Consider the following 115343-nt stretch of genomic DNA (forward strand, 5'->3'; position numbering starts at 1 on the left):
CCTCGCGGCCCCCCCGCCGCCGGAGCTCCCGTGCGTTGCCCTGGGGGGCGGGGGCGGGCCGCGGGCCCCCCCCCCCCCCCCCCCCCCCCCCGCGGGGGCGCCCCCCCCCCCCCCGGCCGGCCGCCCCCCCCGCGGGCGGGGGGGGCCCCCCCTCCTGGCGTCCGGACAGTCAGGGCTCCGGACGCAGGTGTGCCCGCTCGCGCGACCGAGCGGGCACACCCGATGCGTCAGGACGCAGAAGCAGTCTCCTGGGTGGACTGCTCAGCCTCTCCTGCCGCCGTGCGCCGGGAGCGCACGTCCTGCAGCGACGTCCCGTAGTACGCCGCAGTCATGAGGTCCTTCATGTCGTCCAGCATCGGCATGCGCGGGTTCGCCGGCGCGCACTGGTCCTCGTAGGAGCGCATCGCCAGGTCGTCGAGCTTGCCGATGAAGTCCTTCTCGGAGACACCCTGCGCGGCGAACGACGGCGGGATGCCGACGGCGTCGCGCAGCTTCTCGATGGCCTGGGCGTAGGACTCGACGCCCTCGGCCGGGGTCGAGGCCGGGAGCCCGAGCATCTTCGCGATCTCCTGGAAACGCTCCGGGGCCACGTAGTGCTCGTACTTGGGCCAGCTGGTGAGCTTGGTGGGCACCGTGCCGTTGTAGCGGATCACGTGCGAGAGCAGCGTGGCGTTCGTCCGGCCGTGGACCAGGTGGAACGTCGAGCCGATCGTGTGGGCCATGGCGTGCACGATCCCCAGGAACGCGTTGCCGAAGGCCATGCCCGCGATGGTGCCCGCGTTGTGCATCTTCTCGCGGGCGGTGACAGCCGCCTCGCCGCCGACGACCGACTCCTCGAGGTTCTCGAAGATCAGGCGGATGGCCTGCAGCGCCATGCCGTCGGTGAAGTCGTTGGCGTACACCGAGACGAACGCCTCGGTGGCGTGGGTCAGGGCGTCGAAGCCCGAGTCGGCCGCGAGCGAGGCCGGCATCTTGCCCGTCAGCGCGGGGTCGATGATCGCGACGGTCGGGGTCAGGGCGTAGTCCGCGAGCGGGTACTTGATGCCCGTGGTCTGGTCGGTGATGACCGCGAAGGGGGTCACCTCGGCGCCGGTCCCCGACGTGGTCGGGATGCAGACGAGCTTGGCCTTCTCACCCAGGGTCGGGAACTTGAACGCACGCTTGCGGACGTCGAAGAACTTCTCCCGCATGTCGGCGAAGACGATCTCGGGGTGCTCGTAGCGCAGCCACATGACCTTCGCGGCGTCCATCGGCGAGCCACCACCCAGGGCGATGATCGTGTCCGGGTTGAACTCACGCATCTGCTCGGCGCCGCGGTCGACGCTCGCGATGGTCGGCTCGGGCTCGATGTTGTCGATGATCTGCAGGGCGATCTTCTCGGGGCGTCGGGCCAGCACGTCCAGCACCTTGTCGACGAAGCCCAGCTTGGTCATCGTCGCGTCGGTCACGACCGTCACCCGGTGGATGTCGGGCATGTCCGCGAGGTAGCGGATCGCGTTCGGCTCGAAGTACGTCTTGCTGGGCACCTTGAACCACTGCAGGTTGTTGTTGCGCCGGCCGATCCGCTTGATGTTCACCAGGTTGACCGCCGAGACGTTGTTGGAGACCGAGTTCGCGCCGTAGCTGCCGCATCCCAGCGTGAGCGAGGGGATGAAGGCGTTGTAGATGTCGCCGATGCCGCCGTGCGAGCTCGGCGAGTTCCAGATGACGCGGACCGCCTTGACGCGGCTGCCGAACTCCTCGACCAGGTCCTTGTCCTCGGAGTGGATGGCCGCGCTGTGGCCCAGACCGTCGAACTCGACCATCTGCTCGGCCAGCCGGATGCCGTGCTCACGCGTGTCGGCGCGCAGCACCGCCAGGACGGGGGCCAGCTTCTCGCGGGTCAGCGGCTCGGCCGGACCGACCAGCGAGACCTCGGCGAGCAGGATCGACGTCGTGTCCGGCACCGTGAAGCCGGCCTGCTGCGCGATCCACTGCGGGCTCTGGCCCACGACGGCGGCGTTGAGCTTGGCACCGGCGCAGTTGGCCGACTCCGCCTCGACGCCGAAGATGAACTTCTCGAGCATCGCCTTCTCGGCCGGGTTGCAGCGGTATGCGTGCAGCGTGGCGAACTCGGCCATCGCGGTGTCGTAGATCTCGGTGTCGAGGATGACGGCCTGCTCCGAGGCGCACACCATGCCGTTGTCGAAGCACTTCGACATCACGACGTCGTTGACGGCGCGCTTGAGCTTGGCGGACTTCTCGATGTAGGCGGGGACGTTGCCCGCTCCGACGCCGAGGGCCGGCTTGCCGCACGAGTACGCGGCCTTGACCATGGCGTTGCCGCCGGTGGCCAGGATCAGCGCGACGCCCTTGTGGTTCATCAGCTCGTTGGTGGCGTCGATCGACGGGGTCGAGACCCACTGGATGCAGTTCTCGGGTGCGCCCGCAGCGATGGCGGCGTCGCGGACGATCTTCGCTGCGGCGACCGAGCACTCCTGGGCCGAGGGGTGGAAGGCGAAGATGATCGGGTTGCGCGTCTTGAGGGCCACGAGGGACTTGAAGATCGCGGTCGAGGTCGGGTTGGTCACCGGGGTCACGCCGCAGACCACGCCGACGGGCTCGGCGATCTCGACGATGCCGTTGAGGTCGTCCCGTCCGACGATGCCGACCGTCTTGAGCGCGGCCATCGAGTTGGTGACGTGCTCGCAGGCGAAGATGTTCTTGACCGCCTTGTCCTCGAACACGCCGCGGCGGGTCTCGGTGACGGCGAGCTGGGCGAGCTGACCGTGCTGGTTCAGCGCGGCGACGGAGGCCTTCTTGACGATGTGGTCGATCTCGGCCTGGTTGAAGGAGGCGTAGGCGGCCAACGCCTTGGTCGCTCCGGCGACGAGGTCGTCGATCGCGGACGACGGTGCGGTGGCCGCAACACTCGGTTCGGTGGACGTGGCAGAACGTGCTCGTGCACTCACGGGATTCTCCCGGTCATCTCGCAGTGGCTGGTGGATGGTCGGGTCCCCGTTGACCCATCTACGACGTTAGGTGACCGCGGGCGGCCAGCCGTGTGTCCAAGGTCCTGACACTGAGTCACCAGGTCGACGACGACGCCGGAAGCAGTTGGCACTCCGGGGGTGAGAGTGCTAGAACGAAGAGGTAGCCACCTGGCGTCGGAGGGGTCTCCGCCCAGGTCAGCACCGCGCCCCGGAGGGTCCGGGGCGCTCTCGGAGGAGGTGATCCGTGTGGCTACCCGGTACGACCCGTTCGTCGAGACGGCACGGTGGATGGACCAGATCATGGGCGCTGCGCGCGAGGCAGGGTCGATGTCGTCGGTCCCGACCATGCCGATGGATCTCTACCGCTCGGGCGACCACTACGTCCTGCACCTCGACCTCCCGGGCGCCGACCCCGGCAGCGTCGACGTGAACGTCGAGGACCGCACCCTGACCATCCGCGGTGAGCGCACGGCGCGCGCCGAGGGCGACGTCCAGTGGCTCGCGCGCGAGCGCCCCTCGGGTACCTACGTGCGGCAGCTCACCCTGGGCAGGGGTGTCTCCCTCGATGCGGTCGAGGCCAGCTACACCGACGGCGTGCTGACCCTGACCATCCCCGTCGCCGAGCAGGCCAAGCCGCGCCGGATCGAGATCCAGCACGCGGCGGCGCCGACCGCGATCGGCTCGGCGCAGGCTGATGAAACCCGTGCGGAGGGCAGCACCACCGGCTCCGCCTGAGGTCGGACGCACCCGCGACGGTGCGTCAGCGGTCGAGGCAGGCGGCGAGTCGTCGACCTGCCTCGACCACCAGCGGGCGGGGCATCGCCAGGTTGAGCCGGACGAAGCCCCGCCCGGCCTCGCCGCAGGCGGTGCCGTCGACCAGCGCGACCCCGCTGCGCGCCACGAGGTCTCGGACGGCCTCGGCCGCTGCCGCGGGGTCGGACGGCGAGGGCAGGGCGCACCTCAGGTCGAGCCAGGCAAGGTAGGTGCCTTGCGGCCGGGTGTACCCCACGTGCGGCGCGTGCTCGGCCAGGACGTCACCGAGCGCCCGGCTGTTTCCCTGGAGGTAGGGCAGCATCCCGTCGAGCCACTGCCCGCCCGAGCTGTACGCCGCGGTGTTGGCGATCGCTCCCAGGGTCGAAGCGCCGTGGGTGGCCAGGTGGTCCAGCGGACGCCACCGCTCGACGTCGGCGTCGTTGCTGAGCACGATCTGCGCGCACTTGAGGCCGGGCAGGTTCCAGGCCTTGGAGGCCGACGTCGCGGTCACCGTGTGGCCCGCCGCTGCTGAGGAGACCGAGGCGTAGGGGACGTGCTGGGCGCCGTCGAGGGTCAGCGGGGCGTGGATCTCGTCCGCGAAGACCCGTCCGCCGTGGCGCTCGACGACCTCCGCCAGCGCGAGGAGCTCCTCGCGACGCATGACACGTCCGGTCGGGTTGTGCGGGTTGGTCAGCACCAGCAGGTGCCCGCCGGCGGTGAAGGCCGCCTCGAGGGCCGGCAGGTCCAGGCCCATCACGTCGGGCGCCGGGTCGTCACCAGGCCCGGTCGGGCCGGGTGCGGTCTGCATCGGGACCTGGATCACGCGACGTCCCCAGGCCCGAGGCGCGGTGAGGAACGGCATGTAGGCCGGGGTCGGGACGATCACGGGGGAGCCGGGCCGGGAGAAGTGCTCGATCACGGTCTTGAGTGCGTCGAGCACGTCGGGCACCGGGTGCACACGCCCGACCGGGACCTCCCACCCGTACCGCGCGGAGTGCCACTGGGCGCACGCCCGGGCCATGTCGGCCCGTACCGCCGGCGGCAGGTAGCCGAACACCCCGGCGTCGACGGCAGCGTGCAGGGCTGCCGTGACGGCCGGGGCGGTACCGAGGTCGGACTCGGCGACCCACGCCGCGATGTCCGACGGGACGGCTGTCCACTTCAGGCTCCCGCGGGCCCGCAGGTCCGCGGCGGTGGGCAGGTCCAGCGGGTGCGGCTCGGTCATGCGCAGACGTTACGGGTGCTCGACGTCGCCCCGCCACGCGCCGGTCTCGCCGCCCCGCGACTCGATGAACTCCTTGAACCGCTTGAGGTCACCCTTGACCTGGGCGTCGTCGACGCCGATGGCCGCACCGAGCTTCTCGGTGATCGACTCGGTCTCCCAGTCGATCTGGACCATCAGGCGCGTGGTGGTGTCGCTGATCCGGTGGAAGGTGACCACGCCCGCGTGGGTCTTGCCGTCGACGCTGCGCCAGGCGACCCGCTCGTCGGGGTGCTGCTCGGTGATCTCGGTGTCGAACTCGCGCTCGACCCCGCCGATCGAGGTCTTCCAGTGGGTGTGGGTCTCGTCGGTCTGGGTGATCGACTCCACCCCCTTCATGAAGTGCGGGAACGACTCGAACTGCGTCCACTGGTTGTACGCGGTGGACAGGGGGACGTCGACGTCGATGGACTGCTCGACCGAGGGCATGGCGACCTCCGTGATCGTGTGGATGGTGTCGGTTCACGGTAGGTCGGGTCGCCGACGACCGCGCGGCGAACCGGCCGGCTCGCGCCAGGTGGTGGCGGGTTGCGCTTTCCCGCGGTTGCCCGTCGGGCGCTGGCCCGTTCGGGTGAACCTGCCTGGGACGTTTGCTTCGATGTCCGGATTGTGTCAACCTGTCCACGTCAGCGAAAAGGGCAAACTCACCGCGAGGTGGGGACGCAAAGCTACGGAACCCATGAGGTCCGCCGGGCTCACCGAACGACAGGAAGCAGCACATGTCACTGCAGACCAGCAACCAGCCCACGAGCCGTCCCGAGGTCTCCGGTGCGCTGCTCACCCCCTCCGAGGTGGCGAGCATGTTCCGTGTCGACCCCAAGACGGTCACCCGCTGGGCCAAGGCAGGCAAGCTCTCCGCGATCCGCACGCTGGGAGGCCACCGTCGCTACAGCGAGTCCGAGGTGCGTGGCCTGCTCAGCGGCGTGCCGCAGCCGCGCGACGCGCAGGGCTGACGCCCCCACCGCACGACCACCTGAGGCCCTGCCGGCGCTGCCGGTAGGGCCTCAGCGCTGTCCGGAGCGAGCGTCCGGCATCTCGAAGGCCGTCGCTCCCTGGAGAGCCTGCGGCCTGGAGAGCCTGCGGCGTCGCGCCCGCAGTGCCATCATGGAGACCAGGCCGTCACCAGCGACGTCGGGGGCCATCATGGCGCTGCTCGAGATCTTCGATCCGCTCCGCTGCTGCGCGGGGGACCCGTGCGAGGTCGGGCCCCGTACGGGCGTGCACGTCGAGTCCTGTCGCTTCCACAGCGAGCTTCACCGACTCGCTGCGCGGGGCGTCCACGTGCGGCGATCGACGCTCGCCGACGCGCCTCACGCCTTCGTCGAGCAGGACGTCGTGCGGTTCCTCCTGACCGTCCTCGGGGAACGGGTGCTGCCGATCGTGCTGGTCGACGGGCAGATCCGTGCTCACGGCCGGTACCCGGAGGGCTGGGAGCTCGCGCTGTGGGCCGGCCTGGAACCTGCCGCGGAGGTTCCTCCGGCCGCCCCTGCGCGCCCGGAGGAGTCCACGGCGGTGCTGGGCACGGTGACGGCACCGAGCGTCGTCGAGACCCCACGCAGGCCCCCACCGCCGCTGGAGGAGGTGCAGCCCCTCCAGCGGCGACTCATCGGGGCCGGGAGCGCCCGCCAACGGGCGTGAGCCGGTCGGAACCCCGGCGGATCACGCCGACTTCAGGTACCCGTTGGGGTCGAGCACGTACTTCTGGGCCGCGCCGGCGTCGAACTCGGCATAGCCCCGAGGGGCGTCCTCGAGGGTGATGGCCGAGGCGTTGACGTTCTTGGCGATGCTCACCCGGTCGTGCAGGATCGCCATCATCAGCTCGCGGTTGTACTTCATCACCGGGCACTGGCCGGTGGTGAAGGACAACGACTTCGCCCAGCCGGTCCCCAGGCTGAGAGACAGCGCGCCCTTCTGGGCCGCCTCGTCGATGCCACCCGGGTCGCCCGTGACGTACAGACCGGGGATGCCCAGCGCGCCGCCCGCAGCGGTCAGGTCCATCAGCGAGTTCAGGACGGTCGCCGGTGCCTCGTGGTCGGCATCCTTGCCGTGGCCCCTCGCCTCGAAGCCCACCGCGTCCACACCGCAGTCGACCTCCGGGACCCCGAGGATCTGCTCGATCTGGTCCTGCGGGTCACCCTGGGTCAGGTCGACCGTCTCGCAGCCGAAGCTGCGGGCCTGCGCCAGCCGGTCGGTGTTCATGTCGCCCACGATGACGACAGCAGCTCCCAGGAGCAGCGCACCGGTCGCCGCGGCGAGGCCCACCGGCCCGGCACCGGCCACGTAGACCGTGGAGCCGACACCCACACCTGCGGTGACCGCACCGTGGAAGCCGGTCGGGAAGATGTCCGAGAGCATCGCCAGGTCCAGGATCTTCTCCAGGGCCTGGTCCCGGTCGGGGAACCTCAGCAGGTTCCAGTCCGCGTAGGGGATCAGCACGTACTCGGCCTGCCCGCCGACCCAGCCACCCATGTCGACGTAGCCGTAGGCACTTCCCGGACGATCGGGGTTGACGTTGAGGCAGATGCCCGTCTTGCGCTCCTTGCAGTTGCGACAGCGTCCGCAGGCGATGTTGAAGGGCACCGAGACGATGTCGCCGACCTGGATGAACTCGACGTCCCGGCCGACCTCGACGACCTCGCCGGTGATCTCGTGGCCCAGCACCAGGTTCGGTGGGGCGGTGGTACGACCACGCACCATGTGCTGGTCGGAGCCGCAGATGTTGGTCGCGACGGTCTTCAGGATCACCCCGTGGTGCACGCTGCGTCCCACGTTGGCGGGGTTGACGCCGGGCCCGTCCTTGAGCTCGAAGGTCGGGTAGTCGATGTCGATGACCTCGACGTCGCCTGGTCCCTTGTAGGCAACGGCCCTGTTCCCTGACATGTTCGATCCTCTCTGATCGGTCGAGCGCCCCGGGACGGGGTGCTCCATGTCCTGCCAGGTTCACCGATGCGGTGAGATCCCGCGATCCGGCGCCCGGGGGCGCTCGAGCCGGATCACGACGGACTTGCTCGTCGGGGTGTTGGACCGGTCGGCGGTCGAGTCGAGCGGGACCAGCACGTTGGTCTCGGGGAAGTACGCCGCTGCGCAGCCCCGGGCCGTGTCGTAGGCGACCACCCGGAAGCCGTCGGCCCGCCGCTCGACCCCGTCGGTGAACTCTGAGACCAGGTCCACGACGTCGCCGTCGGCCAGGCCCAGCTCGGTGAGGTCGTCCTGGTTGACCATCACCACGCGTCGGCCCCCGGTGATGCCACGGTAACGATCGTCCGGGCCGTACACCGTGGTGTTGTACTGGTCGTGCGAGCGCAGCGTCTGCAGCAGCAGCCGCCCCGGTGGGACCCGCGGCCACCACAGCGGGGTCCGGGTGAAGTGGGCCTTGGTGCTCGTGGTCTCGAAGACCCGCACGTCATGCGGTCCGTGCGGCAGCCGGAACCCACCGGGCACGTCGATGCGCTCCTCGAAGTCGGCGAACCCCGGGACGACCGCGGCGATGTGCCGTCGGATCAACCAGTAGTCCGCCTCCATCGCGGCCCAGTCCGCGCGTGGGGTGCCGGGGAGCGGTCGCCCCTGCTCGTCGTGGAAGAGCGCGCGCGCCAGCCGGCACACGATGGCGATCTCCGAGAGCAGGTCGGGCGACGGCGGGCGCAGGTGACCCGAGGAGGCGTGGACGACCGACATGGAGTCCTCGACCGTCACCCGCTGCCGTCCACCGGCCTGGACGTCGAGGTCGGAGCGGCCCAGGGTCGGCAGGATCAGCGCGGTGCGGCCCGGGGCGAAGTGGGAGTGGTTGAGCTTGGTGCTCACCTGCACGGTCATCGAGCACGAGCGCAGCGCCGCCTCCGTGACCGTGGAGTCGGGCGCGGCCTTGAGGAAGTTGCCCCCCATGGACATGAAGAAGCGCACCCTGCCGTCGCGCATCGCCCGGATGGTCTCGACCGTGTCGTGACCGTGCTCGCGGGGGCTGGTGAAGGCGAACTCCTGCGAGAGCCGGTCCAGGAACGGCGTGGGCATCTTCTCGAAGATGCCCATCGTCCGGTCGCCCTGGACGTTCGAGTGGCCCCGGACCGGGAGCAGCCCCGCTCCCGGTCGGCCCAGGTTGCCCTGCAGCAGCACCAGGTTGACGATCTCCTGGATCGTGGCCACCGAGTGCTTGTGCTGGGTGAGCCCCATGGCCCAGGCGACCACGGTGCGGTCCGAGGTGAGCAACAGCTCGCCGACCTCACGGATCTGCGCCTCGCGCAGACCCGTGGCCTCCTCGATGTCCCCCCAGGAGGTCGAGCGCAGGCCGTCGAGGTAGTCCTCGAGGCCCTCGGTGTGGCGGTCGATGAACACGTGGTCCAGGACCGCGGGCATGCCCACGGTGTGCCGCCCGCACTCCTCGGCCTCGAGCAGCACCTTGGCCAGGCCCTGGAAGACGCCCAGGTCACCACCGAGCCGGACCTGGAGGTGGTGGTCGGCGATCGAGGTGCCCCTGCCCACCATGCCCCGCACGGTCTGGGGGTTGCGGTAGTGCATCAGCCCTGCCTCGGGCAGCGGGTTGATCGCGACGATCGTCGCGCCGCCGTGCTTGGCCTTCTCCAACGAGCTCAGCATCCGTGGGTGGTTGGTCCCCGGGTTCTGGCCGGCGATGAGGATGAGCCTCGCGGTCTCGACGTCGTGCAGGGTCACCGAGCCCTTGCCGATCCCGATCGTGGTGCCCAAGGCCTCGCCCGAGGACTCGTGGCACATGTTCGAGCAGTCCGGCAGGTTGTTGGTGCCCAGACCGCGGACCATGAGCTGGTAGAGGAAGGCGGCCTCGTTGGAGGTCCGTCCCGAGGTGTAGAACGCCGCCTGGTCCGGGCTGTCGAGGCCGCGCAGCTCCTGGGCGATCAGCCTGAAGGCCTCGTCCCACGAGATCGGGCGGTAGTGGGTCGCGCCGTCCTCGCGCAGCATCGGGGTGGTGATCCGGCCCTGCCGGTTGAGCCAGTAGTCGTCGGCGGCGAAGAGCTCGTCGATCGAGCGCTCGGCGAAGAGCTCGGGCCGGACCCTCTTGCGGGTCGCCTCGGAGGCCAGGGCCTTGGCGCCGTTCTCGCAGAACTCGGCGTGGCTGCGGTCACCCGCCTCGGGGTCCGGCCACGCGCAGCTCATGCAGTCGATGCCGTCGGTCTGGTTGAGCTTGAGCAGGGACGGGATCCCACGCACCGGGCCCATCTCGCGCAGCACGTGCCGCATCGCCGAGGTGACACCGGGCAACCCGGCCGAGCTGTGCTGGGGCGGACCGACCCGCAACGCCGCGTGGTCGACCCCGTCGCCGGGTGTGCCAGTCATCGAGTCATGCTAGACCGGGGGATCCGGATCGGCCGGGTGGGTGAGGAGGCGCGGCAGATGGGGCGGGTGGCCCGGCGGTGGAGGGTGCAGCGGATGACGGCTCGGGGGGTGGTCGGTGCGCCCGAGGACCAGCTCGCGGGGGAGGAGCCGCTCGAGGTGCGGCTGCACGGCACCCCGTTCACCGTCACGATGCGCACCCCCGGGGACGACTTCGACCTGATCGCCGGCTTCCTGGTCTCCGAGGGCCTGGTGCGCGACGGCGAGCAGATCGCGCGGATGGACTACCGGAGCGGGATCGGCGCGACCGGTGAGCGTGACTACAACGTCGTCGACGTCCGCCTGGCGCCCGGGACACCGCTGCCCGACCCGTCCGCGCAACGCAACGTCTACACCTCGAGCAGCTGCGGGGTCTGCGGGACCGCGTCGATCGAGGCGGTACGCACCGTGCCCCCGTACGACGTGGGTGCCGACCGCTGCACGGTGCGGCTCGACCACCTGCTGGCGCTGCCCGACCGGCTCCGGGACCGCCAGCTCCTCTTCGACCGCACCGGTGGGGTGCACGCCGCGGGACTGTTCACCCCGGCCGACGGTGGGCAGGAGCCCGACCTGGTCTGCGTGCGCGAGGACGTGGGGCGTCACAACGCCGTGGACAAGGTGATCGGCTGGGCCCTGCGCGAGGGGCGGCTGCCCGTGAAGGGCGCCGTGCTCCAGGTGTCCGGGCGGGCCTCGTTCGAGCTGGTGCAGAAGGCGGCGATGGCGGGGATCCCGGTGCTCTCCGCGGTGTCGGCGCCCTCGGCCCTCGCGGTCGACCTGGGTGAGGAGCTCGGGCTCACCGTGGTGGGCTTCAACCGTGGGACCCAGCTCAACTCCTACACGCACGGTCACCGTCTCGTCCCCGCGTGAGCGGTTGCCCGTCCCCGCCTGGGCGGTCGCCCGCAGGTCGTGCCTCAGCGCGCCTCGGCCCCTGCCCGGGTCAGCCCGAACGGCGTCGCGGCCGCGCACGGACCTGTCGCGGCGGTCACGGTGAGCTGGGTCGGCGCGAACGGGTCGAACGTGCCGGGGATCACCACTGCGGCCTCGAAGCTGCCCTCGTCGTCGGTCCGAGCGGGCTGCATCGCCTCGGTGTGGAATCGCAGGGTGACCGTGCTGTCGGTGTCGAAGCCCCGCCCGGTGACGACCACCTGCGTGCCCGAGGGCGCCGAGCCGTCGCTCAACGAGATGCTCGGGTCGGTGCACGTGCCCCCGCCGAACGGTGGGATGAAGGGGAAGGAGATCGTCCCGACCTGCACGAGGAACGTCAGGATCGTCGCGACCGCCGCGAGCGCCAGCAGCCCGACGACGATCGGGTGGTCTGCGGGTCCGGAGCGTTCAGCGGCCACCGGGTCCACCACGGACCAGGCGTGAGTATCGCCGTAGCGCGACGACGGCGAGCGTCGTGACCCCGATCAGCATGGCCACGAACATGGCGTCCCCCGAGAACACGGTGCCGACCAGCAGGAGCACGGCCACCAGCACCAGGATCCACCACGGCCGCAGCACCGGCTCCTGGACCAGGACCCCCCCGGTGCTCGCCGCCACGGTGCCGACCGCCTCGACGGTGTAGTCACGCGGCACCGACCGGCCGAGCCAGGTCGGTCGGGTGCACCGCAGCAGGAGCGGGACGGTGAACGCCTGGCCCGGGGCCAGGGCCAGGCGTGCACCGGACCGGTGGACCTCGTGGGCGAGACGACCCTCGCGGTCCCGGGCCACGAGCTCGAGGTCCAGCGGGGTGTTTCCCGGGTTCGCGACCACCAGGTGCACCAGCGCACGACGCGCGGTGCCGATGGCGTGCGGGACGGGGGCCTGCAGCTCGGCCTGCGGGTGCGGGGCGACCTGGACGGGATGGCGGGCCTCTCCCCAGGCGCCGTCACCCGCGATGGCCACGACGCGGATCTCCGAGGCGCCGGCCGGTGGTGCCGGACCGGTCGGGAGCGTGACGGTCAGCCCGACCTCGCGCTGCTCGCCCGGCCAGATGCGCACCTCGGACTCCTGGAGGGTCACCCAGCCCGCCAACGGACCGGTCGCCACGACCTCGTAGCGCTCGACCTCACGACCGGTGTTGCGCACGACGAGCCTTCCGCTCAGCCGGGAGCCGCCGGTCAGGGGGACCGTCGGACCGGTGAGCCGCACCTCGGGCGAGATCATCAGCCGGCCCCGTCCGCGGCCCCGGTGCCGGTGCCCTCGGCCGTCCCGGTCTCGGCCGAGCCGGGCGCGACGCGGACCGAGAGCTCGACCGTGAACCCCACCGGCAACGACGGTTCGAGCAGCCTCCTCAGGTGGTCGCCGCGCGAGCCACGGAAGTCCCCGGCCGACGCCGGCAGGCTCACCCGGACGGTCCGGTCGGCACGGGTGCTGAGCTCGGCGTCCGGGTCGAGGTCCCAGGAGGTCTCGCCCCCGTCGGTGACGAGCACCTCGTGCGGCGGCAGGTCGAGGTGCAGGGCGGCGACCGCCGCGATGCCGGGAACGGTTCCCCGTGACCCGTGCAGCTCCAGCGCGCGCGCGACCACTGCCCGGCGGCGACCGTGGCCCCACTCGGCCATGGTGTCCGCGCCGACCATCCACGCGAGCCACCGCAGCACGTCGTCGGGGGCGGTCTCGATCGTGACGTAGGCCGCCAGGTTGTCGATGGTCGTGGTGAGCGGCTCGAGCACGTCGTCGAGACCGTCGAGGAACCGGCGCAGCAGGGGGGCGGTCAGCTCACCCATCGTCTGCGGTCCGATCACCCCGTCGACCACGAGGCCCCGCTGACGCTGGAAGGCCCGCACGGCGCTCTCGGTGCGAGGCCCGAACGAGCCGTCGGCCGGTCCGGGGTCGTGCCGGGCGCGTGCCAGCGCGTCCTGCAGCCGGGCGATGCGTTCACCCTCGCTCCCCTGGGCGAGCATGTGCTCAGCAGTGACCCAGGTGGTTCCTCCGGCGAGCCCGTCCTCGACGACCTGCGCCGGGCGGAAGCGCTCAGGGTCCTGGAAGACCGTCGGCAGCCGTTCGAACATCGTCAGCCGGCGCGGTGGTTCGGGATGGAGCAGCGTCTCGAGCCGGGGAACCCGCGTCATGTCAGCACCACCGTGTGCCCGAGGCTGAGGGGCAGACCGTTGCGGGGCACGGCCAGCCGTGACGTCTCGTGGTCCTGCCCGTCGGTCAGCATCACCGACTCGACCCGCGCCACGCCCGGCACCCGGTGGAGCACGGCGTACAGGTCCCCGACCTGGACGTCCGTGCCGAAGGGCCAGCCCGTGCCGTGCTCACCGCCGAGCAACGGGTGCAGCAGGCGGTACAGCGCCGACGTCGCGGCGCCCGCGACCGCCTCGGCGTCCGACCCGGGGTCGGCTGCGAGCCGCACGGTCGCACGGCACGGGACGTAGCGGGGCGGGCTGACCAGCACGCGCACACCCACCAGCCGTCGGTCGTCGAGGTACCTGGCCACGTCCGTCATGGTCTGCGGGACGTCGGTGAGGTCCGAGGTCCGCAGCGGCGCACCCAGACCGGCGTCGGGTGCGAGCTCGGGCACCACCAGGACACGCACGGACATGCTCGTCTCGGGGTCCCCCTCGGGCACGGCGTGAGCGCGCGCGACGGCGCCCGACGCGTCACGGGCCATCTGCGCGAAGTCGGCGACGGTCACCGCCCGGGTGCGCTGGCGCAGGAAGAGGGGCACACGGGCCATCGCCTGCTCGACCGTCTCGGGATCGACGCCACCGGTGGCCGCGTGCCGGTTCTCGACCGAGCGCACGTGCGGCACCGCGGACCGGAGCACCCGCAGCGAGGTGGCCCGGACGTTGCCGCGCACGCCCCCTCCGACGCGGTACTCGGCCAGTCGGAGCGCCGCGGCCGCGGGCGGGACGGCCGCGTACCGGCGCATGCGCCCGTCGGACTGGCGCACCGCCACACCGAGCCTGATCTCACCGCCGACCCGGTCCAGCAGGTAGTGCCGGTCGCTCTCACGGCTCGCCTCGAAGCTCGTCACCGGCGTCCACGGCTCGGGGTCCTGCCCCGCGAGCAGCAGAGGTCCCCCGGAGTCGTCCTCGACGACCGGCACGTTGCGCACCACGAAGGGCGCCTGGCCGTAGGTGCCGTCCGAGACCCCCACGACCTCGCCCCGGACCAGCTGGTCGGCCTGGATCGCGTCGACGCTCACGCCGATCGTCCGGGCCGTGATCCGGCCGACCGACGGTGAGCGCTCGTAGCTCGACTGCCCCGGCCGGGAGGTCGCGAGACGACAGCGCAACCACGCCGAGGTGGCCGTGCCCGGCAGGGCGATCCCGGTGTGGTCGGACGGGACGTGCAGGTACACCGCACCGGGTCGGTTGAGCCCACCGGTGGTGTCGCGGTCGACCTCGCACACCTGCCAGGTGCCGCGGCCCCATGCCTCCCACACCAGCGGCGGGTCGTCCGGCAGGACCCCGGAGCCGCGGTTCGGCTCGCAGTCCAGGTCGATCTGCACCGCGCACCCGGGCAGGGCACGCGCGAGCTCGACCAGGAAGGCGGCCCCGGGGACGGGTACCCCGGTACCGAGCGCCTCGACGTGCTCGGTACCGGGAGCAGGGCGCGGGTCGCCCGTCCTGGGGCCTGGCGCGCCGACCAGGTGACGACCCACCACCTCGGCCCGGTACGCGCGCAGGTCCTCGGTGGTGCGGAAGGCGACCCGCTCGACCGTCGCGGTGCGTTCGGTCGAGACCTCGACCCCGGCGCCCGCGAGCAGCGGCTCGTCCTGCGTGGCCGCCTCCCAGAACCGCGTCGGCGCGGCGAGCCAGAAGGTCAGCCGGGTCCGCGCCGAGCGGGCGGGCTGGAGCCGGATGCCGACCGCGTTCATCATCATCAGCAGCAGCGTCTCGGGCACACGGTTGAGGCGGAACAGCGTCTCGTCGACCATCTGCGCGAACAGCTCGATGAGCGTGACGCCGGGGTCGGAGACGTTGTGATCGGTCCACTCGGGGCACCGGTCGGCGATCCGACGCTTGGCGTCGTCCACCAGGTCCTGGAAGCGCCTGTCGTCGAGGTGCGGCACGGGGATGCTCATCGGTGCTCCTCCTCGCGGATCTCGGCGCCCGTCTCGGGCGGGATCGTGTAGAAGGGGTGCACCAGGTTGCGCGGGTCGTTGGTGGCCCGCACCACGTACTCGACCTCGACGTACAGCACCGTCGGGTCGGTGGCGTCCGGCCAGGCGGTCACCCCGCGGACGTCGATCCGCGGCTCCCACATCGCGAGCGCCTCCTCGACGGCGCGCGAGACCATCCCGAGCGTGCGAGGGCTCGCGGAGGGGGAGAAGACCATCTCGTGCGCACGGCAGCCGAAGGTCGGGCGCATGGGCCGCTCTCCGGGGCGGGTGCTCAGCACGAGCCGGATGCTCTCCTCGATCTTGGCGGTGCCGCTGCGCAGCATGAGCGAGCCCCCGGGATCGGCCTGGAACGGGAAGGCCGGACCGGCACCGAGGAACCGGGCCTCAGCCACCTGGACCACCCCCGATGAGCACGGTCGGGACACCGCCCTGGACGGTCCCGACCGGGGCCAGGCACAGCTGGGCGCGAGCGCCCGTCGCTGCCATCCCACGCCCCTCGGCCAGCACGGTCGTGCTGCCCATCACCACCGAGGCGCGCTGCAGGGCGGGTGCGAAGGCGGGGTCGGCGGCGTGCAGCCCGGCGTGCGGGGTGAGCGAGTTCATTCCGGCCGAGCCGACGACGGCGGCCGGGCTGCCCCCGATGAGGACCGACGTCGCGAGCCCCTCGAGCAGCGGGGCCGAGAACGGCAGCGGGGGTCCGGGCACGGCGGCTCCGCCGGGCCCGGGGATCAGGTGGCCCACGCACGTCCCCATGACACGGTCACCGGCCACCGCTGCGGGTGTCCCCACGATCCCTCCTCCTTGCCTGCTCCAGGCGCTCAGTTGATCCGGACGACGCCGCCACGCAAGGTGAGGGTGCCGTCGGCCTCGACGGTGATGTTCGGGGCGCTGACCGTGACCTCGGCGTCCCCGGTGAGGGTGATCGACCGGGCCGAGACCTCGACCGTGCCGGCGGTGACCTGCACGGCTCCGTCGGCCTTGACCCCGAGGTCACCCGTGGTGTCGTCGAGCCGGACCTGGACGGTGTCGTCACCCGTCGCGACGAGGATGCCGGACGGGTCGGCGTCGTCCAGGACGATGCGGTGACCGGCCCGGGAGACCAGCCCACGGCGCCCCGACTCGCCCGACGCCCGGTCGACCGCCCCTGCCTCCAGCGGTGGCCGGTCCTGGCCGTTCCACAGGCCACCGATGACGTAGGGCCGGCGGACGTCACCCCTCTCGAAGGCGACCAGCACCTCGTCCTCGACCTCGGGCAGCAGCAGGGTGCCGCGGTCCGGGCCGGCACCGGGCTGGGCCACGCGCGCCCAGTCGCTCACGTACCCCTCGGAGAGCCACGGCAGGCTGACACGGACCCGTGCGAGCGCCTCGTCGTCGTCGATGTCGGTGACCACCGCGGGGACGACGCCGCCGACCCCACCGCGGGCTCGACCGTTCCCGTGGGGCGGACCGGCCGCACCCGTCCCGCTGCCGGGCAGCCCGCCGAGGTCCACGGTGGTCCGGTAGCCGCGCACCGCGTCGAAGTGGTGCTGCGCGGCGGTCACGGTCCACCGTCCGCTGACCAGGTCTCCCGCCAGCCCCAGGCTGACGGCAGAGCCAGCCCGCAGGCGCGGGTCGCCGCTGCACACCGCCCGAGCGGTCGCGAAGGTGCTCCCTGCGGCATCGCCGAAGGCCCTCGCGACAGCGTCCGCCTCCTCCTGCGAGGAGATGGCGCGGTCGGCGACGACCAGGACAGGAGCTCCCACGCGCCCGGCGAGCTCGCCCGGCGCCACACCGATCTCCGTGCCCGGCGCAGCGACCGAGGCGGTCGCGACGAACACCTCCTTGGTCTGCACCGACCAGCCGCGGACCTCGACCTCGGCCGGCACCTCGGCGGAGGTGACCCGCGCCCGGAGCGCCTCGACGTCCCGGCCGAGCACCAGCTGTGCCGGTTCGGTCGAGGCGAGGGTCCCGGGCGAGGGCGCGGACGACGCCTGCTCGTGCGCGACGAGATCGAGGCGGCTTCCCCGCACCCGCAGCACGCGGCCGCCCTCGCGGGCGCGGGAGGCGAGGAAGTCCCAGTCGGTCGAGTCGACCTGGGCCAGGTGCGCGTGGACGACACCGGGGTCGTCGACCGTCCCGACGTCCAGACCCACCTCCTGCGCGACCGAGCGCAGGACGTCGCCGTCGGTGACGTCCTGGAAGGACCGGGTGCGCCGGAACCGGTGCAGGCGGTGCGAGACGTCGTAGCCGACGACCGTGACGGTGCTCTCGGTGTCGGAGTACGCCACCTCGAGCGCGACCACCTCGACCTCCGCCAGGAGCTCGCCGGCGGGCGCTCCCACCGGGCCCGCCCGTACCGCGAGCCCCGCACCGATCGTCAGCCCGGTCGCGGTCAGCAGGTCGCGGTCGGCGTCACGCAGGACCACGCGCACCGAGGTGGGCACGCCCAGCCGCTCGTCGACGTCGACCTCGGCGAGGTTGCGTCGCAGGGCTGCGTCGGGCTCGGAGGAGTCGATCGTGACCTCGGGGACCGCGGACCAGGTCTCGGTCATCGCCGCCCCCCGGTCCCCGCCCCGGTCGGCGGTTCAGGGACGACCAGCACGGTGCCAGGGGCGACACGCGCCGGGTCGTCGATCCCGCTGGCCTCGGCGATCACCCGCCACGCGTCGGCACGACCGTACTCCTGGTAGGCGATCACGGGCAGCGTGTCACCCGCGACGACCGTCCGTCGGCGCACGACGCGATCGGAGCCCGAGGTCGGGTTGGTGCCGGGCAGGATCACCGGGATCTCCTCGAGCCGCAGCGCCACGTGGGCCCGGATCGGGGTCCCGTCCCTGCGGAAGAGCACGAAGCGCGCGCTCGCCGAGCTCAGGTAGGCGTCGAACGCCGCGGTACCGCCCCACGCGAACGAGATCACCGGGGGGCTCGGTCGGTTCTGGTCGATCGAGCGCCGCGAGGGCTGCGTCCACGACAGCAGCCGGTTCACGGGCTCGTCCACGCCGTCGGTGTCGCTCGCACGGGCGTCGAAGAACAGGTCGAGCCCGAGGGTCGCGCCGTTCGTCCCGACGAACTCCGGGATGGCCGCAGAGACGGCTCCGCGCACCGGCACCCGGGTCCACGACGCGCTCTTGGAGATCGTGTACTCGGTCGGGTTGAACTGGCAGTGCAGGGGAGGCTCGTCACTGTCCTTGAGCGAGAGCGTCGCGCGGTCCAGGCGGGTGGCGGTGACCCCGACCGACACGGCGCCGCGGCCCGAGACGACGATGCCGGCGCGGATCACGGGGACTCCTGGTCGAAGCCGTGGTGCGCGAGCTCGAGGGTCTCGATCGCGACCTGACCCGAGCTCGCGCTGAAGGCGGGGCCGGTCCAGCGCACCGGGCACACGTCGCGCAGCGACCACGACACCACGGCCTGACCCGCCGCGTCGTACGCCGTGACGACAGCCGTGGTCCGCCCGACCTTGTCACGCTGCCCGTGGAACCACGCCGCGACAGCCGCCGACGACGCGTCCAGACCCCGGGTCAGCACCAGGTTGGGGAAGCGCAGACGCCCGGGCAGGCGGTGCACGTACCCGTTCTGGCCGCCCTCGGCGTACTCGAGCACCTCGAACTCCGCGGAGAGCCCCTGGCACCCGGTGAACACCCCCAGGCTCGTGTTGCTCCCGCCCTCGTCGATGACGACGTCGAACTGGACCGTGGTCCCGGGGTCGCCCATCGTTCACCGCCAGGCCGGTTCGACGAGACCGCCGGTGCGCTCGCGGTCCAGCACCAGGTCGTGGTGCAGGCGCTCACGGACGGTGCGGTAGATGCGGTCGACCTCCTCGGCCGGCACCGTGGCCGTGGCCGGCTCGGGAGGCAACGGCGCCTCCGCAGCGTGGTGCACCGTCGCGGACGCGAGTGCGTGGTCGTCGGGTGGAACGGGGTCGAAGGGGCGGTGGGGGTCGAGGGGGCGCGGCAGGTCGTGCGGTCCGGAGACGCCGCTCGAGGTGGCGATGTCAGCGGTACCGCCCAGCACGGCGGGGGCGCTCGGGGCCGGTGGCGAGGGGGTCGACGGGCGGTGCTCGGGAAGGACGACCGGGGCAGGGACGGTCCCCGCCCGGACGGCGGCCTCGATCGCGCGTGCCCGACGCTCCTCGGCCTGGGCCGCGCGACCGGTGTCCGCCGCGGGTCGGCCGCGCAGGGTCGCGTCGACGTGGACGAGCTCGTGCGCGACCAGGGACTGGACCTCGGGCCCGTGCGTCGGTCCGTGACGGTCCGGGACGTGCACGACAGGCATGACGGGCGTGCCGGGCATGCTGGGCACGGCGTCGACGGCCGGCGCCGCACCGACCGTCGCGGCCCGCGCGTGGGTGCGCGCCGTGACCCGTTCCGCCTCGGCCCCGCGTCGGACCTGCACTCCGTGGCCGCCGGGAGGCCGGGCTGGCGACCGGACGCCGGGACCCTCGGTGCCGGCAGGGGGGACCGGGACGTGGGCAGGCGTGCGCTGAGGAACCGATCGGGCGAGGGGGGTGACCACCAGGCCCGACGCGGTGCGGGGAGACGCGGTGCGGGGACCGGACTCTGCGCCGGGAGGTGACCCTGCGCCGGAAGGTGACCCTGCGCCGGAAGGTGACCCTGCGCCGGGTGCGGCGTGGGCTGCGGCACGTGCATCGGCCGCGCGGCCGATGGCTGGAGCGGTGCTGGGACGGACACCCGGAGCGGGGTGCGCCGGGACAGCGGGAGCGGCAGCGGGACGCAGAGCAGCCCGTGAGGGGGCGGCGGGGACCGCCGGGGCAGCAGCGGGAGGGACGGCCGGAGCGGGAGGGAACGCCGCACCGGACGTGACGGTGGTCGCGCCGTCGTGCGGCGAGGGCTCGTCGCGCGACGGCGACCCCGGCTGCTGCCCGACCTCGACGGGCTGCACCTCGATCCCACCCGGCGGACGGCTCGGGCGGGCCGATGGGGTCGGTCCGACGGTCGAGGCAGGTCCGCCGGGCCGGTCGGCCACGGGCAGGGGCGGTGGGAGGGAGCGGTCGGCGCGCGCGGGCGCGGCGAAGGGGTGACGCGAAGCCTCGAGGCGACCATGCAGGTCGAGGGTGCCTGCCGGAGCGCGGGCGGGGCGCACGGGGGCCAGAGCCGTACGGGACTCCCGACCGCCCGGCACCCTCCCCGCGACGATGCGCACCAGGGGGAGCAGCCGAGGCGTGGCGGGCAGCAGCACGGGGCGACCCCGCACGCGCGCCCGGTTGACGCGCAGGTCGTGCGAGGCGAGCGCGGAGACGAACGACGGCGCCACCGACCGCATGCGGGCCACCGGCCGCAGCACAGCCGCACCGAGAGGACCCGATGACGCGTCCCGCTCCTCACCCCCGGTCATCGGGGTCCACCAGCTCGGCGATGATGCGCCGACGGGTCGCGTGCTCGAGGTCGAGCAGCTCGCCGAGCGACCAGTGGACATGGCGACCGAGGACGACCAGCTCGGCGAAGAGCCGGTCGTCCGGTTCGGTCATGATTCCCCCGGGGCATCAGCGGCGGTGTCCACCACGAACTCCTCGCCGCAGCCGGGGCACCGCACCTGCACCGTCGCGTCACCGTCACGGTTGACGCGCTGGTAGAGGCGTTGGAGGAAGTCCAGGTCGGCGGCGAACATGCTCTCGATCACCCCGGGTGTCACCGGCTGCACCGACCCGATGCGCTCCACGACGCGGGCGAGCAGCACCACCGCGAGGTAGGCGCTGTTGTCCCGTACCCGCGGGTCGCGCAGCGGGAGGATCTCGTCCCGTGCGGTCGCCAGGCGCATGACACCTCGCCGGTGCACCTCTCCGTCGGCGTCGACGTACCCCCGCGGCAGGTCGAACTCGACCCGCGTGGTCAGGGCTCCGTCCGAGGTGACGGGCATCTCGATCGAGGTCGTCATGCGAGCGTCATCCCCTCGTGGACGATGACCGCCTCTTCGACCAGGGCCGTGCTCGAGCCCGCTGAGAGCTCTCCGAGCCGCACCTGGGACACCCAGCAGTTGACCAGGTTGTACCGGGCCACCTCGCCGTGCTCGTAGTCGAAGAGCACGATGCTGGCGTTCTTCCGGGCGTCGTTGATCATGCCGTCCTGGACCTGCTTGAACCACTCCCACAAGGCGTTGCTCAGGGTGCGGCCCTTGCGAAGGGTGATGTCACCGAAGCTCACCGGTCCGGGCAGCTTCTTGACCACGGTCTTGCCACCCTTGGTGTTCTCCCGGTGCTCGATCACCCCGATCGAGCCCGAGACCCCGGAGACCTGGGCGAACTGCGCGATCGAGATGCCCTCGACCTCGAACTCGTACGCGTAGCTGGCGAGGACGTCGCCACTGGCCAGTGTCATTCCTGCTCCTCCACTCAGTCGCTGACGTCGGCGCCGTCGGTCGACTGGCGGACGCGGATGACGACGAACTCGGCCGGCTTGACCGGTGCGGCGCCGATCTCGACCGTGACGACGCCCTGGTCGATCTGGTCCTGCGGGTTGGTCTCGGCGTCGCACCTGACGTAGAAGGCCTGCTCGGGGGTGGCACCCACGAGGGCACCGTCGCGCCACAGGCCGAGCAGGAAGGCGTGGACGGAGCGGCGCAGCCGCGCCCACAGGTCGGTGTCGTTAGGGGCGAAGACCGCGAACTTGGTTCCCTCGACGACCGACTCCTCGATGAAGTTGAACAGCCGCCGGACGTTGAGGTAGCGCCACTCGCCGTCGTCCGAGAGGGTGCGTGCCCCCCAGATCACCGGGCCCGAGCCCCGGAAGACCCGCAGGCAGTTCACGCCCTTGGGGTTGAGCAGGCCCTGCTCGGCGTCGGTGAGGGTCCGCACCAGGCCGATGGCGTGACGGATGCGCCCGGTCGGCGCGTTCGCGACACCGTGCTCCGCGTCGTTGCGCGCCCAGGCACCCGCCACGAAGCCGCTCGGCGGCTCGACCGACTGGGTGCCCGTGACCACGTCGACGACCGTGAGCCACGGGTAGTAGGTGGTGGCGAACTTCGACGACGGGACCGAGTCGCGCCAGGTCGAGCACTCCTGGGGGGACAGCGACGCGGCGTCGCGGCCGGCACCGGCGGCGAAGAGCGGCGGGTCGAGGATCGCCATCCGGTCCATCAGCGCCTCGCAGTGGTCGATCATCGCGGTCTGCACGGCTGCCACGTCCGTCGGGCTCATCGCGCCGCTGGCGAGCGAGGTCACCAGGTCGGGGGCGGCGACCATGGTGACCTCGTCCTCGGCGACGAGACCGGCAAGGCCGGTGCGCTGCTGCTCGTCGCCCAGGTAGGCCGGGGCGCCGATGGCTGCGCCCGACGACGCGCCGCTCAGGGTGAAGGTCCCGGCCGCCGGTCGGCCCACGCGCCCGCCCTCCGGGGCAGCCGCCGTCGCGAGCTTGGACTTGCGCAGCTGGTGCACCAGCGTCGAGGGCGTCACACCCCTGTACCTCTCCTCGGGGTGCTGAGGTCCGTGCAGCACGAGGTCGAACGGTGCGTTCGCGGAGTCGGTCGTGCTCGTGCCCCCGGTCGTCTCGCCCTCGCCCTCGTCCTCGCCGTCGGCGTCGGATGCCGCGGCGGTGTCGACCACCTCCGCGGTGACCTCGTCCCCGGCGCCCCCGGGGAGCTTGGCGGTCAGGACGAACGCATCACCGCCCGAGACCCCCGGGACCGTCGCGGTCGCGGGGCTGGGGCCCTCGGTGTCACCGCCGCCGACGCGGACGACCAACGCGGCGGAGCCGCCGTTGGCGATGTAGGCGTAGACGGCCCGGCCCAGGCTCATCCCCTCCTGGATGCCGCCGAAGCGCTCGACGTACTGGGTCCAGTTCGCCACGAACGTCGGGACCGTCGGCCCGGTCGGGGCGAGCCCGATGAAGGCGGGCAGGGCGGTGCCCACCCCGCTGATCGGGCGGACGCCCGACACCTCCTCGAGGTACACCCCTGGCGCCTTGGTGCTGTAGTCGGGCATGCGAGGCTCCTCACGTCGCGGTCGGGCTCTCCTCACGCTGCCGCGCGGGACCCGGCACCGGAACGGCCGCACGGGCGCACCGGGGGGCAGAGCGGATGGTCCGCGGGTGCACGCGGCACCCTCGGGAGGTGGTGCATGACCGCACCACACCCGTGCGTGCGGTCACTGCGCGGGGTCAGCCGTCCGGGTGCGGTGCGTCCTGGTCCGGGTGGGCGGCCATCGCCGGTGCCGTCGGTGGTCGGACCGCGAGCTCGACGGCTGCGCCCTGCGCCTGCTCCTCGAGGTGGTCGACGGTGTGAGGGTCGACCGGTACGGCGGGGCGGCCGGCCTGCTGCATGACGTGGACCAGCTCGTGCAGCAGCAGGACACGGTTGCCCAGGGTGCCTGCCGCGTCGTGCGCGTGACGGATCGTGACGCGGTTCCCGCTCGTCAGCGCGTCGACCCCGGTCGCGTCCAGGACGGCGTCGTGCGCCGGGCCGGCATGCACGCGCACGTCACCGAGGTCGTGCCCGACGGCGCTCTGCAGGACCGCCCGCGTGTAGGCGTCGGGCTGGCGCCCGAGCTCTCCCCACGAGGGGGTCCTCGCGGGGCGGCGCAGGCTCTCGGCGAGGGGGGCGGCCCGCCGGGTGCTCAGGTTCACCGCGCTCTCGTCACCTGCCGAGCAACGACATGAGCAGGCTCATCAGGGCGGGCTGGGCGGCGGACAGCAGCCCGCCCGCCGCTTCTCCGGGCGTGGACTGCCCCGAGATGACGCTGCTCAGTCCCTGTCCGAGCGGAGCACCGAGGGACGAGACGGCCTGCCCGGCGGACCCCCCGAGAAGGCCTCCGAGAAGCCCGGCGCCCTGCTCGGCGAGTACGGGGGCCGCGGCTGCACCTGTTGCCTTGACCTGGGACAGCGCCCCCGAGCCGTCGCCGGACAGGACGGATGACGCTGCGCCGAGCAGTCCGGGGACGGCCGTCCCGAGGAGGTCGTCGAAGAACCCGGCCTGGGCAGGTGGGGTACCCACGGGACCGTGCCGGTCGGCCAGGCCGAGGTCGGCAGGTCTGCTCACGGCGGGTGTGAGGACGGCGGCGTGGTTCGGGTGCGCACGGGTCGGGTGCGGCGCGGGCATGCGGGTCGGGTTGGCGACGAGCACGGGGCCCTCCAGGTGGTCTCGGGACGGGTGTCCCCGATCGACACTGCCAGGCCGGCTCGTGGGGACAAGGCCCGCCCGCGCGGTCCTCGGGGCACCGTCGGCTGCCCTCGGGGGCGGCGGGTCAGGTGCACGCGAGGTGCTGGTTCTCCGGGATCCAGAAGATCGGTGGTGAGCCGTCCGTCGGTGTCGCGCCGCACTCGCGGAACGGCAGACCGCGGGTCCTGCACTCGCACAGGGCGTCGCCAGGCTGGGCGAAGGGACCGTCCTCGGGCGCGTCGAAGGTGAGCCACAACGGTTCACCGTCGGCGCACGGCGGGCGTCCTAGGTCATCGCCGCGTGCGAGGAGCACCGTGTCGCCCCAGTGCTCCCGCGCGCCGAGGTGGAAGGCGAGCACCCCGTTGGCCCCCACGCCACCCGGGAAGTCCTCGTCGACCCCGTCGGGCACCCCGATGCCGCTCGGGCCGGTCAGGTCGACCGGGGTGAACACCGTGCACTTCCCGCTCAGCTGGACGAGCCAGCCCGGAGCGGCGAGCAGGTCCTCACGGCGTTCGGCGTCGGCCGCGTCCACCTCGTCGAGGAGGTCCCGCGCCTGCGAGGCGGGCAGGGCGAGGGCCTCCTCCGGGCTCAGGCGTGCCGCCGGGGCGTCCCGCTGCGAGAGCACGAGCGCCACCACGACGACGGCGGCCGCCAGGACGGTGACCACGACCACGACGGGCGTGCGTCGTGGTGCACCGCCGTCGTGCGGGTGCGGGGGAGCGGGTGGCACGGGAGCCGGCTCGGGCGGGGGAGCGGGTGGCACGGGAGCCGGCTCGGGCGAGGGAGCGGGTGGCACGGGAGCCGGCTCGGGCGGGGGAGCGGGTGGCACGGGAGGGGGAGCGGGCGGTACGGGAGCGGTTGTGCCCTCCCGACGGGGGATGACGGGGTCGAGCACCTCTGTGGGTGTGCCGCCGTCGTCGACCGGCGGTGCGTCGACGGCGGGTATGACGACGGTCGGGTCGACCTCAGGCCCGTCGGCGGCCTCAGGCCCGTCGGGACCGATCCCTGATGGCATCGCGGGTGTCGCGTCGTCGGTGGTCGCCGGCAGGGGCGTCAGCCGCCGCAGGCACACCGCGCAGCGGGTGGCGTCGTCCGGGTTCTCGTGCCCCAGCTCGCAGGTCCTCACGGTCGCGCCTCCAGCAGGTGGGCGTACGGCCCGAAGTCGGTACGGACGCGCAGGCGACCGAGCTTCTCGAACTCGCGCTCGAGCGCCCGGACGAGCTCTGCCGTGCCGACCGGGTGACCGTCCTCGGCCGCGAAGCAGGCGGCCGCCACGACGGCGTTGCGGATGCTGCCCCCGGTGAGCTCGAAGGTGCGGGCGCAGAAGCCGACGTCCGCCACCGGGTCCACCGGGACCCGGGCGAGGTGGTGCGCCCAGATCGCCTCGCGTGCCCCTGGGCCCGGCTCGGTGAGCTCGACGAACGCGTCCACGCGTCGCAGGAACGCCTCGTCGACCTGGGACCTCAGGTTGGTGGCCAGCACGACGACCGCTCCGGCCGCCTCGATCCGTTGCAGCAGGTAGGACACCTCGAGGTTGGCGTACCTGTCCTGCCCTCCGCGGATCTCCCCCCGCTTGCCGAACAGGGCGTCGGCCTCGTCGAAGAACAGGACGCACGAGGCACCCTCGGCCGCCGACAGGACGGCGTCCAGGTTCTTCTCGGTCTCACCGACCCACTTGCTGACCACCTGGGCGAGGTCGATGGTGCACAGGTCGACACCGAGCTCGTGGGCGATCACCTCGGCCGCGAGGGTCTTGCCGGTGCCGGACCGTCCGGCGAAGAGCGCGCACACACCGCGCGAGCCGCCCCCTCGACCCAGGCCCCACTCGTCGACCACGGCGTCGCGGTGCCGCACCAGTGCGACCAGCTCGCGCAGCCGTCGCTCGGTCGGCGCGGGCAGGACGAGGTCCCCCCACGACCGTCGAGGAGTCAGCCGTCGCACCTGGCCGTGGATCTCGACGGCGTCCTGGGCCCGGAGCGCGGCCTCGAGCTCCGGGCGGCCGGGCACCCGGTCGGGGAGGGCGAAGGCCCGGGCGAGGCGGACGGCTCGGTGCGCACCCGCACCACCCACGCGGTGCTGGGCGAGAAGAGCGAGGTCGGTGGGGTCGGTGCCCAGGCCCGTGCACAGCGCACCCCAGACCTCCGTCCGGTGAGCGACCGGTGGGACGGCAAGCGTCACGCTGGGCAAGGGCTCGGTCGACCACGCAAGGGTCGGCGTGGTGCTCCACACCACCGCGACAGGCAGCCGGTCGACCACCCGTGCGAGCCGGGCGCGCCCGGACGGCACCTGGACCGTCGCGTCGACGGGCCCGACGACCGGCACGCACCCGGTGAGCAGGCACTCACGCAGGACGTCAGCCAGGACGTCCCCACCCGGATCAGCGGCTGGGTCGGGTGGCTCGACGACCAGGGGCGTCGCCCCGGCAGCAGTCACCCAGGCCGACGCCTCGGACGCCGGATCGGTCCCCGGTCGACCTGTCAGGTGGATGGTGCGGGGTCGTCCCAGGGCAGTGAGCGCCGGGTCCACCCGGGGCAGGGCAGGGGCGACGCGGAGGTGCTCGGCGAGGAGCGCGTCCGGCCGGTCGTCGCCGAGCAGGAAGGCCGCGACGCGCTCGGGGACCCGCACGGACCGGGCGGGCAGCGGCACACCGGCCCCGGCGACCTCGACCAGGCCGCCGTCAACCAGGGCCGAGCCGTCCGTGAGTGCCAGCCAGTCGCGGGGGTCGGCCGGGCCCGTCCCGCCGCGCGCGAGCTGGACCGCGAGCGAGACGGCCGCGCCACCCGTCGGCCCGTCGTCGAGGAGGGCGAAGAGGCGACCGAGGCGGCCGTCGAGGGCCGGGGAGAGCGCCACCACGAGGAGGTCCTGCTCGAGCGTGGTGAGTCCGAAGGCGCGGCTCAGGCGCCTGAGCCTGATGTCGACCCCCCGCTCCTCGGCCCGGTCGGTGTCCGCCTCGAGGCGTGCGGACATCTCCGCGCCGGCGCCGTCGGTCCCGGGTGAGGCCCCAGGTCGGTCGAGCAGCCACGCGACGTAGTCGTCGGAGAGGAACCGGCCGTCGGACGTGCCGTTCGGTCGCGGTTCGCCATCACCGGCCCCGCGCTCCGCGAGGGCCCGCAGGGCGACCAGCTCGAGCAGCGCGACGCGGCCGAGGAGATACCCCAGGGATGCGTCGGGCGGTGCCGGGGTGCCGCTGGACGAGGTCATGGCCGAGGGCGTCTCAGGGCAAGGGCTCCGCCGACGCGGCGAGCCGGGTCGCGGGCGGTGCGAGCACCGGGATCGTGCGGCTCGCGTGGACGGGGGCGGTGACGACCACCTCGAGCGACGGCTTGAGCTCGCCGCCGAGCGCCGTCCACAGGTCCGACATCGAACGGTCCTCGGCGAGCGGGAGCGCGACCTCGAGTCGGACGGTGGCGGGCTGCTCGGCGAGCCAGCCGGTCAGTGCTGCTGCCGGGACGGAGTCCAGGACGACCAGGGCTGCGAGGGCGTCCGCGAGCATCCGGTGCTCGTCATCGGGCCGGGCCGTCCACGCGGTGATCAGGTAGGCGAGCCGGAAGAAGCGTGGGGGGACCCGCAGGGCGACCGTCCGGTCGTCCTCGACCACGGGCTCGCGGGCGACGCCCCGCTGGTCGAGGTCCTCGCGGATGTCGAAGAGGTAGACGTCGAGAGTGGGCCCCGAGCGGCGCGAGGCCCAGTCTCGTGTCGGGGCTTCCAGGCTCACCTCGGCTCCGTGGTTGCTCGCCCCCGGAGCGAGCAGCACCTGCAGCGCCGCGTCCACGTCGTCGATCACGGTGGTCCTCCGGGTCGCGTGTCGGGGGCGTCAGGTGGCGCCCGCCCACCCCTCAGATGAGTCCCTGGCGCACGGCGTAGGCGACGGCGTGCGCACGGTTGCGCAGGTGGAGTCGCATCGTCACGTCGTGCATGACGCCCTTGATCGTGCGCTGGGAGTAGTTGAGGCGTTGGGCGATCTCAGCCGTCTCGAGGCCGTCGGCGACGAGCCGGAGCACCTGCGTCTCCCGTTCGCTCAGGCCGTTGAGGTGCAGGCCGAGCGGAGCCAGGACCTCGGCGTGGATGCGGCCCACCTGGTCCAGCAGGTGCCCGAGGACGTCGCTGGGCATGGCGCCCTCCCCGCGGACCGTGCTGCGGACGAGCTCGGCGAGCCGTTCGGGGGAGGCCTCGTGGCGCCGGAGCACGCCGCGGACCCCTGCCTCGACCGCTCGCAGCACGCCGTCGTCGTCCAGGACGCTGACGACCAGCACCACCGGCCGACCCTCGACCGCGTGCGCCGCCCGGATGCGCGTGAGCGTCGACTCGTCGACGGTGTCCGCGAGGACCACGACGACGTCTGCGACGCTGCCGTTGTCCGCCGCGGTGGTCGCATGCAGGTCGTGGCACCAGCGCAGCGCCTCGGTGGTGCCCACCGCGGTCAGCGGGTCCGACGCGTCGATGCGGACCGCGACCACCCCACCGTGGCCCTGCGGACGGTCCATGGTCGGACGTGGTGTGGTGAGCTCGTCGGTCATGGTGGCCCCCTTGCTCGATCGGATGCCAGGGCGCCAGTGTGCGCGGTGGGCATCACGGTGGCGTCACGACTGTGTCACCGGTGCCGCCCGCGGCCCGCTCCCCGCCGGCCGGGCGGTTCGGCGTGACCGGCGACGCGTGCGTTCGCGCGAGCCGCAGCGCCCGCCCGGGTACGACCTCGAGGTCGTAGACCCGCGCTCGGGTGCCCCCGTCGCCGGTCGTGTACTCGACCACGAGCTCGGCCAGTGGCGGGTGGGTCTTGACCAGGCCTGGTCGCACCTCGGCGCGGGTGACGGACGCCTCGGTACGCAGGCGCTCGGCGACCTGTGCGACGTCGACACCCGATGTCAGCGCGTCGAGCACGAGGCGGTCGACGTCGGGAGCGGGTTCGTCAGGGTCGCCGTCCGCGACGTCGCCCTCGGCGCTCACCGGAACGTCTCGCGCCAGGTGTCCGGGCCGACCACGCCGTCCACCTGGATGCCGCGGTCACGCTGGAGAGCGGTGCACGCGGCCTTGGAGAGCTGTCCGTAGAGCCCGTCGGCGACGAGCGAGTGGCCGATCGTCGACATGCGGGTCTGCCACTGGCGCACGTCCTCACCGCGGGTCAACGGTGGGAACCGGAAGAAGCGACCGGGCCAGGGGGGTGGGGTCGTGGTGGAGCCTCCGCCGCTCAGCAGGTGGGCGAACTGCGTCGAGCGGGTGACGTTCTCTCCGCTGCACCCGGAGTCCGGGCAGACGTTCGAGCGCACGCACCCGCCCACCAGCACGTAGTCGGTCTCCCCGCTGACGAGCACGCCCTCGACCTGGTGGGTCGCGCTGCTGAAGACCGGCGACCCCGAGTTGCCGCCGTAGGTGTCCAGGTTGGCCACGAAGTGACCGGACGGCGTGTTGTCACGCACCCGGGCGTTGCCCGCGATCTTCTTCGGCAGGCCTGAGGGGTGCCCGATGACGTGCACGGTCTCCCCGTCGGGGATCTTGCCCGAGGTGCGCACCGGCAGCGGCGAGTGGTTCGGCACCGTCCGGTCGAGCCGGACGACGGCCCAGTCGTTGCCCCCGGCCCCCAGGGAGTGTCCCAGGACGGCGCTCACCCGGTAGATCTCGGTGCCGGCGATCCGGGTGGCCGCCGTGGTGGCGTTCAGCATCTGGTAGCCGAAGACGATCCGGACGTCCGAGAACGAGGCGGGGACGATGCAGTGCCCGGCGGTCACGACCACGTCCGGGCCGGCGAGGAACCCGGAGCAGTCGGCGATCGACGGCTGGTCCCGGAACGGCTCGGTGGGGCACAGGTTGAAGGCGGCACCCAGGGTGGGGCCGGTGAGCGTCGAGGTGCCGTCCCCGTTGTCGGTGAGGCTGGTCGAGGGGATGACGGCGACCGAGCTGTCGGCGTCGGCGAGGAGGGCGGCGTCGCTCACCTGGTAGACGTCCTGGCGGTCGTCGGTGCCGTAGATCGCCTTCTGGACCGTGCGCAGCGCGGTGGCCAGCTCGTCGTCGGAGGCCTCGACGACCTCGGGCGGCGCCGCCGCGGCGGCGGCCAGGGCGCGGCTCTTGGTGTCCCCGCCACGGGACCGCAGGGCTGCGAGGAGGAGGTCCGGATCGAGGTCGGTGAGGTTCTGGGCCATGAGGATGGCTCCTGTCGGGGGCACCGCGGAGCGGGTCTCCGCGGCTGCTGATCCCTGCATCCTCGGACCGTCCACGGTCGGGCCGCCACGTCCGCACGACTGTCCTGGTGTCCACGATCCGTTGCCCTCGTGGCCCGGGACCCGCCTGCGCTGCGTGGAACGCTAGCGTTCCACCCATGTCCGCACCGGAGCGCACACGCGGCAGCCTGCGCCCACCGCAGGCCTCGGCGCTCCGTCGGACGTCGATGTCCGAGCGCTTGCGCCTGCTCGAGCCCCTGGCATGCCTCGCGCTCGCGGCTCACGGGCTGGCCGTCCAGCTCGTCGCCGCAAGGCCGGGGGCGACGGTGGTGACCTGGGCTGCGCTGGTCCTGGCCACCGTGGGCTGCGCAGGGCTGCTGGGGTGGCGTGGACCGGGAGCCGCGGTGCTGCGCGCCGTGCTGGTCCTGGTGGGTGGGTACGTCCTGATGGCCCTGAAGGACGAGGGCTCGGGCTACTTCCTGCTCTGGTACTTCGTGCTCGTGGCCGTGTACCCCCTGGTCCTGCCACGCGCAGCCAGCCGGGTGCTGGTCCTTGCGGTCCCGTTGGCCTACCTCGCCCTGGTGCCCCTGGACGCCGCTGACGGTCCTGTGCCCGTCGCGCTCCTGCGCGCCGTGTCGCTGGTGCTGATCGGGGTGTTCGTCCACTGGGCGGCGACCGCCTACCGGCAGGCGGTCACCGAGCGTGACGCCGCCCTGGCGACCCTGAACACCTACGTCGCCGCGGCACCCGTGGGGCTGGGCTTCTGGGGGGCCGACCTTCGTCACCGCTGGCTGAACACCGCACTGGCCGAGCTCGCCCCTGCTGAGCTCGACCCGGGCGGAGGGCCACGGGACGGCCTCGGCTCGGTGGACACCGCAGAGAGGCTGCCAGCAGACCTCCTCGCGAACCTGCGCCGCGTCCGCGACTCCGACGAGCCGGTCCACGACATCGACCTCGCCTGCGGGGAGCGGACCTGGTCCTCGAGCTACTTCCCGGTGCGCATCGGCAGCCTGCTCCTGGGGGTCGGGGCGGCTGCGGTGGAGACCACCGCGGCACGGCAGGCCACAGCCGCCCTGAACCACTCCGCCACCCATGACGGGCTGACCGGGCTGCCGAACCGGGTCCTGCTGGCCGACCGTCTCGGCGTGGCGCTCGCCCACGCCGAACGCAGCGGCAACGATCTCGCGGTCCTGTTCTGCGACCTCGACCGGTTCAAGGTCCTCAACGACTCGTTGGGCCACGTGGTCGGTGACGACGTGCTGCGCGCGGTCGCCGACCGCCTCGTCGCCGTGGCCCGGCCGGGGGACACCGTGGCCCGCCTCGGCGGGGACGAGTTCGCGGTCCTGTGCCCCTCAGTGACCGGGATCGACGAGGCCCGTGCCCTGGGCGCCAGGGTCCGCTCCGCGGTCCGTGAGCCCCTGAGGCTGGTGGAGCGGACCGTGACCGCCACCGTCTCGGTCGGGGTGGCTCTCTGCGCACCCGGCCGGGGGGACGTCGCCGGGCTGCTGCGCGACGCCGACGTGGCGATGTACCAGGCCAAGGACGCCGGTCGGGACCGGGTGGAGGTGTTCGACGTCCGCGTCCGACGCAGCGCCAGCGAACGGTTCGAGTTCCACGCCGCCCTGCGGCGAGCGGTCGACCGAGGTGAGATCACCGTCGCGTACCAGCCGGTGCTGTCCCTGCGCCCGCACGTCGGTGCAGCCGACGGATCGCCGACAGTCATCGGCCTGGAAGCCCTGGCACGCTGGGACTTGCCCGGTCGAGGCGACGTCCCGCCCTCGGTCTTCATCCCGATGGCCGAGGACCTCGGGCTGATCCACACCCTGGGTGAGCACGTGCTCCGGACCGCCTGCACAGCCGTGCGCACCTGGCGCCGAGAGACCGGTCTGCCGCTGACGGTCGCGGTCAACATCTCGGCCCGGCAGCTCGAGTCCGGCAGCTGCGCCCAGGTCGTCGCAGCGATCCTCGAGGACGTCGACCTCCCCGCGTCCGCGCTGGTGCTCGAGGTGACCGAGAGCGTCCTGATGCTCGACGTGGAGACCAGCCACCGCCAGATCGCCGCGCTACGGGCACTGGGAGTCACGCTGGCGATGGATGACTTCGGCACCGGGTACAGCTCGCTCGCGTACCTGCGGGACCTGCCCATGGACGTGCTGAAGATCGACCGGTCGTTCACCAGCCGACTCCCGCAGAACGAGGAGCTGTTCGTGTTCATGGTCGAGCTCGCGCGGGCCCTGGGTGCGACGACCGTGGTGGAGGGTGTCGAGACCGCCGCCCAGCTCGACATGGTCAGCCGGATCGGTTGCGACCACGCCCAGGGGTACTACCTCAGCCGCCCGATGAGCGCGCAGGCGACCGGGGGGTACCTGCGAGGTCCAGACCGGGCCGACGTCGACGACCGGCCGGATGCGGGGATCGTCGAGGCGGCCGAGCAGGTGGTCGACCCGATCCTCTAGGGGTCAGTACCGGGGACCGTGAGGTCCCTGAGGTGTGGTGCCCGCGGCAGGAATCGAACCTGCGGCCTTCTGCTCCGGAGGCAGACGCTCTATCCCCTGAGCTACGCGGGCGGGGCGCTGCGAAACATTACCAGCCTGCGGCGGTGCCGCAGCACGTGCACCGTCGAGCACCTGCTGGTCGGTGCGTGGCTAGTCCTCGCCGAGCAGGTCCGAGAGGTAGTCGTCGATCTCGCCCATCGCTGCGAGGGGGTCGCGGCGGACGATCGCCTCCACCAGGGCGTGGTGGGAGTCGTCGTCGTGCACGGGGTGCTCGAAGTTGAACCGGATGTTGTCCGAGATCGCGTCGAGCAGGTTCTCGTACAGGGCGACCAGCACCGGGTTGTGGGCGCACTGGGCGATCATCCGGTGCAGCGACAGGTCCGCCTCGACCATCCGCTCGAGGTCACCGGCCTCGTACGCCGCGCTCCGGGAGTCGCGCAGGCCGCGCAGCACCTCGACCTGCTCGTCGGTACGTCGACGGGCGGCGAGCCGTGCGGCCTCGACCTCGAGGCTGCGACGGACCTCGAGCACGTCGCGCTGGTGGGCCCCGGCGATCTGGCGGCCCATCGCGTTGCCGAGCTCGGAGTCCGAGAGCACGTAGGTGCCCGACCCCTGTCGCCGCTCGAGCATGCCGGCGTGCACCAGGGACTGGACTGCCTCACGCACGGTGTTGCGGCCCACCCCGATGAGCTCGGCGAGGTCGGGCTCGGCCGGGATGCGGCTGCCCACCTCCCAGGTGCCGGAGGTGATCTGCTGACGCAGTCTGCCGACCGCGAGGTCGATGAGGTTCGTTCGGCGTGGGGTCATGCCTGGTGAGCTCCGGTGGTTGAAGGGGGCAGGGGGCAGTCAACACCGCTGAGGCACCTCCGCGCATCCCTGGCAGCCGGTTCACCCGCGGGCGGAGCGGCTGGGTCGGCCGTGCGCGCGGCTGCCGTAGGGTTTCACCGAGCCGTGCGCACTCCCCGGCTCGCACCCCGCAGGTCGTCCCGTCCGGTGCCCGAGGCCGCCCGGCGATGCCTCCCCGTCGATGGTCTGGTCGTGATGGCACACCCCTCCCACCCCGCCGTGCACCCGTGGCGTGGCCGCTACGTGGTTCTGGCAGGCATCGTCCTGGTGGCGCTCAACCTGCGGATCGCGGTGGCCTCGGTGTCCCCGATCCTGGATGTGGTCCGGCAGGACGTCGCGCTCTCGCCGGCCGAGGCCGGCCTGCTCGGGACGGTGCCGGTGGCCTCCTTCGCGCTCTTCGGCTCGCTCGCACCGCTGATCGCCCGTCGGTTCGGCCTCGAGCCGACCCTGGCCGCGGCGATGCTGCTCTCCGCGGTGGGGGAGGTCGTGCGCTCGACCACCGACACCTCGGGCGGCTTCCTCGGCTGGTCGGTCATCGCGCTCGCGGGCATGGGCATGGGCAACGTGCTGCTCCCGCCGATCGTCAAGCGGTACTTCCCGGACCGGATCGGCCCGGTGACGGCGGTCTACTCGGTGGCGATGTCGTTCAGCACAGCGACCCCGCCGTTGCTCGCGGCGCCGCTCGCGGAGCGGTTGGGCTGGCGCATCTCGCTCGCCTCCTGGGCCGTCGTGGGGCTGGTCGCGGTGGTGCCGTGGGTCGTGGTGGTGGCGCGGTCGGCGGCGGCTCGCGGGGCGCTGACCGAGGTGCTGCGTCGCGCCCCTGAGGGTACGGCGGCCCTCGCCTCACGGCATCGGGGGAGCGGGCGGGTGTGGCGCAGCCCGCTGGCCTGGGGCCTGGCCGTCACCTTCGCGATGAACTCGTTGAACATGTACGCGATCCTCGCCTGGTTGCCGCAGATCCTGCTGGACGCCGGGTTCAGCACCGAGGCCGGTGGTCGATGGCTCGCGCTGATCGCGATCCTGGGCCTTCCTGCCTCGCTGGGCGGGCCACTGCTGGCCGCGCGGCTGCGCAACCCGTACGGGGTGGTGGTGGGGTTCGTCGTCTGCTTCGCGGCCGGGTACCTGGGCCTGCTCCTCTCCCCGGCCACCGGCACCTGGTTCTGGATGGTGCTGCTGGGTCTGGGGCCGGGGACGTTCCCGATCCTGCTCGCCCTGATCAACCTGCGGACCCGCACGTCGGCCGGTGCCTCGACCCTCTCCGGGTTCACCCAGGGCATCGGCTACGCGATCGCTGGGATCGGGCCGGTCGTGGTCGGGGTGCTCTACGGCGCGACGCAGGCCTGGGTGCTGCCCGTCCTGTTCCTGCTGGTGACCCTCGGAGTGCTCCTCGCCGCGGCCGCCGTGGCGTGCCGCCCGGTGATGCTCGAGGACGGGTGGGGCCCTCGGCCGAGGACCTGAGCCGGCGGTGCAGGTCGACGCATCGCGGCCGAGCGGCCCCCGGCTGCTCGCTACCCTTGTCCGGTGACCCCTGCTGAGCTGTCCGAGGCGCTGCGCGCCGTCCTGACCTCCGCCGTCGCCGACGGCACGCTGCCGCTGGACCCGTCCGTGATCCCCGCCACGGTGACCGTCGAGCGCCCCCGGTCGCGTGAGCACGGTGACTGGGCGACCAACGTCGCGATGCAGCTCGCCAAGAGGGCCGGGATGGCGCCGCGGGCGTTCGCCGCGGTGCTGAGCACGCGGCTGGCCGAGGTGCCGGGCGTCGCGGCGGTCGAGATCGCCGGGCCGGGCTTCCTGAACATCACCCTGGACACCGCCGCGGCGGGCGAGCTCGCGCGCACGGTGGTCGAGGCCGGGCCGGTCTACGGGCGCAGCGCGGCGCTGGCGGGGCAACGGATCAACCTGGAGTTCGTCTCGGCCAACCCGACAGGGCCGATCCACATCGGCGGGGCCCGCTGGGCGGCGGTCGGGGACTCCCTGGCGCGCATGCTCGCCGCCTGCGGGGCCGACGTGACCCGCGAGTACTACTTCAACGACCACGGCGCGCAGATCGACCGGTTCGCGCGGTCGCTGCTCGCCCGGGCGAAGGGCGAGGTCGCCCCCGAGGACGGCTACGGCGGCCAGTACATCCAGGACATCGCCGAGTCGGTCCGGGCCCGCCGCGCCGAGGCCGGCGAGCCCGACCCGCTGACACTGCCCGACGACCAGGCGCAGGAGGTCTTCCGCGCGATCGGCGTCGACCTGATGTTCGCCGAGATCCGGGCGGCGCTGCAGGCCTTCGGCGTCGAGTTCGACGTGTACTTCCACGAGGACTCGTTGCATGCCTCGGGTGCCGTCCAGCGCGCCCTGACCCGGCTGCGTGAGCTCGGCCACGTCTTCGAGGCCGACGGCGCGACGTGGCTGCGGACCACGGACTTCGGGGACGACAAGGACCGCGTCATCATCAAGTCCGACGGCAACGCCGCGTACATCGCGGGCGACCTGGCGTACTACCTCGACAAGCGCGAGCGGGGCTTCGACCGGGTGGTCATCATGCTCGGCGCCGACCACCACGGGTACATCGGCCGGATGATGGCCATGTGCGCCGCGTTCGGTGACACCCCGCACGTCAACCTCGAGATCCTCATCGGGCAGATGGTCAACCTCGTCCGTGACGGTCAGCCGGTGCGGATGTCCAAGCGGGCCGGCACCGTCGTGACCATGGACGACCTGGTCGAGGCGGTCGGTGTGGACGCCGCCCGGTACTCGCTCGCTCGCTCCTCGGCCGACTCGATGATCGACCTGGACCTCGACCTGCTGACCCGGGCGACCAACGAGAACCCGGTGTTCTACGTCCAGTACGCGCACGCCCGGACGGTCAACGTCGCGCGCAACGCGGCCGATCTCGGGGTGCGCCGCGACGACGGCTTCGACCCCTCGCTGCTCGACCACGTGAGCGAGTCGACGCTGCTGGCCGGCATCGGTGAGCTCGCCCGGGTGGTCGCCCAGGCCGCCGAGCTGCGGGAGCCGCACCGGGTCGCTCGCTACCTCGAGGAGCTCGCCGGGTCGTACCACAAGTGGTACGACCAGCGGCGGGTCACCCCTCTGGGCGACCAGGAGGTCACCGACGTGCACCGCACGCGGCTGTGGCTCAACGACGCGACCCGCACCGTGCTCGCCAACGGCCTGGGCCTGCTGGGTGTGAGCGCCCCGGAGCGGATGTGAACCTGGACCCGCTGGTCTGGCCCGCGGGGACGCGGGTGGGACCGGACGGCGCGGTGAGCGTGGCCGGGGTCGACCTGCGCGACCTCGCCGCCGAGCACGGGACGCCCGCCTACGTGCTGGACGAGGCCGACTTCCGCGAGCGTGCCCGCGGGTGGGTGGTGGCGTTCCGGGACGCCTTCGCCGGCCTGGGCACCGACGTCGACGTCTACTACGCGGGCAAGGCCTTCCTGTCCGTCGCGGTGGCGCGATGGGCCCACGAGGAGGGGCTGCGGATCGACACCGCGACCGGTGGGGAGCTCGCGGTCGCGCTGCGCGCAGGTGTGCCGGGGGCTGACATCGGCCTGCACGGGAACAACAAGTCCGACGTGGAGATCGGTCGGGCGCTGGACGCCGGTGTGGGCCGCATCGTGATCGACTCGCTCCAGGAGGTCGATCGCATCGCCGACGCGGTGGACCTCGCGGTCCATGGCCGGGCGCCGGTCATGGTCAGGGTGACGACCGGGGTGCACGCCGGGGGCCACGAGTACATCTCGACCGCGCACGAGGACCAGAAGTTCGGGCTGTCGGTCGCCGGCGGTCAGGCCCTCGAGACGCTGCGGGCGGTGCTGGCCCGCCCCGAGCTCGAGCTGCTGGGGATCCACTCCCACATCGGCTCGCAGATCCTGGACCCCGCGGGGTTCGAGGTCGCCGCCCGTACGCTGCTCGAGCTGCGCGCCCAGCTCGCCGAGGTCTCGGGGCACCTGGTCGGCGAGCTCGACCTCGGTGGCGGCTACGGCATCGCCTACCTGCCCGGAGAGGTCCCGCTGGACCCCGAGAGGGTCGCCACGGAGCTCGCCGCGACCGTCGGCGCGGTCTGCGCCGAGCTCGCGACCTCCGTCCCGCGGATCTCGATCGAACCGGGGCGCGCCGTCGTCGGGCCGACCACGCTGACCCTCTACACGGTCGGCACGGTCAAGCCCGTCACGGTGCCTGACGGTTCGGTCCGGACCTATGTGTCGGTCGACGGTGGGATGAGCGACAACCTGCGCCCGGCGCTGTACGGCGCCCGGTACTCCGCAGCGGTGGTCTCGGGAGGCCGGGACGGTGCGCCGGTGACCGCGCGGGTGGTGGGCAAGCACTGCGAGAGCGGGGACGTCGTGGTGCACGACGTCGACCTGCCGGGTGACCTGCGAGCCGGTGACCTGCTCGCGGTCCCCGCGACGGGTGCCTACGGGCGGTCGATGGCCTCCAACTACAACCACGTGCCCCGCCCGCCGGTGGTCGCGGTGCGGGACGGCGCCTGCCGGGTCCTGGTGCGGCGCGAGACCGAGGACGACCTGCTGGGTCTGGACCTGGGCTGACCGCGGACGCCGGCACCCTGGCCCTGGTCGCACCCGTATCCTGGGGCCGCCCTCGGCGGGGACCGGCTGCCGGAGCGACCGGTCCGGGGTCGGGTGAGGCGTGAGGAGAGGTGGAACTGACGTGGTTGAGTCACCACAGGCACTGCGGGTCGCCCTGCTGGGGTGCGGCGTCGTGGGCACCGAGGTGGTGCGACTGCTGACGGCGCAGGCCGACGACCTCGCCGCACGCGTCGGTGCGCGGCTCGAGATCGTCGGCATCGCGGTCCGTGACGTGCAGGCCCCGCGTGACGCGGTGGTCGACCGCGCGCTGCTGACCGACGACGCGTCGGCCCTGGTCGACCGGTCGGACGTCGTGATCGAGGTGATGGGCGGCATCGAGCCCGCGCGGACGCTGCTGCTGCGCGCGATCGACGGCGGTGCGGCGGTGGTCACCGCCAACAAGGCGCTCCTCGGCCACGACGGACCGACCCTCTACGCCGCGGCGGACCGCGCCGGCGTCGACCTGTACTTCGAGGCGGCCGTGGCGGGTGCCATCCCGCTGGTCCGTCCGGTGCGCGAGTCCCTCGCGGGTGACCGGGTGACACGGGTGCTGGGGATCGTCAACGGCACCACGAACTACGTCCTGGACGAGATGACGACCAAGGGGCTCGACGCCGCGCAGGCCGTCCGGCAGGCCCAGGCGCTGGGTTTCGCCGAGGCCGACCCCACCGCGGACGTCGAGGGGCACGACGCTGCGGCGAAGGCCGCGATCCTGGCGTCGCTGGCCTTCCACACCCGGGTGAGCACCGACGACGTCCACTGCGAGGGGATCACCGGTGTCACCGCCCAGGACGTCCGGTGGGCTGCGCAGACCGGCCACGTGATCAAGCTGCTCGCGATCGCCGAGCGGATCGGTGACGGCGCCGTCGCCGTCAGGGTCCACCCGGCGCTCGTACCGGCCGACCACCCGCTGGCCAGCGTCCACGGTGGCTTCAACGCGGTCTTCGTCGAGGCCGAGGCGGCCGGTGAGCTCATGTTCTACGGGCGTGGGGCCGGTGGGGCGCCGACCGCCAGCGCGATCCTCGGTGACGTCGTGACCGTCGCACGCCATCGCGTCGGTGGCGGCAAGGGTCCGGTCGAGTCGAGCTATGCCGACCTCGGCGTCCTGGACATCGGCGAGGCCACCACCAGGTACCAGATCGTGCTCCGCGTCGCGGACCGTCCGGGGGTCCTGGCGCAGGTCTCGGCCGAGCTCGCCGGCCACGGGGTCTCGATCGAGACGGTGCGCCAGGCGCGGTCCGACCTCGGGGGCGACGAGCAGGCGGATCTCCTGCTGGTCACGCACGCCTCGCGCGACGCAGCACTGTCCGCGACCGTGCGCGCGCTCGCGGGCCTTCCCGTGGTCGACGCCGTCCTGTCCGTGCTGAGAGTCGAAGGAGCCTAGGTGGCCCACCAGTGGCGAGGAGTCATCGCCGAGTACGCCGACCGTCTGCCCGCCCACGTCCAGGAGCGGGTGGTGACCCTGGGGGAGGGTGGTACGCCCCTGGTCGCGGCCCCGGTGATCTCCGACCTGGTCGGTGCCGAGGTGCACCTCAAGGTCGAGGGGATGAACCCGACCGGGTCGTTCAAGGACCGCGGGATGACCACCGCGATCTCCGCGGCGGCCGGGCGGGGTGCCCAGGCGGTCGTGTGCGCGTCGACCGGCAACACCTCTGCCTCGGCCGCGGCGTACGCCACCGCGGCGGGGATGACCTGCGCGGTGCTGGTGCCCGACGGCAAGATCGCGATGGGCAAGCTCAGCCAGGCGGTGGCCCACGGGGCCCGGCTCCTCCAGGTCGAGGGGAACTTCGACGACTGCCTGGTCGCGGCACGCAAGCTCGCGGAGGTCTACCCGGTCGAGCTCGTCAACTCGGTCAACCCCGACCGCATCCAGGGGCAGAAGACGGCAGCCTTCGAGATCGTCGACGCCCTGGGCGACGCACCGGACATCCATGTGCTCCCGGTGGGCAACGCGGGCAACATCACCGCCTACTGGAAGGGGTACAGCGAGTACCTCGAGGCGGGGATGATCGGCCGGGCCCCGGCGATGTGGGGCTTCCAGGCCGCGGGCGCGGCCCCCTTCGTCGCGGGGCACCCGATCACCGAGCCCGAGACGATCGCCACGGCCATCCGGATCGGCAACCCGGCCTCGTGGGACCAGGCGGTGGCAGCACGGGACGGGTCGGGCGGCCTGATCGAGTCGGTCACCGACGAGCAGATCCTCGCCGCCCACCGCCTGCTCTCGTCTCGTGCCGGGGTGTTCGTGGAGCCCGCGTCGGCGGCAGGGGTCGCCGGGCTGCTGATGCTGGCCGAGGCCGGCCGGGTGCCGCCCGGTGCTCGGATCACCGTGACCGTCACCGGTCACGGCCTCAAGGACCCGCAGTGGGCGCTGCGTACCGCGGACGGCTCGGACGTCGTCCCGGTCCGCGTCGGGGCCGACGTCGTCTCGATCGCCGACGCCCTCGGGCTCGGCTGAGCGGGGCGGGACCGACCATGAGGCTGGGCAGCGACCACGTGCGCGTGCGTGTCCCGGCGACCAGCGCCAACCTCGGACCGGGCTTCGACTCGCTCGGGCTTGCACTCGCCCACCACGACGAGATCGAGGTCCGCGCGCTGGGCAGCACGCAGGTCGTGGTCGAGGTGACGGGGGAGGGTGCGGACGACCTTCCCGCCGGCGAGGACCACCTCGTGGTCCGTGCGATCCGTGCCGCCCTGGACCACGTGGGTGCGCCTCAGGTCGGGCTCCACCTGGTGTGCCACAACGCGATCCCGCACGGTCGGGGGATGGGGTCCTCGGCCTCCGCGGTGGTCGCCGGGATCCTCGCGGCGCGCCTGCTGATCGGCGACCCCGACGCCCTGGACGACCACACCGCGCTGCAGATCGCGAACGCCTTCGAGGGGCACCCGGACAACGCGGCTCCGGCCCTGCTCGGCGGGGTGACGGTCGCCTGGACCGACGACCAGGGGGCTCGGGCCTCGGTGCTGCCGGTGCACCCCGAGGTCGTGCCGCTGGTGCTTGTCCCGGTCGAGCGGTGCGCGACACGCACCGCTCGCGGGGTGCTGCCTGCGACGGTGCCCCATGCGGACGCGGCGTGGACCGCGGGGCGAGCCGCGCTCCTGGTCCAGGCCCTGTGCCACCGGCCCGACCTCCTCCTGCCGGCGACCGGCGACCGCCTCCACCAGGACTATCGCGCCGGGGTGATGGCGACCACGGTCGAGCTGGTGCGTGGGCTGCGGGCCGCAGGTGAGGCGGCCGTCGTCTCGGGTGCGGGCCCCTCGGTGCTCGTGCTCACCACCGTGTCGACCATCGGCCGTGCCGAGGCGGCCGTGGCCGAGCTGCTCGGTCCGTCCGGCCCGGACGGGACGACCCGCTCCGGCTGGCGCGTCCTACGTCCCGGCATCGCGCGTACCGGTGCTCGCGCCGTCCGCGTGTGATCGCGACGCGGTGCCGCGACGGGGCACAGGCACCGCCTCGCGGCCTGCCGCGGCGCGCCCCGCGTGGTGGGGCGAAACCGGCAGCAGAGAGTGTCCCCGCAGTGGTACCTTGGAGATTCCCCCGGAGCTCCGAGCGGAGACTGCGTCGTTGTACCGCGCACATCCCCTGAACCGGCGGGGCTCAGCCACCATCTGATCGAGTCGACGTCGTCGTACGACGGACCCGTGTCTGAGCAACGATCCGACCCTCATGGCTCGGACGTCGACCCACGCGGCCCACCCCACACGCGACGGCCGCCGAACGAGGGGGAAGGATCCTTCGTGACAGACATCATCGATGCTGCGACGAGCAGCTCCGCGAGCACAGCGGACGCAGCCGGCAGCACCACCCGTAGCGGCGCGCTGTCGTCGATGCGGTTGTCCGAGCTCCAGACCCTGGCGGCTGAGCTGGGCGTCTCCGGGACGTCGGGCATGCGCAAGAGCGATCTCGTGGGTGCGATCAAGGAGCGTCGAGCCGGCAGCGGCGCGCGGTCCTCGAGCCCGACCCGGACCCGTCGCGCCGAGCCGACGGACGGCGCCGGGAGCGTCTCGCGCCCCCAGGAGCAGCCCGCGAAGGAGCCCGCGGCCGAGGAGCAGCCCGCCACGGAGCAGCCCGCGGCCGAGAAGCAGCCCGCACGGAGGCAGCCTGCGCAGAAGCAGCCGACCCTGGATCTTCCCGAGCCTCGGGGCGCCGCTGCGGAGAGCGCGCGCAGGGAGCCCGGCTCGGCCGGCGAGCAGTCGCGCCGTGACCGTGCCGCAGGCGGCGAGTCCGCCGACGAGCGGGCCGCGCGCGCCGCGGCAGCAGCACGAGCCGTGACCGGTGAGGGCCGCCGGTCCCGCCGTGCCGGACGCGCCGAGGGTGCTCCTGGCAAGGGCGGCGAGGCGCAGGCCGAGCCCGTCACCGTCGGCGCCCCGAGCCGTGACCGGTCCGAGCGCGAGGACGACAGCCAGTCCGGGCGCGAGGCGCAGGGCTCGGATGTTCAGGGCCGCGACGGCAGCCAGGGCCGCGACGGCAGCCAGACCCGTCAGGCCGGTCAGGGGCAGTCGCAGCGTCAGGGTCGCAACCAGCCGCAGGACGCCTTCGAGGACGACGAGTCCGGTGGGCGTCGTCGGCGGGGCCGCTACCGCGATCGCGACCGCAACAAGCGGCGCGGTGGTCGCAGCGGCGGGCAGGGCGAGCTCGCCGGCTACGACGAGGTCGAGGTGAGCGAGGACGACGTCCTGCTCCCCGTCGCCGGGATCCTGGACATCAAGGACAACTACGCGTTCGTGCGCACCTCGGGCTACCTTCCCGGGGACAACGACGTGTACGTGTCGATGAACCAGGTCAAGAAGAACGGCATGCGCAAGGGCGACGCCATCGTCGGCGCCGTCCGTCAGCCCCGCGAGGGCGACCCGCTCCCGCAGGGCCGCAACAGCAAGGTCAACGCCCTGGTGCGGCTCGACTCGATCAACGGCATGACGGCCGATGAGTCACGCCAGCGTGCCGAGTTCGGCAAGCTGACCCCGCTGTACCCGCAGGAGCGTCTGCGGCTGGAGACCGCGCCGAACATCATGACGACGCGGGTCATCGACCTGGTCGCCCCGATCGGCAAGGGGCAGCGCGGACTGATCGTCTCGCCTCCCAAGGCCGGCAAGACCCTGGTGCTGCAGGCGATCGCCAACGCGATCACCACCAACAACCCCGAGGTCCACCTCATGGTCGTGCTCGTCGACGAGCGACCGGAAGAGGTCACGGACATGCAGCGCACGGTCAAGGGCGAGGTCATCGCGTCGACCTTCGACCGGCCCGCGGACGACCACACGACCGTAGCCGAGCTCGCGATCGAGCGGGCCAAGCGCCTGGTCGAGCTGGGCCAGGACGTCGTGGTGCTGCTGGACTCGATCACCAGGCTCGGGCGGGCGTACAACATCGCCGCCCCCGCGTCGGGTCGCATCCTGTCCGGTGGTGTCGACTCGAGCGCGCTGTACCCGCCCAAGCGGTTCTTCGGTGCGGCGCGCAACATCGAGCACGGCGGGTCGCTGACCATCCTGGCCACCGCGTTGGTCGAGACGGGCTCCAAGGCTGACGAGGTGATCTTCGAGGAGTTCAAGGGCACCGGGAACATGGAGCTCAAGCTCTCCCGGAACCTCGCGGACAAGCGGATCTTCCCTGCGGTCGACGTGGACGCCTCGGGCACCCGGCGCGAGGAGATCCTCATCCCGGCCGACGAGCTCAAGATCAACTGGAAGCTGCGGCGTGTGATGAGCGCGCTCGACCAGCAGCAGGCCATCGAGCTGCTGCTCGGCAAGCTGCGTGAGACGCACAGCAACGTCGAGTTCCTGCTCCAGGTCGCCAAGACGACGCCGACCGCCCCGGGCCACCGCGACGACTGAGCTGCACCCCAGGCCCGACGTCGGGGATGATTTCGGCCTTCCCCGGCGTTCTGGCAGACTGTCCCCTTGGTCTCCGGTTCACGTGAGCGAGCAGCGCTCGCGACCCGGCGGCTCTCGCGAATGAGGAGAACCCTGTGAAGAGCGACATCCACCCGGCGTACGTCCCGACCACGGTGACGTGCACCTGTGGCAACACCTTCGAGACGCGGAGCACCGCGACCTCGGGCCACCTGCACGCCGACGTGTGCAGCGCCTGCCACCCCTTCTACACGGGCAAGCAGAAGATCCTGGACACCGGCGGCCGCGTGGCCCGGTTCCAGGCGCGCTACGGCAAGAAGGCCGACGACGGCAAGAAGGCCGACGACGCGAGCTAGCACTCCCCACGACGCCGGCGGACCGGCCCGCCCCACCCTCGGGTCGGGCAGGCATGGCCCGCCGGCGTCGTCGTGCGTGACGTCGACCAGACGACGACCCGACCGGCTCCGCGTCACGTCGGGCAAGGGGCCCAGCGACCAGGAGGCCGTGCGATGAGCGAGACGTTCGGTGCCGTGGAGCCCTTGCTCGCCGAGCACGCCGACATCGAGGCACAGCTCGCCGACCCCGCCGTGCACGCCGACGCCGGTCGTGCCCGCGCCCTGGGTCGGCGCTACGCCGAGCTCGGACGTGTCGTCGGCGCCTACCGCGCGTGGGAGCAGGCTGCCGGCGACGCGGGTGCCGCCGCCGAGCTCGCTGAGGTCGACGCCGCCTTCGCGGCCGAGCTGCCCGGGCTTCGGGCGCTGGCCGACGAGGCCGAGGCGGAGCTGCGTCGCGTCCTGGTCCCGCGAGACCCCGATGACGCCCGTGACGCACTGCTCGAGATCAAGGCGGGCGAGGGCGGGGAGGAGTCGGCGCTCTTCGCCGCCGACCTGCTGCGCATGTACCTGCGATACGCCGAGCGGCACGGGTGGCGCACCGAGGTCCTGGAGTCGACCCGGTCCGACCTCGGCGGCTACAAGGACGTCACCCTGGCGGTCAAGTCGCGGGGGAGCGGTCCGGTCGACCCCGCGCAGGGCGTGTGGGCGCACCTGAAGTACGAGGGGGGCGTCCACCGGGTCCAGCGAGTCCCGGTCACCGAGTCCCAGGGGCGTATCCACACCTCGGCTGCCGGGGTCGTGGCGCTGCCCGAGGTGGACGACGTCGACGAGGTGCAGATCGACGCCAACGACCTGCGCATCGACGTCTTCCGCTCCTCGGGTCCGGGTGGGCAGTCGGTCAACACCACGGACTCGGCGGTCCGCATCACCCACGTCCCCTCAGGGCTGGTCGTCTCGTGCCAGAACGAGAAGTCCCAGCTGCAGAACAAGGAGTCGGCGCTGCGCATCCTGCGGGCCCGGCTGCTGGCCCTGCAGCAGGAGCAGGCTGCTGCGGCGGCCTCCGAGGTCCGGCGCTCCCAGGTGCGGACGGTCGATCGCTCCGAGCGGATCCGGACGTACAACTTCCCCGAGAACCGCATCGCCGACCACCGCACCGGCTACAAGGCCTACAACCTCGACCACGTCCTGGACGGCGACCTGGACCCGGTGGTGCGCTCGGCGATCGATGCCGACGACGCCGCTCGGCTGGCCGAGCCCGCCGCGGACGCGTGACCGTGCGAGCTGTCGAGGAGCCTCACGACGCGGCGCCCGAGCAGGGTCGGCCCGACCCTGCGGGCATCGACCTGCTCCCGCTGGACCAGGCGTTGCGCGAGGCAGCTCGACAGCTGACCGCAGCGGGTGTCGGTCCGGCTCGCGCCGAGGCCGAGGTCCTGGTCGCGCACCTGACCGGCCGATCGCGGGGAGAGGTCGTCGCCGACGCCGTGCTCGGCCGGCCGGCCCCGCAGGGACTGGCCGCCCTGGTCGCACGTCGGGCGCTCCGGGAGCCGCTGCAGCACCTGACCGGGACGGCGCCGTTCCGTGACATCGAGCTGCTGGTCGGCCCCGGGGTCTTCGTCCCTCGTCCCGAGACCGAGCAGGTCGCCGAGGTGGCGGTCCGGTCCGCGCGGCAGGTGCTGGCCGAGCACGGGCGGGTGGTGGTGGTCGACCTGTGCGCCGGCTCGGCGGCGATCGCTCTCGCGGTCGAGGCCGAGGTGCCGGGCGCGGTGGTCCATGCGGTCGAGCTCGACGCCGAGGCCGTGGCCTGGGCCCGCCGGAATCTCGACCGCCGTGGCAGTGACGTCAGGCTGGTCCGTGCCGATGCCCGCACCGCGCTGCGGGACCTGGACGGCACGGTCGACGTGGTGGTCTCCAACCCCCCGTACATCCCCGGTGACGCCGTGCCCCGCGACCCTGAGGTCCGCGACCACGACCCGCAGGTGGCGCTGTACGGGCTCGGCCCGGACGGTCTGACCGTGCCGCGCGGGGTGATCGGCGCCGCCGCGCGGCTGCTCCGTCCCGGTGGGGTTCTGGTCATGGAGCACGCCGAGGTGCAGGCGTCCGCCGTGCGACGCGCCGTCGAGGCGTCCGGAGTCTTCGTCGACGTCCGGACGCTCCCCGATCTGACAGGGCGCGATCGCATGGTGGTGGCACGGGTCGGGCGACGGCACGTGAAAGACTCGCCGCCGTGACCACCCCGCGCGTCATGGACTGCACCGACCCCTCGACCTGGGGGCCGGCGGTCGACGAGTCCGTCAACGCCCTCGGCCGCGGCGAGCTCGTCGTGCTCCCGACCGACACCGTCTACGGCATCGCTGCCGACGCCTTCGCCCCTGCAGCGGTGGCCGCTCTCCTCGCGGCCAAGGGCCGCGGACGGCAGATGCCCCCACCCGTGCTCGTCTCCGACGTCCGGACCCTCGACGGCATCTGCGACGAGGTCCCGCAGGCGGTCCGTGACCTCGTGGAGGTCTTCTGGCCGGGTGGGCTCACCGTGATCTGCCGGGCTCAGCCCTCCTTGGCCTGGGACCTCGGCGAGACGCGGGGCACGGTGGCCGTCCGGGTGCCCGACCACCCCGCGGCTCTGGCACTGCTGCGGCGCACGGGGCCGCTCGCGGTGTCGAGCGCGAACCGCACCGGGATGCCGGCGGCGCTGACCGCGCACGAGGCGGCTGACCAGCTGGGGAGCTCGGTCCGGGTCTACCTCGACGCGGGTCGAGCCCCGGGCGGGGTCGCCTCCACGATCGTCGACGCGACCTCGGGCGATCTCCGACTGGTCCGGGCGGGCGCCGTCGCACTCGCCGACCTGCGCGCGGTGACCCCCGTGGCCGACCTCGACCAGCCCGTCCAGCCACGCCCGGACCCGTCGCGGCCCGCACCCGAGCAGGGTGCCGGGTGAGGGTCTACCTGCTGGTCATGCTGCTCTCCGCAGCCGTGACGTACCTGACCACCCCGCTCGCGCGCTGGGTCGCGCTCCGCGTCGGGGCGATCACCGCGGTACGGGCCCGTGACGTCCATGTGCTGCCGACGCCCCGCCTGGGCGGGGTGGCGATGCTGCTGGGGATGACGGTGGCACTGCTCTTCGCCTCGCAGATGCCGTTCCTCGCAGGGGTCTTCGCCGCCTCGGACACCGTGTGGTGGATCCTGGGGGGAGCCGGGCTGGTCTGCGCGCTCGGGGTGGCCGACGACATCTGGGACCTCGACTGGATCACCAAGCTCATCGGGCAGGTGCTGGCCGCGGGTCTGCTGGCATGGCAGGCCGAGGTCCAGCTCTACGCCCTGCCGATCGCCGGGCAGACCATCCCGTCGGCGGGCATGTCACTCGCGATGACCGTCTTGGTCGTCGTGGTCGCGATCAACGCGGTGAACTTCGTCGACGGGCTGGACGGCCTGGCCGCGGGGCTGATCGCGATCGGGGGCACCGGCTTCTTCGTCTACACCTACCTGCTCTCGGTCGAGGCGAACGCTGCCGACTACTCCAACCTCGCGAGCCTGGTGGTGGTGGTGCTCGTGGGGGCGTGCCTGGGGTTCCTGCCGCACAACTTCCATCCGGCGCGCATCTTCATGGGCGACTCGGGGTCGATGCTCATCGGCCTGACCATCGCGGCAGCGGCGATCATCGTGACGGGTCAGATCGACACGGCAGTGGTCTCGGACCGTCAGCGGATCCCCGCCCTCGTGCCGATCCTGCTGCCGGTGGCCGTGCTGGTGCTCCCGCTGCTGGACATGGGTCTCGCGGTGATCCGACGGGTCGGCGCCGGGCGGTCGCCGTTCCATCCCGACCGCATGCACCTGCACCACCGGCTGCTCCAGCTGGGCCACTCGCACCGCCGGGCGGTGGTGATCATGTACCTCTGGACCGCGCTGTTCTCGTTCGGGGCGGCCTCCCTCGTGGTGCTGCCCACCCTGACCGCGCTGTCCATCACCGGAGCAGGGGCTCTCGTCGCCGCGCTGCTGACCCTCGGTCCGCTCCGTGGCAGGATCCGTCCCTCCCTCACGCAAGGAGCACCACGATGACCGCACCCGAACCGACCGGCGCCGCCCCCGACCCGTCCGGGGACGCCTCGGCAGCGCACGGTCGGGCTGCCCACTCCTCGACCGAGGCGCTGCGCGCGGTCTTCCGCCGCGCGCTGCGTGACGTCCTGGTCCTGGTCACCGTGATCGCCGTGGTCGGCATCGCGGCAGGCGCCGCCCTGCGGGGGACCCCGGGGGTGTGGGGCGCGCTGATCGGCACGGTCATCGTCGCGGTCTTCAGCGGCAGCACCGTGGTGGCGATGCTGCGCACGGCCGGCTCGTCGGTCACCACGGCCAGCGCTGCGCTCGTGGGCACCTGGATCGCCAAGATGCTGCTCCTGATCGTCGCGATCGCCGTACTGCGCGACCTGGACTTCTACGACTCGGGCGTGCTGGGTGTCGTGGTGATCGTGGGTGTCCTGGGCTCGGTCTTCGTGGACTTCCGTGCCGTGAGCACGGGACGTGTCCCGTACACCGGGCAGACGTGAGGACCGGTGAGCACCCCGGCGTCGAGCGGGGCACCCGGAGCTGTGAGCCGGTGCACAAGCAGCGGACGGCCGGTCGGGCGGAGCGGCACAATAGGTTAGGATTTCGGCGTTCCACTACGACCAAGGTCCGACGGCGGGCATGCGTGCCCGTGCCGCGGTACCTCTCGATCTCGGGGAGTGCGCTCTGATCACCGCAGCGACGAACCTCCTGCTCGCCGCTCCCGGTGAGGACGGCGGGTTCCACGTCCCCAACATCGGCGAGTTCTTCCCGCCGGCGATCGCCTTCGAAGGAACGATCTTCGAGTTCAACCGGATCACGCTGGTCCGGTTCGTGGCCGCCCTGGTGCTCTGCACCCTGTTCTGGCTCGTGGCCCGTCGGGCCAGCCTGATCCCGGGCCGTGCCCAGAACATCGCCGAGATGGGTCTGGACTTCGTCCGGGTCAACATCGCCGAGGAGGTCCTGGGCAAGGCCCATGCGCGCCCCTTCGTCCCGCTGCTGACGACGCTGTTCTTCGCGATCCTGGCGATGAACATCACGGGTGTGGTCCCGCTCCTGAACATCGCCTCGACCAGCGTGGTCGCCGTGCCGCTGATCCTGGCCGTGGTGGCCTGGATCGCCTTCGTCTACGCGGGCATCAAGGCGCACGGCCCGATCGGCTACCTGCGCACCAGCCTGTTCCCCTCGGGTGTGCCGTGGCCGATCTACATCATCCTGGCGCCGATCGAGCTCATCTCGACCTTCATCCTGCGGCCTGCGACGCTCACCATCCGTCTCATGGCGAACATGCTGGCCGGGCACCTGCTGCTGGTCATCTTCTTCGCCCTGACGAACTACCTGTTCGTCGAGGCCTCGGGCGCGGTCAAGGCCGTGGGCGTGGTGACCTTCGGCGCCGCCTTCGCCTTCACGATCTTCGAGATCTTCATCGCAGCGCTCCAGGCGTACATCTTCACCCTCCTGACGGCGGTCTACATCAACCTCTCGCAGGAGGCGCACTGACCCACCGCCGGCCGCACCCCGCGGCCGTTGCACGACCGACATGACCACACCCCGCGCTGCAGGCGTGGGGACCAGGGAAGGAAACACCGTGGACAGCACCACTCTCGCCGAGGTCTCGGGCAACATCGCGACGGTCGGCTACGGCCTGGCGACGCTCGGCCCGGGTATCGGCATCGGCATCCTCGTGGCCAAGACCCAGGAGGCCACGGCCCGCCAGCCTGAGGTCGCCGGTCAGCTCCGGATCAACATGTTCATCGGCATGGCCCTGGTCGAGGCGCTCGGCCTCATCGGTCTGGTCGCGGGTCTGATCTTCTGATGAACGACGTCATGACGCTGGCTGCCGAGGCGGGTGAGGTCCCCGAGGGCATCTGGCTGTTCATCCCGCCGCTGTACGACGTCATCGGCTCGCTCGCGGCACTGGCGCTCATCGCCTTCGTCTTCGTCAAGAAGGTCCTGCCGACCTTCAACCGCATCCTGGACGAGCGCACCGAGCTCATCCAGGGCGGGATCGCCCGCGCCGAGTCCGCGCAGGCCGAGGCCAAGGAGGCGCTCGAGGAGTACAAGCGACTGCTGGCCGAGGCGCGCGCCGAGGCCGGGCAGATCCGGGAGAACGCTCGGGTCGAGGGCACCGCGATCGTCACCGAGCTGCGCACCAAGGCCACCGACGACGCCGCACGGATCCTCGAGAACGCCCAGCGGCAGATCGAGGCCGAGCGTCAGCAGGCCGCGGTGTCGTTGCGTGCCGAGGTGGGCACCCTGGCCACCGAGCTCGCCTCGCGCATCGTGGGTGAGTCGCTGGCCGACGCGGCCCGGCAGTCACGGGTCATCGACCGGTTCCTCGACGACCTCGAGGCGCAGACCGTGGCGGACAACGCCTGATGCGCGGCACGGGTCAGGCGTCACTCGAGGCGGTCGCCGCAAGCTTCGAGCCGGTCCTGCGCGGCGCGGGCGACGACGCGGCCACGATCGGCGCGCAGGTCTTCTCCGTGGTCGACGCGCTCGACTCGTCGGGCTCGCTGCGGCGCGCGCTGAGCGACCCGTCCCGCAGTGGTCAGGACAAGGCGGGGCTCGTCAGCGAGCTGCTCGCAGGGAAGGTCGACGACCGCACGATCGACCTGGTCTCGGCGGTGGCGCGGTCCCGCTGGTCGGCCGAGGCCGACCTGGTCGACGCCCTCGAGGAGCTCGCCGCCGACTCCGTGCTGGCGGCTGCGCAGTCCTCGGGTGTCCTCGAGGAGGTCGAGGACGAGCTGTTCCGGATCGACCGCATGCTGGTGGGTCAGCGACAGCTGCGGCAGGGCCTGACCGACCGGAGCGTCACCCCGGCGCTGAGGGCGGCGCTCGCGCGCAACCTGCTCGCCGGCAAGGTCCACCCCGTGACCTTGCAGCTCGTCGAGCGCGCGGCGGTGGCTCCACGGGGCCGGCGGATGACGGCCACGCTCGCTCTGCTGGGGCGGCTCGCCGCTCGGCGCCGGCAGCGACTGGTCGCTGCCGTGACCTCGGGATCGGTGCTGACCTCGGCGCAGATCGAACGCCTCTCCGGGCTGCTCGAGCGTGCCTACGGTCGCTCGGTCCAGCTCAACATCTCCGTGGACCCCGAGGTCATCGGAGGCCTGCGGATCCAGGTCGGTCCGGAGGTCGTCGACTCGACGGTCCTGGCCCGGCTCGAGGACGCCCGACGCCGGCTGGCCGGCTGACCACCGCACGACATGACATCGGGCCCGCTGGGCCCGCGCAGAACATGACGACCGCACCGACGGTGGGGTCATGACAGGAGAGAAGCTATGGCTGAGCTGACGATCAGGCCCGAGGAGATCCGGGCGGCGCTGGACAGCTTCGTGAAGTCCTACGAGCCCCAGGGCGCCGTGCGCGAAGAGGTCGGTCGGGTCACCCTGGCCGGGGACGGCATCGCCCAGGTCGAGGGTCTGCCGGGGGCGATGGCCAACGAGCTGCTCGAGTTCGAGGACGGCACGCTCGGCCTCGCGCTCAACCTGGACGTCCGCGAGATCGGTGTGGTGGTGCTCGGTGAGTTCACCGGCATCGAGGAGGGCCAGGTCGTCCGTCGCACGGGCGAGGTTCTCTCGGTCCCCGTCGGCGACGGGTACCTGGGCCGGGTGGTCGACCCGCTCGGCACCCCGATCGACGGCCTGGGCGAGGTCGCCACCGAGGGCCGCCGTGCGCTCGAGCTGCAGGCACCGGGTGTCATGGCACGCAAGAGCGTCCACGAGCCGCTGCAGACCGGCCTCAAGGCGATCGACGCGATGATCCCGATCGGTCGTGGCCAGCGTCAGCTGATCATCGGTGACCGGCAGACCGGCAAGACGGCGATCGCGATCGACACGATCATCAACCAGAAGGCCAACTGGGCGACCGGGGACCCGACCAAGCAGGTCCGGTGCATCTACGTGGCGATCGGTCAGAAGGGCTCGACCATCGCCGCGGTGCGCGGTGCCCTCGAGGAGGCCGGTGCCCTGGAGTACACGACGATCGTCGCGGCGCCCGCCTCCGACCCCGCAGGCTTCAAGTACCTCGCCCCCTACACCGGCTCGGCCATCGGTCAGCACTGGATGTACGCGGGCAAGCACGTCCTGATCATCTTCGACGACCTGTCGAAGCAGGCCGAGGCCTACCGTGCCGTGTCGCTGCTGCTGCGTCGCCCGCCGGGCCGTGAGGCCTACCCCGGCGACGTCTTCTACCTGCACTCCCGGCTGCTCGAGCGGTGTGCGAAGCTCAGTGACGAGCTGGGCGCGGGCTCGATGACCGGGTTGCCGATGATCGAGACCAAGGCCAACGACGTCTCGGCCTACATCCCCACCAACGTGATCTCGATCACCGACGGCCAGATCTTCCTGCAGTCGGACCTCTTCAACGCCGACCAGCGGCCGGCCGTCGACGTCGGCATCTCGGTGTCCCGCGTCGGAGGCTCCGCGCAGGTCAAGGCGATGAAGAAGGTCTCCGGCACGCTCAAGATCGACCTGGCGCAGTTCCGGTCGCTCGAGGCGTTCGCGATGTTCGCCTCCGACCTGGACGCCGCGTCCCGCCAGCAGCTCACCCGCGGTGCGCGCCTGATGGAGCTGCTCAAGCAGCCTCAGTACTCGCCGTACCCGGTCGAGGACCAGGTGGTGGCGATCTGGGCCGGTACCAAGGGCAAGCTCGACAAGGTCGCGCTGTCCGACGTGCGCCGCTTCGAGCGCGAGATGATCGACCACCTGCGCCGGCACACCTCGGTGCTCACGACCATCGCCGAGACCGGGCAGCTCTCGGACGACACCGAGGCCGCGCTGGCCGAGGCCGTCGACGAGTTCGCGGCCGGGTTCGTGTCAGGCAGCGGAGCGGCCGCCGAGCTGCCGAGCGTCGACGAGACCGAGCCGGCTGCGGACGTCGAGCAGGAGCAGATCGTCAAGCAGAAGCGGGGCTGAGCATGGCGGGTCAGCAGCGCGTCTACCGACAGCGGATCAAGTCGACTCAGTCGCTCAAGAAGATCTTCCGCGCGATGGAGCTCATCGCGGCCTCGCGCATCGGCAAGGCGCGGAGTCGGATGACCGCGGCGTCCCCGTACGCGCGCGCCATCACCCGGGCCGTCTCGGCGGTCGCGACCCACGCGGACGTCGACCACCCGCTGACCACCGAGCGGCCCGAGAACAACAGGGTCGCCGTCCTGCTGGTGACCTCCGACCGCGGCATGGCGGGTGCCTACTCAGCGTCGGTGCTGCGCGAGGGGGAGAAGCTGATCGCCGAGCAGCTCGAGCGTGGCAAGGAGGTCGTGCTGTACGTCACGGGTCGGCGTGCGGTCTCCTTCTACACCTTCCGGCACCGCGAGCTCGCGGGGCGGTGGACGGGGGCCTCGGACTCCCCGACGGCCGAGACGGCGCAGGAGATCGCGAACACCCTGCTCGACGCGTTCCTCGCGGACACCGACGAGGGCGGCTGCGGCGAGCTGCACGTGGTCTACACGCACTTCGTCAACATGGTCACGCAGACCCCCCGGGTGGTGCGGATGCTGCCGCTCGAGGTCGTCGAGGGGGTCATGGAGCCGGGCGAGGAGCCCCTCCCGCTCTACGAGTTCGAGCCCTCGCCCGAGGTCGTGCTCGACGCGCTCCTGCCGAGGTACATCCAGAGCCGCATCTACAGCTGTCTGCTCCATGCTGCGGCCTCGGAGCTCGCGGCGCGGCAGCGGGCGATGCACACTGCGACGGAGAACGCCGAGGACCTCATCCGGATGTACACCCGGTTGGCCAACCAGGCCCGCCAGTCCGAGATCACCCAGGAGATCAGCGAGATCGTGTCCGGCGCGGACGCGCTGGCCGCCTCCTGATGGCCTGCACCACAGACACGAAGACCGCACCAACCCACCGGGGCCAGCTCCGGTCGAGCGAAGCGAGAGAGACATGACTGCCACCACCACCGACACCGCGGCGACGCCGACGGGCCCGGCCGGCACGGGCCGGGTCGCACGGGTGATCGGCCCGGTCGTCGACATCGAGTTCCCGACCGACGCGATCCCCGAGATGTACAACCTGCTGACGGTCCCGATCGACCTCTCGGCGCAGGGCGAGGGCGAGCAGTCCTTCGTCCTGGGCCTCGAGGTCGCCCAGCACCTGGGCGACTCGATGGTCCGAGCGATCGCGCTCAAGCCGACCGACGGCCTCGTGCGCGGCTCGGTCGTGACCGACACGGGTGAGCCGATCAGCGTTCCGGTGGGTGACGTGACCAAGGGTCACGTCTTCAACGTGACGGGTGAGGTGCTCAACCTCCAGGAGGGCGAGAAGCTCGAGATCACCGAGCGCTGGCCCATCCACCGCAAGCCCCCGGCCTTCGACCAGCTCGAGTCCAAGACCCAGATGTTCGAGACGGGCATCAAGGTCATCGACCTGCTCACCCCGTACGTCCAGGGCGGGAAGATCGGCCTCTTCGGTGGTGCGGGCGTCGGCAAGACGGTCCTCATCCAGGAGATGATCTACCGCGTCGCCAACAACCACAACGGTGTGTCGGTCTTCGCGGGCGTCGGCGAGCGCACCCGTGAGGGCAACGACCTCATCGAGGAGATGACCGACTCGGGCGTCATCAAGCAGACCGCACTCGTCTTCGGCCAGATGGACGAGCCGCCGGGCACGCGTCTGCGCGTGGCCCTGTCGGCGCTGACGATGGCCGAGTACTTCCGCGACGTGCAGAAGCAGGACGTCCTGCTCTTCATCGACAACATCTTCCGCTTCACCCAGGCGGGCTCGGAGGTCTCCACCCTGCTGGGACGGATGCCCTCGGCTGTCGGCTACCAGCCGAATCTCGCCGACGAGATGGGCCAGCTCCAGGAGCGCATCACCTCCACGCGTGGCCACTCGATCACCTCCCTGCAGGCGATCTACGTCCCGGCCGACGACTACACCGACCCGGCGCCGGCGACCACCTTCGCCCACCTCGACGCGACGACCGAGCTGTCCCGCGAGATCGCCTCGCGCGGCCTGTACCCGGCCGTCGACCCGTTGGCGTCGACCTCACGGATCCTGGACCCGCGCTACGTCGGTCAGGACCACTACGACGCTGCGGTCCGCGTCAAGCAGATCCTGCAGCGCAACAAGGAGCTCCAGGACATCATCGCGATCCTCGGTGTCGACGAGCTCTCCGAGGAGGACAAGGTCGTCGTCGCCCGTGCGCGACGCATCCAGCAGTTCCTCTCGCAGAACACCTACATGGCCGAGCAGTTCACCGGTGTGGCGGGCTCGACGGTGCCGCTGACCGAGACCATCGAGGCGTTCACGAAGATCGCCGACGGGGAGTTCGACCACATCCCCGAGCAGGCCTTCTTCAACATCGGTGGTCTGGAGGACCTCGAGCGCAACGCCGCTCGGATCCAGTCCGAGCTCGGCTGAGCACCTCCAGCACTCCGCCCCCCACGTACTTCGACCCGAGGAGCACCCCGTGGCACACCTGCAGGTCGACCTCGTCGCGGCCGACCGCAAGGTCTGGTCGGGCGAGGCGAGCATGGTCCGAGCCCCCGCCGCGGATGGCGACGTGGGCATCCTGCCTGGTCACGCCCCGTTCCTGGCCACGTTGCGCGCCGGAACGGTGCGGATCGTGCCTGTCTCGGGCGGCGAGCCGCGCCGAGTCACCATCGACGCGGGATTCCTCTCGGTCGACTTCGACCACGTGACGGTCGTCGTCGACGCGGTCACCGAGGGGGAGACCCCCTCGGGGCTGACCACTCCCACCGCCGGCTGAGACACCTCCGGTGGAGCCGTACGTCGTCCTGCTGACCGTCGGCGTGCTGCTGCTGATGGTCGTGGGTGTCGCAGGTCTCTTCGAGTCCAGGCGCAGGACGTTGACCCAGCGGGTCGGCTCGTTCAGCTGCGGCTGGCGGCCGGCTGACGAACCCGACGGGGCGGAGGTCGCTGCGACCTCACCGGTCGGTGGGACCGCCCAGTACGCCGTGGGCAGGCTCGACTGGTGGCGTACCCGCTCGCTCTCGCCACGGCCTGTGCACACGTGGCGTCGCGACGAGCTCACCGTGCTCGACCGCAGGCCTCTGAACGATCAGGAAGGACCGAACAGGATGCTCGTGGTGAGGTGCCGTCACGGCCGCGTCGAGTTCGACCTGACCATGTCGGCCGAGGCGTGCGCGGGACTGGTCTCCTGGCTCGAGTCCGGCCCTCGGCGCACGGGTCCGGTGGTCTGATGCGGCTCGTCGTCGCCCGCTGCTCGGCCCGGTACAGCGGTCGCCTGGCGGCCCACCTGCCCCTGGCGACCCGCCTGCTGGTGGTCAAGGCCGACGGCAGCGTGCTGCTGCACTCCGACGGCGGCTCGTACAAGCCGTTGAACTGGATGAGCCCGCCGTGCACGCTCGCGGTGGCGCCACCCGACACCGAGGCCGCTGACCGAGGGGTGACCCAGGTCTGGCATGTCCAGCACACCAAGACCGACGACCGGCTCGAGATCGAGCTCCACGACGTGCTGCACGACTCGGCCCACGAGCTGGGTGTGGATCCTGGTCTGGTGAAGGACGGGGTGGAGGCGCACCTGCAGGCGCTGCTGGCCGAGCAGATCCAGCTCCTGGGGACTGGGCACAGCCTGGTCCGGCGGGAGTACCCGACGGCGATCGGACCTGTTGACATCCTGGCTCGCGACAGCGCGGGGCGGTCGGTCGCGGTGGAGATCAAGCGGCGGGGCGACATCGACGGGGTCGAGCAGCTGACGCGCTACCTCGAGCTCCTCAACCGTGACCCGCACCTGACCCCGGTGCGGGGTGTCTTCGCCGCCCAGGAGATCAAGCCTCAGGCGCGGGTGCTCGCCCAGGACCGTGGGATCAGCTGCCTGGTGCTCGACTACGACGCGATGCGCGGGGTCGACGACGTCGGCTCACGGCTCTTCTGACCCACCCGGCGTCCGAGCTGCGCACGGGTGGAGGATCGAGCCATGGAGAGCGACCCCCCGGACGACGCGGCGCGTCGTCGTGCCCATCTCGCCGCGCTGCGACGCAGCTACGTGCGGTCGGTCCTCGGCGAGCACGATCTCGCCCCGGACCCGTTCGCGCAGTTCCAGCGGTGGTTCGACGACGCGGTCGCCGGCGGGCTGACCGAGCCCAACGCGATGGTGCTCGCGACAGCGTCGTCCGACGGTGTGCCGTCCAGCCGGACGGTGCTGCTCAAGCAGGTCGACGAGCGCGGTTTCGTGCTCTACACGAACCACGGATCCCGCAAGGGCCGGGAGATGCTGGCCAACCCGAGGGCGTCACTGACCTTCCCCTGGTTCGAGATCGACCGTCAGGTCGTGGTCGTCGGCGCGGTCGAGCAGGTCGACCGGGCGCAGACGGAGGACTACTTCCGTAGCCGACCGCACGAGTCGCAGCTGGGGGCGTGGGCCAGCGAGCAGTCGAGCGTCCTGGTCGGAAGGGCAGTGCTCGAGCAGCGCTTCGCCGAGCTGCGTGACCGCTACCCGACGGGGGCGCAGGTGCCGGTGCCCGACCACTGGGGCGGTTTCCGGGTCGTGCCGGGCACGGTCGAGTTCTGGCAGGGACGGGCCTCGCGGCTCCACGACCGGCTCAGGTACACGCGGGAGGTGCAGGGCGACGCTCCGCGATGGAGGGTCGAACGGCTCGCACCCTGAGGTCGCCGGGGGACCAGAATGGAGGCATGGTCATCGACACTGCCGAACTGTTCACCCCCGCACCTGGCCGACTCGTCCTGCGCGGCCGGGTCGTGACACCCCTCGAGGTCATCGACGACGGTGTCGTGGTGGTCGACGGGCAGCTCCTCACCTGGGTGGGCCGGGCCGACCGTGCACCCGAGGGCGCCGAGCTCCCGGACCTCGCAGCCGCCGGGTCGCCGAGCACGATCCTGCCCGGGCTGGTCGACGTGCACTGCCACGGCGGGGGAGGGGCCAGCTTCCCGGACGCTCTCGACACGGCGACGGCGCGCGTCGCGATCGACGAGCACCTGCGGCACGGCACCACGAGCCTGGTCGCCTCGTTGGTGACAGCGGACGCCGAGACGCTCCTCGCCCGGACCGCCCTGCTGGCGGGGCTGGCCGACGAGGGGGAGCTCGCGGGTATCCACCTGGAGGGTCCGTTCCTGTCGCGGACCCGGTGCGGGGCGCAGAACCCCTCGCTCATGGTGGCGGGGGACGCCCAGCTCGTCCGTGACGTCGCGGAGGCGGCGCGGGGCCACCTGGTGACGATGACGATCGCCCCCGAGGTCGCCGGAGTGGGTGGTGCGGACGGCGCCCTCGTAGCGCTGACGCAGGTCGGGGCGATCCCCTCGATCGGGCACACCGACGGGTCGGCAGAAGAGGTGGAGCAGGCGCTGGACTCGGCGTTCGAGCGGCTGGCCGAGGCGGGGACGCGGTCGGGCCGTCCCACGGCCACCCACCTGTTCAACGGGATGCGCCCGCTGCACCACCGTGACCCCGGCCCGATCGCGGCCTGCCTGTCCGCGGCCGCCCGCGGGCGAGCGGTGGTCGAGCTGATCGCCGACGGGGTGCACCTGGCCCCGGCGACGGCGAAGGCGGTCTTCGACCTCGTCGGTCCGGGATCGGTGGCACTGGTGACCGACGCGATGGCCGCCGCGGGCATGGCGGACGGGCGCTACGACCTCGGGCCGGTCCAGGTGCGGGTGACCGACGGCGTCGCCCGTCTGGTGGACGGCGACTCGATCGCGGGCGGGACGGCTCACCTCCTGGACGTGGTGCGGTGGACCGTGGGATGCGGTGTGCCGCTCGTCGACGCGGTCCAGGCGGCATCGACCACGCCAGCGGCGGTCCTGGGGCGCACCGACATCGGGGCGCTCGAGGTGGGCCGTCGTGCCGATCTCGTGCTGGTCGACGACGCCCTGCTCCCGCTGCGGGTGCTGCGGGCCGGCCGGTGGGTCGCCCCGCGCGGATGAGGGTCCCGCCCCCGCACGACTGACGGTCGCGGCGCGCTCGCGACGATCGCTCTCGGCGTCCCGTCCGTCGGTCCACAGGTCACCGATACCGATCCGTGACCTGGCGGACCCTTGACGCGCCCCTTTTGTTTGATGAACACTATCAATCGTCGAAGCGCTTCGACGAAGCGCTTCGACTCGTCCGGGCCCACCGGATGGACGACCACGACGCACCGTGCTCCCTGCCACCGGCGGGGCGGCACCGGCCAACGGAGGCTGGGATGGCGACCATGCAGGACGTCGCGCGACGCGCGAACGTGTCGCTCAGCACGGTCTCGTACGCGCTGAGCGGGGCACGTCCGGTCTCCGCCTCGACCAAGGCGCGCATCGACGAGGCCATGAGAGAGCTCGGGTTCCGGCCCAACGCCCTTGCCCAGGGCCTGGCCAGCCGTCGCAGCCGCACCCTGGCGCTGATCTTCCCGGCGATGGACGTCGGCATCAGCGGGACGGTGACGGAGTTCGTCGCGAGCGCTGCCCGGACCGCCAAGGAGCACGGCTACCACCTCGTCCTGTGGCCGTTCGGCGCGGACCAGGCCGAGGAGATCCGCGACCTGGTCCACCAGGGCATGGCTGACGGGGTCCTGCTCATGGAGGTCCGTCTCCAGGACGATCGCGTCGACGCCCTGCACACCGCGGGTCTTCCCTTCACGCTGATCGGCCGGACGGCCGACGTCGACGGGCTGACCTGCGTGGACATCGACTTCGACCGCACCACCGAGGACGCCGTCGCGCACCTGGTGGACCTCGGGCACCGTCACATCGGCTTCCTCAACCACTCGGCCGCGAGCCACGCCGCCCGGTACGCCCCCACGCTGCGAGGTCAGCAGGGCTTCCGTGAGGCGATGGTCCGCCGGGGTCTCGAGCCGCACGACGTGCTCTGCCACGAGAGCCCGGGGGCAGGCCGCGAGGCGATGGCCGAGCTGCTGGCCCGTGAGCCGCGGATGACCGCGGTGGTCACCATGAACGAGATCGCGACCTTCGGCGCGACCGTCGAGCTCCAGGACCGGGGTCTACGGATCCCCGAGGACTTCTCGGTGCTCTCGATCGTCACGTCCCCGGGCGTCGGTGCGATGAGCAACCCGCCGCTGACCACCATGCACGCCCCGGGCGCCGAGCTCGGCCGGCTGGGCGTCGAGGCGCTCGTCCGGCTCGTCGGGGGTGGGCCCGGTGGCCCGGCCCCCGTCCTGATCAGCTGTCGCCTCGAGATCGGCGGCAGCACCGCCCCCGCACGGTCCCCCGACCGCAGCTGACCTCCGACCACGACCGGTCCTCCGGTCGCGGTCGGTCGATCCCACCGATCAGCACCACCCATCACTCAACGAGGAGAAGGACATGGGCACACGTACACGCGCCGGAGCAGTAGCCGGCCTCCTGGTCATCCCGCTCGCCCTGGCAGCCTGCAGCGGCGGCGACGACGGTGCTGCCGGGGAGGGTGCCGCTGAGGGGGGCACCCTCAAGCTCTGGCACTACGAGAGCGAGAACGGGGCGATGGGCATCGCCTGGGACGAGGCCATCCGCATCTTCGAGGAGGAGACGGGGGCGACCGTCGAGTTCGAGCGCAAGGCCTTCGAGCAGATCCAGCAGACGGCCGGCATGGTCCTCAGCTCCGACGAGGGGCCCGACATCATGGAGTACAACAAGGGCAACGCGACGGCGGGGCTGCTCTCCTCGCAGGGCCTGCTGACCGACCTCACCGACGTCGCCGAGGAGCGCGGCTGGGCGTCGGCGCTCCCTGAGAGCATCCAGACGACCGCTCGCTACGACGAGCGCGGCGTGATGGGTTCGGGCAGCTGGTACGGCGTGCCCAACTACGGCGAGTTCGTCACGGTGTACTTCAACCGGGACCTGTTCGAGGAGCACGGCGTGGAGGTCCCCTCGACCCTGGCCGAGATGGAGTCCGCGATGGACACCTTCCTCGAGGCGGGCATCACGCCCCTGGGCATGGCCGGCGCGGAGTACCCGGCAGGCCAGCTGTTCTACCAGCTCGCCCTGAGCCGCGCCGACCGGGACTTCGTCACCGCGTACCAGACCTACGCCGACGAGGTGGACTTCGGGGCGGATCCGCTGCTCTACGGCGCCCAGACCTTCGACGCGTGGGTCGACGCGGGCTACGTCGCCGAGGACTCCGCGAGCATCCAGGCCGAGGACATGGGCGTCGCGTTCATCAACGGCAGCAGCCCGATGATCGTCTCGGGCTCCTGGTGGTACGGCCGGTTCGTCTCGGAGATCGAGGGCTTCGACTGGGGCATCTTCAACTTCCCGGGGAACACCCTGAACGCCGGCTCGAGCGGCAACCTCTGGGTGGTCCCGGAGAACTCGCGCAACAAGGAGCTGGCCTACGAGTTCATCGACATCACGATGCGCCCTGAGATCCAGGCGATCCTGGGCAACAACGGTGGCCTCCCGCTGGCCGCCGACCCGGCGGACATCACCGACGCCAAGAGCCAGGAGCTCATCACCGCCTTCAACGAGGTGCTCGAGAACGACGGGCTGGCGTTCTACCCCGACTGGCCGGTCCCCGGGTTCTACGACGTCCTGGTCTCTGGCTTCCAGTCCCTGATCAACCAGTCCAAGACGCCCGAGCAGGTGCTGACCGAGATCGGCTCGGCCTACGACGACGGCGTCGCCAACGTCGGATGACCTCACCGACGGGGCCGGTGACAACCGGCCCCGTCGGTCCCACCCCGAACGTCCAGCGACACCGGAGGCCGCCCGATGGCGACGACGACCGTGCATGAGGCATCGACGGGCACCCGCCCGGCGCGACGGAGCCCTGATCGCTCGGGGCGCGGGGGGTACTGGTTCTACCTGATCCCGGGAGCGGTGCTGTTCCTGGGGGTCATCGTGGTGCCCTTCTTCATGAACCTGTACTTCTCGATGACGCGATGGGCCGGGATCGGCGACCCGCAGTGGATCGGCCTGGACAACTACGTCCGGCTGCTCTCCGACGCGACGTTCTGGATGTCCTTCCGCAACTCGATCGCGATGATCGTCGCGATGGTCGTGGTGCCGACGCTGATCGGGCTGCTCCTCGCCGCGGTCCTGTTCGACTTCCTCGGCAAGAGGTTCGACGGGCGGGTCGCGAGCATCCTGCGGGCCACCTACTACCTGCCCCAGATCCTGCCGGTCGCGGTCGCGGGCATCCTGTGGGGCTGGATCCTCAACCCGCAGACCGGGGCGCTCAACGTCACGCTGCGCCAGCTGGGGCTCGAGCAGCTCGCCCTGAACTGGCTCGGGGACACCAGCACGGCCCTGCCGACGGTCATGATGGTGATGATCTGGGTGCAGATCGGCTACCCGGTCGTCATCTTCATGGCCGCGCTGCAACGGGTGGACCCCGAGCTGTACGAGGCGGCCGAGCTCGACGGCGCGGGGTGGTTCCGTCGCTTCCGGGCGATCACCATCCCGCAGATCAAGCCCGAGACCTTCGTGGTCACGCTGACCTGCACCATCGCCGCGCTCAAGGTCTTCGGTCCGATCTTCGTGCTGACCCGCGGCGGACCGGAGAACTCGACCAACGTCCCGTCCTACTTCGCGTACCAGAACTTCTTCGCACGGTCCCAGGTGGGTTACGGGGCGGCGATCGCGACGGTGCTGACGGTCATCGTGATCATCGTGTCCATCGCGTTCATCCGGTTCCAGATGGCGAGCGAGCGCAAGGAGAGTCGCTGATGACCACCGAGCCCGTCGTCCTGGGACGCACACCCCTGGCGCCCGGTGCCGCCGGCCCTGACCGGCCCGGACCGTCCGGCGCGGCAGGCGCCGACCGCAGCAGGGACCGCCTGCACCGCGGCTCGCTGCGCTGGCTCGTGCTCGCGGTGACCGTCCTGGTCGCCGCGGCGATGATGGTGCCGTTCGCCATCATGCTCCTCAACGCCTTCAAGTCCCCGGCCGACTACTCGGCGAACGGGCCGTTGAGCCTGCCCACGAGCCTGTACACCGACGGGCTGGTGAACTTCTGGAACCGGGTCGACTACCCGGGCAAGCTCGCGAACTCGATCGTGATCAGTGGCTCGGTGGCGATCCTGGCGACCGTCGTCTCCCTGTTCAACGCGTACGCGCTGGGCATCGGACGGGTCAAGGGTCGGATGTGGATCGTGACCCTCTTCCTGCTCGCGAACATGCTGCCGCAGGAGGCGCTGGTCTACCCGCTGTACTTCCTGGCCAAGGAGACCGGGCTCTACAACACCCAGCTCTCGGTGATCATCATCTTCACCGTGATCCAGAGCGCCTTCGGCACGTACCTGCTGTCCTCGGTGCTCTCGACGTTCCCGCCGTCGGTGCTCGAGGCGGCCGCCCTGGACGGGGCAAGCAGGTGGCAGGTGCTCTGGCGGGTGGTCTTCCCGATCTCCCGGCCGACCCTCGCGGTGCTCGTCATCTTCTTCTTCATCTGGACATGGAACGAGTTCTTCATCCCGCTCGTCATGCTGATCGACAACGCGACGCAGACGATCCCGGTGGCCCTCGCCTCGCTCCAGGGTGACCGGCTGATGGACGCTCCCACGATCAACGCAGGCTCGCTGATCAGCCTGCTGCCCGCGGTCATCTTCTTCTTCATCTTCCAGCGCACGCTGACCCGGGGCATCACGGCCGGGGCGGTCAAGTGACCGGCCGCCACCGAACGCCCCCGCGTCCCACTCACGACCCGACCCACCTGCCGACCGAGAGCGACGAGACCCCATGAAGTTCACCGACGGGTACTGGATGGTCCGCGAGGGCATGCACCCGGCCCACCCCGCCCAGGCCTACGACGTCTGGGCGCAGGACGACGCCATGACGGTGTACGCCCCGACCAGCGCGATCCGCACCCGGGGCGACACCCTCAACCGTCCGGTGGTGACACTCACGTACAGCTCACCCATGCCCGACGTCATCCGGGTGCGCGTCGAGAACCACACCGGCGGTCTCGACCGCGGCCCGCACTTCGCTCTCGAGGGGCCCGCACGGGTCCCCGTGGACATCGAGGTGGACGACACCGTCGGTGTGCTGACCTCGGGAGGCCTGTCGGTCCACGTCCAGCGCGGCGACCGGTGGAACGTGGAGTTCCGGGCCGGAGGGCGCGTGCTGACCTCGAGCCCGCACAAGGCCACGGGGGTCGTGACGACCGACCAGGGCGAGACCCACGTCCACGAGCAGCTGACGCTCGGCGTGGGGGAGCACGTCTACGGTCTGGGCGAGAGGTTCGGACCGTTCGTCAAGAACGGGCAGAGCGTGGACATCTGGAACGCCGACGGCGGGACGTCGAGCGAGCAGGCCTACAAGAACGTGCCCTTCTACCTGACCGACCAGGGGTACGGCGTCTTCGTGAACCAGCCCGAGCTCGTCTCGTTCGAGATCGCCTCGGAGAACACCTCTCGCACGCAGTTCAGCGTCCGCGGGCAGTCGCTGGAGTACCTGGTCATCCACGGCCCGAGCCCCAAGGAGATCCTGCGGCGCTACACCGCCCTGACCGGACGGCCGGCACGGGTGCCCACGTGGTCGTACGGGCTGTGGATGTCCACGTCCTTCACGACCGACTACGACGAGGCAACGGTGACCCGCTTCGTGGAGGGGATGGCCGAGCGTGACCTGCCGCTCAGCGTGGTGCACTTCGACTGCTTCTGGATGCGCGAGCTCAACTGGTGCGACTTCGAGTGGGACCCCAGGACCTTCCCCGACCCCGAGGGGATGCTCACCCGTCTGAAGGACCGGGGCCTGCGCATCTGCGTGTGGATCAACCCCTACATCGCGCAGCGCTCGCCGCTCTTCGCCGAGGCCGCTTCCCGCGGCTACCTGGTGCGTCGGACGGACGGCTCGGTGTGGCAGTGGGACAAGTGGCAGGCCGGCATGGGGCTGGTGGACTTCACCAACCCGGAGGCCACCGCGTGGTTCACCGGCCACCTCGACCGCCTGATCGGGATGGGGGTCGACGCGTTCAAGACGGACTTCGGCGAGCGGATCCCCACCGACGGGATCGTCTGGCACGACGGCTCCGACCCCGAGCGGATGCACAACTACTACGCCCAGCTGTACAACCGGAGCGTCTTCGACCTCCTGGTCCGGCGCCGGGGGGAGGGCGAGGCGGTGCTGTTCGCCCGGTCGGCGACGGCCGGCGGGCAGCAGCTGCCGGTGCACTGGGGCGGTGACTGCTGGTCGACCTACGAGGCCATGGCCGAGTCGCTGCGCGGCGGTCTGTCGCTGTCCTTGTCAGGCTTCGGCTACTGGAGCCATGACATCGGCGGCTTCGAGGGCACCCCGGATCCCACGGTGTTCAAGCGCTGGCTCGCCTTCGGGCTGCTCTCCTCGCACTCGCGGCTGCACGGCTCGGGCTCCTACCGGGTGCCCTGGGCGTTCGACGAGGAAGCGGTCGAGGTCACCCGGCGCTTCACCCGGCTCAAGATGTCGCTGATGCCCTACCTGGCGCGGGTCGCCGAGGAGGCGCACACGGACGGGACGCCGATGATGCGGCCGATGGTGCTCGAGTTCCCCGAGGACCGTGGTGCGGCGACGGTCGACACCCAGTACATGCTCGGTGACGCCCTGCTCGTCGCCCCGGTCTTCGACGCCGAGGGGGTGGTGGACGTCTACGTCCCGGCGGGGACCTGGACCGACCTGCTGAGCGGTGCACAGGTGACCGGGCCGCGCTGGGACCGGCAGCGGCACGACGTGCAGTCCCTGCCCCTGCTGGTCCGGCCCGGGACGGTGGTCCCGCTCGGTGCACGTAGCGACCGTCCCGACTACGACTACGCCCAGGGCGTGGTGCTGCACGTGGTCGAGCCGCAGGACGGTGCGCGGACGGAGGTGCTCGTCCCTCGTGGCGGCGACGAGAGCACCCGCCCGCCCGCCCGCTTCGTCGTCGAGCGTGCCGGCACCGAGGTGCGCGTCAGCGCGAGCCACACCCCGCCCGACTGGTCGGTGCAGGTGGCCGTCGCGGGCCGCGTCCACGGACCTGTGCGGGTCGTCGCCGGGCAGGACGAGGTCCGGCTCGCGATCGGCTGACCCGCCGCGCGTCCCGGCCCGCTGCGGCGAGCGGGGACGTCGCAGGTGATCGCGCTCCCATCCCGGGGGCGCCCGAGTACCCGAATCGGTTCGACCAGTGTCAGGATGTGTCCCCATGACCTCGCTTCCGACCTCTCGCACGTTCCCCGACGACTTCTTGTGGGGTGCGGCCACGGCTTCGTACCAGATCGAGGGCGGTGCGACCGAGGGTGGTCGCGGCCCGTCGATCTGGGACACCTTCAGCCACACCCCCGGCAAGACCCTCAACGGCGACACCGGTGACGTCGCCGCCGACCACCTCCACCGCATGGTCGACGACGTCGCGATGATGAAGGACCTGGGGCTGCAGGCCTACCGGTTCTCGATCGCCTGGCCGCGGATCCAGCCCACCGGGAGCGGTGCGGCGAACCGAGCGGGTCTGGACTTCTACTCACGCCTCGTCGACGAGCTGCGGTCGCACGACATCAAGCCCGTCGCGACGCTGTACCACTGGGACCTCCCGCAGGCCCTCGAGGACGCGGGCGGCTGGCCCGTCCGCGACACCGCGCTGCGCTTCGAGGACTACGCACGGCTGCTCGCGACCGAGCTCGGCGACCGGGTCGACACCTGGACGACCCTCAACGAGCCCTGGTGCTCGGCCTACCTCGGGTACGGCTCCGGGGTGCACGCCCCGGGCCGCACCGACGGTGCTGACGCCCTGGCCGCCGTCCACCACCTGAACCTCGCGCACGGGCTCGCCGGCCGGGCGATCCGGGAGGTCGTTGGAGACCACGCCCAGCTGTCCGTCACGCTGAACCTCCACGTGATCCGCCCGGACGACCCGCAGCGGCCCGAGGACCTGGACGCCGTGCGGCAGATCGATGCCCTGGCGAACCGGGCGTTCCTCGAGCCGATGCTCGACGGGCGCTACCCCGCCGACCTGCTCCAGGACACCGCAGCCCTCACGGACTGGTCGTTCGTCCAGGACGGGGACCTCGAGACGATCGCGGTGCCGATCGACGTGCTCGGGATCAACTACTACTCCACGACCCGGGTGCGCCGGCACACCGAGGGGGGCGCGGTCGAGCGGGCCGACGGGCACGCGCCGTCGGCGGCGAGCGCCTGGCCCGCTGCCGACGACGTCGACTTCCTGCGGCAGCCGGGCCCGTACACCGCGATGGGGTGGAACATCGACCCCACGGGGATGACCGAGCTCCTCACGTCGGTCAGCGCGACCTACCCGCACATCCCGCTGATGGTCACCGAGAACGGCGCGGCCTTCGTCGACGAGGTCTCCGCGGACGGGCGGGTGCACGACGACCTGCGGGTGTCCTACCTGGTGGGCCACATCGACGCCGTCGGCCAGGCCCGGGAGGCCGGGGTCGACGTGCGGGGGTACTTCGTCTGGTCGCTGATGGACAACTTCGAGTGGGCCTACGGCTACGACCGCCGCTTCGGCATCGTCCGGATCGACTACGAGACCCTCGAGCGCACCTGGAAGGACTCGGCGTACTGGTATCGCGAGCTGGTGCGCACCCGTCGGCTCCCCTCGGTCGAGAGCGCCCGCGACCTCTCCTGACGGCAGCCGGTCGGCCGACCCCGCCGGGTGCGGGCCGACCGGCTGCACCGCGCCCTGCGGCGCGGGAGGATGGTGACATGCCACGCAGCCGCGGATCCCGGCGCCGCCCCTGGGGCGAGGAGCACCCCGAGCTCGACGTCGAGCGCGCCCGGGGTGGCATCCAGCGCGTCGAGGGCGGCCCGTCAGGGCAGTGGCACGTGCGCCGGGTGAGCACCTCGGCCAAGTCCTACCGCTGCCCGGGCTGCTCCCAGGAGATCCCCGCGGGCACCGCGCACGTGGTGGCGTGGGCGGCTGACGGGCTCTTCGGTCCCGAGGCGGCCCTCGCCGACCGCAGGCACTGGCACCCGGGGTGCTGGGCCGCCCGGACGACCCGGCGCTGACCCGTCCAGCCGGGCGAATCATGGATAGTCTCGACCCGATGACCTCCGAGATCCGGTCCATGACCATCCTTCCTGCCCGTCGGGAGGAGATCGAGCTGCACACCGCGGACGGGCTGACCCTCGTCGGTGAGCTCGCCAGGCCCGAGCAGACCGCCCCGCGGGCGACGCTGGTCACCCTGCACCCCCTGCCGACCCACGGCGGGTTCATGGACTCGCACGTGCTGCGCAAGGCCTCGTGGCGGCTCCCTGCCCTGGCCGACCTCGCAGTCCTCCGGTTCAACACCCGCGGCACCGCGAGTGCCCGTGGCCGCAGCGACGGGTCGTTCGACGGCGGGGACGCCGAGCGGTTCGACGTCGCGGCGGCGATCGAGTACGCCGAGTTCCACGACCTGCCACGTCGCTGGCTCGTCGGGTGGTCCTTCGGCACCGAGCTCGCGCTCATGCACGGCGACGACCCCGCGGTCGAAGGGGCGATCCTGCTCTCGCCGCCACTGCACCGGGCGGGGCTCGAAGACCTGCAGCGTTGGGACGCAGGCGGCAAGCCGCTCGTGGTCCTCGTGCCCGAGCTGGACGACTACCTGCGGCCCGAGGACGCCCATGAGCGGTTCTCGGTGGTGAGGCAGGCTGAGGTGATCGGTGTCGAGGGGGCCAAGCACCTGTGGGTGGGGGAGTCCGCCGTGCGGCGCGTGCTCGACGAGATCGTCGCCCACGTGCTGCCCGGACACCCGCCGCTGCCGACCACGTGGGACGGACCCACGCAGACCGCTGACCAGGACGATGACCAGACCCGCTGACGCCACCACGGAGCGTCCCGCGGGGTCGACGACACGGAGGGCTCGATGACCACCGACGGCATGCTCAGGCTGCACACGCTGCGTCAGGGGGCGGAGGCGATGCTTCCCCTGGTGCTGCTGCACGGGTTCCCGCTGGACCACCGGATGTGGCTGGACGTCACCGACCTGCTGGCGGGGGACCGCACCGTGCTGGCCCCCGACCTCCCCGGGTTCGGTGACTCGCCGGTGGGGCCTGACGTCGCCGAGGCGCTCGGCGAGAGCCGGGCGACCACCTCGGTCGAGGTGATGGCCGATGCCGTCGCGGCGACCCTGACCGCGGCCGGCGTCGACCGCGCCGTGGTGGCAGGCCTGTCGATGGGTGGCTACGTGGCGATGGCCCTCGCCGAGCGGCACCCGGGCATGGTCGCGGGCCTCGGGCTGATCGACACCAAGTCCACGGCCGACGACGACGCGGCCCGGGCCAAGCGGTTCGAGATCGCCGACGCCGTGCTCGCCGAGTGGAGGGTCGATGCGGTGTTCGGGATGCGCACCTCGGTCCTCGGCGCGACCAACCGTGTCGCCCGTCCGGACCTGGTCGAACGGCTCGAACGATGGATCAGGGACCAGGGTCCGTTCGCGGTGGCATGGGCCCAGCGCGCGATGGCGGCGCGCCCCGACCGCACCGGTGTGCTCGCGGCCTTCGAGGGTCCGTCCGTCGTGGTGGTCGGTGACGAGGACGAGCTCTCACCGGTGCCCGCGGCCGAGCACATGGTCTCGGTCCTGCGCGACACCGAGCTCGTGGTGGTCCACGGCGCCGGGCACATGACGAGCAACGAGAGCCCTGAGCCGGTCGCGAGCGCGCTGAGCCGGCTGCTGCTGCGCGCCCGCTGACCCGGGGCGCGACCTGGCTCAGCTCGTCGGTGAGTCTCCGAGGGTGATCCTCAGGGCGTCCTCCAGGGCGATGGACTCACCGTCCCGCCCACCGGCCCCGAGCACCAGCGGTGGGTCGCTCGGCACGAGGGACGCCCCCAGGACGAGAGAACGCAGGCTGGCCGGGACGGTGAGCAGGTAGAACTCGCCGTCGGTGCCCACCGCGACGCTCTCGTTCTTGCGCAGGTACCACCCCGAGGTCGAGGTCCGGTACCTGCTCCGGCCGTCATAGCTGCGGACCCTCAGCCGTGTCGGTGGGATCCCTCGGACGTCAGCCTGGGTGACGAACTCGGCGATCAGCTCGCGGGCGCGGGCCGACTCGGCGGCACGACGACGCTCCAGGGCAGAGGCGTGCACCTCCGCCGCGTCGCTGCGCGCCTCCCGCCAGGAAGGCTCGTCCTCAGGCACCCGTCCGGGCCCGTCGGGGGGCCTTCCCGGCGGGCGCGGGAGCCTGGGCTGCCGGCTCGTCCGGGGCTGTCTCGTCCGCGGCTGTCGCCTCGTCCGCGGCTGCCTCGTCCGAGGTCGCCCCGCTCGTGGTCGCCTCGTCGGGTGCGACCTCGGTGCCGGACTCCTGTGCCGGCCCGGTGTCACGGCCGGACGGGACGTCAGCCTGCTCCTCGCCGTCGGCGGGCGTGCTCTCGTCCCGCTCGGCGTCCGAGCCGTCGCTCGCCGGTGCGGCTGGCTCTGCCCCGGGCTCGCCGGTGCCCTGCTTGCCACCGTCGACCTCGGTCTCGCTGTCGTCGGCGACCGGTGCGGGCGAGGCCTCCTGCCCGCTCGTGGCCAGCACTGCCTGCCCGGCGTCGGACTCGGCGAACCGCTCCTCGACGTTGCGTGCCTTCTCCAGGGCCAGCCGGGAGGGCATCGGGTCGTGCCCGAGGAGGTTGCGGAGCTCGTCGAGGTAGGAGGTGATCGACTCGCGCTGGCGGTTCAGGTCCTCGACCTGCCGCTGCGCCGAGGTGCGCTCGCGCTCGGCCTCGACCATCGCCTCGGAGAGCGTCTTCTCGGCGTGCTCACGCGCCTCGGCCACGACCCGGTCGGCATTGCGGCGTGCGTTGGACAGCAGGTCCTTGGCGTGGGCGTCGGCGTCCTTGCGGATCTGCTCGGCCTGCGCCAGAGCGTTGGCCACCCGCTGCTCCGCCTCGGAAGCGTGCGCCTCGGCGTCGGCGACGAGGCGTTCGGTCGCGACCCGCGCGGCCTCGTGGCGGTCGGCGTCGGCGCGCTCGGCGGCCTCCCGGCGGGTCGCCACGTCCACCTCGGTGTCGGCCAGCAGGCGGCGGGCCTCGTCACGCAGTGCCTCGGCCTCGGCGGTCGCCGTCCCGGTGACCTCCGAGGCCGTGCGGCGTGCGTCGGTCAGCAGACGGTCCACCTCGAGGCGCGTGCGTTCCCGGAGCTCGGTCGTCTCGCGTTCGGTGACGGCGCGGAGCTCGCTGGTCTCGCGTTCGGTGACCGCGCGCAGCTCGCTGGTCTCGCGCTCGGTCTCGGCGCGCAGCTCGCTGGTCTCGCGCTCGGCCGCCTCGCGAAGGTGCGACGTCTCGCGTACGGCGCTCTCGCGGAGCTCGCCGGTCTCGCGGTCGGCCGCAGCGCGCAGCTCGGCCGCGTACTGCTCGGCGTCGTCGCGCAGCGCACCGACCTCGGCGGCGAGCTCGTTGCGCGTCGTGGTCACCTCGTCGGCCACGGCGGAGCGGTGCTCGGCCACCTCGCGGTCGGCGGTGGCCCGGACGAACGCTCCGTACTGGTCGGCCTCGGCGCGCACCGCGACGCTCTCTGTCTCGGCCCGCTGAGCGGTAGCCCTGGCCTCGCGCTCGGCCGCAGCCCGCAGCCCGTCGGCGAACTCCTGGGCCGCTGCTCGTACGGCCGCCGCGTCGGCCTCGCTCGTGCGGCGCAGGTCGGCCGCCTGCTCGTGCGTGGTGCGTCGCAGCTCGTTGGTCTCGGTCTCGGCCGCGGTCCGCAGTGCCGCGGCGTACTGCTCGGCGTCGCTGCGCAGAGCCGAGGCCTCTCGCTCGGTCGTGCTGCGCAGCTCGGAGGTGTCGGCGTCTGCTGCGGCGCGGAGGTCCTGCGCGTAGCGCTCGGCCTCCTCGCGCGCCTGGCTGGTCTCAGCCAGGGTCGAGCTGCGCAGCTCGGCAGCGAAGCGCTCGGTCGTGACCCGCAGCTCGGTGGTCTCGCGCTCGGTCGTGGCGCGCAGCGTGCCGAGCTCGCGCTCGAGCCCGGTGCGGCGCTCGCTCTCCTCGGTGGTGATCGCGCTCGAGATGCGGGCTGCCTCACGCTCGGCCGAGCCGACCAGCTCCTCGGCCCGCCGCTGGGCGGAGATCAGCGTGCTCTCCGACTCCGAGGCGGCGGTCGACCGGAGCTCCTCGGCCTCGCGGCGGGCCGTCGCCAGGAGCTCGGCGACCTCGTTCTCGGCGCGGGCACGGAGCTGACCGGCGGCCAGCTTGGCCCGAGCGAGGGAGTCCGCGGCCTGGGCGTTGGCCTGGGCGACGACGTCCGAGGACTGCTCCTCGGCCGAACGCAGCAGCTGCTCGATCCTCGAGCCGAGGCCCGAGTAGGTCGGACGCTCGGCCTCACGCAGCTGGCGGTGGGCCTCGGAGAGCTCGCCGGCCACCTGCATGGCCCGGGCGTCGAGCTGCTCGACCTGCGTCCTGGCCTCCGTGACCTGCTGCTCGAGCTGGCTCAGGCGCTGCTCCACCTGGGCCCGCTCGTAGCCGCGCATGACGACAGGGAAGAGCGTTCGCTCGTCGGCCACATCAACCTCCTGAAGAGACATCTCTGGGTCGCGTGCACCTGGTGACGGTCGTCCCCGTGCTCGCCGACCGGACGCGCTCAGGGCGTGACGGCGGGACGGAGCGGCGGGCGACGTCCTGGCGACAGCGCACAGCGTTGTTCAGCGTATCGGTCCGACCGCCCGGAATTCACCCGTCCGGTCGTATCCAGGTCCGATCGCGGATCGCGCCGTCGCGAACCGCACGACGCCACGAGTCGCCGTCGGGCCGGTCGCCGGACGAGCGGTCGGCAGGGTGCCGACCGACCGTGTGGGGCATGATCGTCCGGGGCCAGGTGCACCTCGAGGTGCCCGCTCGCCTATGGTGGATCGTCTGCCCGAAAGGACCATCTGTGCTCAAACGTGCTCTCGCCGCACTCCTGTGCGTGCTCGGCGCCGCGGCCATCGGCCTGGGCGTCGCCTCGGCGACCGTCTGGCGCGCCTCGGACACCCTGGTCGCCTCGGGGCAGAGCCCGGCCACCGCCACGCTCCTGCTGACCGAGCCCGGGGTCCTCGAGACCGCGGCGGACGAGGTGACCGTCCAGGCCACCTCCGAGGGTGAGCGGGTGGTGCTCGCGATCGGCCGGACGATCGACGTCGAGGCGTGGGTCGGTGACGACGCCCACGGGCGCGTGACCGGCCTGGCGGACTGGGACGTGCTCGCGATCCAGGACGTCCCGCGTGCGGCTACCGACGACGACGAGGGTACCGAGCCGACCGCGGAGGAGATCGAGCCCGCCCCCGACCCGGCCGGCTCGGACCTGTGGGTGCTCGAGGCGGCCAGCCCGGACGAGGCCCGCCTGGAGTGGACCCGTACCCCCGGACGGTGGAGCCTGCTCGCGGCCTCGACCGGTACCGGTGCCGGACCCGTGACCGTGACGCTCACCTGGCCCCAGGAGGTCACGACGCCGTGGCTGGTGCCCGGGGTGGCGGTCGGGTCTGTCCTCCTGCTCGCTGGGCTCACCTGGTTGACCGTCCTGCTCGTCCGGTCCCGCCGGGCTGCTGCCACGTCCAGCCGTCGACCCGCCGCCGCGACGCCCGCCGGTGCCGGTGGACCACCCGGCCACGAGGGTGCGCCCAGCACCTCGTCGGCCGGTGCGACCCCAGGTCGACCCTCGACGCCCACCGCGCCCGCGTTGAGCCCCGGTGCACCGGGGCTCCCCGCAGGCGACCAGCCGGCGGCGCCGATGACCCGGCGGCAGCTGCGGGAGATGGAGCAGCGAAGGGCCGCGGCACCACGAGGGCGCGGCCGCGACGCCGCCGCTGCCGGCACCGGCTGGACGATCGCCGGGCCGGTCCGCACGGACGCGGGCACGCCCGCCCCGGAGCCCGCCCCGGAGCCCGCCCCGGAGCCCACGCCTACGCCTACGCCTCAGGGTGAGCAGGCCGCAGACGCCCCGGCCGGGCGCTGGGGGCGCCTGTCCGGGCGGCTCCCGGGCCGACGTCCCGTCGCGGACGGCCCGTCCGGTCCCCACGACAGCGCAGCGAGCCGCGCGTCGGACCAGCCCGAGCCCGACGTGCTGGCCCAGCCGGTCTTCCCTCCCACCGCCTCGGCGGATGCCTGGCGCCGTGCCTGGGGCCTTCCGCCAGGGACGGCCGACCAGCCGGAGGACACCCAGGGCGCGAGCCCGCCCCCCGATCGCCCGGGACACGACGATCGAGAGGGGAAGTGATGAGCCCGACCACACGGATCGGCCGGGCGGGTGTGGCGTTCGCCGTCCTCGGTCCACTGCTCCTGGCCGCCTGTGCACCACCGCTGCCCGAGCCGACCCCCGATGCCGAGCCCGCCGTGGTCCAGGCGGCGCTGAGCACCGATCAGGTCGAGCGGGTCGTCGAGCAGGTCGCGGCCGTCCTGGCCGAGGCCGACGCCGGCGGCTCGGCCGAGACGCTGGACCCCCGGGTGACCGGACCGGCCGAGGCCGTCCGGTCGGTCGAGTACCGCCTGGCTGCTGCAGGTGTCGAGCAGGCGTTGACACCCGTGCCGGAAGGCATCCAGACGATCGTCGTGCCGGCGACCACGACCTGGCCGCGCACCGTCATGGTCGTGACCGAACCGCCCGAGGACCTCCAGGCGCCGTTGCTGCTGACCCTGGTCCAGCCCCGGCCGCGCGAGGCCTACGAGCTGTGGAGCTGGGTGCGCCTGTTCCCCGGGGTCCAGATGCCTGCGACCACCGAACCGGGCCTCGGCAGCCCGACGGTGCCCGGCGGAGAGGAGTCCGGACTCCTGGTCCCGCCCGAGGACGTCATCCCCCGGTACGTCGACGTGCTGACCAGCGGTACGGAGTCGGAGCACGCGGCGACCTTCGCCGAGGACCCGATGCGTGCGCAGATCGTCGGGGTCAGGGACAGCCTCTCGGCCTCGCTCGCCGAGCAGGGGAGCCTGGTCGAGACCTACCAGCCGGCCTTCGACGGGGTGACCCGCTCCCTGGCGACCGCCGACGGCGGCGCGGTCGTGGTGGGTGCCGTGGAGACGGTCACCACGATCACGCTGGACGACAGCACCCTGACGTTGGGGGCCGGCGAGACCGTCGCCCTGCTCGGTGGCGACACGATCACCGAGTCCCTGACCACCACCTGGCTGAGCATGGTCGCCTTCTACGTCCCTCCGGCCGGCTCGAGCGACCCCGTCGTCGTGCTGGGCGGCGAGCACACACCCACCGAGGTCACCGGTCAGTAGCCTGGTGACCGCCCCCGACCCGATCACCTGAGCGAGAGCGCCATGACACTTCCCCCCGGACCCACCCCCCGCCTCGACGTGCGCGGCGCCGTCGACCTCTCCTCGCTCGGGCGGCCCGCTGCCCCTGCGCCGGGAGGTCCGGCCACTGCCGGGGCCGGACCAGCCGTGGGCGTGGTCGTCGACGTCACAGAGGCGAACTTCGCCGACGTCGTCCAGCAGTCCACGCAGGTCCCGGTGGTCTTCTCGCTCTGGGCGTCGTGGAGCGAGGCGAGCACCACCGTGACCGCGGATCTCGTCGCCCTCGCGACCGAGCTCGGTGGACGGTTCCTGCTGGGACGGGTCGACGTCGACGCCAACCCGCAGATCGCTCAGGCCTTCGGCTCGCAGAGCGTCCCGAGCGTCGTGGCGGCGCTCCGGGGGCAGCCGGTCCCGCTGTTCCAGGGCCAGGCGAGCAGGGAGGAGATCCGGGCGGTCCTCGACCAGCTGCTGCAGGCCGCGGTGGCCAACGGCATCACCGGCACCGTCGGATCCGCCGCCCCCGAGCAGGAAGCTGCCGAGGAGCCTGAGGAGCCGCCGCTGCCGCCCCTGCACCAGGCCGCCTACGAGGCGATCGAGCGTGACGACCTGGACACCGCCGCCGCGGCGTACTCGCAGGCGCTGGTGGAGAACCCTCGGGACGACATGGCCCGTGCCGGGCTGGCGCAGGTCGAGCTGCTGCGCCGCACCCGCGACGCGGACCCCTCGCTGGCGCGCGCCGTCGCGGCGCAGGCGCCCCATGACGGTGAGGCGCAGATGCTGGTCGCCGACCTGGACCTGCTCGGCGGGAAGGTCGAGGACTCCTTCGCCCGGCTGCTCGACCTGGTCCGCGCGACCACGGGTCCTGAGCGCGAGCAGGCACGGGTCCGGCTGATCGAGCTGTTCGCCGTCGTCGGGGACGCTGACCCGCGGGTCCAGCAGGCCCGTCGGGCGCTCGCCAGCGCCCTGTACTGACCTCGCCAGCGCGCTGTACGGACGAGACACACTGTGCTGAGGCGACCGCACTGCTGAGGCGACCGCACTGCTGAGGCGAGGCGCTGCGCCGACCGGACGGTTGCGACGGGCCTGGGGACACCGCCCCCAGGCCCGTCGCCGCTGCTAGCGGTCGTTCGGCAGGTCGCTGGCCTGGTCCTCCTCGGGCACGAGGAACAGCGCACCGAGCGGAGGGACGCGCACCGCGACCGACTGACGCTGGCCGTGCCACGGACGGTCCTCGGAGGTGACCCGCCCGAGGTTGCCGACACCCGACCCGCCGTAGGTCTCGGAGTCGGTGTTGAGCGCCTCGCGCCACACTCCGCGGCGCGGCAGGCCGAGCCGGTAGCCCTCGTGCGGGGTACCGGCGAAGTTCACCACGACCACGACCTCACGCCCCTGACCGTCCCGGCGCACGTAGGACAGCACGTTGTGGTCGGCGTCGTGCGAGTCGATCCACTCGAAGCCGGCCGGCTCACGGTCCAGGGCCCACAGGGCCGGTTCGGTGCGGTAGAACGCGTTGAGGTCCTGCACGAGCCGCGAGATGCCGTCGTGCGGCCAGTGGTCGGCCAGGTGCCAGTCGAGGCTGCGCCCCTCGGCCCACTCGGACTCCTGACCGAACTCCGAGCCCATGAAGAGCAGCTGCTTGCCGGGGTGGGACCACTGGTACGCCAGGAGCGCACGCACCCCCGCGGCCTGCTGCCAGCGGTCACCGGGCATCTTGCCGAGCAGCGAGCCCTTGCCGTGGACCACCTCGTCGTGGCTGATCGGCAGCACGAAGTGCTCGGAGAAGGCGTACACCAGGGAGAACGTCACCTCGTGGTGGTGGTACCTGCGGTTGATCGGCTCCTCGGCCAGGTAGCGGAGGGTGTCGTTCATCCACCCCATGTTCCACTTCAGCCCGAAGCCCAGCCCGCCGTTGTCGGTCGGCTCGGTCACACCGGGCCAGGCGGTGGACTCCTCGGCGATCATCATGATCCCCGGTGTCCGGCGGTAGGCCGTGGCGTTCGTCTCCTGGAGGAAGCTGATGGCCTCGAGGTTCTCCCGCCCGCCGTGGACGTTGGGCCTCCACTGCCCGTGGCTCCGTGAGTAGTCGAGGTAGAGCATCGAGGCCACGGCGTCGACCCGGAGGCCGTCGACGTGGAACTCCTCGAGCCAGTAGGTCGCGTTGGCGACCAGGAAGTTGCGCACCTCGTGGCGACCGAAGTTGAACACGAAGGTGCCCCAGTCCGGCTGCTCGCCGAGCAGCGGGTCGGGATGCTCGTAGAGCGGGGTGCCGTCGAAACGGCCCAACGCCCACTCGTCCTTGGGGAAGTGGGCCGGGACCCAGTCGAGCAGCACGCCGACACCGGCCTGGTGGAGACGGTCGACGAGGTACCGGAAGTCGTCGGGGTGGCCGAACCGTGAGGTCGGCGCGTAGTACGAGCTGACCTGGTACCCCCAGGACCCACCGAACGGGTGCTCGGCCACCGGGAGCAGCTCGACGTGGGTGAAGCCCATCTGCACGACGTAGGCGGTGAGCTCCTCGGCGAGCTCGCGGTAGCCCAGGCCGGGGCGCCAGGAACCGAGGTGCACCTCGTAGACGCTCATCGGACCGTGGTGAGGATCGCCGGCCGAGCGCTTCTCGAGCCACTCGCCGTCGGCCCACGTGTGGGTCGACTCGACGACGACCGAGGCGGTCGCCGGGGGGATCTCGGTGCCCTTGGCGAGTGGATCGGCCTTCTGGCGCCAGGACCCCTCACGGGTGAGGATCTCGAACTTGTACCGGTCGCCGGCGCCCACCGCGGGTACGAAGAGCTCCCACACCCCGCTCGACCCGAGCACGCGCATCGCGTGGGCAGAACCCTGCCAGTGGTTGAAGTCGCCGATCACCCGTACCGCGCGGGCGTTGGGGGCCCAGACCGCGAACGAGGTGCCGGTGACCTCGCCCAGCTCGCTCGGGTACGTGCGGAGGTTGGCCCCCATCACCGTCCAGAGCTCCTCGTGCCGCCCCTCGCGCACCAGGTGCAGGTCGAGCTCGCCCAGGCTCGGCAGGAAGCGGTACGGGTCGTCACCCAGGGTCACCTCGGTGCCGTACGTGACCCGTAGACGGTAGTCCGGGACACCGTCCGAGGTCACGGTGCACACCCATACGCCATGGTGCTCGTGCTCGGCCGAGTGCTCACCGGTCGGTGTCACGACCACCACCGAGTCCGCCAACGGACGCAGTACCCGGATGGTGACGACCTGCCCGTCCAGGTGCGGTCCGAGCACGGTGTGCGGGTCTGCGTGCGTCCCGGAGGCGATCGCGGCGAGCTCGGCGTCGTGGACTGGTCGTGGGCTCGGCGTGGTCGATGCGCTGGTCATGGACCCACCCTCCCACGCACCGGGACCCGGTGCACGAGTACTGCCGAGCGTCAGCCGGGCAAGGCCAGAAGGCGGTCGACACCGGCCAGCGGAACGTGCAGCCAGGCGGGTCGGTTCCGGCTCTCGTAGACCACCTCGTACAGCGCCTTGTCGAGCTCCAGGGCGCGCAGCAAGGTCTGCTGGACCCCGTCGGCCGTGCTGCCCTGGGCGGGAGATCCGGTCTCGGCGCGATAGCCGTCGACCAGCGCGCTGCGGGCCTCGGCGGCCCATCGCGGGTCGGCCGCCCCACCGATCTCGGCGGCGTAGTCCATGGACCTGAGCATCCCGGCGAGGTCGCGCAGCGCGAGGTCGGGCCGGTTCCGCTCAGCCTCCGTCGCCTGCGGCTCACCCTCGAAGTCGAGGACGACCCATCCGCGGTCGGGCGACCGCAGCACCTGGCCCAGGTGGTAGTCGCCGTGCACCCGCTGGAGCGGTGGCAGGTCCCCGAGGTGCTCGACGGCCGCGAGCACCCGCTCGACCCCTGCAGCCCGCTCGACGAGCTCGGGCGCGGCGGCGACGGCCTCGGCCGCGCGGTGCCGCAGGGTGCCGACCACGGTGCCGCTGCCCGAGCGCGGCTGGGCAGGGCTGCCGTCAGGCGCCGAGGTCGGGAGCGCGGAGGCCAGGGCCCGGTGCATCTGGGCGGTGGTACGACCGAGGTCCTCGGCGAGAGCGGCGAAGGACCGGCCCTGACCGGCGAGCTCGCACGCGAGCTCGAAACCGTCCCGAGCGCCCATGACGAGCTCGCTGAGCACTCCCAGGTGGGTGAGGGTGCGGTCGGTGCCCCCGCCGGTGGATGCCGGCAGGTCCCAGGTCGCGGTGAGCCAGGCAAGCGGTCGGGGCACTCCCGTCCAGCCGGTCCCGCTGAGGGCCAGAGGCACCACCACGTCGGGGTTCGGCCCGGTGCTCAGGCCGCGGAAGACCTTGAGGATCGACGGCACGGGTGTGCCCGGCAGCATCACCGAGGTGTTGGACTGCTCGCCGGAGATCAGCCGCATGCCCCGCAGCGCACCCTCGAGCGCCTCACCCTGAAGGGCGGGAGCGTCGGGGTCGGCCTGCTCGGCCGCACTCAGCCATGCGCGCAGGAAGGCCTCGTCCAGGCACCCGTCCATCAGTGCCAGCGGTTGCGCCGAGGCCGCGCCAGCGTCACCGGGCGAGGCCGGCAGGAGCCCGATCTGCGCGGGCCCCGGCTCGGCGGGCGCCGGACGGACCGTGACCGGCACCTGCAGCACCGCACCGGTGGACAGCCGGAGCAGGTGGACCTGCACCTCCGCCTCACCGAGAGGATCGGTCAGGCGGACCAGGGCCCGACCCGAGAGCGCGACGTGGGTCCCCTTGGCAGGGAACCACCGTTGCCCGGGCAGCCACCCCCGCAGGAGCTCGAGCACCGGGTCACCACCTGGTCCCGGCTCCACCGCGAGCGGCTCGGCCTGGACGGGGGAGTCGGTCGTGCTCCGCGCTGGGCTCATGCGCACCTCCGGTGGGGTTCGATCGCGGGCTGGGAGACCGTCGGACGTGCCGGTGGGTCAGGCCGAGGTCACCGTCAGCCAGAAGAAGTCCCGTGAGCCCAGTGTGACCACAAGCTCGCCGTTGCTGCTCACCGAGGGGAACGCCGCTCCGCCGAAGACGTCGTGCACCTGGTCGCCGGCGTTGTCGGGCAGCTGGATCGTCGCCGAGCGCGGTGTCGAGGCGAGGTTCGCCACGCACAGCACGGTCTCCTCGGGCGAGCGTCGCAGGTAGGCGAGCACGGCGTCGTTGTCGGCGCGCAGGGCCACGAACTCACCCGACCCGAAGACCGGGTGGCGGCGGCGGACCGCCAGCATCCCGTGGACCCAGTGCAGGAGCGAGGTCGGCTGGGCGAGCTGGGCCTCGACGTTGACGTTGTTGTAGTGGCTCACCAGCGACTGGACCAGTGGCAGGTACAGCTTGCCGGGGTCGGCGGTCGAGAAGCCGGCGTTGCGGTCCGGGGTCCACTGCATCGGGGTGCGCACCGAGTCACGGTCGGGCAGCCAGATGTTGTCGCCCATCCCGATCTCGTCGCCGTAGTACAGGCAGGGGCTGCCCGGCAGGGAGAGCAGGAGCGCGTGGGCGAGCTCGATCTCCGCGCGTGAGTTGTCGAGCAGCGGTGCGAGCCGACGCCGGATCCCCACGTTGGCGCGCATCCGCGGGTCGGGCGCGAACCACCCGTACATCGACGCACGCTCCTCGGTCGAGACCATCTCGAGCGTGAGCTCGTCGTGGTTGCGCAGGAAGGTGCTCCACTGCGCGCCGAGCGGGATCTCCGGGGTGTCAGCCAGGATGTCGAGGATCTGGTTGGCCCGCTGGTCCTTGACCGCGTAGTAGATCCGCGGCATGACCGGGAAGTGGAAGCACATGTGGCACTCGGGCTGCTCGGCCGTGCCGAAGTACGGCGCGACGTCCTCGGGCCACTGGTTGGCCTCGGCCAGCATGATGCGGCCCGGGAACTCCGTGTCGACCATCTCGCGCATGCTGCGCAGCAGCTCGTGGGTACGCGGCAGGTTCTCGCAGTTGGTGCCCTCCTCCTCGAACAGGTACGGCACGGCGTCGAGGCGGAAGCCGTCCACGCCGAGCCGCAGCCAGAACCGCGCGACGTCCATCATCGCGTCGCGGACCTGAGGGTTCTCGAAGTTCAGGTCGGGCTGGTGGGAGAAGAAGCGGTGCCAGAAGTACTGCCGGCGCACCGGGTCGAAGGTCCAGTTCGAGGTCTCGGTGTCCACGAAGATGATCCGCGCGTCCTCGTAGCGCGTGTTGTCGTCGCTCCACACGTAGAAGTCGCCGTACGGGCCCTCCGGGTCCGAGCGTGAGGCCTGGAACCACGGGTGCGCGTCACTGGTGTGGTTCATCACCAGGTCGATCACCAGGCGGATGCCGCGGGCGTGGGCCTCCTCGATGAGCTCGGCGAAGTCGTTGACCGTCCCGTACTGCGGGGCGATGGCGGTGTAGTCCGAGACGTCGTACCCGCCGTCGCGCAACGGCGAGGGGAAGAACGGCGGGAGCCAGAGGCAGTCGACACCCAGCCACTGCAGGTAGTCGAGCCGCTCGATCAGGCCCCGCAGGTCACCGGACCCGGCTCCGGTCGAGTCCGCGAAGCACCGGAGCATCACCTCGTAGAAGACAGCGGTCTTGTACCAGTCCGGGTCGTCGCTGAGACCACCGCCCACCACCGGCGACGGCAGAAGGGCCATGGGGTCGGGTCGTGGGGGGAGTGCGCGCGAGGGGTCCGGCGGGTGCTGACCCAGGACGGTCGGCTCGTGCGAGGGACGGTGGGTGGTCACAGGGTCCTCACGTGGATGATGTGGGCGCACTGGACCTGGGGGTCGAGACGCACGTAGGGGTGCGCACCCCACGCGTAGACCGCTCCGGAGAGCAGGTCGTGCGCGGCGAGGGCGGGGGCGTCAGGATCCACCGGGGCCGTGATGCCGAGCGCCTCGAGGTCGAGGTGCACGACCCCGTCCCGGGTGTGGTGCGGGTCGGTGCTCACCACCACGATCACGGTGTCCTCACGGCCGTCGACCGTCTGGGACGAGGTCACCCGTCGCGAGTAGCACAGGAGGGAGTCGTCGGTGGTCGGGTGGACCGTCAGACCCCGCAGGCGCTGCAGGGCCGGGTGCTCGCGGCGGATCGCGTTGAGCCGGGTGAGCAGGGTCGAGATGCCGATCTGGGGTGCCAGCGACCAGTCACGGGGCCGGAACTCGTACTTCTCGTTGTCGATCTGCTCCTCGGCGCCGGGTCGCGGCACGTCCTCGACGAGCTCGTAGCCCGAGTAGATGCCCCAGGTCGGAGCGCCGGTCGCAGCGAGCACCGCACGGATCGCGAACGCAGCGGCGCCGCCGGACTGCATGTACGGCGTGAGGATGTCGTGGGTGGTGGGCCACAGGCTGGGTCGCATGTACGCCGCAGCCTCGCCCGAGATCTCGGCGAAGTACGTGGCGAGCTCCTTCTTGGTGTTCCGCCAGGTGAAGTAGCTGTACGACTGGTGGAAGCCGATCTTCGCCAGGGTGTGCATCATCGCGGGACGGGTGAACGCCTCGGAGAGGAAGATCACGTCGGGGTGGGACGCGGCGACGTCGGCCAGGATCCGCTCCCAGAAGGTCAGTGGCTTGGTGTGGGGGTTGTCGACGCGGAACGCGGTGACGCCGTGGTCGATCCAGACCTGCAGCATGCGCCGCATCTCGAGGTAGATGCCCTCGGGGTCGTTGTCGAAGTTCAGGGGGTAGATGTCCTGGTACTTCTTGGGCGGGTTCTCGGCGTAGGCGATCGTCCCGTCGATGCGGGTGGTGAACCACTCCGGGTGCTCGGTCACCCAGGGGTGGTCGGGCGAGCACTGCAGCGCGACGTCCAGGGCGACCTCGAGGCCGAGGTCACGGGCCCGCGCCACGAACGCGTCGAAGTCCTCGAAGGTCCCCAGCTCGGGGTGGATCGCGTCGTGCCCGCCGTCGGCAGAACCGATCGCGTAGGGCGAGCCCGGGTCTCCGGGCTCGGTCTTCAAGGAGTTGTTCCGCCCCTTGCGATGGGTCGAGCCGATCGGGTGGATCGGCGTGAGGTAGACCACGTCGAAGCCCATCTCGGCGATGCCAGGCAGGCGCTCGGCGGCGGTGCGCAGGGTGCCCGAGGTCCATCGACCGGTCGCCTCGTCGAAGGTCGCCCCCTCCGAGCGGGGGAAGAACTCGTACCAGGAGCCGACCAGCGCCAGCTCGCGCTCGACCACCAGCGGATAGGTCTGCGAGGGCGAGACGTGCTCACGCACCGGGTGGTCGAGCAGTGCCGCCCGGACCTCCCCGGAGAGTCCAGCGGTCAGCCGGTCCTGGGGGGTCCGGTGGGTGTCCTCGAGCCCGGCGGCGGCGTCGGTCAGCACCCTGGCGACCTCGGCCGGCAGGCCCTCGCGGGCCGCGGCACGGCCCAGCAGCAGCGCGCCCTCGGCCAGCATCAGCTCGACGTCCACCCCGGCCTCGACCTTGATCGCCGCGTCGTGGCTCCACGTGCCGTACGGGTCGGACCAGCCCTCGACGCGCAGGCCCCAGGTCCCGGTCGAGTCGGGGATCAGGTCTGCCCGGTGGCTGTCGAGCCCTGCGTTGACCACGTCCATACGGACGACCGTGTGATCGGTCCCGTCGGGGGCGACCAGGACGGCAGTGGCCGCCACGGCGTCGTGACCCTCGCGGAAGACCGTCGCCAGGACGGGTACCGCCTCGCCGACGACGGCCTTCGCGGGCCAGCGACCGCACTCCACGACGGGACCGACGCCGACGACAGGGATGCGTCCGAGCCCGGAGGGACGTGGGCCGGGCAGGGAGGGCACGGGTTCGTGCCGGGTGGATCCGGTCGGGGCGGGGTGGCTGGTCGGTGCCCCGGTGGTGGCGGTCGGAGGGCGCGGCGGGGTGGAGGGCGTCTGCGTCACTGTCCGAACCTACCGACCCCAGGGCCAGGACGGCACCTGGACACGGTCCCGCCGGCCTGTGGTCGGGGGCTCACCGGTTGACGTAGACCCGCAGCGAGAGCGGGTCGACGGTCACGGACGAGCCCACCGCAGGGTGCGTCCCGTTGCCGTTGCCGTTGCTGGTGGCCAGCGCGGCACGGTCGGCCGGGTTCTCCCACGTGCTGTCCCAGACGAGCTCCCAGCCACCGCCCGGACCGCCCGCGACCACCACGTCGACGGTGTCCAGTGCTCCGTTGATCACCAGCAGCACCGCCGACCCGTCGCGCGCGGTCCGGATCATCTGGAGGGTCCGGACACCGGGGTCGTGCCACAGACCGTGGTCGAGCTCGGCGCCCTCGGCCGTGCGCCAGTCGAGGTCGGGGCACTGGGCGACGGGCTCGCCCGCGTGCCCGGCCGCAGGGGTCCGGGGGCGTCCGCGGTAGAAGTGCGTGGCCCGCAGCGCGGGGTGCTCGCGACGCAGCCTGAGCAGGTGGGTGGTCGTGGCGAGCAGGTCCTCGCGCCACGGCGAGAGGTCCCACTGGAGCCAGGAGAGGTCGCTGTCCTGGCAGTACGCGTTGTTGTTGCCGAGCTGCGTGCGCCCGATCTCGTCCCCCGCCGTGATCATCGGCGTGCCGGCCGCGAGCAGGAGCGTCCCGAGCAGGTTCCGGATCGAGCGGCGGCGCAGCGGCAGGATCTCCATCCCGACGGACGTCGCGGCCACGGGCCCCTCGATGCCGTGGTTCCAGGACCGGTTGTCGTTGGTCCCGTCCCGGTTCTGCTCACCGTTGGCCTCGTTGTGCTTGTGCTCGTAGGCCACGAGGTCGGCGAGGGTGAACCCGTCGTGCGCCGTCACGTAGTTGACCGAGGCCCCCGGTCCCCGCATCAGCGGCGGGTCGCCGTGACCGAAGAGGTCCGCCGAGCCGGCCAGGCGGGTCGCGAGCTCACGGACGCCGTGCCCTGCGCGGCCGTGGGCCGCCTCGGCAGGGTCGGTGAGCCAGAAGGTGCGGACCGCGTTGCGGAACCGGTCGTTCCACTCGGCCATGGGCGGGGGGAAGGAGCCGGTCTGCCACCCGCCGGGCCCGACGTCCCACGGCTCGGCGATCAGCTTGCGGTCGCCCAGGACGGGGTCGCAGCGCAGCGCGACCAGGAAGGGGTGGTCCTGGTCGAAGCCGCCGTTGCCACGCCCGAGGGTCACCGCGAGGTCGAAGCGGAAACCGTCGATGCCGACCTCCTGCGCCCAGTAGCGCAGCGAGTCCAACGCCATCTGCACCACCCGTGGCCGGCGGAAGTCGAGCGTGTTCCCGCAGCCCGTGACATCGGCGAACCGGGCCGGCGAGCTGCCGTCGTGCAGGTAGTAGACCGTGCTGTCCAGCCCGCGCCAGCTCAGGTGGGGTCCGTCGGTGCCCCCCTCGCAGGTGTGGTTGTAGACGACGTCGAGGATCACCTCGATCCCTGCCGCGTGCAGCAGCCGGACCATGCCCTTGACCTCGGCCAGGACGGCCTGCGCCCCGTCGCGGCGAGCCTGCTCGGTGGCGTACGCCGCGTGCGGGGCGAAGAAGCCGAGCGTGTTGTAGCCCCAGTAGTTGACCAGGCCGCGTCGCACCAGGTGAGGCTCGCTCGCCGAGGCGTGGAAGGGCAGCAGCTCGAGACTGGTGACGCCCAGCGACCGCAGGTGATCGATCGTCGCGGGGTGGGCGAGCCCGGCGTAGGTGCCTCGCAGGTGCTCGGGCACGCCGGGCAGGCGCTGCGTCAGCCCTCGCACGTGGGCCTCGTAGATCACGGTCTGCGACCACGGCACGTCGGGCCGGTCGACCGCGGGGGCGTCGAAGCGGTCGTCGATGACGACGCCGTGCGGCACATGGGCGCGTGAGTCGCTGGTGTCAGGCTCGGGCGAGTCGCCCAGGACCCTGCCCTCGGCGTCGAGACGGTGCCCGTGGGCCTCCTGCCCCAGCACGACCTCGCCCTCCACGCCCCGCGCGTAGGGGTCCAGGAGCAGCTTGTGAGGGTTGTAGCGCGTGCCCTGCCGGGGGTCCCAGAGTCCGTGCGCGCGGAAGCCGTACCGTTGGCCCGCGTGCAGGCCGGGGACGAAGGCGTGCCACACACCGAAGGACGGTCCGCCCAGGGGGATGCGACGCTCGGACCAGCCGTCCTGCGAGGTGGGGTCGCGGTCGAGCAGGCACAGCTCGACGGCCTCCGCATGGGACGCGAGCACAGCGACGTCCGCGCCGCCGTCGACCAGGTGGACGCCGAGGCGGTGGGGTGCGCGGGGTGTGGCGGTCACGAGCAACCAGTCTGGACCACGTCTCGTGCACGAAGGTGCACGCACCCCCGTAGAGCGGGTGATCTGCGGGTGAACCCGGTCACGTCGTGCCCGCCGCGCGCGGACGGGTAACCTTCGCCCGACGGCGGCTGCCGAGGAGAGAGAGACGTCCTGATGAGAATCGTGGTGTGCGTCAAGCACGTTCCGGACCTGCAGGCCGAGCGGGCCTTCACCGAGCAGGGCTGGGTCGACCGCACCCAGGGGGACGGGACCCTCAACGAGCTCGACGAGAACGCCGTCGAAGCCGCTCTCGCGGTCGCCGAGGAGCTCGGCGGTGAGGTCACGGTGCTGACGGTGGGTCCTCAGGACGCCGAGGACGCCGTGCGCCGTGGCCTGCAGATGGGGGCCGACCACGCCGTCCACGTCCTGGACGACGCGATCGCCGGATCGGATGCGTTCGGCACGGCGGCCGTGCTCGCCGCAGCCCTGCGGGCGCTCGCAGGGCAGGAACCGGTCGACCTCGTGATCACCGGCATGGCGGCCCTGGACGGTCTGATGTCGGTCGTGCCGACCCTCGTGGCCGCCGAGCTCGGCATCGCCCAGCTCACGCTGGCGGCCGAGCTCACGGTCACCGAGGGGAGCGTGCGGGTGCGGCGCGAGCTCGACCACGCGACCGAGGTGCTCGAGGCCCCGCTGCCCGCGCTGGTCAGCGTCACCGACCAGTCGAACCAGCCCCGCTACCCCAACTTCAAGGGGATCATGGCGGCTCGCAAGAAGCCGGTGACGACCTGGTCCCTCGACAACCTCGGGGTGGACCCGCAGCGGGTCGGCGCCGCCGGCGCACGCACCCGTGTGGTCGAGGCCACGCCGCGTCCGCCGCGGGAGAACCGCGTGCTCGTCACCGACGACGGCGAGGCGGGCGTGCAGCTCGCCGCGTACCTCGTCGAGAACCGCCTCGTCTGACCGCCCGTCCGAACTGGAGACCTCATGACGATCTCGACCGCCCCGGCGGACAGCACCATCCTCGTCCTCGTCGACCACACCGGTGGGACGGTCCGACCCCCGGTGCTCGAGCTCCTGACCCTGGCGCGCTCGATCGGGCGGGCCGAGGCGCTGTGGATCGGTGACGGCGTCGAGCCCGTGCTGGACACCCTCGCAGCGCACGGGGCGTCCACGGTGCACCGGGCGCCCGCTGACGCCCGCGGCCTCGTCCCGACGGTCGCCGGCACGGTCGCCGCTGTCGTCGAGCGCACGGGGGCGCAGGTGGTGCTGCTCTCCTCGACCTTCGAGAACAAGGAGATCGCTGCGCGCGTCGCGCTGGCCACCCAGGCCGCGCTGGTGGTCGACGCCGCGGGGGTCGAGCGTGTCGAGGGCCGCCTGGTCACGACGCAGGCGGCGTTCGCCGGCACGTGGACGTTGCGCGGGGAGGTGACGACCGACCGCGCGGTCGTCGCCGTCAAGCCCAACGCCGTCCCGGCCCTCGCCGTCGACGGCGCCGCTCGCCCGGACGTCGTCGAGCACCCCGCGGTGCCGACGCAGGCCGGTCCCGACGTCACCCTGGTCGAGAGGGTCGAGCGAGCGGCGTCCGGGCGCCCCGAGCTCGGTGAGGCGCAGGCGGTCGTGGTCGGTGGTCGTGGCACCAACGGTGACTTCAGCGCGGTCGAGGATCTCGCCGACGCGCTGGGGGCCGCGGTCGGCGCGACCCGGGTCGCCACCGATGAGGGGTGGATCGGTCACGAGGCGCAGATCGGCCAGACCGGGGTGACCGTCTCCCCACGGCTCTACGTGGGGGCAGGGGTCTCGGGGGCGGTGCACCACCGCGGGGGGATGCAGTCCTCGGGCACCATCGTGGCGGTCAACTCCGATCCTGAGTCGCCCATCTTCGAGATCGCCGACTACGGGATCGTCGGTGACCTGTTCACCGTGCTGCCGCAGGCTGCCGCAGAGATCCGTCGCCTGCGGGGCTGACCGGCGAGCTGGCGTCGTCGCCCGCTCACGCCGCGGCGTGACCTGGGGTCGCCCGCTCGACGAGCCGTCAGAACCGACGGAGCCAGTCGAGTGCCGCCATGCCCTGCGCGAGCTGGAACGTCCGCAGGTTGGGGATCCCCTGCGGGGGCGGCTGGACCGAGCCGTGCACGAAGAAGGAGGTCACGCCCGCGAGGACCGCACGCACGGACTCGCGGTCGGCGCCGTGGGCGTTGGGGTGCTTCCAGAAGATCTCGTGCGGATCGCCCCCGCCCTGCATCGCGACGCTGGGCAGCATGGCCAGCAGGTCGTACCAGGCGACCCCGTGGCCGCAGGCGTGCGGCCAGTCGATCAGCCAGACGTGCCGAGGCCCGAGCAGCACGTTGTCACCGCGCAGGTCCCCGTGGACGAGCGTGTCCCCGGCAGCGGCCAGAGCCCCACCCTCCGCCCAGGTGACCAGGTCGTCGAGGTGCTCGAGCATCCAGCCACCGTGCTCGCCGACCGCCGCGACCGCCCGCTCGAGGTCGGCCGGCGCGTCGGCGAGACGTCGCCACCCGGCGAAGCTGTCCGAGAGGGTGCGGCTGAGGGCTCGCAGGCCGGGTGGGGACGGGCTGCCGGCCTCGGCGAGGTCGACCAGGGCCTCGAGCACCCGGTCCAGGTCCTGGCCCCGCCAGGGACGCTCGGGAGAGCGGCCCTCGACCGCCTCGAACCCGAGAAGGACCCACGCACCGTCGTCGTCGGACCACAGCAGCCGGGGGGCCGGCACGCCGTCGGGCAGCCGCTCGGCGACCCTGATCTCGGAACGCGCGAGGTTGGGCGAGTCGGGGTTCTGCTCGGGCGAGACCGCCTTGACGAACACCCGGGTGCCGTCGCCGAGCTCGAGCACGGCCGCGTACCCCGGGCTGAAGCCGTTCGTCGCGCCGGTCTCCGAGATCACCTCGGCACCGGCGATGTCGGCGATGCGGGCCCGGACCGCGCGGGGCAGGTCCGCCCAGCCCAGACGGGATCCGCCGAAGGCGTGCGGGCTGGCCTGCTCGACTGACGTCACGGCAGGGATTCTGCCAGCACCTTCGTAGACTCCTGCGCTGTGACGTCATATCTCGACCACGCGGCAACCACACCCATGGGTCGACGTGCCCTGGAGGCGATGGTCGCCGAGCTCGGTCGCACCGGGAACGCCTCGTCGTTGCACGGGGCCGGACGAGCCGCACGACGGGTGGTCGAGGAGTCGCGAGAGGTCGTCGCCGCTCGGCTCGGGGCACGGCCCAGCGAGGTGGTGCTGACCTCGGGGGGCACGGAGGCGGACAACCTCGCGGTCAAGGGCCTGTTCTGGGCGCGGAGCGCCGCTGACCCGCGTCGACGTCGGGTCCTGGTCTCGGGGGGCGAGCACCACGCGGTGCTCGACCCCGCGGTCTGGCTCGGGGGCGAGGGTGCCGAGGTCGTGCTGCTGCCGGTCGACGGTTGCGGCCGGCTGGACCTCGACGCGCTCTCGGCCGAGCTCGACGAGCACGGCGACGAGGTCGCCCTGCTGAGCGTGATGTGGGCGAACAACGAGGTAGGGACGGTGCAGCCGGTCGAGCAGGTCGTCGCGCTCGCACGGGCCCACGGTGTCCCGGTGCACTGCGACGCCGTGCAGGCCGTGGGCCAGCTACCGGTCGACTTCGCCGCGAGCGGTCTGGACGCGATGACCGTCTCGGCCCACAAGGTGGGTGGGCCGGTGGGTGTCGGCGCGCTGCTGGCGCGTCGTGGGCTCGACCTCACCCCCGTGCTGCACGGCGGTGGCCAGGAGCGCGGCGTGCGGTCGGGGACCCTGGACGTGCCCTCGGTCCGTGCCTTCGCGGTCGCGCTCGAGGAGGCGGTGGACCTCCAGCCGACCGAGTCGGTGAGGTTGGCGGTCCTGCGCGACCGCCTGGTCCAGGGCATCAGGGAGCGCGTCGAGGGTGCGGTCCTGCGAGGCCCCGAGGTGCTCGGCGCTACGCCGGAGGACGGCCGGACCGCCGCCCGGCTGCCCGCGAACGCGCACCTGACCTTCAACGGCTGCGAGGGTGACTCGCTGCTGTACCTGCTCGACTCGCGCGGTGTGCAGTGCTCGACCGGCTCAGCCTGCCGCGCAGGTGTTCCCCAGCCCTCGCACGTGCTGCTGGCCATGGGGGTCGAACCGCTCGACGCGCGCGGGGCGCTGCGGTTCTCGCTGGGCCGAGCCTCAGGAGACCAGGACGTCGCGGCTGTGCTGGAGGTGCTCCCGGAGGTCGTGGACAGGGCGCGGGCAGCGGGTCTGTCCGGTGTCCGCTGAGAGGTGACCGTCCCAGCGTCTGCCGGGCCGTACCCTGAGCGCATGCGTGTTCTGGCTGCCCTCTCGGGGGGCGTGGACTCCGCCGTGGCAGCCGCCCGGGCGGTCGACGCGGGGCACGACGTCGTCGGCGTCCACATGGCACTGTCGCGCAACCGGGACGAGTTCCGTACCGGGTCGCGAGGGTGCTGCTCGATCGAGGACGCTGGTGACGCGCGACGCGCCGCCGACGTCCTGGGGATCCCGTACTACGTGTGGGACCTCTCGGACCGGTTCGAGGAGACCGTCGTCGCGGACTTCCTGTCCGAGTACGCCGCCGGACGAACCCCGAACCCGTGCGTGAGGTGCAACGAGCACATCAAGTTCGAGGCCCTGCTCGACAAGGGCGTCGCCCTCGGGTTCGACGCGGTCTGCACCGGCCACTACGCGCGGATCGAGACCGGAGCTCAGGTCGACGGCTCCTCGACCGCCGGTCCCGGCGAGGTCCGGGGCGGGGTGCGTCGCGAGCTGCACCGGGCCAACGACTCGGCCAAGGACCAGTCCTACGTGCTCGCCGTGATGGGCCCGGACAGGCTGGCCCGGGCGATGTTCCCGCTGGGCGAGGCGCCCTCCAAGGACGAGGTCAGGGCCGAGGCCGCCGCGCGTGGGCTCGGTGTCTCGGACAAGCCCGACTCGTACGACATCTGCTTCGTCGCGGACGGGGACACCCAGGGCTTCCTGCGTGAGCGTCTCGGGACCCGGCCCGGCGACGTCGTCGACACCGAGGGCACCGTCGTGGGGGCGCACGACGGCGCGTACGCGTACACGGTCGGTCAGCGCAAGGGCCTGGCCCTGGGGCGCCCCGCACCCGACGGCCGACCGCGCTACGTGCTCGACGTGAGGCCGGCGACCAACACCGTCGTGGTCGGCGCGGCCGAGCTGCTGACCGTCACGGCTCTGCAGGCCGACCGTGCGGTGTGGTTCGTCCCGGTGGTGAGCAGCGACGAGGGGTGGTTCGGCTGCTCGGTCCAGGTGCGGGCTCACGGCACGCCCGTCCCGGCTCACGCCCGTGCGGTGAGCGGTGCGCAGGGTCCGACCTCGGGGGTCGAGGTCCGTCTCGACGAGGGTCTGCGTGGGGTCGCCCCGGGGCAGTCCGTCGTCCTGTACGACGGGACGCGGGTCCTGGGCCAGGCGACGCTCACGGCGTCGTCCCGGTGAGCCCCGCATGACCGGTGTCAGCCTGCTCGGCCCCTGGCCGGGCCGTGACGTCCTGGACGCGCAGTCACGGATGCTGGGCGAGCTGTCGGCGGTTCCCGAGGGCGTGGTGGGCCTGCCGGCCGTGGTCCAGCTGCCGGGTCGTGGTCCGGGAGCCGAGACGGTGGGTCGTACGGCCGCCCTGCTCACCGAGATGCCCGTCGAGCAGGGGCCGCACGGCTGGCAGCTCGCCGACCGTCCCGGCATGGACCTGAGCCGCAGCCGGGCGCTCCTGCGCGAGGACCTCGAGTCCCTGGCCGTCGCCGGCCACGGCTACACCGGGCCGCTGGTCGTCACGCTGCGCGGGCCCTGGACGCTCGCCGCGGTGCTCTACCTGGCCCGTGGTGATCGGGTGCTGAGCGACGTCGGCGCCGTGCGGGAGCTCACCGGTTCGCTCGCGGACGGCCTCCAGGGTCTGCTGGACTCGGTGCGTGGGGCGGTGCCTGGCGCGCAGATCACCGTCGTCCTGCGCGAACCCATGCTGCCCGACGTGCTGGGCGGCACGATCGCGACGTTCTCGGGCCACGGGAGGATCGCTGCCGCCCCGCGCGAGGTCGTCGCCGCGGGACTCGCGGAGGTCGTCGCGGCCGCGCGGGCAGGTGGTGCGGTCACCGTCGTGGCACACGGGGGGTCCCGGTTCGCCTCGCGGTCGCTGCGCGCCCTGGTGGACAGCGGTGCCGATGCGATCGGCCTCGCAGTGGCCTCGGTCCGGGGCCCGCAGTGGGAGCAGGTTGCCGAGGTGGTCGAGGGTGGCCGGCGGATGTGGTTCGGGCTGCCTCGCGAGCCGCACGGGAAGCGCACGGACGTCGGCCGGTTCGCCTCGTTGGTGACCCGCCCGTGGCGGACCGTCGGGATGCCCGCCGCGGCGCTGGACGACGTGGTCGTCCACGTCGAGGCCTCGAGCAGCGTCGCCGGTGGTGACCTGGTGCTGAGCACCCCGCAGCAGGTGCATACGGCCCTGGCCACCGCGGTGCGGGTCGCCGCAGAGATCGCCGAACGAGCCCACGCCTGACCCCGGGGTCCCGACCGCACGACCGGGCAGGCGCGGTGTCGGCGCGAGGCGTCATGATGTCCCGGTGAGCGAGGCACCCCTGGACCCGGCAGACCGTGATCTCGACGAGGACGCGGCGCGTCACCGCTGGTCGATGCTCGCCGAGGAGGTCCGCGACCACCAGTTCGCCTACTACGTGCGCGACGCCCCTCGGGTGAGCGACGCCGAGTACGACGCCCTGCTGCGTCGGCTCAGCGCCCTCGAGGACCACTACGAGCGCTACGGCCTGCGAACCCCCCAGTCGCCCACCCAGCTGGTCGGCGGGACCTTCTCGACCGACTTCGAGGCCGTCGACCACGTCGAGCGCATGCTGAGCCTGGACAACGCGTTCTCGGCGCAGGACGTCACCGCATGGGCCGAACGGGTCCGGCGGGACCTCGACGTCGCGGCGCAGGGCCTGCACTACCTGTGCGAGCTGAAGATCGACGGCCTGGCCATCGCCCTGCTCTACGAGCGCGGACGGCTCGTGCGGGCGGCGACGCGCGGCGACGGGCGTACCGGCGAGGACGTCACGCTCAACGTCCGGACCATCACCGGCATCCCGCACGTCCTGGCGGGCGAGGACCACCCCGAGCTGATCGAGGTGCGCGGTGAGGTCTTCCTCCCGATCGAGGGCTTCACGGCGCTCAACGCCGCGCAGGTCGCGGCGGGGAAGGCTCCCTTCGCCAACCCGCGCAACGCTGCGGCCGGCTCCTTGCGCCAGAAGGACCCGCGGGTCACCGCGTCCCGCCCGTTGCGCATGTACTGCCACGGCGTGGGGGCGCTGCGGTGGTCCGGTCACGACGCTGCCACCGCGCGGCAGTCGGAGACCTACCGGCTGCTCGCGGCGTGGGGGCTGCCCGTCTCGTCGCACACCAGGGTCCTGGCCGACCTCTCCGAGGTGCAGGCGATGATCGACCACTTCGGTGAGCACCGGCACGACGTCGAGCACGAGATCGACGGGATCGTGATCAAGGTCGACGAGACGGCCCTCCAGCGCCGGCTCGGCGCCACGAGCCGGTCACCGCGCTGGGCGGTGGCCTACAAGTACCCGCCCGAGGAGGTCAACACACGGCTCCTCGAGATCCGCGTCAACGTGGGTCGTACCGGCCGCGTGACACCGTACGCGGTGATGGAGCCGGTCAAGGTGGCCGGCTCCACCGTGACGATGGCCACGCTGCACAACCAGGACGTCGTGCGCGCCAAGGGCGTGCGCATCGGTGACGTCGTGGTGCTGCGCAAGGCGGGCGACGTCATCCCCGAGATCGTCGGGCCGGTCGCGGCGCTGTCGGAGGACGGCTACCCACGTCAGGACTGGGAGATGCCGACGCAGTGCCCGGACTGCGGCGCGACCCTGCGCGCGATGCGGGCCGGTGAGGTCGACCTGCGCTGTCCGAACGCCCGGACCTGTCCCGCGCAGGTGCGCGGGAGGGTCGAGCACATCGGGTCACGGGGCGCGCTCGACATCGAGGCGCTCGGCGAGGTCACCGCAGCTGCGCTCACCGAACCGGAGGTGCCCGAGGCACCACCGGTCCCCAACGAGGCCTACCTGTTCGACCTCGTCGGGTACGCGGCGGACGATCCGCAGGAGGCCAAGGACGCGGTGCGGGAGGCGAGCCTGGAACGCCTCGCCGAGGTCGAGGTGATCGTGCGTGACCCCGAGACGGGCGAGCCGCGCGCCGACGAGGACGGTGTGGTCCGGCGCCGGACCCCGTTCCGTCGGCGCGTCACGTACCCGAAGGCGGTGCGGGAGAAGGCCCTGCAGGAGGGTCGCGTGCTGCGCGACTGGCAACCGTCCGAGGCCGCCCGCACGCTGCTGGACGAGCTGGACCTGGCCAAGGACAAGCCGCTGTGGAGGGTGCTCGTGGCGTTGAGCATCCGGAACGTGGGGCCTACCGCTGCGCGTGCGCTCGCCCAGCACTTCGGTGCCATGGCCGAGCTGCGCGGCACCCTCCTCGACCGTGAGGCGGCGGTGGTCGAGCTGTCCTCCGTGGACGGCGTGGGCCCGACGATCGCGGAGTCGATCGTCGACTGGTTCAGCGAGGACTGGCACGCGCAGGTCGTCGACCGGTGGGCGCAGGCCGGTGTGCGGATGGCCGACGAGCGTGACACCTCGATCAGCCGCACGCTCGAGGGCCTCACGGTCGTCGTGACGGGCTCGCTCGACGGCTACTCCCGGGACGGCGCCAAGGAGGCGATCATCGTGCGTGGCGGCAAGGCCGCCGGCAGCGTCTCCAAGAAGACCGACTTCGTCGTGGTGGGGGAGAACGCCGGATCCAAGCACGACAAGGCGGTCGAGCTGGGCCTGCGGATCCTGGACGAGGCGGGCTTCACCCGGCTGCTCGAACGCGGCCCCGACGGCCTCGCCGTGACGCCGGACGGGACGTGACCCTCGAGATCCGGCGGGCTCGACCGGAGGACCTCGACCGGGTCGGTGACCTGACGGCCCACGCCTACCTGGCCGACGACCTCATCAGCCCGGGGCACGAGTACCTCGACGAGCTGCACGACGCGGCCGGCCGAGCCGGAGCCGCGGTGGTCCTGGTGGCCGTCGAGGGCGAGCGGTTGCTGGGCACCATCACGCTGACGGCGTACGGCTCGACGTACGCCGAGGTCGCGCGACCGGACGAGCTCGAGCTGCGGATGCTCGCGGTCGACCCGGCCGCGCGGGGCCGTGGCGTGGGTGAGGCCCTGACCCGCGCCGCGGTGCACGAAGGACGGGCCACCTCGGCGCTGCGGGTCGTCCTGTCCACCATGACGACGATGCGTGCGGCTCAGCGCATGTACGAGCGCATCGGCTTCGACCGGGCGCCGGACCTCGACTGGACGGTCGGGGAGCACGAGATGCTCGGCTACTCGATCGAGCTCCGCTCCGGCCCGGGTGCGCCGTCGGTCGACGACGAGGTCGCGACCTGGCCTCCGCTCGAGGTGGCCGAGGTCGGGGGGTGGCGGGTCGGGATCTCGGGAGGGTTCACGCGGCGGGGCAACAGCGTCGTCGCCTCGGCCGAGCCGCGCGACGTCGACCAGGCCCTGACCGTGGTCGAGGCGTTGTACCGGGCCCGGGGTCTGCCGGCGGTCTACCGGGTGTGTCCGGCCACCCGACCCGTCGACCTGGACCGGAGTCTCGCGCGGCGGGGCTACGCCCTCGTCGCGCCCACCCGGGTGCTCGGCGTGGGCGTGGACGAGGTGCTGGACCGCGGACCTGCGTCCGGGCTGGCTCCACGCCTCGAGGTGGCCGACAGACCTGACGACCGCTGGCTGCGCACCTGGCTCGCGGTCAAGACCGGCCCGGGGCCGGTCCCGGCGCAGGCACGACGGCCCTCGGACCAGCTCGACCTCGCACGGCGGCTCCTCGGAGGTGCCCCGGGCGTCTACCTCGGCGCGTGGGTCGATGCGGACCTGGTGGGAGTGGCCCGGGTCGCGCGTGCGGGCCGATGGGCAGGGCTGGCCTGCATGACCGTCGTCCCGCACGCCCGGCGCCGTGGGGTCGCCCGGTGGCTGAGCCTCGCAGCGTTCGACGCCGCGCGGGAGCTGGGCGCCGACCGCGTGTTCCTGCAGGTCGAGGAGTCGAACACCGCAGCCCGGTCGTTGTACGCGAGCCTCGGGCTGGTCGAGGTGTCGCGCTACCACTACCGCGAGCGACCGATGGCCGGTGAGCACCGGACCGACGCGCCCGACGGTCCGCCAGGGCCCGAGGCACACCGGACCTGAGACCGTGCTGAGGGGATGATCGTCGCCCTGGATGGCCCCCGGGTCACCGGTCGCGGACACTGGGGGGATGATCTCCACCCATCTCGCGACCCGACTGCGTGAGGCAGGCCTGCGATGGCGGCCTGCCGCGGGGGACCGGTTCGTGATCCCCCAGCCCGAGCTCGACGGCGAGGTCTTCACCCTCAGCGAGATGACCATCGAGGCCCACGAGTACCCCACCGGCACGGTGCTGGGGTTCAACGGCACCACCGAGTGGGCGCTGGACTCGGTCGACAAGGAGGACGCGCTGTGGTTGCCCCGGGAGGACCAGCTCCGCGAGCTGCTGGGCGGCACCTTCGTCTCGTTGGGCGTGCAGGACGGGGCGGACGACGGTGCGGGCCGCCGGTACGCGGTCAGGGTGCGCACCACGCAGGGCCCGGAGCGGACGTTCACCGCGAGCTCGGCGGCTGACGCCTACGCGGGGGCGCTGCTCGCCCTGGTCGAGCACGCCGTGGGAGCGTCGCCCCAGGGGTGAGCCGGTGCCTCGCGGCCCACGTGTGAGGCGCCCACTAGACTCGCGGCCATGTCCACCATCTCCCGCGAGGAGGTCGCGCGCCTGGCCGCCCTGGCCCGGATCGACCTCACCGAGTCCGAGCTGAACCGTCTGGCGGGTGAGCTCGACGTGATCGTCGAGTCCGTCGCGAAGGTCAGCGAGATCGCGACGGCCGACGTGCCGGCGACCAGTCACCCCATGCCGCTGACCAACGTGTACCGCGAGGACGTGCCGACCGAGCCGCTCCCGGTGCAGGACGTGCTCGCCGGCGCCCCGGCTGCCGCGGGTGGTCGGTTCCTCGTCCCGCAGATCCTCGAGGAGGACTGATGACCGCCCAGACCCCGGCCGCCGGGCGCACCGGCGACCTGACCCGTCGGAGCGCGGCCGACCTCGCCGCCGCCCTGCGGGCCGGGGAGGTCACCAGCGTCGAGGTCACCCAGGCGCACCTGGACCGGATCGCCGCGGTCGACGGCGCCGTCCACGCTTTCCTGCACGTCTCGGCCGACGACGCCCTGGCGACCGCGCGCGACGTGGACGCACGTCGTGCCGCCGGCGAGGACCTGCACCCGCTGGCCGGCGTGCCGATCGCCGTGAAGGACGTCGTGGTGACCAAGGGTCTGCCGACGACCGCGGGCTCGAAGATCCTCGAGGGCTGGGTCCCGCCCTACGACGCGACCCTGGTCGAGCGGCTCCGCGCCGCGGGCATGCCGATCCTGGGCAAGACCAACATGGACGAGTTCGCGATGGGCTCCTCGACCGAGCACTCGGCCTACGGCAACACCCACAACCCGTGGGACCTGGATCGGATCCCGGGGGGCTCGGGTGGGGGCAGCGCCGCTGCCGTCGCCTCCTTCCAGGCCCCGCTCGCGATCGGCACCGACACGGGTGGCTCGATCCGTCAGCCGGGTGCCGTGACCGGGACGGTCGGGGTCAAGCCGACCTACGGCGGGGTGTCGCGCTACGGGTTGATCGCCCTGGCCTCGAGCCTGGACCAGGCGGGGCCGGTGACCAGGACGGTGCTGGACTCGGCGCTGCTCCACGAGGTGATCGGCGGGCACGACCCGCGCGACTCGACCTCGCTGACCGACCCGTTGCCCGACCTGGTCGCCGCGGCACGTGCGGGCCAGGGGGGCGACCTGACCGGTGTGCGTGTCGGCATCGTCGACGAGCTCAACGGCGAGGGCTACCAGGAGGGTGTGCGCGCGCGGTTCGACGAGTCGATCGCGCTGCTGGCCGCGGCCGGTGCGGAGGTCGTGCACGTCTCGTGCCCGCACTTCGACTACGCCCTGGCGGCGTACTACCTCATCCTGCCGAGCGAGGCCTCGAGCAACCTCGCGAAGTTCGACGGCATGCGCTTCGGCCTGCGGGTGGTGCCCACCGAGGGCAGCATCACCGCCGAGCGGGTCATGGGCGCCACGCGCGGGCAGGGCTTCGGCGACGAGGTCAAGCGCCGGATCATCCTGGGGACCTACGCGCTGTCGGCGGGCTACTACGACGCCTACTACGGCAGCGCGCAGAAGGTCCGGACGTTGATCCAGCAGGACTTCGCTGCCGCGTTCGAGCAGGTCGACGTCCTGGTCTCGCCCACGGCCCCCACCACGGCCTTCCGGTTGGGTGAGAAGCTCGACGACCCGATCGCGATGTACCTCAACGACATCGCCACGATCCCGGCCAACCTCGCCGGGATCCCCGGGATGTCGGTGCCCAACGGCGTGTCCGACGACGGCCTCCCGGTCGGCTTCCAGATCCTGGCGCCGGCCCGTGCCGACGACCGCCTCTACCGGGTGGGTGCAGCACTCGAGGCGCTGCTCGAGAAGCAGTGGGGCGGCCCGTTGCTCGACCGTGCACCCGAGCTGGTGGCCGGGCACGAACCGACCCATGCGCTCCAGACCGAGGGGACCCCCCGATGAGCACCGCGACCACGACCCTGGTGGACTACGACGAGGCGGTGGCCCGCTTCGACCCGGTCATCGGCATCGAGGTGCACGTCGAGCTCGGGACCCGCAGCAAGATGTTCTGCTCGGCACCGACCGAGTTCGGGGCCGAGCCCAACACCCAGGTGACCCCGGTCTCCCTCGGGCTGCCCGGGGCGCTGCCGGTGCTCAACCGGACGGCCGTCGAGTCGGCCATCAAGATCGGGTTGGCACTGAACTGCCAGATCGCCGAGGTCTGCCGGTTCGCCCGGAAGAACTACTTCTACCCCGACGTCCCGAAGAACTTCCAGACCTCCCAGTACGACGAGCCCATCGCCTTCGACGGCTACCTCGACGTGGACCTCGAGGACGGCACCGTGGTCCGCGTCGAGATCGAGCGGGCCCACATGGAGGAGGACGCCGGGAAGAACACCCACGTGGGTGGGGCGACCGGTCGCATCCACGGCGCGGAGTACTCGCTGGTCGACTACAACCGGGCCGGGATCCCGCTGGTGGAGATCGTCACGCGGCCGATCACCGGCCTCGGCGACCGTGCACCCGAGGTCGCCCGCGCCTACGTCCAGGCGTTGCGTGACATCTTCCGTGCCCTGGACGTCTCCGAGGCACGCATGGAGCGGGGCAACGTCCGTGCCGACGTCAACCTCTCGCTGCGGGCGACCCCCGAGTCGCCTCTGGGCACCCGGACCGAGACCAAGAACGTCAACAGCTTCCGTTCCATCGAGCGCGCGGTGCGCTACGAGGTGTCTCGGCAGGCCGCGGTGCTCGACGCCGGGGGCACGGTGATCCAGGAGACCCGTCACTGGCACGAGGACACCGGGACCACGACGTCGGGCCGGGTCAAGTCCGACGCCGAGGACTACCGCTACTTCCCCGAGCCCGACCTCGTCCCGGTCGCGCCGAGCCGGGAGTGGGTCGAGGAGATCCGTGCGACCCTGCCCGAGTCCCCGCCGATCCGGCGGCGGCGGCTGCAGGCAGAGTGGGGCTACGCGGACGCCGAGATGCGTGACGTGGTCAACGCCGGTGCCGTCGAGCTCATCGAGGCGACGATCGTGGCGGGTGCGGCCGCCACGGCCGCCCGCAAGTGGTGGATGGGCGAGCTGGCCCGCACCGCCAACACCGAGGGCGTGGAGCTGGCCGAGCTGCCGGTGACCCCCGAGCAGATCGGTGAGCTCCAGCGACTCGTGGACTCCGGTCGCATCAACGACAAGCTCGCCAGGCAGGTTCTGGCGGGTGTCCTGGCCGGTGAGGGCTCTCCGGCCGAGGTGGTCGCCTCGCGCGGCCTGGAGGTGGTCTCCGACGACGGCGCTCTCCTGGCCGCGGTCGACGAGGCGCTCGCCGCTCAGCCTGACATCGCCGCCAAGGTCCGGGGTGGCAACCTCGGACCGGTCGGCGCGATCATCGGTGCGGTGATGAAGGCCACACGGGGCCAGGCCGATGCGGGTCGCGTGCGTGAGCTGGTGCTGGAGCGCATCGCTCAGGACTGACCCCACAGGCTCGCCGGCGACCAGCTCGCCCGGAGAAGGAGTTCCATGGACAAGCCCACACTCACCGGAGAGCTGGTCGTGCTGCGGCCGGTCCGTGCCGACGACGCCGACGGGATGTGGGATCTCGTCAGTGATCGTGAGGGCATGCGGCTGCACGGCACCACCACGACCTTCTCCCGCGAGGAGATCGACCGGTGGTGCGCCACGGTCGGCGACCGTGCTGACCGGATCGACCTGGCGATCACCCACGACTCCGACGAGTACCTCGGGGAGATCGTCCTGAACGAGCTGGACCACCACTCGGCACGCGCCAACCTGCGGCTCGTCCTGCGCCCGCGTCATCGGGGGCGCGGTCTGGGCGGTGAGGCGATCTCGCTGGTGCTCGGGTACGCCTTCGGCGAACCGCCCGAGGGGCTGGGTCTGCACCGGGTCTCCCTGAACGTGCTGAGCATCAACCCGCGCGCGCGCATGCTCTACGAGGGACACGGCTTCGTGGTCGAGGGGCGACTGCGCGAGAGCCACCGTGACGGTGACTTCTGGTGCGACGACATCGTCATGGGTGTCCTGGAGGACGACTTCCGAGCGAGCCACGCCGCCGTCGAGGCGACCCGCCCGCCCGCGCCGTGACAGAGCCTGCGGGCTCGGGGGGCGGGGCCGGTGACCACGGTCCCGACGGGGCGCCGCGGCAGGACGGTCCCCGACGACGGCCGCGTGCCGTCTACGCCGTCGGGAGCGAGCCGGACCCGAGGTTCAGCATGGCCAACGAGCGGACCGCCCTGGCCTGGGTCCGCACGGGTCTGGCGCTGGTCGCCGGTGGCCTGGCGCTGACCTCGCTCGCCTCCGTGGCAGCGCTCGGCTCGTTCCTGGACCTGGTCGCGGCGGGGCTGTGCCTGCTCGGCGGGGTGGTCGCGGTCGGGGCCCTGGCGTCGTGGCGGCGGACCGAGCGCGCTCTGCGGCTGGGCCGACCCCTGCCTGCGCCGCTCCTTCTGCCCGTGCTGGTCGGGTGCGTCGTTCTCCTCGCGATCGTCCTGGCGGTGCACGCCGGGCTCGAGGCACGGTGAGTCGATCACCGGGGGAGGTCACCCGGCCCGGACATCCCCTGGCCGCAGATCCTGGGCTTCAGGTCGAGCGCACCGTCCTGGCGTGGCGTCGGACGGCCCTGGCCGTGACCGGCGTCGCCATGGTCTGGGTCCTGGGCTGGGTGGGGCGGGGGGCGACGCCGTGGGTGATCGCGGGCCTGGCGCCGGTCCTGGTCGCGGTCGGTCCGGCAGTGGTTCGTCCGGCGTCGCCAGCCGTGGGGCCCTGGTCCTGGATGGTCCGCACCGTGCTCGCCACGGCGTGGCTGGCAGGACTCGGGGCGATCGGCGCAGCGCTCGCGGCGAGCGGCTGACGCGGGAGGATGGTCCGGTGCTGACGGTGACCCTCGCCCACCCCGAGCTGATCGACGCCGTCGTGCGCGACGGGTGGGGGCCCGCGTCGGTCCGGGTCGTGCAGTGGGACCTGCGGTCCGCGCTGCCGTGCGGCACGGACCCCGCGGAGGTGGACGTGGTGGTGGTGCCCAACTACCTGGTGGACGCGACCGGGCTGCGTGCGCTGCACGGTCTGCCGAGCCTGCGGGTGGTCCAGCTGCCCAGCGCGGGCTTCGAGCACGCGTTGGCGCACCTGCCCGCCGGGGTGACGCTGTGCAACGGCCGTGGCGTGCACGACGCCGGCACGGCCGAGCTCGCGGTGGGGTTGGTGCTCGCCTCGCAGCGGGGCATCGACGATGCGGTCCGCGCCATGCCCGAGGGGCGTTGGTCTCCTGTGCTCCGTCGGTCGCTGGCCGACAGGAGGGTCATGGTCCTGGGGCACGGCTCGATCGGGTCGGCGATCGGGCGGCGGCTCGCGGCGTTCGAGGTCGACGTGGTGCGGGTCGCGCGGACGGCCCGGACGTCACCCGACGGGCCGGTGCACGCCGTCGACGACCTGCCGGGGCTGCTCCCCACGGTGGACGTGGTGGTGGTCGTCGTGCCGTTGACCCCGCAGACGACGCACCTCGTGGACGCCCGCTTCCTGGCGGCGCTGCCCGACGGCGCCCTGCTGGTCAACGTTGCCAGGGGCAAGGTCGTCGACACGGCGGCGCTCCTCGTCGAGCTGGGCAGCGGCCGGCTGCGTGCGGCGCTGGACGTGACCGACCCAGAGCCCTTGCCACCGGAGCATCCCCTGTGGCGTGCACCGCATCTCGTCCTCACGCCGCACGTGGGTGGGCTGACCGACGCGACCACCCCGCGGCTCGCGGCGCTCGTGAGGCGTCAGGTCGAGGCCTTGGTCGCGGGCGACGAGCCGTTGAACGTCGTGGCCCGGACCTGACCTGTCGGCCCGGTGCTGGACCTGACCCTTCGGCCCGGTGCCGCCCCGGACCCGTCGGTCAGGTCGGGTGCGGTCAGATCGCGCGGCAGGAGCCGCGGTCGACCAGCGCCGTGGGGAGCCGGACGTGGGTGCCCGGGTCGACGGTCCCGTTCATCAGCCCGATGAGCAGGTCGATCCCGCGCGAGCCCATCTCCTGGATGGGTTGGCTGATCGTCGTCAGCGGTGGTTGGGTCAGCGCCGACTCGGGGACGTTGTCGAAGCCGATCACCGACAGGTCTTCCGGGACGCTCAGGCCAAGAGCGGCGGCGGCGCGCATCGTGCTGATCGCGGACAGGTCGTTGGCCGCGAAGATCGCTGTCGGGCGCTGCTCGAGGTTCAGCAGCTCGGTCGCTGGGCCGAGGGCAGACTCGACCCGGTAGCCACCGAGCCGCACCAGCGTCGGGTCGAGCGGGATGCCGGCTGCCTCGAGTGCGGTGCGGTATCCCTGCTCGCGCAGCCGGGAGGACTCGAGGTCGGGTCGGCCGCTCAGGAAGCCGATGCGGCGGTGACCCAGCCGCAGCAGGTGCTCCACCGCCAGGATGGCGCCGGTGAGGTTGTCGGAGTCGACCGTGGGGAGCCCGGTCGGCCCGGTGTGCGGGTCGATCGCGACGACCGGGATGTTGCTGTCGGCGTCCACGACCGTCGGTGTGACCAGGATCGCGCCGTCGATCAGGGTGCCGCTCAGACGCGAGAGGTAGCGGCGCTCCCACCCGACGTTGCCCCCGGGTCGCCCGCCACCGGAGTAGGCGAGCAGCTCGTAGCCGGTCCCGGCGATCGCTGCCGAGGTGCCCTTGAGGATCTCGGTGCTGAACGGCTCGAACTCGGCGACCAGGATGCCGATCACGTTCGTGCGGTGGCTGCGCAGGCTGCGGGCCACGAGGCTCGACTCGTAGCCGAGGTCGTCGATGACCTCCTGCACCCGGCTGAAGGTTGCGGCCGCGACTCCGTAACGGCCGTTGATGACCTTGGACACCGTGGCGACCGAGACGCCGGCGGTGCGGGCGACGTCACCGATCGTGACTCTTCCGGACGGTTGCACGAGGGGAGTGTATCGGATCGATAACGTTATCGATATCGTTTGACACGTGATCGCGAGCGCCGCGTACTGTGCGGACCGGGACTGGGCGCTGCGAGAGGGTGCGCCGCGGTCGTGCAGGCCTTCCTCCCGGGCGAGGAGGGCGGCCCGGCGATCGCCGGTGTCCTCGGTGGTCGGGTCAACCCTTCCGGGCGCCAGACGGTGAGCCTGCCACGGTCGGCGGGCTCTCAGCCCTGCTCGTACCGGCACCCGCGGCTGACCGGGACCGAGGTGCTTCACCCGGTCTGAGAACACAGGACACCCGGTCTCCCGCACCCGAGGGAGGTGCCGGAGACCGGGCCCTTCCACCACGCCGCAGCCGTGCGACGCCGTGCGAGGTCGTCCTCAGGGTCGATCGGCGGCCGCGAGCCGGTGGGTCGCGAAGTGGTCGATCGCCTCGCACAGGTACGCCGCGAGCCCGGGGGCGTAGGCGTCGTAGGTCGCGGTGAACCGCGGGTCGTCGACGTACATCCGGCCCAGACCGCGGTAGGACTCGGCGTCGGGCGTCCAGAACAGGGCGATCTGGGCGTGATGACGCTCGAGTAGCCCCTGGACCCGGGTGTCCTCGACCGGGACCCGCGCGGCCATGAGCGCGGCGAGGCCTCGGCCGATCTCGGCCGACTCCTCGTGGAAGGCGCTCTGGCCGTCGTGGCCCATCCGCTCCCACGCCGCCGTGCTGCGGTCCACGGCCGTGGTGCCCCAGCGCTCGCGCGCCTCGGTGTCGTACTGGCTGTTGTCGAACCCTGCGTAGAGGTCCTTCGCTGCCATGTCGTGCCCCCCTTCCAGGGACTCAAGGGTGCGGGCGACGGTCCTGGCGAGACGGTCGAAGCGGTCCCGCTCGGCCACCAGACGGGCATGGTGCTCGCGCAGGACCGCGGCCCGGTGCGCTGCAGCACCCTGGGCCCCGTTCGGCGCGGTCGCCGCCGCGTCGAGGATCTCGGCGATCGTGCTCAGCGGGACGTCGAGCTCCCGCAGCACCAGGACCTGCTGCAGCCGCAGCAGCTCCTCGTGGCCGTAGAGCCGTCGTCCTCCCGCGGCGACGCCGAGCGGGACGAGCAGCCCGATCGCGTCGTAGTGCCGCAGGGTGCGTGAGGTGACTCCCGAGAGCCGGGACACCTCGTCGATCGCCCAGGTCCGGGTCGGTCGGTGCACCAGGTCCTCGACCATGTGACCTCACCTCCGTGCCTGCCGACGGCGGGCCTTCCGCCGTCGTCGTGCACGCTAGAAGATGACGTTACGTCAACTGCAAGCCCGGGGGATCACGCACCGCTCTCGGGTCCGCAGGACGCGCCGGCCCGCTCGTGGATGTCCTCCCGGGGTGCCACAGTGAGGGCATGAGCGACCTCTTGCGCGACTCCGAGGTGACCGACGCCCTGGACCCCCGCCACTGGCGGGTGGTGCTGGGCAGGGTGCACGGCACCTTCCGCACCGGTACCTTCACCTGCGGCCTCGAGCTCACCCAGCGGGTCGCCGAGGTCGCCGAGGCCCTCAACCACCACCCCGACGTCGACCTGCGGTACGGCTCGGTCCACCTCTCGACCGTCTCGCACGACGTCGGAGGGCTGACCGGACGAGACGTGGCCCTGGCCGGGGCCGTGTCGGCGGTGGTCGACGAGCTCGGCATCAAGGCGGACACGACTGCTCCCCAGGCGCTCGAGGTCGCGATCGACGCCCTGGACATCCCCGCGGTGGTCCCGTTCTGGCGCGCCGTGCTGGGTTACGCCGAGGAGGTCCCGGTCGCCGAGGACTCCTCACCGGCGCTGGTCGACCCGGCGGGGATCGGGCCGGCGCTCTGGTTCCAGCAGATGGATGCGCCGCGTCCGCAGCGCAACCGGATCCATCTGGACGTGTCGGTCCCGCACGACGTCGCCGAGCAGCGGGTCGCCGCCGCGGTCGCGGCGGGTGGCACCCTGGTCAGCGACGAGCGCGCCCCGGCCTTCTGGGTGCTTGCCGACGTCGAGGGGAACGAGGCCTGCGTGTGCACCTGGCAGGCCCGCGACTGAGGTCGGACCGGGTCAAACGTCCGCACTGCGGCCCTCGCCCTCACGTCCAGGGGGTGCGGTCCTAGACTCCCGGCATGAGCGAGACGACCGACCGAGCCACCGACGCAGCCGTCGACATCAAGCCCCGTAGCCGCCAGGTGACCGACGGTCTGGAGAGCACCGCCTCGCGCGGGATGCTCCGGGCCGTGGGCCTGGGTGACGAGGACTTCGCCAAGCCGCAGATCGGTGTCGCGAGCTCGTGGAACGAGATCACCCCGTGCAACCTGTCCCTCGACCGGCTCGCCAAGGCCGTCAAGAACGGGGTCCACGCGGGTGGTGGGTTCCCGCTCGAGTTCGGGACCATCTCGGTCTCGGACGGCATCTCGATGGGTCACGAGGGCATGCACTTCTCCCTGGTGAGCCGGGACGTCATCGCGGACAGCGTCGAGATCGTCATGCAGGCCGAGCGCCTCGACGGGTCGGTGCTCCTCGCCGGCTGTGACAAGTCGCTGCCCGGCATGCTGATGGCGGCGGCCCGGCTGGACCTGGCCTCGGTCTTCCTCTACGCGGGCTCGATCGCCCCGGGCTGGGTCAAGCTCGAGGACGGCACCGAGAAGGAGGTCACGATCATCGACGCCTTCGAGGCTGTCGGGGCCTGCTCGCGTGGGCTGATGAGCACCGAGGACGTCGGCCGGATCGAACGGGCCATCTGCCCGGGTGAAGGTGCGTGCGGCGGCATGTACACCGCGAACACCATGGCGTCGGTGGCCGAGGCCATGGGGATGTCCCTTCCGGGCTCCGCGGCCCCGCCGTCCGCGGACCGCCGGCGTGACGTCTTCGCGGTGCGCTCGGGCGAGGCCGTGGTCGAGCTGCTGCGGCGGGGCATCACCGCGCGCCAGATCATGACCAAGGAGGCCTTCGAGAACGCGATCGCCGTGGTGATGGCGTTCGGTGGTTCGACCAACGCGGTGCTGCACCTCCTCGCGATCGCCCACGAGGCCGAGGTGGACCTGACCCTCGAGGACTTCTCCCGGGTCGCGGCCAAGGTGCCGCACCTGGGTGACCTCAAGCCGTTCGGGCGCTACGTCATGAACGACGTCGACCGGATCGGCGGTGTGCCGGTGGTGATGAAGGCGCTGCTGGACGCAGGGCTGCTGCACGGTGACTGCCTGACGGTCACGGGCAGGACGGTCGCCGAGAACCTCGCCGAGATCGCTCCGCCCGACCCGGACGGCAAGATCCTGCGCGCGCTGGACAACCCGATCCACCGCACCGGAGGGATCACGATCCTGCACGGATCACTCGCCCCTGAGGGTGCGGTGGTCAAGTCGGCAGGCTTCGACTCCGACGTCTTCGAGGGCACCGCTCGGGTCTTCGAGCGCGAGCGTTCTGCGCTTGACGCCCTCGCCGACGGCACCATCCAGGCCGGCGACGTCGTGGTCATCCGGTACGAGGGCCCCAAGGGCGGCCCCGGGATGCGCGAGATGCTCGCCATCACCGGCGCCATCAAGGGGGCAGGCCTCGGCAAGGACGTGCTGCTGCTGACGGACGGACGCTTCTCGGGGGGGACGACGGGCCTGTGCGTGGGCCACGTCGCCCCCGAGGCGGTCGACGCCGGCCCGATCGCCTTCGTGCGGGACGGTGACCGGATCCGCCTGGACATGGCCCACAGCACCCTCGACCTGCTGGTCGAGCCCGCGGAGCTGGCCGAGCGAGCCGTCGGCTGGTCGCCGCTGCCCCCCACCTACACGCGGGGTGTGCTCGCGAAGTACGCGAAGCTCGTCCAGTCGGCCTCGACCGGTGCCGTCCTGATCTGACCTCTGGCGCCGGGCCCGCCCCCGCTGGTCCCACGGGGTGCGGGCCCGTCGCAGCCCACGCGCGACGTCCGCGATGCGGACTCGTGGACCACGATGCGAGACGGCGTGCGAACGGCGTGACAGCGAGGCGTGCGAGGCGTAGTGTCTCGCCTGTGCAGACGACTCTCGTAGTACTCACCTAGGCGCCGGCGACAGCTCCCAGGTCTCGTCAGCGCTCACCCCTCGACACGCCCCCCGTGGGCCGAGGGGTTTTTTCATGCACCAGCACCAGCACCGCACCGTGTCACCAGCACCGACGCCAGGGAGATACCGATGGTCCAGGGCCCGCACCCGGCTCCTGCCGTGAGCAGCCGTCCTCACGACGCTGCCCGCCCCGTCCCGCAGCCGACGCCCGTCCCGGTCGTCACCCCCGCCGACGTGGTCCGCCCCTCGGGTGTCCCAGGTCCCGTGGCGACCGCCCGGACCGTCGCCAGCACGCCGGCGACCGGTGCGCAGTCGATCGTGCGCTCGCTCGAGGAGGCCGGGGTCGAGATCGTCTTCGGCATCCCGGGCGGGGCGATCCTGCCCACCTACGACCCGCTGATGGACTCCACCCGGCTGCGGCACATCCTGGTGCGGCACGAGCAGGGGGCCGGGCACGCCGCCTCGGGCTACGCCCACGCGACCGGTCGGGTCGGGGTGTGCATGGCGACCTCGGGCCCGGGGGCCACGAACCTCGTCACGCCGATCGCGGACGCGAACATGGACTCGATCCCGATGGTCGCGATCACCGGGCAGGTCGGGGCCTCCATGATCGGCACCGACGCGTTCCAGGAGGCCGACATCGTCGGCATCACCCTTCCGGTGACCAAGCACAACTTCCTGGTGACCGACCCCGACGAGATCCCGCGGGTGATCGCCGAGGCGTTCCACATCGCCAGCACGGGACGGCCCGGTCCTGTCCTGGTGGACATCGCGAAGTCGGCGATGCAGGCCCAGACGACGTTCTCCTGGCCTCAGGACTTCGCGCTGCCGGGCTACCACCCGGTGGTCAAGCCGCACGCCAAGCAGGTCCGAGAGGCTGCTCGGCTCCTGGCGACCGCCCGCCGCCCGGTGCTCTACGTGGGTGGCGGCGCGATCCGTTCGGGGGCGAGCGCCGAGCTGCGCAAGCTGGTCGACGCCTCCGGGGCACCGGCCGTGACCACCCTGATGGCACGTGGGGCACTGCCCGACTCCCACCCCCAGAACCTCGGGATGCCCGGGATGCACGGGACGGTTCCCGCAGTCGCCGCCCTGCAGAAGGCCGACCTGATCGTCGCCCTCGGCGCGCGTTTCGACGACCGCGTCACCGGCAAGCTCTCGTCCTTCGCCCCGCACGCGACGATCGTGCACGCCGACATCGACCCGGCCGAGATCGGCAAGAACCGACGGGTGGACGTGCCGATCGTCGGTGACCTGCGCGAGGTGATCAGCGACCTGCTGCCCGAGCTCGCCCGCGAGCACACCCAGCACGGCAAGCCCGACCTCGAGGGCTGGTGGCGCCAGATCGACGACTGGCGCGAGACCTTCCCGCTGGGCTTCACCGAGCCCGAGGACGGCCAGCTCTCCCCGCAGCACGTCATCTCGCGGATCGGCGCGCTCACCGGCCCCGACGCGATCTACGTCGCAGGAGTGGGGCAGCACCAGATGTGGGCCGCGCAGTTCATCCGGTACGAGCGACCCAACAGCTGGCTCAACTCCGGAGGCCTGGGGACCATGGGGTACTCGGTGCCCGCTGCCATGGGGGCCAAGGTGGGTGCTCCGGACCGCACGGTCTGGGCGATCGACGGTGACGGCTGCTTCCAGATGACCAACCAGGAGCTCGCCACCTGCACCATCAACGAGATCCCGATCAAGGTCGCTGTGATCAACAACTCCTCGCTGGGCATGGTGCGGCAGTGGCAGACCCTCTTCTACGAGTCGCGCTACTCCAACACCGACCTGCACACCGGTCACGGCACGGCGCGCGTGCCGGACTTCGTCAAGCTGGCCGACGCCTACGGCTGCGTCGGGCTGCGCTGCGAGACCCTGGCCGACGTCGACGCGACGATCAAGCGCGCCAACGAGATCGACGACCGGCCCGTGGTCGTGGACTTCACCGTCTCGCGTGACGCCATGGTGTGGCCGATGGTGGCCGCAGGCGTCAGCAACGACGAGATCCAGTACGCCCGGGGCATCAGCCCCGCCTGGGACCGGGAGGAGTGATGGGCCACCGGTCCTGCAACCCTGTCCCGCTCGTCGCGGCGAACCTGCCGCACGCCACGTCCCCGGAAGAAGGTGCATCATGAGCAGGCACACGCTGTCGGTGCTCGTCGAGAACAAGCCCGGCGTGCTGACCCGCGTGGCGGGGCTGTTCGCCCGCCGCTCGTTCAACATCCACTCGCTCGCGGTGGGCCCCACCGAGCACGACGAGATCTCGCGGATCACGGTGGTCGTCGACGTCGACGAGCTGCCGCTCGAGCAGGTCACCAAGCAGCTCAACAAGCTCATCAACATCATCAAGATCGTCGAGCTCGAGCAGGACTCGTCGGTGCAGCGTGAGCTCCTGCTGGTCAAGGTCCGCGCGGAGCTCGCGATCCGCTCGCACGTCCTGGAGGTCGTCGAGCTGTTCCGGGCACGCGTCGTGGACGTCGTCCCGGACGCGGTGACGATCGAGGCGACCGGGGGACCGGGCAAGCTCGACGCCCTCCTGGCGGCCCTCGAGCCCTTCGGCATCCGGGAGATCGTGCAGTCCGGGACCGTGGCCATCGGCCGCGGCTCTCGTTCGATCACCGACCGAGCACTGGAACGCGTCCACCGCTCCGCCTGACTTCCCCCAGACTTGTGCTGCTGCACGCCCGTCAACCCGATCGCCCCTAGCAAGGAGACACACCCGTGGCTGAGCTGTTCTACGACGACGATGCCGACCTGTCCATCATCGCCGGCCGCAAGGTCGCCGTCATCGGTTACGGCAGCCAGGGCCACGCCCACTCGCTGAACCTGCGCGACTCGGGGATCGACGTGCGCGTCGGTCTGCGGGAGGGCTCGCCGTCGCGCGCCAAGGCGCAGGAGCAGGGGCTGCGTGTGGCTACCGTGGCCGAGGCGGTCAAGGAGGCCGACGTCGTCGTCGTGCTGGCCCCCGACCAGGTCCAGCGCCACGTGTACCGCGACGAGATCGCGCCCCACCTGCGTGAGGGTGCTGCGCTGGTCTTCGGCCACGGCTTCAACATCCGGTTCGGCTACATCACACCCCCCGAGGGCGTCGACGTCGTGATGGTCGCGCCCAAGGGCCCGGGGCACCTCGTGCGCCGTGAGTACGAGGCCGGCCGTGGCGTCCCGGTGATCGTCGCGGTCGAGCAGGACGCGACCGGCTCGGCCTGGGAGCTCGCGCTCTCCTACGCCAAGGCCATCGGCGGGCTGCGCGCCGGTGGGATCAAGACCACTTTCACCGAGGAGACCGAGACCGATCTCTTCGGCGAGCAGGCGGTGCTCTGCGGCGGTGCCTCGCAGCTGGTCCAGTATGGCTTCGAGACCCTGACCGAGGCCGGCTACCAGCCTGAGGTCGCCTACTTCGAGGTGCTGCACGAGCTCAAGCTCATCGTCGACCTGATGGTCGAGGGTGGCATCGCCAAGCAGCGCTGGAGCGTCTCGGACACCGCCGAGTACGGGGACTACGTCTCGGGCCCCCGCGTGATCGACCCGTCGGTCAAGGAGAACATGAAGGCCGTGCTCGCCGACATCCAGTCAGGTGCCTTCGCCGAGCGGTTCATCGGTGACCAGGACGCCGGGGGCCCCGAGTTCGCGGCGCTGCGGGCGAAGGGTGAGGCGCACCCGATCGAGTCGACCGGCCGCGAGCTGCGCAAGATGTTCTCGTGGGTCAAGGACACCGAGTCGGACTACACCGAGGGCTCGGCCGCGCGCTGACCTCGCTGGACGCTGACGCCCGTCGTCCCCTCAGGGGGCGGCGGGCGTCCTCGCGCTCGGGCCGACGACGGCTCAGGCCTGCGTGTCGGGGGTGGGGCGGCCCACGGCGGTGTCGGCCTTGACGGCGCCTCGCGCGCCGCGGGGTCGGTCGGGGCCGACGGTGGTGTCCGCGTCGGTCTGGTGCTCGGCCTCGGCGTTGATCTCCGCGCCGAAGAGCACGGCCATGCTGGTCAGCCACATCCAGATCTGCAGGACGACCACCCCGGCCAGCGCGCCGTAGGTCTCGGCGTAGCGCCCCAGGACGGACACGTAGAGCGAGAAGCCGCCCGAGGCGAGCAGCCAGATCGCGGTCGCCACCACGGCTCCGACGCTGACCCACGGCACTCGTGCTGCACGGCGCTGCGGGCCGTGACGGTAGATGATCCCCAGCGCGAGGACCGAGACGGCGAGGATCACCACCCATCGACCGAGGTTGATCGTGAGTCGTCCGGCGTCGCTGCCGCCCAGCAGCAGCGGGACGACACCGGCCAGTGCGAGCAGGACGGAGACCACGACGACCGAGCCGAGGGTGAACAGCAGGGCCATCGCCCGGCGCTTGAGGAAGCCGACACGCTCGGTCTCCTCGTAGGCGAGGTTGACAGCGGTGATCAGGTGGGCCACCCCGATCGAGGCCGAGACGAGAGCGATCACCACCGAGAGGGCCAGGCCCAGGGAGAGCCCCTGCCGATCGGTGGCGGTGAGGCTCTCGAGCTGGTCGGTCACCAGGTCGAGGCCCTGCTGGGGCAGGATCGCGGAGAGCGCCGAGACGTGCCGGTTGATCTCCTCGGGGTTGGCGACGAGGCCGTAGACGAGCACCGCGGCGATCAGCGACGGGAACAGGGCGAGGAAGCCGAAGAAGGCGACCCCCGCGGCGATCAGCGGAACCCGGTCGGCTCCCGAGCGCCTGATCGCGCGGACCAGGATCTGCCACCAGCCCCGCGCGGGGATCCCGGAGGGTCGGGTGGAGTGGGCACCGGGGTACCGGGACTCGTGGGGGTCGCCCATGTGTCCGACTCCTTCGCTCGACGACGTGCGGTGAGGCCAGTGTGGTGGGTGCGGCGTCCACGTGCCGGATGGGGCCTCCGGCGCCGGGCTGCGATGATCGGTGGCATGACGCCCACAGATCACCACCGTCCTGCCGACGAGCCCGTCCCCGGTGAGGACTCTGGCGCCGGGGGTGCGGACGCGCCCGACGGGGACGAGATCATGGACTTCTGGGAGCTCGCGCGCGGCAGTGCGGGTCTGGGCCGGCTCGCAGTGGTCACCGGGGTCGGCGCCCAGGCGGGCGTCGCGCCGCCCGCCTGGGCCTTCGGCGACTCCCCGCGGCTCGCCGACGAGCTGCTCGGGCTGGTCCTGGACGGGGTCAAGACCGCGGCGTCGGTGTCGGTGGCCGAGCTCGAGGCAGCCGGCGAGCCCGTGCCGAGCCCGGGCGACCTGTCGATCGTCCTGGACGGTCGCGGCCACCCGCGCGCCCTGCTGCGCACGACCGCGGTGCGGGTGGTCCCCTTCGACGAGGTCGACGACGAGCACGCCGAGCGTGAGGGGGAGGACGACCGGACGCTCGCCTCGTGGCGTCACGAGCACGAGAGGTACTTCCGCCGGGTGCTGGCCGAGCTCGGGCAGGAGTTCGAGCCGACGATGCCCGTGGTGCTCGAGCGGTTCGAGTGCCGGTTCCCGGCACCACGGCGCTGACCGTCCCGTGAGACGGGCGTCCCGAAGGGTGGGACCCAGAGGCTAGGATCGACCGCATGACACGCACCGTTCGTCTGGCAGTCGTCGCGGGTGACGGCATCGGCACCGAGGTCGTCGAGCAAGGGCTCGCGGTGCTCGACGCGGCGTTGCGCGGAAGCGACGTCACGATCACCCCGACCGAGTTCGATCTCGGCGCCCGGCGGTGGCACACGACCGGCGAGACCCTCACCGACACCGACCTCGCGGCGGTCCGCGAGCACGACGCGATCCTGCTCGGCGCGATCGGCGACCCTGAGGTGCCGTCGGGGGTGCTCGAGCGTGGTCTGCTGCTGCGCCTGCGCTTCGAGCTCGACCACTACGTCAACCTCCGTCCGGCACGGCTCTACCCGGGGGTGCGCTCACCCCTCGCCGACCCGGGCGAGGTCGACTTCGTGGTCGTGCGTGAAGGCACCGAGGGCCCGTACGTGGGCAACGGTGGGGCGATCCGGGTCGGCACCCCGCACGAGGTCGCCAACGAGGTGAGCGTGAACACCGCCTTCGGTGTCGAGCGGGTGGTGCGTGACGCCTTCGCGCGGGCGGCCGCCCGCCCGCGCCGGCACCTGACGCTGGTCCACAAGCACAACGTCCTGGTCCACGCCGGTCATCTGTGGCGCCGGACGGTCGAGGCCGTCAACGCGGACTTCCCGGACGTGACCACGGACTACCTGCACGTGGACGCTGCGACGATCTTCATGACCACCAAGCCCTCACGCTTCGACGTGATCGTGACCGACAACCTCTTCGGGGACATCCTCACCGACCAGGCCGCCGCGATCACCGGCGGGATCGGTCTGGCCGCGTCGGGCAACATCAACCCGACCGGTGCCGCGCCCTCGATGTTCGAGCCGGTTCACGGATCAGCGCCCGACATCGCCGGGCAGGGCAAGGCCGACCCCACGGCAACGGTCCTGAGCGTGAGCATGCTGCTGGCGCACCTGGGCCTGGCCGAGGCCGCCGCCCGCGTCGAGCGGGCTGTCGCCGGGGACCTGGCCGACCGGGGCGACCGAGTACGGTCGACGGCCGAGGTGGGTCACGACCTCGCCGCCCGCGTCGCCGGCTGACCTGCAGCCCGCGCGGGCGTCCTGGGGCTCGCAGCCCGTCCGGCCGTCGTCACCGGTACCGTCAGAGTCGAACCTGGTGAAAGGCCCCACGATGAGCATGACGTCCCTGCCCGAGTCCCCGCGCCCGGCGCCCACGCGAGCCGCCGGAGCCTTCGAGGTCCGGCTCTCCGACTCCCCGCTTCCCGAGCCCGACCGGAGGGCGCTGATCGCGTCGCCGCGTTTCGGCACCGTGTTCACCGACCACATGGCGCGGTGCACCTGGACCGCGGGCGGTGGGTGGAGTGATCGGCGCATCGAGAAGTACGGTCCGCTGAACCTCAACCCCGCCGCGGCTGTGCTGCACTACGGC

The 115343-nt window shown here is 72.2% G+C and carries 104 protein-coding genes, 1 tRNA gene, 1 pseudogene and 1 riboswitch (1 of these 107 running past the window's edge); of the genes and pseudogenes, 66 read left to right on the forward strand and 40 right to left on the reverse strand.

What is annotated here, in order from left to right; translation table 11 throughout:
- Window positions 1-227 precede the first annotated feature (227 nt).
- The gene (adhE, locus tag M1R94_RS05220; protein WP_249380621.1) at window positions 228-2951 is read right to left on the reverse strand and encodes a bifunctional acetaldehyde-CoA/alcohol dehydrogenase; all 2724 of its coding nucleotides are present in this window, start codon (window positions 2949-2951) and stop codon (window positions 228-230) included.
- A 267-nt stretch (window positions 2952-3218) separates the two neighbouring features.
- On the opposite strand from adhE, the gene M1R94_RS05225 reads away from it, so the two are divergent.
- Complete coding sequence (locus M1R94_RS05225; RefSeq protein ID WP_249380622.1) at window positions 3219-3707, forward strand: Hsp20/alpha crystallin family protein; 489 nt, start codon at window positions 3219-3221, stop codon at window positions 3705-3707.
- A 25-nt stretch (window positions 3708-3732) separates the two neighbouring features.
- Here M1R94_RS05225 and M1R94_RS05230 read toward each other — a convergent pair whose 3' ends face one another.
- Both M1R94_RS05230 and M1R94_RS05235 read right to left on the reverse strand, forming a co-directional pair.
- Window positions 3733-4950, reverse strand: a complete 1218-nt coding sequence (locus tag M1R94_RS05230; protein ID WP_249380623.1) for a MalY/PatB family protein — start codon at window positions 4948-4950, stop codon at window positions 3733-3735.
- Between the two features lie 9 nt (window positions 4951-4959).
- Complete coding sequence (locus M1R94_RS05235; RefSeq protein ID WP_249380624.1) at window positions 4960-5415, reverse strand: SRPBCC family protein; 456 nt, start codon at window positions 5413-5415, stop codon at window positions 4960-4962.
- A 198-nt stretch (window positions 5416-5613) separates the two neighbouring features.
- A riboswitch (cyclic di-GMP riboswitch) is annotated at window positions 5614-5689 on the forward strand.
- A 16-nt stretch (window positions 5690-5705) separates the two neighbouring features.
- Here M1R94_RS05235 and M1R94_RS05240 point away from each other — a divergent pair.
- Both M1R94_RS05240 and M1R94_RS05245 read left to right on the forward strand, forming a co-directional pair.
- Window positions 5706-5939 (forward strand): BldC family transcriptional regulator, encoded by a 234-nt coding sequence (locus M1R94_RS05240; protein WP_249380625.1) that lies wholly within the window; start codon window positions 5706-5708, stop codon window positions 5937-5939.
- Between the two features lie 151 nt (window positions 5940-6090).
- Complete coding sequence (locus tag M1R94_RS05245) at window positions 6091-6624, forward strand: arsenic metallochaperone ArsD family protein (protein WP_249380626.1); 534 nt, start codon at window positions 6091-6093, stop codon at window positions 6622-6624.
- A gap of 21 nt (window positions 6625-6645) precedes the next feature.
- Here the strand turns inward: M1R94_RS05245 and fdhA are convergent, their stop codons facing one another.
- Window positions 6646-7866 (reverse strand): formaldehyde dehydrogenase, glutathione-independent, encoded by a 1221-nt coding sequence (fdhA, locus tag M1R94_RS05250; protein WP_249380627.1) that lies wholly within the window; start codon window positions 7864-7866, stop codon window positions 6646-6648.
- A 60-nt stretch (window positions 7867-7926) separates the two neighbouring features.
- Window positions 7927-10290 carry an FdhF/YdeP family oxidoreductase gene (locus tag M1R94_RS05255; RefSeq protein ID WP_249380628.1) on the reverse strand — a complete coding sequence of 788 codons (2364 nt, stop codon included), beginning with the start codon at window positions 10288-10290 and terminating at the stop codon, window positions 7927-7929.
- Between the two features lie 57 nt (window positions 10291-10347).
- Here M1R94_RS05255 and fdhD point away from each other — a divergent pair, with 57 nt between their 5' ends.
- Window positions 10348-11193 carry a formate dehydrogenase accessory sulfurtransferase FdhD gene (gene fdhD, locus M1R94_RS05260; RefSeq protein ID WP_283252991.1) on the forward strand — a complete coding sequence of 282 codons (846 nt, stop codon included), beginning with the start codon at window positions 10348-10350 and terminating at the stop codon, window positions 11191-11193.
- A 44-nt stretch (window positions 11194-11237) separates the two neighbouring features.
- Here fdhD and M1R94_RS05265 read toward each other — a convergent pair whose 3' ends face one another.
- The 22 genes from M1R94_RS05265 to M1R94_RS05370 all read right to left on the reverse strand — a co-directional run bounded on the left by M1R94_RS05265 (window position 11238) and on the right by M1R94_RS05370 (window position 30663).
- Window positions 11238-11669, reverse strand: coding sequence for an immunoglobulin domain-containing protein (locus tag M1R94_RS05265; RefSeq protein ID WP_249380630.1), 432 nt, complete (start codon window positions 11667-11669; stop codon window positions 11238-11240).
- Window positions 11659-12474: a COG1470 family protein gene (locus tag M1R94_RS05270; RefSeq protein ID WP_249380631.1), complete on the reverse strand. Its 816-nt coding sequence runs from the start codon at window positions 12472-12474 to the stop codon at window positions 11659-11661. Before M1R94_RS05270 ends, M1R94_RS05265 begins: the two co-directional genes overlap by 11 nt.
- Entirely contained in the window at window positions 12474-13379 is a 906-nt protein-coding gene (locus M1R94_RS05275) for a peptidoglycan-binding protein (RefSeq protein WP_249380632.1), read from the reverse strand. Before M1R94_RS05275 ends, M1R94_RS05270 begins: the two co-directional genes overlap by 1 nt.
- Window positions 13376-15343 carry a putative baseplate assembly protein gene (locus M1R94_RS05280; RefSeq protein ID WP_249380633.1) on the reverse strand — a complete coding sequence of 656 codons (1968 nt, stop codon included), beginning with the start codon at window positions 15341-15343 and terminating at the stop codon, window positions 13376-13378. The genes M1R94_RS05275 and M1R94_RS05280 overlap by 4 nt, the downstream gene beginning before the upstream one ends.
- Window positions 15340-15774, reverse strand: coding sequence for a GPW/gp25 family protein (locus M1R94_RS05285; RefSeq protein WP_249380634.1), 435 nt, complete (start codon window positions 15772-15774; stop codon window positions 15340-15342). The genes M1R94_RS05280 and M1R94_RS05285 overlap by 4 nt, the downstream gene beginning before the upstream one ends.
- Window positions 15767-16171: a PAAR domain-containing protein gene (locus M1R94_RS05290; RefSeq protein WP_249380635.1), complete on the reverse strand. Its 405-nt coding sequence runs from the start codon at window positions 16169-16171 to the stop codon at window positions 15767-15769. The genes M1R94_RS05285 and M1R94_RS05290 overlap by 8 nt, the downstream gene beginning before the upstream one ends.
- A gap of 29 nt (window positions 16172-16200) precedes the next feature.
- The gene (locus tag M1R94_RS05295) at window positions 16201-17913 is read right to left on the reverse strand and encodes a VgrG-related protein (protein WP_249380636.1); all 1713 of its coding nucleotides are present in this window, start codon (window positions 17911-17913) and stop codon (window positions 16201-16203) included.
- The gene (locus tag M1R94_RS05300) at window positions 17910-18641 is read right to left on the reverse strand and encodes a CIS tube protein (protein ID WP_249380637.1); all 732 of its coding nucleotides are present in this window, start codon (window positions 18639-18641) and stop codon (window positions 17910-17912) included. Before M1R94_RS05300 ends, M1R94_RS05295 begins: the two co-directional genes overlap by 4 nt.
- A complete protein-coding gene (locus M1R94_RS05305; protein ID WP_249380638.1) occupies window positions 18638-19075 on the reverse strand; it encodes a phage tail protein in 438 nt (145 codons plus the stop codon). Before M1R94_RS05305 ends, M1R94_RS05300 begins: the two co-directional genes overlap by 4 nt.
- Window positions 19076-19078: 3 nt before the next feature.
- Window positions 19079-19756 carry a hypothetical protein gene (locus M1R94_RS05310; RefSeq protein ID WP_249380639.1) on the reverse strand — a complete coding sequence of 226 codons (678 nt, stop codon included), beginning with the start codon at window positions 19754-19756 and terminating at the stop codon, window positions 19079-19081.
- Between the two features lie 946 nt (window positions 19757-20702).
- Window positions 20703-20849 (reverse strand): hypothetical protein, encoded by a 147-nt coding sequence (locus M1R94_RS05315; protein ID WP_249380640.1) that lies wholly within the window; start codon window positions 20847-20849, stop codon window positions 20703-20705.
- Window positions 20846-21256: a hypothetical protein gene (locus tag M1R94_RS05320; RefSeq protein ID WP_249380641.1), complete on the reverse strand. Its 411-nt coding sequence runs from the start codon at window positions 21254-21256 to the stop codon at window positions 20846-20848. Before M1R94_RS05320 ends, M1R94_RS05315 begins: the two co-directional genes overlap by 4 nt.
- Entirely contained in the window at window positions 21253-21696 is a 444-nt protein-coding gene (locus tag M1R94_RS05325) for a phage tail protein (protein ID WP_249380642.1), read from the reverse strand. Before M1R94_RS05325 ends, M1R94_RS05320 begins: the two co-directional genes overlap by 4 nt.
- Window positions 21697-21710: 14 nt before the next feature.
- Entirely contained in the window at window positions 21711-23297 is a 1587-nt protein-coding gene (locus M1R94_RS05330) for a phage tail sheath family protein (protein WP_249380643.1), read from the reverse strand.
- Between the two features lie 175 nt (window positions 23298-23472).
- Window positions 23473-23937: an eCIS core domain-containing protein gene (locus M1R94_RS05335; protein ID WP_249380644.1), complete on the reverse strand. Its 465-nt coding sequence runs from the start codon at window positions 23935-23937 to the stop codon at window positions 23473-23475.
- Window positions 23938-23947: 10 nt separating this feature from the next.
- Window positions 23948-24433: a hypothetical protein gene (locus M1R94_RS05340; protein WP_249380645.1), complete on the reverse strand. Its 486-nt coding sequence runs from the start codon at window positions 24431-24433 to the stop codon at window positions 23948-23950.
- Between the two features lie 121 nt (window positions 24434-24554).
- Window positions 24555-25595, reverse strand: coding sequence for a hypothetical protein (locus tag M1R94_RS05345; RefSeq protein WP_249380951.1), 1041 nt, complete (start codon window positions 25593-25595; stop codon window positions 24555-24557).
- Window positions 25592-27670, reverse strand: coding sequence for an ATP-binding protein (locus M1R94_RS05350; protein ID WP_249380646.1), 2079 nt, complete (start codon window positions 27668-27670; stop codon window positions 25592-25594). Before M1R94_RS05350 ends, M1R94_RS05345 begins: the two co-directional genes overlap by 4 nt.
- Window positions 27671-27683: 13 nt before the next feature.
- Complete coding sequence (locus M1R94_RS05355; RefSeq protein ID WP_249380647.1) at window positions 27684-28253, reverse strand: Pvc16 family protein; 570 nt, start codon at window positions 28251-28253, stop codon at window positions 27684-27686.
- Window positions 28254-28305: 52 nt separating this feature from the next.
- Window positions 28306-28986, reverse strand: a complete 681-nt coding sequence (locus M1R94_RS05360; RefSeq protein WP_249380648.1) for a helix-turn-helix transcriptional regulator — start codon at window positions 28984-28986, stop codon at window positions 28306-28308.
- 52 nt (window positions 28987-29038) lie between these two features.
- Window positions 29039-29413, reverse strand: coding sequence for a hypothetical protein (locus tag M1R94_RS05365; protein WP_249380649.1), 375 nt, complete (start codon window positions 29411-29413; stop codon window positions 29039-29041).
- Window positions 29410-30663: a trypsin-like peptidase domain-containing protein gene (locus M1R94_RS05370; protein ID WP_249380650.1), complete on the reverse strand. Its 1254-nt coding sequence runs from the start codon at window positions 30661-30663 to the stop codon at window positions 29410-29412. The genes M1R94_RS05365 and M1R94_RS05370 overlap by 4 nt, the downstream gene beginning before the upstream one ends.
- Before the next feature lie 116 nt (window positions 30664-30779).
- Here M1R94_RS05370 and M1R94_RS05375 point away from each other — a divergent pair, with 116 nt between their 5' ends.
- Window positions 30780-33077: a putative bifunctional diguanylate cyclase/phosphodiesterase gene (locus tag M1R94_RS05375; RefSeq protein WP_249380651.1), complete on the forward strand. Its 2298-nt coding sequence runs from the start codon at window positions 30780-30782 to the stop codon at window positions 33075-33077.
- Between the two features lie 35 nt (window positions 33078-33112).
- Here M1R94_RS05375 and M1R94_RS05380 read toward each other — a convergent pair.
- Both M1R94_RS05380 and M1R94_RS05385 read right to left on the reverse strand, forming a co-directional pair.
- Window positions 33113-33188 (reverse strand) — tRNA-Arg (locus M1R94_RS05380).
- A 78-nt stretch (window positions 33189-33266) separates the two neighbouring features.
- Window positions 33267-33923, reverse strand: a complete 657-nt coding sequence (locus M1R94_RS05385) for a FadR/GntR family transcriptional regulator (protein ID WP_249380652.1) — start codon at window positions 33921-33923, stop codon at window positions 33267-33269.
- Window positions 33924-34157: 234 nt separating this feature from the next.
- Here M1R94_RS05385 and M1R94_RS05390 point away from each other — a divergent pair, with 234 nt between their 5' ends.
- The 34 genes from M1R94_RS05390 to M1R94_RS05555 all read left to right on the forward strand — a co-directional run bounded on the left by M1R94_RS05390 (window position 34158) and on the right by M1R94_RS05555 (window position 70243).
- The gene (locus M1R94_RS05390) at window positions 34158-35420 is read left to right on the forward strand and encodes an MFS transporter (protein ID WP_249380653.1); all 1263 of its coding nucleotides are present in this window, start codon (window positions 34158-34160) and stop codon (window positions 35418-35420) included.
- A gap of 63 nt (window positions 35421-35483) precedes the next feature.
- Window positions 35484-37163 carry an arginine--tRNA ligase gene (gene argS / locus M1R94_RS05395; protein ID WP_249380654.1) on the forward strand — a complete coding sequence of 560 codons (1680 nt, stop codon included), beginning with the start codon at window positions 35484-35486 and terminating at the stop codon, window positions 37161-37163.
- Window positions 37160-38503 (forward strand): diaminopimelate decarboxylase, encoded by a 1344-nt coding sequence (gene lysA / locus M1R94_RS05400; RefSeq protein ID WP_374109429.1) that lies wholly within the window; start codon window positions 37160-37162, stop codon window positions 38501-38503. Before argS ends, lysA begins: the two co-directional genes overlap by 4 nt.
- Window positions 38504-38624: 121 nt before the next feature.
- Complete coding sequence (locus M1R94_RS05405; RefSeq protein ID WP_249380655.1) at window positions 38625-39926, forward strand: homoserine dehydrogenase; 1302 nt, start codon at window positions 38625-38627, stop codon at window positions 39924-39926.
- A complete protein-coding gene (gene thrC, locus M1R94_RS05410) occupies window positions 39927-40997 on the forward strand; it encodes a threonine synthase (RefSeq protein ID WP_249380656.1) in 1071 nt (356 codons plus the stop codon). It abuts the gene before it with no gap.
- Between the two features lie 17 nt (window positions 40998-41014).
- Window positions 41015-41956 carry a homoserine kinase gene (gene thrB, locus M1R94_RS05415; RefSeq protein WP_249380657.1) on the forward strand — a complete coding sequence of 314 codons (942 nt, stop codon included), beginning with the start codon at window positions 41015-41017 and terminating at the stop codon, window positions 41954-41956.
- A 321-nt stretch (window positions 41957-42277) separates the two neighbouring features.
- Window positions 42278-44371: a transcription termination factor Rho gene (gene rho / locus M1R94_RS05420; protein WP_308199876.1), complete on the forward strand. Its 2094-nt coding sequence runs from the start codon at window positions 42278-42280 to the stop codon at window positions 44369-44371.
- A gap of 134 nt (window positions 44372-44505) precedes the next feature.
- Window positions 44506-44745 (forward strand): 50S ribosomal protein L31, encoded by a 240-nt coding sequence (rpmE, locus tag M1R94_RS05425; protein WP_249380658.1) that lies wholly within the window; start codon window positions 44506-44508, stop codon window positions 44743-44745.
- A gap of 153 nt (window positions 44746-44898) precedes the next feature.
- The gene (gene prfA / locus M1R94_RS05430) at window positions 44899-45996 is read left to right on the forward strand and encodes a peptide chain release factor 1 (protein ID WP_249380659.1); all 1098 of its coding nucleotides are present in this window, start codon (window positions 44899-44901) and stop codon (window positions 45994-45996) included.
- A gap of 65 nt (window positions 45997-46061) precedes the next feature.
- Complete coding sequence (gene prmC / locus M1R94_RS05435; RefSeq protein ID WP_374109438.1) at window positions 46062-46952, forward strand: peptide chain release factor N(5)-glutamine methyltransferase; 891 nt, start codon at window positions 46062-46064, stop codon at window positions 46950-46952.
- A complete protein-coding gene (locus tag M1R94_RS05440; RefSeq protein ID WP_374109430.1) occupies window positions 46949-47656 on the forward strand; it encodes an L-threonylcarbamoyladenylate synthase in 708 nt (235 codons plus the stop codon). Before prmC ends, M1R94_RS05440 begins: the two co-directional genes overlap by 4 nt.
- Window positions 47653-48774 (forward strand): glycosyltransferase family 4 protein, encoded by a 1122-nt coding sequence (locus M1R94_RS05445; RefSeq protein WP_249380660.1) that lies wholly within the window; start codon window positions 47653-47655, stop codon window positions 48772-48774. Before M1R94_RS05440 ends, M1R94_RS05445 begins: the two co-directional genes overlap by 4 nt.
- Window positions 48771-49259 (forward strand): hypothetical protein, encoded by a 489-nt coding sequence (locus M1R94_RS05450; protein ID WP_249380661.1) that lies wholly within the window; start codon window positions 48771-48773, stop codon window positions 49257-49259. Before M1R94_RS05445 ends, M1R94_RS05450 begins: the two co-directional genes overlap by 4 nt.
- 139 nt (window positions 49260-49398) lie before the next feature.
- Window positions 49399-50256, forward strand: coding sequence for a F0F1 ATP synthase subunit A (gene atpB, locus M1R94_RS05455; RefSeq protein WP_249380662.1), 858 nt, complete (start codon window positions 49399-49401; stop codon window positions 50254-50256).
- 88 nt (window positions 50257-50344) lie between these two features.
- Complete coding sequence (atpE, locus tag M1R94_RS05460) at window positions 50345-50572, forward strand: ATP synthase F0 subunit C (RefSeq protein ID WP_249380663.1); 228 nt, start codon at window positions 50345-50347, stop codon at window positions 50570-50572.
- A complete protein-coding gene (locus M1R94_RS05465; protein WP_249380664.1) occupies window positions 50572-51135 on the forward strand; it encodes a F0F1 ATP synthase subunit B in 564 nt (187 codons plus the stop codon). The genes atpE and M1R94_RS05465 overlap by 1 nt, the downstream gene beginning before the upstream one ends.
- A complete protein-coding gene (locus M1R94_RS05470; RefSeq protein ID WP_249380665.1) occupies window positions 51135-51950 on the forward strand; it encodes a F0F1 ATP synthase subunit delta in 816 nt (271 codons plus the stop codon). The genes M1R94_RS05465 and M1R94_RS05470 overlap by 1 nt, the downstream gene beginning before the upstream one ends.
- A gap of 87 nt (window positions 51951-52037) precedes the next feature.
- A complete protein-coding gene (gene atpA / locus M1R94_RS05475) occupies window positions 52038-53672 on the forward strand; it encodes a F0F1 ATP synthase subunit alpha (protein WP_249380666.1) in 1635 nt (544 codons plus the stop codon).
- Between the two features lie 2 nt (window positions 53673-53674).
- Window positions 53675-54568, forward strand: a complete 894-nt coding sequence (locus M1R94_RS05480; protein WP_249380667.1) for a F0F1 ATP synthase subunit gamma — start codon at window positions 53675-53677, stop codon at window positions 54566-54568.
- A 73-nt stretch (window positions 54569-54641) separates the two neighbouring features.
- Window positions 54642-56120, forward strand: coding sequence for a F0F1 ATP synthase subunit beta (atpD, locus tag M1R94_RS05485; protein ID WP_249380668.1), 1479 nt, complete (start codon window positions 54642-54644; stop codon window positions 56118-56120).
- Between the two features lie 49 nt (window positions 56121-56169).
- Window positions 56170-56469 carry a F0F1 ATP synthase subunit epsilon gene (locus M1R94_RS05490; RefSeq protein ID WP_249380669.1) on the forward strand — a complete coding sequence of 100 codons (300 nt, stop codon included), beginning with the start codon at window positions 56170-56172 and terminating at the stop codon, window positions 56467-56469.
- Between the two features lie 10 nt (window positions 56470-56479).
- Window positions 56480-56923, forward strand: a complete 444-nt coding sequence (locus M1R94_RS05495) for a DUF2550 domain-containing protein (protein WP_249380670.1) — start codon at window positions 56480-56482, stop codon at window positions 56921-56923.
- Entirely contained in the window at window positions 56923-57618 is a 696-nt protein-coding gene (gene nucS / locus M1R94_RS05500) for an endonuclease NucS (RefSeq protein ID WP_249380671.1), read from the forward strand. The genes M1R94_RS05495 and nucS overlap by 1 nt, the downstream gene beginning before the upstream one ends.
- Before the next feature lie 42 nt (window positions 57619-57660).
- Window positions 57661-58350 (forward strand): pyridoxamine 5'-phosphate oxidase, encoded by a 690-nt coding sequence (gene pdxH, locus M1R94_RS05505; protein WP_249380672.1) that lies wholly within the window; start codon window positions 57661-57663, stop codon window positions 58348-58350.
- 26 nt (window positions 58351-58376) lie between these two features.
- A complete protein-coding gene (locus tag M1R94_RS05510) occupies window positions 58377-59624 on the forward strand; it encodes an N-acetylglucosamine-6-phosphate deacetylase (RefSeq protein ID WP_249380673.1) in 1248 nt (415 codons plus the stop codon).
- 260 nt (window positions 59625-59884) lie between these two features.
- Entirely contained in the window at window positions 59885-60913 is a 1029-nt protein-coding gene (locus M1R94_RS05515; RefSeq protein ID WP_249380674.1) for a LacI family DNA-binding transcriptional regulator, read from the forward strand.
- Between the two features lie 82 nt (window positions 60914-60995).
- Window positions 60996-62303, forward strand: coding sequence for an ABC transporter substrate-binding protein (locus tag M1R94_RS05520; protein WP_249380675.1), 1308 nt, complete (start codon window positions 60996-60998; stop codon window positions 62301-62303).
- 75 nt (window positions 62304-62378) lie between these two features.
- Complete coding sequence (locus M1R94_RS05525) at window positions 62379-63335, forward strand: carbohydrate ABC transporter permease (RefSeq protein ID WP_249380676.1); 957 nt, start codon at window positions 62379-62381, stop codon at window positions 63333-63335.
- A complete protein-coding gene (locus M1R94_RS05530) occupies window positions 63335-64270 on the forward strand; it encodes a carbohydrate ABC transporter permease (RefSeq protein ID WP_249380677.1) in 936 nt (311 codons plus the stop codon). The genes M1R94_RS05525 and M1R94_RS05530 overlap by 1 nt, the downstream gene beginning before the upstream one ends.
- Window positions 64271-64343: 73 nt before the next feature.
- Window positions 64344-66641 (forward strand): alpha-xylosidase, encoded by a 2298-nt coding sequence (yicI, locus tag M1R94_RS05535; protein ID WP_249380678.1) that lies wholly within the window; start codon window positions 64344-64346, stop codon window positions 66639-66641.
- A 115-nt stretch (window positions 66642-66756) separates the two neighbouring features.
- Complete coding sequence (locus tag M1R94_RS05540) at window positions 66757-68199, forward strand: GH1 family beta-glucosidase (protein WP_249380679.1); 1443 nt, start codon at window positions 66757-66759, stop codon at window positions 68197-68199.
- A 77-nt stretch (window positions 68200-68276) separates the two neighbouring features.
- Window positions 68277-68579 (forward strand): hypothetical protein, encoded by a 303-nt coding sequence (locus M1R94_RS05545; protein ID WP_249380680.1) that lies wholly within the window; start codon window positions 68277-68279, stop codon window positions 68577-68579.
- Window positions 68580-68617: 38 nt separating this feature from the next.
- Window positions 68618-69373: an alpha/beta hydrolase gene (locus M1R94_RS05550; protein WP_249380681.1), complete on the forward strand. Its 756-nt coding sequence runs from the start codon at window positions 68618-68620 to the stop codon at window positions 69371-69373.
- Between the two features lie 45 nt (window positions 69374-69418).
- The gene (locus tag M1R94_RS05555) at window positions 69419-70243 is read left to right on the forward strand and encodes an alpha/beta fold hydrolase (RefSeq protein WP_249380682.1); all 825 of its coding nucleotides are present in this window, start codon (window positions 69419-69421) and stop codon (window positions 70241-70243) included.
- Between the two features lie 18 nt (window positions 70244-70261).
- On the opposite strand, the gene M1R94_RS05560 is transcribed toward M1R94_RS05555, so the two are convergent.
- Both M1R94_RS05560 and M1R94_RS05565 read right to left on the reverse strand, forming a co-directional pair.
- Complete coding sequence (locus M1R94_RS05560; RefSeq protein ID WP_249380683.1) at window positions 70262-70690, reverse strand: hypothetical protein; 429 nt, start codon at window positions 70688-70690, stop codon at window positions 70262-70264.
- On the reverse strand, window positions 70683-73022 hold the full coding sequence (locus M1R94_RS05565) for a coiled-coil domain-containing protein (RefSeq protein WP_249380684.1): 2340 nt from the start codon (window positions 73020-73022) through the stop codon (window positions 70683-70685). Before M1R94_RS05565 ends, M1R94_RS05560 begins: the two co-directional genes overlap by 8 nt.
- Before the next feature lie 368 nt (window positions 73023-73390).
- Between M1R94_RS05565 and M1R94_RS05570 the strand changes: the two genes are divergently transcribed.
- The 3 genes from M1R94_RS05570 to M1R94_RS05580 are packed head-to-tail and all read left to right on the forward strand — an operon-like array spanning window position 73391 to window position 76704.
- Entirely contained in the window at window positions 73391-74710 is a 1320-nt protein-coding gene (locus M1R94_RS05570) for a hypothetical protein (protein ID WP_249380685.1), read from the forward strand.
- Window positions 74710-75714 carry a DUF8094 domain-containing protein gene (locus tag M1R94_RS05575; protein WP_249380686.1) on the forward strand — a complete coding sequence of 335 codons (1005 nt, stop codon included), beginning with the start codon at window positions 74710-74712 and terminating at the stop codon, window positions 75712-75714. The genes M1R94_RS05570 and M1R94_RS05575 overlap by 1 nt, the downstream gene beginning before the upstream one ends.
- 42 nt (window positions 75715-75756) lie before the next feature.
- Window positions 75757-76704 carry a tetratricopeptide repeat protein gene (locus M1R94_RS05580; protein WP_249380687.1) on the forward strand — a complete coding sequence of 316 codons (948 nt, stop codon included), beginning with the start codon at window positions 75757-75759 and terminating at the stop codon, window positions 76702-76704.
- A gap of 144 nt (window positions 76705-76848) precedes the next feature.
- Here M1R94_RS05580 and glgB read toward each other — a convergent pair whose 3' ends face one another.
- The 5 genes from glgB to glgX all read right to left on the reverse strand — a co-directional run bounded on the left by glgB (window position 76849) and on the right by glgX (window position 86822).
- Entirely contained in the window at window positions 76849-79068 is a 2220-nt protein-coding gene (glgB, locus tag M1R94_RS05585; protein ID WP_249380688.1) for a 1,4-alpha-glucan branching protein GlgB, read from the reverse strand.
- A gap of 50 nt (window positions 79069-79118) precedes the next feature.
- The gene (locus M1R94_RS05590; protein ID WP_249380689.1) at window positions 79119-80573 is read right to left on the reverse strand and encodes a maltokinase N-terminal cap-like domain-containing protein; all 1455 of its coding nucleotides are present in this window, start codon (window positions 80571-80573) and stop codon (window positions 79119-79121) included.
- Window positions 80574-80630: 57 nt separating this feature from the next.
- Complete coding sequence (gene treS, locus M1R94_RS05595; RefSeq protein WP_249380690.1) at window positions 80631-82310, reverse strand: maltose alpha-D-glucosyltransferase; 1680 nt, start codon at window positions 82308-82310, stop codon at window positions 80631-80633.
- A gap of 86 nt (window positions 82311-82396) precedes the next feature.
- Window positions 82397-84523, reverse strand: a complete 2127-nt coding sequence (locus M1R94_RS05600; protein ID WP_374109431.1) for an alpha-1,4-glucan--maltose-1-phosphate maltosyltransferase — start codon at window positions 84521-84523, stop codon at window positions 82397-82399.
- Window positions 84524-84593: 70 nt separating this feature from the next.
- A complete protein-coding gene (gene glgX / locus M1R94_RS05605; RefSeq protein ID WP_249380691.1) occupies window positions 84594-86822 on the reverse strand; it encodes a glycogen debranching protein GlgX in 2229 nt (742 codons plus the stop codon).
- Window positions 86823-86975: 153 nt separating this feature from the next.
- On the opposite strand from glgX, the gene M1R94_RS05610 reads away from it, so the two are divergent.
- Complete coding sequence (locus M1R94_RS05610; protein ID WP_249380692.1) at window positions 86976-87764, forward strand: electron transfer flavoprotein subunit beta/FixA family protein; 789 nt, start codon at window positions 86976-86978, stop codon at window positions 87762-87764.
- A 24-nt stretch (window positions 87765-87788) separates the two neighbouring features.
- The gene (locus M1R94_RS05615; RefSeq protein ID WP_249380693.1) at window positions 87789-88769 is read left to right on the forward strand and encodes an electron transfer flavoprotein subunit alpha/FixB family protein; all 981 of its coding nucleotides are present in this window, start codon (window positions 87789-87791) and stop codon (window positions 88767-88769) included.
- Between the two features lie 67 nt (window positions 88770-88836).
- On the opposite strand, the gene M1R94_RS05620 is transcribed toward M1R94_RS05615, so the two are convergent.
- Entirely contained in the window at window positions 88837-89814 is a 978-nt protein-coding gene (locus tag M1R94_RS05620; protein ID WP_249380694.1) for a phosphotransferase family protein, read from the reverse strand.
- Window positions 89815-89853: 39 nt separating this feature from the next.
- Here M1R94_RS05620 and M1R94_RS05625 point away from each other — a divergent pair, with 39 nt between their 5' ends.
- The 13 genes from M1R94_RS05625 (at window position 89854) to M1R94_RS05685 (ending at window position 103329) form a co-directional block, all read left to right on the forward strand.
- On the forward strand, window positions 89854-91059 hold the full coding sequence (locus tag M1R94_RS05625; protein WP_249380695.1) for a cysteine desulfurase family protein: 1206 nt from the start codon (window positions 89854-89856) through the stop codon (window positions 91057-91059).
- A 42-nt stretch (window positions 91060-91101) separates the two neighbouring features.
- Window positions 91102-92253, forward strand: a complete 1152-nt coding sequence (gene mnmA, locus M1R94_RS05630; RefSeq protein ID WP_249380696.1) for a tRNA 2-thiouridine(34) synthase MnmA — start codon at window positions 91102-91104, stop codon at window positions 92251-92253.
- Window positions 92254-92260: 7 nt separating this feature from the next.
- Window positions 92261-93301 carry a uroporphyrinogen decarboxylase/cobalamine-independent methonine synthase family protein gene (locus tag M1R94_RS05635; RefSeq protein WP_249380697.1) on the forward strand — a complete coding sequence of 347 codons (1041 nt, stop codon included), beginning with the start codon at window positions 92261-92263 and terminating at the stop codon, window positions 93299-93301.
- 64 nt (window positions 93302-93365) lie between these two features.
- Window positions 93366-95708 (forward strand): NAD-dependent DNA ligase LigA, encoded by a 2343-nt coding sequence (ligA, locus tag M1R94_RS05640; RefSeq protein ID WP_308199877.1) that lies wholly within the window; start codon window positions 93366-93368, stop codon window positions 95706-95708.
- A complete protein-coding gene (locus M1R94_RS05645; protein ID WP_249380698.1) occupies window positions 95705-97030 on the forward strand; it encodes a GNAT family N-acetyltransferase in 1326 nt (441 codons plus the stop codon). The genes ligA and M1R94_RS05645 overlap by 4 nt, the downstream gene beginning before the upstream one ends.
- A gap of 67 nt (window positions 97031-97097) precedes the next feature.
- Window positions 97098-97544 (forward strand): pilus assembly protein CpaE, encoded by a 447-nt coding sequence (locus M1R94_RS05650; RefSeq protein ID WP_249380699.1) that lies wholly within the window; start codon window positions 97098-97100, stop codon window positions 97542-97544.
- A 48-nt stretch (window positions 97545-97592) separates the two neighbouring features.
- Window positions 97593-97889 (forward strand): Asp-tRNA(Asn)/Glu-tRNA(Gln) amidotransferase subunit GatC, encoded by a 297-nt coding sequence (gatC, locus tag M1R94_RS05655; protein ID WP_249380700.1) that lies wholly within the window; start codon window positions 97593-97595, stop codon window positions 97887-97889.
- On the forward strand, window positions 97889-99472 hold the full coding sequence (gatA, locus tag M1R94_RS05660; RefSeq protein WP_249380701.1) for an Asp-tRNA(Asn)/Glu-tRNA(Gln) amidotransferase subunit GatA: 1584 nt from the start codon (window positions 97889-97891) through the stop codon (window positions 99470-99472). The genes gatC and gatA overlap by 1 nt, the downstream gene beginning before the upstream one ends.
- Complete coding sequence (gene gatB / locus M1R94_RS05665; protein ID WP_249380702.1) at window positions 99469-100980, forward strand: Asp-tRNA(Asn)/Glu-tRNA(Gln) amidotransferase subunit GatB; 1512 nt, start codon at window positions 99469-99471, stop codon at window positions 100978-100980. The genes gatA and gatB overlap by 4 nt, the downstream gene beginning before the upstream one ends.
- A gap of 45 nt (window positions 100981-101025) precedes the next feature.
- The gene (locus tag M1R94_RS05670; protein ID WP_249380703.1) at window positions 101026-101607 is read left to right on the forward strand and encodes a GNAT family N-acetyltransferase; all 582 of its coding nucleotides are present in this window, start codon (window positions 101026-101028) and stop codon (window positions 101605-101607) included.
- 128 nt (window positions 101608-101735) lie between these two features.
- On the forward strand, window positions 101736-102041 hold the full coding sequence (locus M1R94_RS05675; RefSeq protein ID WP_249380704.1) for a YidH family protein: 306 nt from the start codon (window positions 101736-101738) through the stop codon (window positions 102039-102041).
- Window positions 102038-102370: a DUF202 domain-containing protein gene (locus M1R94_RS05680; protein WP_249380705.1), complete on the forward strand. Its 333-nt coding sequence runs from the start codon at window positions 102038-102040 to the stop codon at window positions 102368-102370. Before M1R94_RS05675 ends, M1R94_RS05680 begins: the two co-directional genes overlap by 4 nt.
- A gap of 17 nt (window positions 102371-102387) precedes the next feature.
- Complete coding sequence (locus M1R94_RS05685; protein ID WP_249380706.1) at window positions 102388-103329, forward strand: NAD(P)-dependent oxidoreductase; 942 nt, start codon at window positions 102388-102390, stop codon at window positions 103327-103329.
- Window positions 103330-103402: 73 nt separating this feature from the next.
- On the opposite strand, the gene M1R94_RS05690 is transcribed toward M1R94_RS05685, so the two are convergent.
- Window positions 103403-104407 (reverse strand): LacI family DNA-binding transcriptional regulator, encoded by a 1005-nt coding sequence (locus tag M1R94_RS05690; protein WP_249380707.1) that lies wholly within the window; start codon window positions 104405-104407, stop codon window positions 103403-103405.
- A 102-nt stretch (window positions 104408-104509) separates the two neighbouring features.
- On the opposite strand from M1R94_RS05690, the pseudogene M1R94_RS05695 reads away from it, so the two are divergent.
- Window positions 104510-104668, forward strand: a pseudogene (locus tag M1R94_RS05695) (glycoside hydrolase family 3 C-terminal domain-containing protein); the annotation flags it as partial.
- Between the two features lie 120 nt (window positions 104669-104788).
- On the opposite strand, the gene M1R94_RS05700 reads toward M1R94_RS05695, so the two are convergent.
- Window positions 104789-105610: a MerR family transcriptional regulator gene (locus M1R94_RS05700; RefSeq protein ID WP_249380708.1), complete on the reverse strand. Its 822-nt coding sequence runs from the start codon at window positions 105608-105610 to the stop codon at window positions 104789-104791.
- Window positions 105611-105777: 167 nt separating this feature from the next.
- Between M1R94_RS05700 and M1R94_RS05705 the strand changes: the two genes are divergently transcribed.
- The 5 genes from M1R94_RS05705 (at window position 105778) to ilvC (ending at window position 112163) form a co-directional block, all read left to right on the forward strand.
- Entirely contained in the window at window positions 105778-106446 is a 669-nt protein-coding gene (locus M1R94_RS05705) for a VOC family protein (RefSeq protein ID WP_249380709.1), read from the forward strand.
- A 74-nt stretch (window positions 106447-106520) separates the two neighbouring features.
- Complete coding sequence (gene ilvD / locus M1R94_RS05710) at window positions 106521-108242, forward strand: dihydroxy-acid dehydratase (RefSeq protein WP_249380710.1); 1722 nt, start codon at window positions 106521-106523, stop codon at window positions 108240-108242.
- A 312-nt stretch (window positions 108243-108554) separates the two neighbouring features.
- Window positions 108555-110465, forward strand: a complete 1911-nt coding sequence (locus M1R94_RS05715) for an acetolactate synthase large subunit (RefSeq protein ID WP_249380711.1) — start codon at window positions 108555-108557, stop codon at window positions 110463-110465.
- A gap of 79 nt (window positions 110466-110544) precedes the next feature.
- Window positions 110545-111069, forward strand: a complete 525-nt coding sequence (ilvN, locus tag M1R94_RS05720; RefSeq protein ID WP_249380712.1) for an acetolactate synthase small subunit — start codon at window positions 110545-110547, stop codon at window positions 111067-111069.
- 65 nt (window positions 111070-111134) lie between these two features.
- Window positions 111135-112163, forward strand: coding sequence for a ketol-acid reductoisomerase (gene ilvC, locus M1R94_RS05725; RefSeq protein ID WP_249380713.1), 1029 nt, complete (start codon window positions 111135-111137; stop codon window positions 112161-112163).
- Window positions 112164-112235: 72 nt separating this feature from the next.
- Here the strand turns inward: ilvC and M1R94_RS05730 are convergent, their stop codons facing one another.
- The gene (locus tag M1R94_RS05730; protein ID WP_249380714.1) at window positions 112236-113207 is read right to left on the reverse strand and encodes a YihY/virulence factor BrkB family protein; all 972 of its coding nucleotides are present in this window, start codon (window positions 113205-113207) and stop codon (window positions 112236-112238) included.
- A 105-nt stretch (window positions 113208-113312) separates the two neighbouring features.
- Here M1R94_RS05730 and M1R94_RS05735 point away from each other — a divergent pair, with 105 nt between their 5' ends.
- From M1R94_RS05735 to M1R94_RS05745, 3 genes are all read left to right on the forward strand, one after another.
- Window positions 113313-113894 (forward strand): ASCH domain-containing protein, encoded by a 582-nt coding sequence (locus tag M1R94_RS05735; RefSeq protein ID WP_249380715.1) that lies wholly within the window; start codon window positions 113313-113315, stop codon window positions 113892-113894.
- Between the two features lie 56 nt (window positions 113895-113950).
- Window positions 113951-114994, forward strand: coding sequence for a 3-isopropylmalate dehydrogenase (locus M1R94_RS05740; RefSeq protein ID WP_249380716.1), 1044 nt, complete (start codon window positions 113951-113953; stop codon window positions 114992-114994).
- Window positions 114995-115091: 97 nt separating this feature from the next.
- Window positions 115092-115343, forward strand: partial view of a branched-chain amino acid aminotransferase gene (locus M1R94_RS05745; protein WP_249380933.1) — the 5' portion only. Its footprint extends 876 nt past the window's final position; only the first 252 of its 1128 coding nucleotides appear in the window; it begins with the start codon at window positions 115092-115094; its stop codon lies off the right edge, out of view.

The sequence above is a fragment of the Actinotalea alkalitolerans genome (genome assembly GCF_023369855.1).
In the GTDB taxonomy this organism is placed as follows: Bacteria; Actinomycetota; Actinomycetes; order Actinomycetales; family Cellulomonadaceae; genus Actinotalea.

Excerpts from the sequence above, each read along its gene's own strand:
- prfA (WP_249380659.1), top strand. The coding sequence starts at position 44,899 with ATGAGCGAGACGTTCGGTGCCGTGGAGCCCTTGCTCGCCGAGCACGCC.
- M1R94_RS05525 (WP_249380676.1), top strand. The coding sequence starts at position 62,379 with ATGGCGACGACGACCGTGCATGAGGCATCGACGGGCACCCGCCCGGCG.
- M1R94_RS05350 (WP_249380646.1), bottom strand. The coding sequence starts at position 27,670 with ATGACCTCGTCCAGCGGCACCCCGGCACCGCCCGACGCATCCCTGGGG.
- M1R94_RS05510 (WP_249380673.1), top strand. The coding sequence starts at position 58,377 with ATGGTCATCGACACTGCCGAACTGTTCACCCCCGCACCTGGCCGACTC.
- thrB (WP_249380657.1), top strand. The coding sequence starts at position 41,015 with ATGAGGCTGGGCAGCGACCACGTGCGCGTGCGTGTCCCGGCGACCAGC.
- gatB (WP_249380702.1), top strand. The coding sequence starts at position 99,469 with ATGAGCACCGCGACCACGACCCTGGTGGACTACGACGAGGCGGTGGCC.
- M1R94_RS05240 (WP_249380625.1), top strand. The coding sequence starts at position 5,706 with ATGTCACTGCAGACCAGCAACCAGCCCACGAGCCGTCCCGAGGTCTCC.
- glgB (WP_249380688.1), bottom strand. The coding sequence starts at position 79,068 with ATGACCAGCGCATCGACCACGCCGAGCCCACGACCAGTCCACGACGCC.
- M1R94_RS05700 (WP_249380708.1), bottom strand. The coding sequence starts at position 105,610 with ATGGTCGAGGACCTGGTGCACCGACCGACCCGGACCTGGGCGATCGAC.
- M1R94_RS05245 (WP_249380626.1), top strand. The coding sequence starts at position 6,091 with ATGGAGACCAGGCCGTCACCAGCGACGTCGGGGGCCATCATGGCGCTG.
- M1R94_RS05470 (WP_249380665.1), top strand. The coding sequence starts at position 51,135 with ATGCGCGGCACGGGTCAGGCGTCACTCGAGGCGGTCGCCGCAAGCTTC.
- M1R94_RS05580 (WP_249380687.1), top strand. The coding sequence starts at position 75,757 with ATGACACTTCCCCCCGGACCCACCCCCCGCCTCGACGTGCGCGGCGCC.
- ilvN (WP_249380712.1), top strand. The coding sequence starts at position 110,545 with ATGAGCAGGCACACGCTGTCGGTGCTCGTCGAGAACAAGCCCGGCGTG.
- gatC (WP_249380700.1), top strand. The coding sequence starts at position 97,593 with ATGTCCACCATCTCCCGCGAGGAGGTCGCGCGCCTGGCCGCCCTGGCC.
- M1R94_RS05590 (WP_249380689.1), bottom strand. The coding sequence starts at position 80,573 with ATGAGCCCAGCGCGGAGCACGACCGACTCCCCCGTCCAGGCCGAGCCG.
- atpA (WP_249380666.1), top strand. The coding sequence starts at position 52,038 with ATGGCTGAGCTGACGATCAGGCCCGAGGAGATCCGGGCGGCGCTGGAC.
- M1R94_RS05575 (WP_249380686.1), top strand. The coding sequence starts at position 74,710 with ATGAGCCCGACCACACGGATCGGCCGGGCGGGTGTGGCGTTCGCCGTC.
- M1R94_RS05385 (WP_249380652.1), bottom strand. The coding sequence starts at position 33,923 with ATGACCCCACGCCGAACGAACCTCATCGACCTCGCGGTCGGCAGACTG.
- M1R94_RS05715 (WP_249380711.1), top strand. The coding sequence starts at position 108,555 with ATGGTCCAGGGCCCGCACCCGGCTCCTGCCGTGAGCAGCCGTCCTCAC.
- M1R94_RS05315 (WP_249380640.1), bottom strand. The coding sequence starts at position 20,849 with ATGACCGAACCGGACGACCGGCTCTTCGCCGAGCTGGTCGTCCTCGGT.
- M1R94_RS05555 (WP_249380682.1), top strand. The coding sequence starts at position 69,419 with ATGACCACCGACGGCATGCTCAGGCTGCACACGCTGCGTCAGGGGGCG.
- M1R94_RS05275 (WP_249380632.1), bottom strand. The coding sequence starts at position 13,379 with ATGACGCGGGTTCCCCGGCTCGAGACGCTGCTCCATCCCGAACCACCG.
- M1R94_RS05370 (WP_249380650.1), bottom strand. The coding sequence starts at position 30,663 with ATGCAGGGATCAGCAGCCGCGGAGACCCGCTCCGCGGTGCCCCCGACA.
- treS (WP_249380690.1), bottom strand. The coding sequence starts at position 82,310 with ATGGCCCTTCTGCCGTCGCCGGTGGTGGGCGGTGGTCTCAGCGACGAC.
- M1R94_RS05235 (WP_249380624.1), bottom strand. The coding sequence starts at position 5,415 with ATGCCCTCGGTCGAGCAGTCCATCGACGTCGACGTCCCCCTGTCCACC.
- M1R94_RS05635 (WP_249380697.1), top strand. The coding sequence starts at position 92,261 with ATGACCGGTGTCAGCCTGCTCGGCCCCTGGCCGGGCCGTGACGTCCTG.
- atpD (WP_249380668.1), top strand. The coding sequence starts at position 54,642 with ATGACTGCCACCACCACCGACACCGCGGCGACGCCGACGGGCCCGGCC.
- M1R94_RS05360 (WP_249380648.1), bottom strand. The coding sequence starts at position 28,986 with ATGACCGACGAGCTCACCACACCACGTCCGACCATGGACCGTCCGCAG.
- M1R94_RS05675 (WP_249380704.1), top strand. The coding sequence starts at position 101,736 with ATGGCCAACGAGCGGACCGCCCTGGCCTGGGTCCGCACGGGTCTGGCG.
- M1R94_RS05520 (WP_249380675.1), top strand. The coding sequence starts at position 60,996 with ATGGGCACACGTACACGCGCCGGAGCAGTAGCCGGCCTCCTGGTCATC.
- M1R94_RS05330 (WP_249380643.1), bottom strand. The coding sequence starts at position 23,297 with ATGCCCGACTACAGCACCAAGGCGCCAGGGGTGTACCTCGAGGAGGTG.
- M1R94_RS05305 (WP_249380638.1), bottom strand. The coding sequence starts at position 19,075 with ATGGGCGACCCCGGGACCACGGTCCAGTTCGACGTCGTCATCGACGAG.
- mnmA (WP_249380696.1), top strand. The coding sequence starts at position 91,102 with ATGCGTGTTCTGGCTGCCCTCTCGGGGGGCGTGGACTCCGCCGTGGCA.
- M1R94_RS05550 (WP_249380681.1), top strand. The coding sequence starts at position 68,618 with ATGACCTCCGAGATCCGGTCCATGACCATCCTTCCTGCCCGTCGGGAG.
- yicI (WP_249380678.1), top strand. The coding sequence starts at position 64,344 with ATGAAGTTCACCGACGGGTACTGGATGGTCCGCGAGGGCATGCACCCG.
- M1R94_RS05615 (WP_249380693.1), top strand. The coding sequence starts at position 87,789 with ATGACGATCTCGACCGCCCCGGCGGACAGCACCATCCTCGTCCTCGTC.
- M1R94_RS05295 (WP_249380636.1), bottom strand. The coding sequence starts at position 17,913 with ATGACCGAGACCTGGTCCGCGGTCCCCGAGGTCACGATCGACTCCTCC.
- M1R94_RS05390 (WP_249380653.1), top strand. The coding sequence starts at position 34,158 with ATGGCACACCCCTCCCACCCCGCCGTGCACCCGTGGCGTGGCCGCTAC.
- M1R94_RS05610 (WP_249380692.1), top strand. The coding sequence starts at position 86,976 with ATGAGAATCGTGGTGTGCGTCAAGCACGTTCCGGACCTGCAGGCCGAG.
- M1R94_RS05320 (WP_249380641.1), bottom strand. The coding sequence starts at position 21,256 with ATGACGACCTCGATCGAGATGCCCGTCACCTCGGACGGAGCCCTGACC.
- ilvD (WP_249380710.1), top strand. The coding sequence starts at position 106,521 with ATGAGCGAGACGACCGACCGAGCCACCGACGCAGCCGTCGACATCAAG.
- M1R94_RS05545 (WP_249380680.1), top strand. The coding sequence starts at position 68,277 with ATGCCACGCAGCCGCGGATCCCGGCGCCGCCCCTGGGGCGAGGAGCAC.
- atpB (WP_249380662.1), top strand. The coding sequence starts at position 49,399 with ATGCGTGCCCGTGCCGCGGTACCTCTCGATCTCGGGGAGTGCGCTCTG.
- M1R94_RS05280 (WP_249380633.1), bottom strand. The coding sequence starts at position 15,343 with ATGAGCATCCCCGTGCCGCACCTCGACGACAGGCGCTTCCAGGACCTG.
- M1R94_RS05325 (WP_249380642.1), bottom strand. The coding sequence starts at position 21,696 with ATGACACTGGCCAGTGGCGACGTCCTCGCCAGCTACGCGTACGAGTTC.
- M1R94_RS05740 (WP_249380716.1), top strand. The coding sequence starts at position 113,951 with ATGACACGCACCGTTCGTCTGGCAGTCGTCGCGGGTGACGGCATCGGC.
- M1R94_RS05735 (WP_249380715.1), top strand. The coding sequence starts at position 113,313 with ATGACGCCCACAGATCACCACCGTCCTGCCGACGAGCCCGTCCCCGGT.
- fdhA (WP_249380627.1), bottom strand. The coding sequence starts at position 7,866 with ATGTCAGGGAACAGGGCCGTTGCCTACAAGGGACCAGGCGACGTCGAG.
- fdhD (WP_283252991.1), top strand. The coding sequence starts at position 10,348 with ATGGGGCGGGTGGCCCGGCGGTGGAGGGTGCAGCGGATGACGGCTCGG.
- M1R94_RS05465 (WP_249380664.1), top strand. The coding sequence starts at position 50,572 with ATGAACGACGTCATGACGCTGGCTGCCGAGGCGGGTGAGGTCCCCGAG.
- M1R94_RS05450 (WP_249380661.1), top strand. The coding sequence starts at position 48,771 with ATGACCGCACCCGAACCGACCGGCGCCGCCCCCGACCCGTCCGGGGAC.
- M1R94_RS05705 (WP_249380709.1), top strand. The coding sequence starts at position 105,778 with ATGAGCGACCTCTTGCGCGACTCCGAGGTGACCGACGCCCTGGACCCC.
- M1R94_RS05530 (WP_249380677.1), top strand. The coding sequence starts at position 63,335 with ATGACCACCGAGCCCGTCGTCCTGGGACGCACACCCCTGGCGCCCGGT.
- M1R94_RS05730 (WP_249380714.1), bottom strand. The coding sequence starts at position 113,207 with ATGGGCGACCCCCACGAGTCCCGGTACCCCGGTGCCCACTCCACCCGA.
- gatA (WP_249380701.1), top strand. The coding sequence starts at position 97,889 with ATGACCGCCCAGACCCCGGCCGCCGGGCGCACCGGCGACCTGACCCGT.
- nucS (WP_249380671.1), top strand. The coding sequence starts at position 56,923 with ATGCGGCTCGTCGTCGCCCGCTGCTCGGCCCGGTACAGCGGTCGCCTG.
- M1R94_RS05540 (WP_249380679.1), top strand. The coding sequence starts at position 66,757 with ATGACCTCGCTTCCGACCTCTCGCACGTTCCCCGACGACTTCTTGTGG.
- M1R94_RS05480 (WP_249380667.1), top strand. The coding sequence starts at position 53,675 with ATGGCGGGTCAGCAGCGCGTCTACCGACAGCGGATCAAGTCGACTCAG.
- M1R94_RS05230 (WP_249380623.1), bottom strand. The coding sequence starts at position 4,950 with ATGACCGAGCCGCACCCGCTGGACCTGCCCACCGCCGCGGACCTGCGG.
- M1R94_RS05670 (WP_249380703.1), top strand. The coding sequence starts at position 101,026 with ATGGACAAGCCCACACTCACCGGAGAGCTGGTCGTGCTGCGGCCGGTC.
- M1R94_RS05515 (WP_249380674.1), top strand. The coding sequence starts at position 59,885 with ATGGCGACCATGCAGGACGTCGCGCGACGCGCGAACGTGTCGCTCAGC.
- M1R94_RS05270 (WP_249380631.1), bottom strand. The coding sequence starts at position 12,474 with ATGATCTCGCCCGAGGTGCGGCTCACCGGTCCGACGGTCCCCCTGACC.
- M1R94_RS05375 (WP_249380651.1), top strand. The coding sequence starts at position 30,780 with ATGTCCGCACCGGAGCGCACACGCGGCAGCCTGCGCCCACCGCAGGCC.
- M1R94_RS05650 (WP_249380699.1), top strand. The coding sequence starts at position 97,098 with ATGATCTCCACCCATCTCGCGACCCGACTGCGTGAGGCAGGCCTGCGA.
- pdxH (WP_249380672.1), top strand. The coding sequence starts at position 57,661 with ATGGAGAGCGACCCCCCGGACGACGCGGCGCGTCGTCGTGCCCATCTC.
- M1R94_RS05255 (WP_249380628.1), bottom strand. The coding sequence starts at position 10,290 with ATGACTGGCACACCCGGCGACGGGGTCGACCACGCGGCGTTGCGGGTC.